The organism is Antarctobacter aquimaris, from assembly GCF_900184945.1.
In the GTDB taxonomy this organism is placed as follows: domain Bacteria; phylum Pseudomonadota; class Alphaproteobacteria; order Rhodobacterales; family Rhodobacteraceae; genus Maliponia; species Maliponia aquimaris.
Window position 1 is genome coordinate 1 of the sequence record NZ_FXYF01000008.1, and the last position, 111,120, is coordinate 111,120.

The following is a 111,120-nucleotide window of genomic DNA, read 5'->3' on the forward strand; positions in this document are numbered from 1 at the left end:
AAAGACATTCTTCGCCAGATCGAGCCCGACCGTGATAATCTCCGACATGACCGCTCTCCTTTGTGGATCGTTGCAGACCCACCTTGGCACGTTGATGCCGTCGGGGGGCGGTCACATCATCAACGCCCCTGCGGTGCGAGACCGTCCGTTTCGGTCAAGCCATCCCGCAGCGAAGCCCCCCTCGGGATCGGCACGCGGCATCAATTCGTCCGGTGTTCCGGGCCCTCCGAAGGTGCATGGCTGGCTCCGGCCCATCGCTGTCGCAAGTGCCTTGCGCAGCGCGTGCACGGTTTCAGCCCGGAGCGGGCCTGGGTTCCTGTGCCGTACCCCGTGATGGCCGCCAGGCAACAAAAACTTGCTGGCGGCGAGATGCAGGTCAAAGCGCCCATTCGCCCGGATTGCGTCAGTGTCCGAATTCCGGGCGACAGCTCAGACCTCGCTACTGTCCAACCCAGCCGGAACAGCTCTCGCCTTCGTCAGTTTTCGCCGTGCAGGGACTGCCGACCGTGCGCGGCGCGCCGCTCAGCAGAGCGCGAAACGACTCGTTCACGCATCGGTCTCCCGTGTCGGTGTCGTGCAGGCATCGACCAACGATCTGAATGAAGCCTGGGCCGCAGCAATCGGCGCATCCCGCTTCGACGCAGGTCTGCGCTGCCGATGGCAAGGGCATCGCGCCTGGCCTGACTTATGGCGCATCCGCGCAAGTCCGGTGCGGGACACCGCGCTGAAGTGGTCTGCCGTCACGACGCTGCCACGGGTCTGCGGTTTCCGATTCCTGCGCATTGCGGTCGTTGCTGACCCGCGCCCGCCCGTCCTTGCCGGAAAACCAATCCCTTGACGACCGGCAAACAGCTTTCCAGGTGGACCGTCGCTGCGCCTGACAAGTAAGGTCAGGCTAGGATGACTTGCCCCCTGTAGACGAGAGCCCGCACGGCGGTTCCCTGAGCGGCAAGGTCCCCCTCAGGCGACTTTCTCCCCGGACCAGCCCAGCCAGACCGTCGGGCGCATCTCGGCCTCTCCCAGGAAGGTGCGGATGGCAAAGATCTCCATCGGAGCAGCCTTGCGAAAGGCAGGGCCCCAGCCGGGATCGACCTGGGTCACCTCCGTGCCGCCCGCCCAGACCCCTCTGCGCGCGGGCAGGTAGGCGTCGTCCCGATCGGTCAGAACGTCGCCTTTTGCCAGCCGTGACAGCGCCCGCACCATGGCGGCGTCCATGTCGCCCAGAAGACCGCTCAACGGGCAGTCGGACCGCTCCACCCGGCGCTGCATCACGTGACGCGTGGCGTGGACGGAATGAACCTTGAACACGATCAATCCCTTGCCCGTGCGGACGTGAAAGCGCGTCCAGGCGATGCGCTCTTCTCTGAAGCAATCGACGCCGTCCTTCCGCAGGTCCACGCCCAGCACGGTCCGCAACACCACCACCAGCCCTTGCGATGTCGGCAGGGCCTGCACCACGCCACGCCGCCCCCTGATCCGCGCGGCAAAGCGTTGACGGCTCCGGATGTTGGGCGCCATTTGGTGGACCTCGTTCAGGATGCCGGCCGTCTCGGCGCTGTCGCGGGCGGCCAGCTCCATCGCCTGCCGCGCCAATCCGCGCGCCAGCGAGCCACGCGCATGTTCAAGGTCCAGTACCCGCATTCCGATCCCTCCGGTCCTGAAGATTCGTTGACAATTCGATGGTTTCGCATGAGCATGACAAAAGTCGTCACCGTTTGGCGGTGCCTCAGACGATTGATTGATCGAGGAAATTCCCATGTCCTATGCCAAGGCCGCCGATCTCCTGCGGGTCGCCGAGATGGCCATGTCCCGCTTTGACGGCATCGCGTTACAGGACATCACGGCCGAGTTCGGCTGCGATCACCGGACGGCACAGCGCATGATGCGCTCGTTCGAGACGGTCTTTCCGCAGGTCGACATCAGCGAGGATCCGGACCGCCGCCGCCGCTGGCACATGCCCCGCCATGACCCGCGCTGGCTACAGGCGCAGGGGATCCGCGACGGCGAGCTGGTGGCGCTCGAGATGGCGGTCAAGCGTGCCGAACGCGACGGCGCGCCGGACGAGGCACAGCGATTGCGGACACTGCGGGACCGGCTGCTGGCGTCGATGCCGTCCAGCCACGCACGACGGACCGAGGCCGATGCCGAGGCTCTGCTGGAGGCGCAGGGTTTTGCCTCGCGCCCCGGGCCGCGCGTCGCACCCGACCTGCGGCTGCTGGGCGTTCTCACCGAGGCCCTGCGCGCGCCGTGGGAACTGAAAGTGACCTATCGATCGGCCGACGGCACCGCCAGCGAACGGTTGCTGGAGCCGCACGGCCTGTTGCTGGGCACCCGGCGATACCTTGTCGCGCGGCCCTCGGCGGGGGATGGACACATGCGGCGCTTCCGGCTGGACCGGATCGTCGAGGCCCAGATCACCCCGCGCAGCTTTGCCCGCGACGCCGATTTCGACCTCGCGCGCTTTTCGGCGCTGGCATTCGGATCCTTCCATTCGGAGGCGGAATTCGGGCCGGTGGAATGGCGGTTCACCCCCGAGTCCGCCCCGGTGGCAAAACAGTTCGTGTTCCACCCGACCCAGGAAATGACCGAAGAGGCGGACGGCGCGCTGACAGTCCGGTTCGAGGCCTCGGGACACCTCGAGATGGCCTGGCACCTGTATCGTTGGGGCGACCAGGTGGAGGTCATCGCGCCAAAGGCTCTGCGCGACCTGGTCGCCGCGCACCGGCGACAGGACTTCCCGGCGCTGCCCTGATCGCCGCGACAGCTTTTGCCACCCCAAGGGGCGCACCTTGGAGCAACACCAGGTTAACGATTCGAAAGGTCTGCCGATGCGCATCGATCCCCTGCTCACGCGCTCCCCCGTCTCGGGCGCGGTGCGCCACGTCACCGACGACCTCCTGGCCGAAGTCTACCTTGCGCCACGCGCGGCTGGCCTCGTGCTGAAAGACGCGCTCGGCGGCGGCACCGCGCCCTGGTCGGCCAGCTTTGCCGCAGCGCCCGACGAAACGGCGCGGGCGGTCGAAGCGGGTTTGATCGCCGTGGCACGCGCCACGCCGCACCTCGATCCGGACGACCTGGAACCCGCCCTCCTGCCGGAGAGCCGGGCGCGGACCCATATGCAGGCGCTGCGCGATCTGTGGCGTGACCTCGGTGCCCTGCCCGGCCCCCTGGACACCTGGCGCCATGTCCTGCGCAGCACGGCGTCGGAGGCCCTGGAACCGCTGCCCTTGATCGGCCCGGACTGCCCTTTCGCCAGCCCGGCCGAAACGGCGCTTGCGCGGCCCCTGGGCGCGCACCACGGCCGCCTGCCCGCGCAACAGGCGCCGGAACAGGCACCCCCGGGGACCGCATACCGGCACCTGCAAGACACCCTCGGGCGCAGGTCCGACAGGGTCCCGCCGGACGCAAGCCTTGCCTGTCACGGTCTGCGGGATCCCCGCGAGGAAGCCGAATTCGCCGCCGCCCGTGCCCGCACAATGCTGGACGATGGCACCGTATCGGCAGCACGGGACATCGGTCTGCTGGCGCCGGACGAACCGAGCTACGGGATGGCCCTGGCCGAGGCGTTCGACCGCGTCGGGTTGCCGCTGGCCGGACGGCCCGCCCAGCCGGTGCTGCGCGACGACGTGGGCGAACTGCTGTCCCTGCTGCTCGTGCTGCTGCAGGGCCACGCCCCGCGGACGGCCCTGGCCTCGCTCTATGTCGCGCCGGTGATGCCCTGGCCCCGGGACACGGGTCTGCGGATGGCGCGCGAGCTCATGGAACGCGGATGGTCCCGCACGGCCTCCGAACTGACCGGCGCGGCGCGCGAGGTGCTGAAGGCGCTGCGCCCCTACATCACGCCGGAACAGCTCTTTGCCCGCCTTGGCGTGGTGGCCCGTGCGGCCCCCTGCGCGGCGCTGCAACCGCGCATCGCCGCCCTGAGAGCCGTCGCGCAGGACACGCTCGACTGGCCCTTGCTGCGTCGGCTGGCCAGCCCGCGCATGACGCCTGCCGAGGGGGCAGACCGCTTTGTCGAAGGCGTGTCGCTGTTTGCGGAAAACGCCCTGCCCTGGCGCCCGGTCCGGCAGCTGATCGTGCTGGGGCTGGCCGGCCGTCACTGGCCGCGCCTCCCGGGCGCCGATCCCTTCTTCACCGAAGGCGAAATCGAGGCGATCCGCGCCACCGGCCTGGCGCTGCCCGGACGGCAACAAAAACTCGCGCGCGGGCTGGAGCTGTTCCGCCGCCAGCTGGGCGCCGGCACCGAGGGGCTGACGCTGCTGGTCCCGGCGCTGGACCTGCGCGGGGACCGGCTGACGCCGTCCACGGGCCTCGCGTTGATGGCGCACATGCTGGGGGCCAAAGACCCGGCCGACCTCGTTCAGGACATCCGCTCTGCGCCGCCCGACAGCTGGCCCGTGGCCGTGCACGTTCCCGACCCGGTCGCCCTGGGCGGCGCGCCGGACCTGCCCGAGACTGGCCTGATCCACCTGCAAGCCGGTCTCGGCACGCCCGACCAGCCGGGCCGTGACCTGCTCGACCTGCGCCGGACACCGGAGGGGCAGCCGCTGCCGCATTCGCCGTCGCGGCTGGAGACTCTGCTGGTCAGCCCGCTGGCCTGGCTGCTGGGCGAACTGGGCGCGCGGGACCGCACCTGGGCACCCGAGGCGCTGGACGTGATGACCCTGGGCACGCTGATGCACCAGGTGCTGGAAGAGGTCTTTGCCGAGGGCGTCCCGGTGCCCGACAGCCCCGCGATCGCAGCCATGGTCCCGGACGCGCTGGACGCGGCGATCCGCCGTCACGCCGCCTGGCTGGCCGAGCCCGCCTGGGCCACCGAGCGTCGCAGCCTGCTGCGCGAGGCGCTGGAGGTCTGCACCTCCTGGGCCGGGTTCCTGAGGGATGTCGGCGCGCAGGTGCTGCACAACGAGATCACGCTTCAGGGCGACCACGGCGGCCTGCTGCTGCACGGCAAGGCCGATTGCCTGCTGCGCCTGCCCGACGGCCGCATCCTGGTCGTCGATCACAAGCGCTCCGGCGCGGCCGGGCGGCGCGACCGCATGTCCAAAGGCTGGGACCTGCAGGTGGCGCTCTACCGCGCCATGCTGGAACGGCCCTCGGCAGAGACCGCGCTGACACGGCTGGTGGCGCAGGGCGCGCAGGTCATCACCGCCTATCACATGCTGCGCGACGGCACGGTCCTGTCCGATGCCCGCGGCGCGGACGTGCCCCGGATCGAGACGACAGGCCAGGACGCCTCGGTGCGGGCGATGGATCATCTCGCGGACGTGCTGGCCGAGGTCGGCGCCGGCACCATCCGCCTCAACCGCACAGGCGATGCGAAGACCTTCGAAAAAGAGCGCGGCCTGCGCGCCTATGCGCTGGACGATCCCCTTGTCGCCGCCTTCAGCCTGCCCGAAACCCTCGCGGAGGACGCCGAATGACCCATCTTTCCCTCGTGCCCGCCGGGGCCGGCGCCGGCAAGACCTGGCACATCCAGAAGGAACTGGGTGCCTGGGTCGAAACCGGCGAGGTCGCCCCGGGCCGCATCCTGGCCGTGACCTTCACCGAGGCCGCCGCCGCCGAAATGCGCGACCGCGTGCGGGGCGAGCTGATGGCGCGCGGCCGGCTCCACGACGCGCTCGAGATCGACCGCGCCTACATGGGCACGATCCATGCACTGGGCCAGCGCCTGCTGACCGAACACGCCTTTGCCGCCGGCCGTTCGCCCGAAAGCCGCCTGTTGAGCGAGCCCGAGCGCGACCTTCTGATCCGGCTGGAAATGGACCATTGCGCGGCGCTGGCCCCGCTGATGGAGCATCTCGGCCGGTTCGGCTACCGCTGGAACCACCAGGCCCGGACCAGCGCCGAGGACGGCTTCCGGGCCGATGTACTGCGGACCGTCGACCTGATCCGCGGGCTGGGCGCGCGCGGCCAGTCGCCCGATATCCTGACCCCCGCGCTGGAGGCGCTGACCAAAGGCTACGGCCCCTGCGCCGAAGACGGAACCGCCCTCACGGCCGCGTTGCGCCAAGCGGTACAAGACGTGCTGGCGGCCTTCCCGGGCAGCCTCGCACCGCTCTTTGCCGCAACCAGATCGGTCAGGGACGACTTTGCCAAAGACCATGAGAACCTGCGGACTGCCAGCCAACCCGGCCGGCTCGAGACGGACTGGCCGCTCTGGCAGAAATTGCGCAACCTGCGCCTCTCGAACAGCAAGTCGCGGACGCCCCCCGGCTACGATGCCCTTGCGCAGGCCGTCCGGTCGGCCGCGGACGCCCTGCCCCGCCATCCCGGCCCGCTTGCCGATGCCAGGGCCCATCTGACCGCGCTGGTCACCGGCGCGCAACAGGTGCTGCACGCCTACCAGACCGCCAAGCGCCGCGCCGGGCTGATCGACTATGGCGACATGATCGCCGAGGCCGAAAGCCTGCTGCATGACCGCCCCGAGATCCTGCAGGCGGTGCTGGGCGAGATCGATTGCGTGGTGATCGACGAATTCCAGGATACCAACCCGGTGCAGTTCGCCCTGCTCTGGCGGCTGGCGCGTGGCGCGAAACGTGCGCTGATCGTGGGCGACACAAAGCAGTCCATCATGGGCTTTCAGGGCGCCGACGCCCGCCTGTCGCAGGCCTTGCAGGGCGGGCACCTCGATGCCGTGTCGCCGCTTCATCGCAACTGGCGCTCGGACAAGCGCATCATGGACCTCGTCAACACGCTGGGTCCGGCGCTCTTTGATGACTACACCCCGTTGCAGCCGCAGCGCCCCGAAACCGGCGAGACCGCGCTGGAGGTGCTGCACCTGCCCGGTGGCCGCAAGGATACCTCGTCGGAGTGTATCGCCAACCGCGTGGCCGACCTCCTGGAGGCGGGCACCCTGGTCTGGGACAAGACACGCGAGGAACTGCGCCCGGTCCGGCCCGGCGACATTGCCGTGCTGACCTACACCCATGACAAGGCCAGCGCAGCCGCAGCCGCGCTTGAGGCGCACGGCCTGCCGGTGCGGATCCAGCAGGCCGGTTGGCTGACCTCACCGGCGATGCGCGCCGCCCCGAGGACGAATGCGACGCCGCGCGCAAGCTCTACGTCGCGCTGACGCGGGCGCGGGATCGGCTGATCCTCGTCATGCAGCGGCCGCCGGGCAAGCCCTCGGAGCACCCCCGGCGCATGGTCGACCTGCTGCGTGCCCGCGCCGGATTCGAAACCGGCGACGGCACGCTGACCGTTGCGGGCCAGAGCTTTGCCGCCCGCGTGGCCGACGGTGTCCCCGACGCGCCGGCGACACCCGCCACGACCGCGGCCGAGACGCTGGCCCGCTTCGGAACGGCGCAGCCCGCAGCGGATGGTCCCCGCACCCCCTGGCGGCGCAGCCCCTCGACCCTTGGCGCCTGCGCCGCGCTGCCGGCCGGCGCGCTGGAAACGCTCAGGCTGGGCGATGGCGTCGCCGAGACCCGCAGCGGCAGCGCGACCGCGCGCGGGACGGCGTGGCACCTCGCCTTCCGCGTGCTCGCCGGACGCCCGGACCTGGCCGGTCGCATCGCCGCCGCCACGGGCCTGCCGGACGCCGCCATTGCCCAGATCGCCGCCCAGGCGCGGGCCTTGACCGCCTGGCTGGCGGATCGCGGCTATGACGACCTGCACTTCGAGCTGCCGTTGCAGGAAACCTCGGCGGACGGCTCGGAAACCAACGCCATTCTCGACTGCCTGGCCGAAGGCCCGGACGGTCTGCTGATCATCGACCACAAGTCCGGCCCCTGCCCGGACCCCGAGGCCCGCTTTGCCGCCTACCAGCCGCAACTGGCCGCCTACGCCGCGATGGTTCACCGCCGCTGGCCTGACAAGAAAATCAATGGCCTCGCCATCCACTGGATGAGCGAAGGCACCCTGTCACTGGCGCGCCTGCCCGTGGAGGTCCTGGCGTGAATGGCGGCTGTCTCCTCGAGTCCGGTTCGAGATCCAAGCCAATACCCCTTCCACCCGCCAACCAAGAAGCGCGAGATGACCCGAGACCGGTCCTCTCCCCCGGTGTCAGGCCGAGCCTGTGCGAACGAGGCAGACGGACAGACTGAAGAGATCACATTTCCTGCTCGCAAGACCCCGGAACCTTTCCGGGAATACCCCGACGCTGCTGCCGGAGCGGCCAATCGCGCGCTGGGGCCAGGACAGCGTTACGGATGCCTTCACTGACGGGCACCGCGCCCGGGTCCAAACCATCGTGGGGGAGGTCTGCCGAGAGTTTGTGCCGATACATCGCTCGGCGCGCTGCGAGTCACGCCAGAGCTGACCCCGCACGCCGCTGCCCTTGCCCAGCCCGCCAGAGGTCAGTACCACTTGGCAGCCGTCGCCTTGCGCGTCGGTTTCCGCGCCCTTCGGGCAGCTTGCCAGCCGCCCGTCGCGCCCCGCTCCGGGACACAGCATCGAAGGACACCCGCCAATGCAGGACCGCGACACCGCCGCGACCCCCGCGAAGGGACTGCGCCGCTGGGCACGCACCGGGCTGACCTACGCCATCGCCGGGCTGGCCGGCTGGACCGCCCACACGCTGGGCGCGCCGCTGGCCTGGATGCTGGGGCCGTTCTTTGCCTGTGCGGCCGCCTCGGCGATGGGGGTGCGGCTGACGACGATCCCCTTCAGCCGGCAATTGGCGCAGATCACCATCGGGCTGGGCATCGGCCTGCGTTTCACGCCCGAGACGCTGCTGGCCACGCTGGCCTTGACCCCGGCCATGCTGGTGGCGACGGTCTATGTGATCGCCTACACGCTGGGCGCGGCCTTCCTGTTCCGCCCCCTGGCCGGGGTCGGCCGCCCGACGGCCTTTTTCGCCACGGCGGCGGGCGGCGTGGCCGACATGGCCGTGGTCGCCCGGGACAAGGGCGGCGATGCCTCGGCGGTGGCGCTGGTGCAGGCGCTGCGGGTGTCGATCACCGTGGCCGTGGTGCCGATCCTGGTGATCACCTTCGGCACCCCCGGCACGATCCCCGACGCCGCGCCGCCGCTGACCGCCGACACCCTGCTGCCGCTGCTGCTGGCCTTCGCTGTCGCGATCCTCGCCGCGCGGGCGCTGAACCTGACCCGCCTGCCGAACGCCTGGCTGGTGGCGCCGATGCTGCTGGGGCTGTCGCTGGGGGCGACGGGCACGCTGTCGGCCAGCGTGCCCTCGGGCGCGATCCTGGCGGCGCAGCTGTTCCTCGGCACCTGGCTGGGCACGCAGTTCCAGCGCGAGATGCTGCTGGCCCTGCCCCGCGTCGCGCTGGCCGGGGTCTGCGCCTCGGGTTTCATGATCGTCGCGGCCTTTGCCGGGGCGCTGGTGCTGTCGGCGGCGACCGGGTTGCCGATGGCCACGGCCTTTCTCGCGCTCGCCCCGGCGGCGGTGACGGAAATGGTGATCACCGCCAAGGTCATGCACCTCGACCCGGAGATCATCACCGGCTTTCACATCCTGCGGATCTTCATCGTCATCTCGACCGCGACGCTGGTCTATCGCCTGTACCAGCGGATCGGCGACCGGCTCGGCGCGGGCTGAGGCTCAGAGCACCCGGCAGGCGGCCAGCGCCTCCTCATCCGGGCAGAGGCCCAGCCCCGGCCCGTCCGGCAGGCACAGCGCGCCGTCGACGATGCGCAGCGGATCGGGCAGCAGCAGCCGGGCGATGCGGGCCTGCGCGCGGTGCAGCTCGATCCCGCCCTGCTCCATCGCGCCGCAGACCCAGTGCAGGTTGACGAAGTCCCAGCCGCCGCCGGGTGCCACCTGCCGCCCCTGCCCCTGCGCGCGCCGCGCCACGTCGACCGCCGCCGCGACCCCACCGGCAAAGACGGCGTTGGGTTGCAACACCTGCACCCCCGCCTCGGTCAGCAGGTCAAACCGCTCTGTGCTCTGCTCCATCTGGCCCGCGCCCAGCGGCATGACGCCCATGCGCGCCAGGTCAGCCAAGGCGTGGCGGTCGTTGCCCAAAACCGGCTCTTCCAGCCAGGCCAGGTCCAGGTCCGCCGCCGCGCGGACAAAGTCGCGCGCGGTCTCCAGGTCCATACCGCAATTCGCATCGGCGATCAGTTCGGCCTGCGGGCCGATGGCGTCACGCACCGCGCGCAGGCGCGCCACGTCCTCGGCGACGCTGCGCCCCCGTGCGGCGATCAGCACCTTGACCCCGCGCGCGCCCCCGGCGACCTCGCGCGCGCAGACCTCGACCAGCGCCCCTGTGTCCAAAGCCGGAAAGCCGCAGGTCACATGCACCGGCGCAGAGACCCGCCTGCCGCCCAGCTGCGCCGCCAGGCTGACGCCCGCCCGCGTCGCCGCGAGATCCGCCAGCGCCACGTCCAGCGCCGACAGCGCCGAGACGACGACGCCGGTCATGCCGCGCGGGTTGACCCGGCGCATCAGGGCCGAGGTCGTCGGCACCTCCGGCACGTCCAGCGCGGCGCGCACCGCCCCGTTCAGGAACCCCGCCACCTCGGCCGCCAGGAACCGCCCGGTGAATCCCTCGCCCGTCACCCCGTCCCGATCACGCAGACGCACCCGGACAAAGGTGAAGCTGTCCGGGCCGGAATAGGGGTCGGGATCGCCCGGCAGCGCGCCGGGCCGGTGCACCGTGGCGACACAGCTCAGCGGGCCGCGCACGGCGTCACGTCTCCTCGCCGCCGTTCACCGCGATCATCTGTCCGGTGACGAAACGCGCGTCGTCCGACACGAGAAAGGCCACCGTTCCGGCGATATCCTCGGGCCGCCCCATCGACCCCACCGGGATCGAGGCCACGCGCTTGGGATCATCGACCGTCTCGGTCTCCTTGCGGATCTGGCCGGGCGAGATGACGTTGGCGGTGATGCCCTTGGGGGCGAATTCCTCGGACAGCGCCTTGGTCATGCCCCAGACGCCGTGTTTGGCGGCCGAGATCGGCGCCCCCTCGAAATAGCCGCGGATCGCCTTCATCCCGGCAAAGTTCACGATCCGGCCCCAGCCGTTGTCCACCATGCCGGGCAGAAAGGCGCGGCTGAGGCGAAAGGCGCCGGTCAGCGCGGTGTCGATCACCCGGCTCCAGTCCTCGTCCGTTGTCTCGAGGAACGGCTTGTGCGGCCGCACGGCGGCGTTGTTGACCAGGATGTCGACCCGGCCGAACCGCTCCAGCGCGGCCTTGGCGATGGTCTGCACCGCCTGCGCATCGCTCACGTCGCCCATCGCCACCAGCGCCTCTGCGCCCCGTTCGCGCACCATGGCGGCGGTCTGTTCCGCCGCGGCGCTGTCGCGCGATCCGTTGACGACGATGGCGCAGCCCTCATCCGCAAGGCGCAGCGCGATGGCCCGCCCGATGTTCTGGCCCGACCCCGAAACAAAGGCCGTCCGGCCCGTCAGTCTGCTGCCGTTCTGCATGTGTCGCTCCTTCCGGTTCCGGCCCCGGCGATCCGCCAGATCCCCTGTCCCGCCGGGCGCTTGTCGACAGGGGTATCGCCCCGTCTTCGATCATTCAACAGAATATTGTTGACAATCTACAATCCATGACCTGAAATCAGGGCATGAGCGAGGGGTCCCAAATTCGTGGCAGCTTTGAACGCCGGCGTCCGTTGGTGCACGAGGTCCGTGACGAACTGGAACGCATCATCCTCGAAGGCGAGGTGGCGGCGGGTGAGCGGCTGGACGAATCCACGCTGGCCGAACTGATGGGCGTCAGCCGCGGCCCGGTGCGCGAGGCGGCCCGCTCGCTGGAACGCGACGGGCTGGTGACGGCGGTCGCCAACCGCGGCGTCTTTGTCCGCAGCCTGTCGCTGCAAGAGACGCTGGAGCTGTATGACCTGCGCGCGATGATCGCCGGCTACCTCTGCGCCGAACTGGCCCGCACCGCCGACGCCGCCCTGCACCAGACCTTGCAGGTCTACCTGCACCGCATGGACGAGGCGATCGCCGAGCAGGACGAAAGCGCGTATTTCCTGACCAACCTCGCCTTTCACGATCACATCGCCGCCGCCGCGGCCAAGCCGCGCTCCTGCGCGCTCTACACCGCGCTGGGCAAGGAGGTGCGCCTGTTCCGCCTGCGCGTCCTGTCGGGCCGCGCCGCGCTGGAACTGTCGAACAGCGAACACCGGCGTCTGGTCGACGCCATCACCCGCGGAGATGCACAGGCCGCCCGCGACGAAGGCGCCCAGCATCACCTGAACGGAAAGCAACGCCTGTTGGCCTCGCTCGAGGCCGGCGCGGAGGATCCGGCCGGCTAGACAAAGGGAACAGGCCCAAACAGGCCACGGATCACAAGATCAAACCAGGGAGGAAAAAAACAATGGAACTTACACTCAAATCGAAGGGGGCTTCGGCCACCGGCCTTGTTGCGGCGCTGGCCGTGGCGACCCCGCTTGCCTTTTCGGCACCGGCCTTTGCGCAGGACTACCCGGCGGCGGACCAGACGCTTGACTGGACCATCGCCTTTGGTCCCGGCGGCGGCAACGACATCATGGCCCGCAGCATCATCGAGATCCTGAAGAAGTACGAGCTCTACCCGGGCGACATCCAGCCCGAGAACCGCGCCGGGGGCTCGGGCGCGGTGGGCTGGGGCTATCTCTTTGCCCAGGACGGCAACCCCTACGGCATCTCGACGACCTCGGGCAGCTTTGTCACCACGCCGCTTCAGGCCGACACGCCTTGGAAACCGGCGGACTTCACGCCCGTCGCCCTGCTGGCCACCGACGACCTCGTGCTGGTGGTCAACAAGGACAGCGAGATCCAGAACATCGAGCAGTTCATCGCCTTCGCCAAGGAAAACCCGATCAACATCGGCGGCACCGGCACCGTGAACGTCGACTTCATCGTGCCGACGCTGTTCGCGCAAAAGGCCGGGTTCGAATTCGACTATGTGTCGTTCAACGACATGTCCGAACAGACCACCGCGCTGTTGTCCAACGCGCTGGACGCGATGGTCGGCAATCCCGGCGAGATCCTCGGCCTGATCGAATCCGGCGACCTGCGTCCGCTGGTCTTCTCGGGCAAGAACGTGCCCAAGGCGCTCGAAGGCGTGCCGACCATGGGCGACATCGGCTTTGACATCGGCGTGTCGATGCCGCGCGGCCTGATCCTGGCACCGAACGCGCCCAAGGAGGCGCAGGACTGGTGGATCGAGACCATGAAGAAGGTCGTCGAGACGCCCGAGTGGGACGCCTACATCACCTCCAACACCCTGACCCCCACGGTCATCTACGGCGATGAATTCGCGGCGTTCCTGACCACCACCATGGGCGGGTTCGAGGAAGTGCTGCGCTCGGTCGGCGCAATCGACTGATCACCCCGGTACGGCACTCCCGGCCGGGCGCCCTGCCCGGCCGGTCTTTCACGGGACAGGTTCCATGCGCATCGTGTTCGCGCTCGTGCTTCTGGCGGGCGCTGTCTTCTATACCTACGTCGCCTTTGTCGACCTGTCGTTCCTGACGCGGACCGGGCGGCTGGGCCCGGGTTTCTTTCCCCGCGTGATCGGCGTGACGGCGATCGTCGTCTGCCTGCTGATCACGCTGGACGAGATGCGCCGCAGCCGCGAGCCCAATGGCGACAACAGCCGCTGGCGCGACGCGGTGGCGCTGATCGCGCTGGGGCTGCTCTACGCGGTGCTGATGCGGCTGTTCGGCGGCTTTGTCGCCACGGTGATCTTCCTCGGCCTCGCGCTGACGGTGGTCAACCCGGGGCGCCACCTCACCAACGGGCTGGTGTCGGTGCTGGTGCCCATCGCGGTCTACCTGCTGTTCGACCGGCTGCTGAACGCCAGCATGCCGCCCGCCCTCTATTCCCTGCCGATCTGACGGCGCCCGACGCATCCCAACCGAGGACACCTGATGGACATCTTTTCGGACCTGCTGATGGGGTTGTCGATCGCCATCACACCGATCAACATGGTCTACCTGCTGGTCGGCGCGATGGTCGGCATGGTGGTCGGGGTGATCCCCGGTTTCGGCCCCTCGGCGGGGCTGGCCATCCTGCTGCCGGTCACCTTCGGCATGGACCCGGTCGGCGCCATCATGATGCTGGCCGCGATCTACTACGGCGCGATGTACGGCGGCACGATCACTTCGATCCTGCTCAACACCCCGGGCGAAAGCGCCACCGTCGCCAGCACCTTTGACGGCTTTCCGCTGGCCAAGAACGGCCGCGCGGGGCCCGCGCTGGTGATGCAGGCGGCGGCCTCGTTCATCGGCGGCACGGTGGGGGTGATCCTGATCACCATCCTCGCGCCGATGTTCAGCCAGGTGTCGCGCAGTTTCGGCCCGCCGGAATACTTCCTGCTGGCCATGATGGGGATGCTCACCCTCATCGTGATGATCGGCAAGAACTGGAAGTTCGGCGTGATCTCGGCCCTGATCGGCTTTGCGCTGGGCACCGTCGGCGTGGACCTCGAGACCGGGCAGGGCCGCTACACCTTCGGCTCGGCCGAGTTGATCGGCGGCATCTACTTCATCCCCATCGCCATCGGCCTGTTCGGCCTGGGCGAGCTGTTCTATGCCTTCTACAACGGGCTGCACCGCACCGGCACCGGCGGCATCGTCCGCTACGACGCCGAGGAACGGTTCTGGCCCACCGCCCATGACTGGATCTCGACCCGCTGGACCATGGTGCGCGGCTCGCTCCTGGGCTTTGTCGTCGGCGTGATCCCGGGTGCGGGCGCGACCATCGCCTCGCTGATGGCCTATTCCATCGAACGCTCGGTCTCCAAGACGCCCGAGAACTTCGGCAAGGGCGAGATGGCCGGCCTCGTGGCCCCCGAGACGGCGAACAACGCCGCCTCCTCGGGGGCGATGATCCCGCTCCTGACGCTGGGCATTCCCGGTTCGGCCTCCACCGCCGTTCTGCTGGCGGCCTTCCTGATGTGGGGCCTGCGCCCCGGCCCGCTGTTCATGTCGCAGAACCCGGAACTGGCCTGGGGCCTCATCGCCTCGATGTACCTGGGCAACATGGCGCTGCTGGCGATCAGCATCTTTGCCATCCCGCTCTTCGTGCAGATCATCAAGGTGCCCTACCGCATCCTCGGCCCGACCATCGTGGTGATCTGCGCGCTGGGCACCTTCAGCGTGCACGCCAGCTTTGTCGAAACCTACCTGATGTTCGCGGCGGGCATCATCGGCTTCTTCATGCGGCTTTACGGCTATTCGCCCGCCGCGCTGGTGCTGGCGCTGGTGCTGGGGCCGCTGGCCGAAGAGGCGCTGCGCCAGACGCTGACCATCTCGCGCGGATCGTTCATGATCTTCGTGGAACGCACGCCCTCGCTGGTCATTATCCTGGTCACGGTGGCGCTGGTGGTGCTGTTGCCGCTGCTGGCCCGGATCGGCAAGTCGGCGCGCAGCAACGACGTCGAGAACGCCGGCACCTGATGGCGCGCCTGCCCTTCGACGCGGCCCAGACCCTCGCCGCCCGCGCCTTCGCGCGCGCGGGCGTCGCGATCCCCGACGCGGACAGCGCCGCGCAGATGCTGACCTTGACCGAGGCCATGGGGATCTCCACCCATGGCCTTGTGCGTGTGCGGGATTACACCGCGCGGATCGCGGCGGGCGGCATCGACGCGCAGGCCGCCCCGCAGGTCGAGCGCCCCGCCCCCGCCCTGCTGCGCATCGACGGCGCGCGCGGCCTCGGCCCCGCCGTCGCCTTCTCCGCGCTGGAGCACACCATGCAGGCCGCGCGCCAGTGCGGCGTCGCCGCCGCCTTCCTGCGCCGGGCCAGCCACCTGGGCGCGCTGGCGCCCTACCTGTTTGTCGCGGCCGAACACGGCTTTGCCGCCGTCATCACCAGCAACACCGCGCCGATGATGGCCCCGGCGGGCGGCCGCGCCCCGGTGATCGGCAACAACCCCTTGGGCTTTGCCCTGCCACACCCCGAGGGGCGGCACGTCATCCTCGACATGGCGCTGTCCGTGGTGTCGCGGTCGCGCGTGCGGGCGGCGGCCAGGGCGGGCACCCCCATCCCCGACAGCTGGGCCACCGGGCCGGACGGCCTGCCCACAACCGACCCGGCACAGGCGATGCGCGGGCTGATGTCCGCCATCGGCGGCGACAAGGGCGCGAACCTCGCGCTCTGCCTCGATCTTATGGCCGGAGGGCTGTCAGGCGCCGCGATGCTGTCCGAGGTGCCGACCGCCGCCGATACCCCCGGCGCGCCGCAGGACCTGGGCCAGATGATCCTGCTGGTGGATGCCGCGCGGCTGTTGCCTGACACGGACCGCGCCGCGCGTCTCGACACCGCCGCACGGATCGTCGGCCAGTCCCCCGCGCTGAACCCCGCGCAGCCGCCCCGCCTGCCCGGCGCCCGCGCGCTGGCCCGCCTGCAAAAGGCAAGGGCGGAGGGGATCGACATCCCCTCCGCCCTGCTGTCGGATCTCGAGACGCTGGCCGGTCAGCCCGCCTGACGCGCCTCCTCGGCGATCTCCTGCACCGCTTGCAGGAACCGCGCGACCTCGGCCTCGGAGTTGTAGTGGCACATCGACACCCGGATGCAGGCCGGCAGGCCCAGCGGGTCAAGGATGTTGCGCGAATAGTGATCGGCCTTGCGCGTATGGGTGCGAATTCCCCGCTCGCGCAGCTTGGTCACCGTGTCCTGCGCGGCCTGCCCCTTGAACACGAAACTCACCAGCCCCTCGCGGCGCGGGTTGTCCACGCCGCCGACCATCACCACCTCGTCGTACCCGGCCAGCCCCTTGAGGTTGCCGGTGCCGTGCAGCATGGCATTGGTCAGCGCCGCCTCGTGCGCGTGGATCGCGTCACCCGCCGCGACGATCCGTTCGCGCCGGTCTGCCGAGTCCGACACCTGCCCGCCCAGCCAGTCGAAATAGGCCACCACGTCCGAGAAGGTGGCATAGGATCCGGTGTCGCGCGTGCCCAGTTCCCAGGGCGCACCCGGCGCGTCGATCAGGTTGTCATGCGGCAGCTTGGCCAGCCGGTTCGACAGCCAGGCAAGGCCATAGCCGTGGCGCGAAAACACCTTGTAGGGCGACACCACGTAGCCATCCACGCCGTAGCTGGACAGGTCCAGACGGCCGTGCGCGGCGTGCTGGATGCCGTCGACGATGATGTAGCAATCGGGCGCCACCGACCGGATCGCCCTGGCGACGGCGGCCACGTCCACCCCCATGCCGGAGACCGGCGAGGTGTGCAGGATGGTGGCGACGCGGGTATCGGCGGTCAGCTGCGGCAGGTAATGCTCCGGGTACACCGATCCCGTCTCCGGATCATGGCTCACCAGCACATGCGTCTTGCCCGCGACCTCCGCCCAGCGGTTGCAGGCGCTGCGGGTGGCGGGATGCTCCAGCGTACTGCCCAGCACGCGGCCGCCCTCGGGCGTGCCGAGACAGGCCGCCGAGATCAGCCGGAACAGCAGTTCCGTCCCGCTTTCGCCGACAAAAAAGGTGCCGCCCGGCGCGTTGAAGAACACGCGCATGTCGTCCTTGGCCTTGTCGATGATCCGCACCAGCTCGTGCGAGGCCTCGTTGTCGCGGCCCTGGTTGTCCGGGATACCGGCAAAGAAACCCGAGGTTTCGACCACGGATTTCAGCGTCAGCGCGCCGCCCGCGTTTTCAAAGAACACCCGGTCCCCGGCAAAGGGACAGCTGTCGACATGGGCAAACCGCGCCCGGATCGCGGTCAAAAGGTCGGGAGTGATCCCGCGGGTAGGCTGTTGTGCAGTCACGGCATTTTCCATGTGGCGGTGGCAAGGGCGGCAAGCTTGCCGTCCTCGGAATACAGGCGGCTTTCCATGAAGGACATGGACCGGCCCCGGCGGGTGAACCGACCTTCGCAGGTGACGGTGCCGCCCATGACCGGGCGCATGAACTGGATCTTCATCTCGATCGTGGCCCCCGGCCCCGCGACCTTGGCGACCAGGTGGCCCATGGAGATGTCCATGGCCGAGGCCATGACACCGCCGTGCAGCGACCCTTGCGGGTTGCGCAGCACGTCCGAGACCGGGAATTTCACGCGGCAGACTTCCTTGTCGGCATCCGCCGCCTCGGCGGGCAGGTAGGCAAACGACAGGTCCAGGAACCGGGCGAGGAAAAAGCGTTCGAACGCCTGTTCATGGTCCGACAGCGCGGTTTCGAACCGCGCCCGCGCCTCGCCCTCGTCCACCCGTTTCGGTGCGGTTTCGGAACTCATGCGCCGATGAAGCCCGGCTTGCGTTTCTCCAGAAAGGCACGGCGCCCCTCGATGTAATCCTGGCTGTCAAAGCAGGCCTGCACGCGCGCGGCGCAGGCATCCAGATCCCGCTCGGACTCGGGCTTCATCGCCTCGTTCACGATGAACTTGACCGAGTTCACCGTCATCGGCGCGTTGGCGGCGATCATCTCGGCCATCGACTCGGCGGCGGCCTCGACCTCGCCATCGGGCACGATCCGGTTGACCAGCCCCATGGTGCGCGCCTCCTCGGCGTCGAACCGGCGGGCGGTAAAGAAGATTTCCTTGGCAAAGGCGGGGCCGACCACGTCGATCAGCCGCTTGATCCCGACATAGCCATAGCCCAGCCCCAGCTTGGCCGCCGGAATGGCAAACTGCGACCCGGTCCCGCAGATGCGGATGTCACAGCTGAGCGCCAGCGCCACGCCGCCGCCGACGCAGAACCCGTCGATCTGCGCAATGGTCGGCTTGGGGAAGTTGGCGACCAGGTTGTAGGCTTCGGCCGTGGTGGCGTTGTAGGTCTCGACCGCCTCCTTGCTGGCGCGCTCGCTCTCGAACTTGGAGATGTCCGCGCCCGACACAAAGGCCTTGCCGCCCGCACCCGACAGGATGAGGATGCGCACGGAAGGATCGGCAGCAAAGCGGGTCGCGGCTTCGATCACCGCCTGCCACATCTCGAACGACACGGCGTTGCGCTTTTCCGGCTGGTTGAAGATGATGCGGGCGATCGGGCCGTTCTGGCTGGTGATGATCTTGTCGGTCATGCCTTGTGGGTTCCTTCAGGTGGCGCCAGAGGCCTTCATGGCCTCGATGTCTTCGGCCGAGAATCCGATCTCGGCCAGGATGTCCGCGGAATGCTGCCCGGCCAGCGGCGGCGGCGCAGCGATATGGCTGGGCGTGCGGCTCATCAGGATCGGCTGGCCGACCACATGGGTCGGGCCGCGCTCCTGGCTGACGACCGGCTGCGCCAAACCCAGGTGCTGCACCTGCGGGTTGGCAAAGACCTGGCCGATGTCGTTGATCTCGCCCGCCGGGACGCCTGCCTCGTTCATCGCCTCGACCCAGTCCGCCGTGGTGCGGCTGACGGTGATCTCCTCGATGGCGGCGTTCAGCGCATCGCGGTTCTCCGACCGCGCGGGGGCGGTGGCATAGCGCGGATCCTCGATCCATTCCTCGTGCCCCATGGCGCGGGCAAAGCGGCGCCAGATCTCCTGCCCCGCCACGGCCAGGTTCATGTGGCCGTCCTTGGTGCGGAACACGCCCGTCGGGATCGAGGTGGGATGGTTGTTTCCCGCCTGCCCCGGCACATCGCCATCCATCAGGAAACGCGCCGCCTGGAAATCCAGCATGAAGACCTGCGCCTGCAACAGCGAGGTCTGGATCCACTGGCCGCGCCCGGACGCCTGCCGCTCCATCAGCGCGATCAGGATGCCCTGCGCGGCAAAGAGGCCAGCGCAAAGGTCCGCGATGGGGATGCCCACGCGCATCGGCCCGGTGCCCGGCTGGCCGGTGATCGACATGAGGCCCCCCATGCCCTGCGCGATCTGGTCGAATCCGGGCCGGTCGGCCAAAGGCCCGTCCTGGCCAAAGCCCGAGATCGAGGCATAGACCAAGCCGGGGTTGTCCTGCGACAGGGTGTCATAGTCGATGCCGAGGCGGTTCTTCACGTCGGGGCGAAAGTTTTCGACGATCACGTCGGCGGTCCTGGCCAGCCGGCGAAAGGCTTCAAGCCCGGCCTCGGACTTCAGGTTCAGCGTCAGGCTGCGCTTGTTGCGGTGCAGGTTCTGGAAATCCGCGCCGGACCGTGGCCCGCCCAGCTGCGCGCTGTCCTCGGGCGTCTCGATCTTGATGACATCGGCGCCCCAATCTGCGAATTGACGCACGCAGGTCGGTCCGGACCGCACGCGGGTCAGGTCCAGGACGCGGATGCCGCGAAGCGCCGCACTGGCGCCGGTCACCGGCCCGCCCTGGGCCTCCGGCACCCCCGGTTTGTCGCGCTGCGTCATTGGACCCTCCCATGGCGTAACTGTCACGGCCAAACTAGGGGATGCGGCGGGACCGCACAAGATGTATGTTGATTGTTGACAAAAATACGGCGCGGGGTGAAATGGCGAAATGAAGCTTTCGGCAAGAGATATCGGGCAAAAACGGGCGACCCTCGCCGTCGAGGTGCGCGCCGAGATCGAGCGCATGATCGTCGAGGGAAACCTCGAGGCCGGCGAGAAACTGAACGAACTCACGCTGTCGGACGCCATGGGCGTCAGTCGTGGCACCGTGCGCGAGGCGATCCGCTCATTGGCCGACAGCGGGCTGATCAGCCTGATCGCCAACCGCGGCGCCTTTGTGCACAAGCTGACGCTGGCCGAGGTGCGCAACCTCTACGACCTGCGCGGCGCGATCTTTGCCATGGCCTGCGCCGCCGCCGCGCGCCGCGTCGCCGAAGGGGCGGAGACAAAGCTGCCCGACCGGCTGCGCCGCAACCTCGAAAAGATGCGCGAAGCCTTGGCCGAGGACCGCGTCGACCGCTACTACAGCCTTAACATCGAATTTCACGACATGCTGATGGAAGCCGCGCACAACCCCAAGGCCAAGACGATCTACGACAACCTCGTCAAGGAAATGCACCTGTTCCGCCGGCGCGGGCTGTCCAAGGCGCCCAACATCGCCCGCTCCATCGTCGAGCATGAGGCGATCCACGACGCGGTGACCAAGGGTGACCCCGAGGCCGCCCGCGCCGCCGCCGAACAGCACATCCAGCTGGGCCTTGGGCGCTACATGGCGATGATCGCCAAGGACGAGGAAAGCGCGACCTGAGGCCCCCTGCGCCCGGGTCCGCGGACTAAGGAGTGAGACCATGAGCAACCCTTTGCATGACGCCCTGTTCGCCCCGCACGAAGGGCGCGACACGCCCTTCCTGCACTTGGCCGACGGCCAGACGCTGACCCATGCGGCCTTCCTGGCGCGCGCCGGGCAGATGGCGAACGCGCTGGCCGCCGCCGGGGTGGCGCCCGGCGACCGCGTCGCCGTGCACATTGCCAAGTCCGCCGAGGCGCTGGCGCTCTACGCCGCCTGCATCCTGGCGGGCGCGGTCTTCCTGCCGCTCAACACCGCCTATACCCCGGCCGAACTCGACTATTTCGTCGGTGACAGCGGCGCGGTGCTGTTCGTCTGCGATCCGGCTGAGGCGCCAGCCATGCCCCCCATCGCGGCAAAGGCCGGCTGCGCCCTGCACACCATCGGCGCGGACGGGCGCGGCAGTTTCAGCGACCTCGCCGATGCGCAGGACAGCGCCTTTGCCCCCGCGCCCCGCACCGAAGACGACATCGCCGCGTTGCTCTACACCTCCGGCACCACCGGGCGGTCCAAGGGCGCGATGCTGACCCACCGCAACCTGGTGTCCAACGCGCAGGCGCTGGTCGAGATCTGGCGCTTTACCGCGGACGACGTGCTGCTGCACGCGCTGCCGATCTTTCACGCGCACGGGCTGTTCGTGGCGACCAACGTGATGCTGCTGTCGGGCGGGGCGATGATCTTCCTGCCGAAGTTCGAGCTTGAATCCGTGCTGGCCGCCCTGCCCCGCGCCACCACGATGATGGGCGTGCCCACCTTCTACACCCGCCTGCTGGACGATCCCCGCTTTGACCGTGACCTGACCTCGGGGATGCGGCTCTTCATCTCCGGCTCTGCCCCGCTCTTGGCCGAAACGCACCGCGCCTTCGAGGACCGCACCGGCCACCGCATCCTGGAACGCTACGGCATGACCGAAACCAGCATGAACACCTCCAACCCCTACGAGGGCGAGCGCCGCGCCGGCACGGTCGGCTTTCCGCTGCCGGGGGTCGAGGTCAAGGTCTGCGATCCCGAGACCGGCGCGCCCCTGCCGCAGGGCGAAACCGGGGTGCTGTATGTGCGCGGCCCCAACGTGTTCAAGGGCTACTGGCGGATGCCGGAAAAGACCGCCCAGGAACTGCTGCCCGACGGTTTCCTGATCACCGGCGACATCGCGCGGATCGACGCGGACGGCTACGTCACCATCGTCGGCCGCAGCAAGGACCTGATCATCTCGGGCGGCTACAACATCTACCCCAAGGAGATCGAGCTGTTCCTCGACGATCTGCCCGGCGTGCTGGAAAGCGCGGTGATCGGCGCGCCGCATCCCGACTTCGGCGAAAGCGTGATCGCCGTGCTGGTGCCGCAAAAGGGCGCGACGCTGGACCTGCCCGCCATCGAGGCGGCGGTCAAGGCGGACCTCGCCGGGTTCAAACGCCCCGGGCGCTACGTCGTGCTGGACGAGCTGCCGCGCAACACCATGGGCAAGGTGCAGAAAAACGCCCTGCGCGAGGCCTACGCCGACAGTTTCGTGACGGCCTGAGTCAGCCCTTCTCGCTGACCTTGTAGGCCGACCGCGCCAGCCATTCGGGGCTGATCTCCACCCCCCAGCCGGGCGCGTCGCTGACCTCAACCCGGCCATTGGTCACGGTATAGGGGTCCTCGACAAACAGCCCGCGCTGCCAGGGGTAATAGTCGTCCCCCTCGATCGAGAACTCCAAGTAGCGGCCGGGGTTCGGCACCGCGCGCAACAGGTGCATGGTGAACAGCGTCACCAGCGACAGGTTGGCGCTGTGTGGCGTGCAGGGCAGCCCGGCGGCATGCCCCATGCGCGCCACCTCCAGGCTCAGGGCCATGCCGCCCAGGTACAGGACGTCCGGCTGCACGATGTCCACCGCCCGCAAGCCCACGATCCGTTTCCACTGTTGCAGGTCCCAGTCCTGCTCGCCCCCCGCCACGTCGATGGTCAGGGCGCGCGTCACCTCGGCGGTCTGTTCCAGTTCCCAGTAGGGGCACGGCTCCTCGAAATGCTCATAGCCCTGGTCCTCCAGCATCCGCCCCACGGCAATGGCGCGCGCCGGGCCAAAGCCGGAGTTCGCATCGACCAGCAGCGCCGCCCCGTCGCCCAGGGCCCGCCGGATCGCCGGAATGATCGCCTCGGTCCGGCCCGGCCATTCGTCGCGATCCAAACCGCACTCCGCCCCGACCCGCACCTTGAAGGCGTCGAATCCGTGACTGTCACGCAGGGCAACCAGCCGCGCCGCCTCGTCCTCGGGGGTGATGTCGCGCCGCATGGACGAGGCATAGGCCCTGAGAGGCCCCGCCGTGCCACCCAGCAGCACCGCCACCGGCTGCCCCGCGACCTTGCCGCGCCAGTCCCAGACGGCGGTGTCCAGCCCGGCCATGGCGCGGCGCAGGTAGGTGCCCGGGTACTTGTGCTCGCGCAGCGGGATCTCGGCCAGCACGGCCTCCAGCGCGTCCATCCCGCGCCCCAGCGCCCAGGGCGCCACCTGCCGGTGCAGCACCTCGCAGCTCAGGTCGCTGTTGTAGGTCGACACCTGCCCCCAGCCCTGCGTGCCGTCCTCTGCCGTCACCCGGACAAAGCCGATCAGCGGCGTGCAGAATGTCTCGATCCGGGCGATGCGCGGGCCAGTGTCATCCTTGCCCCGGTCCCCCGCCACAGGCACCGCGCCGGAACTGGAATAGGGAATGCTCATGTCTCCTCCAGGATCAGCTCGGCGGCGCGATACGCCAGCATCATCACCGGCGCATTGGTATTGCCCGAGGTGATGTTGGGAAAGACCGAGGCATCGACCACGCGCAGCCCCTCGAACCCATGCACCTTCAGCCGGGGCGAGACAACCGCGCCCGCCGCCTCCGGCCCCATCGCGCAGGTGCCGACCGGGTGAAACACGGTGCCGCAGCGTTCACGGAAATCGGCCAGGATGTCATCGGCGCCCATCTGTCGCAGGTCCGGTGCCATCGCCCGGTCGACCAGCCGGGTCAGCGCCTCGGTCCGCATCAGGCGCTGGCACAGCAGCCCGCCCGCCACCACCTGCGCGCGGTCCTCCTCGGTGTGCAATGAGTTCGGCCGGATCCGCGGCGGCGCGTCAGGGTCATTGGCGGAAATGTCGATCCGCCCCCGGCTGGTCGGCCGGCAGGGCTGAAAGCCGATGATGAAGCCGGGAAACGGGTCGGGCTGGATCACCGTACGCTTGCCGCTGGGCGAGGTGGTGTAGGTCACCGGGTTGAAATACAGCTGCTGGTCCAGGTGCGGATGGTCCGGCGTCGACCGCAGGAAACCGCCGCACTGGTTCACCGACAGCGCCAGCGGCCCGCGCCGCGCCAGCGCGTAGTGCAACGCCGCGCGCACCTTGCCCAGGAAGGGACGCAGCGCGTTGTTCAGCGTCGGTTCCGTCGCGCGGAAGTAGTAGTTGATGCCCAGGTGGTCCTGGAGGTTGCCGCCCACCTGCGGCGCGTCCAGCAGCGGCGTGATGCCCTGCGATTTCAGCAGCATTGCCGGCCCGATGCCGGACAGTTGCAGCAGCCGGGGCGAACTCACCGCCCCCGCCGACAGCAACACTTCGCGCCCCGCCGTCAGCGTCCGCAGCTGCCCCCTGTGGCGCACGACCACCCCGGTCACGCGGCGGCCCTCGATGTGCAGCCGCTCGACCAGCGCGCCGGTCATCAGCGTGACGTTGGGCCGCTTCAAGGCCGGGGCCAGAAAGGCGCGCGCCGAATGCATCCGCCGCCCGCCGGCGGTGTTGATCTGGTAGACCGCCGCCCCTTCCTGCCTGTCGCCGTTCAGATCGGTCGTCACCGGCAGGCCCAGCTCGCCCGCCGCCGCAAAATAGTGCCGGTTGACCGGGTGGATCAGGTCGGACACGTCCTGCACCTGGATCGGCCCAGCCCCGCGCCGCGTGCCGTCCGCGCCCACCCGCGTCTCCATCGCGTCATAGGTCCGGCGCACCGTGGCCCAGTCCCAGCCCGTGGCCCCCGCCGCGACCCAGTCGTCATAGTCGCGCGGCACCCCGCGCGCGTAGACCAGCGCGTTGATCGCCCCCGATCCGCCAACGCATTTGCCGCGCGGCCAGTACCCGGTGCGCCCGGCCAGCGCCGCCTCCGGCTCGGCCTCGTACTTCCAGTTGACCGACGCATCGTAAAAGGTCTTGCCATAGCCCAAGGGCAGCGCGATCCACGGCGACCGCCCGTGCCCCCCCGCCTCCAGCACCAGCACGCGATGCCGGCCAGAGGCGCTCAGCCGCTCTGCCAGCACGCAGCCCGCCGACCCCGCCCCGACGATGATGTAATCGTAACCCGCCACGTTCCCCGACCGCCTGCCCAGACTCCCGACGCGGGATCGTTAGCGACCGGACAGCCCTGTCCACAATGGGAAAATGCCGCGTGACGCAAGGTCCTGCACATCCCGGGCCGCGTCTCAGCCCAGCGTCGCCATGAACCCGGCCAGCGTCTCCCCGGCAAAGCCCAGCACCGCCTCGTCCTGCAACAGCCCGTCCACCACCTTGGTGTTGGCCATGGGGACAAGGATTTCCTTGGCGGTATGGACCTGCGCCAGCATCCCGTTGAGGATGTATTTCAGGTGCGCCTGCGCCCGCACGCCCCCCAGCGCCCCGCCGGAAGTGGTGATCACGAGGCAGGGCTTGGCCTTGAACACCGACTCGTAGGCCGGGCGCGAGGCCCAGTCGATCGCGTTCTTCAGCACGCCGGGGACCGAGTAGTTGTATTCCGGCGTCACGAACACCAGCCCGTCCGCCGCCCGGATCTGCGCGAGGAACGCGGCCACCGCCGCGTTGTCGGTGACATCCGCGTTGTAATGCGGCAGCGCGCCGGGATCGGCCACGTCGCAGTCCGCCGCATCGCCCAGCCGGGCGATCAGCGCGCGCATGGTCGCCCTGGAGGATGACGCCTGTCGCAGGCTGCCGGGGATGAAAAGCAATCTGGGCATTGAGGGTCCGTTTCTTGTCAGAGGGTTAAATCCGCGCCAGCCAGGTGGCGATGGCGGGAAACAGGATCAGGATCACCAGCGCGACCATCATCGCGCCGACAAAGGGCACCGCGCCCTGGAAAACGTGGCTGACCTTGAGCGAGGCGTCGTCCATCGCCGACTTGATGGTGTAGACCGACAGGCCGAATGGCGGTGTCAGCAGGCCGATCTCGACCGCGACCACGGTCAGCACGCCGAACCAGATCATGTCGAACCCCGCCGCCTGCGCCACCGGCAGCGCGATCGGCAGCACGATCAGCATGATCGAGATCGAATCGATCAGGCATCCCAGCACGATGATCAGCAGCAGGTAGAGGATGAGAAAGCCATACGGCCCGATGCCGCCCGACAGCAGCCCCTCGGCCAGCACGCGCGGCACACCCGACAGCGCCAGCATCCGGCTGAAGAAGGTCGCCGCCAGGATCAGGAACAGCACCGACACGGTGATGCGCCCGGTCTCGACCAGCAGCCGCCAAAAGCTGCGGCGGTCCAGCGACCGGCGCATCAGCGCGATGACCAGCGCGCCGGCCGCACCCGCCGCCCCCGCCTCGGTCGGGTTCAGGAAGCCGCCGTAGAGCCCGCCCAGCACCACCACCATCAGCGACAGGATCGGCACCGCCTTGACGATGATCTCGCCCAGCCCGAGGTCGCGCGCCGCTTCGGCGGTGTCCTCGTGGTCAAAGACAAATCCGGGCCGGTACTTGGCCAGCAGCAGGATGGTGCCGCAGAACAGCGCCGACAGCAGCAGCCCCGGCCCGATGCCCGCGAGGAACATCCGCCCCACCGATTGCTCGGCCAGCACCGCGTAGACGATCATCAAGAGCGACGGCGGGATCAGCATCCCCAGCACCGAAGAGCCCGCCACGACCCCCGTGGCAAAGCGCGTGGAATAGCCGTGGCGCTGCATTTCCGGCACCGCGATGCGGCTGAACACCGTGGCGCTGGCGATGGAGATGCCGGTGATCGAGGCAAAGACCGCGTTGGCAAAGACCGTCGCCACCCCCAGCCCCGCCAGCACCCGGCGCAAGAGCCGCTGGAACACGTCGAAGGTGTCGCGCCCGACACCCGAGACCGTCACCAGCAGCCCCATCAGCACGAACAGCGGCACCACGGCGAACAGGTATTCCTCCAGGCTGTCGTTGGCCGCCTGCGCCATCATGCGCACCGCCACGGTGTCGTTGCGGATCAGCGCGACCCCGGCAAAGCTGACCGCCAGCATGCCGATGCCGATGGGCAGCCCGATGGCGATCAGCGTGATCAGCGCGGCAATCGCCAGCGTGCCGATTTCGACCGGGCTCATGTCGTGGGCCCCAGCACGCGGCGCGCGGCGATCAACGCGGCGCGCAGGAACTCGATCGCCGCCACGGCAAAGCCCAGCAGGATCAGCACGCGAAATGGCCAGGTCGGCAGCGTCGCGATGCCTTGCACGCCGATGAACTCGACCGCGTTCCAGTCCTTTTCAAAGATGCGGACCGTGGCCCAGGCGATGGTGCCCAGCACCGCCGCCCCGGTCAGGTTGAAGACGACCTGCATCAGCGCCGCCACCCGCGGCGCGCGCCGCTCGACCCGGTCCAGCAGGAATTCGGTGCGGGCCAGCCGTCCGGCCCGGATCGTCGCGGCCAGTTGCAGCGCCACCAGCGTCACCACCAGGAAGGCGCCCAGTTCCGACACCAGCGGCAGCGAGGCCCCCAGGCTGTTGCGCGCCACGATGTCGGCGCAGATGATCACCATCAGCACGCCGATCATCAGGGTGCCGACGGCGGCGAAACCGTCGACCACCGCCCCCCAGAGCCGCGCCACCGCGCCCCCGGGTCCGCCCTGTCCGTCGCCTGCCATGCTCCGGGCTTACTTGTCCCAGTCGCGCACGGGCACTTCGCCACGGGCGCGCAGAGCTTCGAGATAGGCCGCCAGGAACTCCGACGCGGGGATGCCCCGCGCGTCCAGCGGTTCGGCCCATTCCCTGGCAACGTTGGGCAGCTTGTTCGCCCACTTGGCCAGTTCGCCCTCAGGCATGTCCACGATCTGCACCGGCACCGACTGGCCCGCGCCCAGTTCGACCATCTTGTTCAGCGCGCCTTCGTGGCGGGCCACCAGGTCTTCGCCATGGCTGACGGTGTAGTGCTTGCCCGCCTCGATCATGGCGTTCTGCACCTCTTCGGGCAGCCCGTCCCAGCTGTCGCGGTTGATCGCGATGGCGCCGGAAAACGCCCCGCCGGCATCAAAGCGGTTGATGATCGGCGCCACCTCGTACAGCTTGATCGGCAGCGCCCCCAGCGCCAGCGTCAGCACGCCGTCGGACACGCCGGTCTGCACGTCGGTGTAATAGGTGGTCAGCGCGCCGTCGACGGCGTTGGCGTCCGTCCCGCGCAGCCAGTTGCCCAGCACCCCGGGGGCCGAGATCTTCATGCCGGCGATGTCGTCGATGCCGGTCAGCGGCGTCTTGGTGTAGATGTCGTAGAGGTCCGTCGCGGTAAAGCCCAGCACCTTGAGGTTGTGCTGTTCCCATTCGTTGCGGAACGCCTCGTTGGTCTCATAGAGCTCTTCCATCACCGCCAGGATCGCCGGCGGGTTGGCGCTGGCAAAGGGTGCATTCGAAGACGCCTGGCTCAGCGGCAGCTTGGCCTGCTCGAGAAAGGAAAATACCCAGCCCACGTCGGTGATGCCTTCCTCGACCGAGGTCAGCGTGGCGTTGGCCTTGTAAAGCTGGCCGCCGAATGCCTCGTTCCATGCGATCCTGTAGGTGCCGGTCTGGGCCAGGATCTCGTCGGTGCGCGCCATGAAATGAGTCTGGATCATGCCGACCCAGGGCACCACCGTCGGGTGGCTGGAGGCCACGGTCAGGCTGATGGTTTCCTGCGCCTGCACCGGCACCGGCACCGGCAGCGCAAGCATGCCCGCCATCAGCGCGCCATACATCACTTTCATTCTCTTTCCTCCCCTCAATGGGCCGGGCGACATGCCCGGTCCGGTCCTCGTGGTCAGCCGGCTTTGCGCCGTGCCAGTTCCGCGCGGATTTCTGCGCCGTGCTCGTCCAGGACGGGCGGCGGCCGCACCTCCGTGTCGGGCGTGCCGTCAAAATTGTAGGGCGCGCGCACGGTGGTGAAGGTGCCCAGTTCCGCAGACGGGACCGAGGTCTTGATCCGCAGGTGTTGCGCCTGCGGGTCCTCCAGCGCCTCGTCGCTGTCATAGGCCGGGCTGTGCGGCACCTCGTTGGCCTCCAGCAGATCACACCAGGCGTCCCGGGTCCTTTGCCGGAAGACCGGCGTCAGGATCGCGATCAGATCGTCCTGGTGCCTGATTCGCTCCATCCGTTCGGCAAAGCGGGGGTCCTGGCTCAGCTGCTCCATGCCGGTCGCGGCCAGCATCCCCTCCCAGAACTTGGCGGGCGAGGACAGGTGGATCGCCACCCACTTTCCGTCCGCGCATTCAAAGGTATAGCTCTGCGACACCACCGGGCGCGACAGCGGCCCCATGACCTCGCCGGCCGAGTAGTAGTGGGTAAAGCTGTCAAGGTTGAAATGGCACATCGCCTCCAGCATGGAGATGTCCAGCCGCCGCCCCTTGCCGGTCTGCGCCCGTTCCAGGAGTGCTGCGAGGATGCCCATGGCGGCATACTGCCCGGTCACGGCATCGGCGATGGCCGGGCCGATCACGCGCGGATCGGTCGGCGGGGTCAGCAGACGCAGGTAACCGCTCGCCGCCTGCGCCACGGTGTCATAGGTCGGCCGGTCGCGCGACGGGCCGGAGGTGCCAAAGCCCGAGATCGCGCAATAGATCAGGTCGGGGCGATGCTTGCGCAGATCGTCCTCGCCCGCGCCCAGCTTGTCCGCCACGCCGGGGCGAAAGTTCTGGATGAACACGTCCGCCGTCGCCACCAGGTCATGCAGCACCGCCAGGTCGGCGGGCTGGCGCGTGTCCAGCGCGATGGAGCGCTTGTTGCGGTTGTAGGTCTGGTAATGCGGCGAATAGAGCCCGCCCTTGAAGGCGCGGAACGGGTCGCCCGTGCCGGGGCGTTCCACCTTGATCACGTCGGCGCCCAGGTCGGCCAGGTGCATCCCCGCCGCCGGCCCGGTGATGTAGGTGCCCAGTTCGACGACGCGGACAGACTCGAGGATCTTGACCATGACCTACCCCGCCGTCTTGCCGTGCTTGGGCGACGGCTTGCCGTCATAGCCGATGGCGACATCCGCCTTGTGGGACAGGATGAAACCGATCGAGCGTTGCGCCTCTTCGAACAGGTGCGCCGACAGCCCCGCCGCCCGCGCCAGCAGCGGCACCGCCTTCAGCGCCCCCACCGGCCAGCCCGCGTCCAGGATCACCGCCGGGATCGCGCCCGACACGTTGATCGGCAGCGGCCGCTCGATGATGTCCGACGCATGGGCGCCCAGGATGCGCAGCATCTCGACGTGCTTGCCCGACACGCCCAGGTCGTCCGCGATGGCCAGCAGCCGGTCCGCGCGCGGATCGCCGCCCGAATGCTGCGGATGGCCCAGCCCTGCCACCTTGCGCCGCGCCGCCTTGTGTTCGTTCAGGCTCTCGATGGCGACACTCTCGAAATCCCACCCTTCCGCCTCGGCCCGCTCGACAAGCTCGACGATGTAGCGCCCCGCCGATTCGGAGCTGCCCGCCACCACGCTGCCCATGCCCAGCAGCCCCGCCGACATCGCCCCCTGCCAGGCGTCCGGCCCCGCCGCCAGCGTCATCCGCGCCGCCTGCACCGAGGGCACCAGCCCGTGTTCGGCGATCGCCACCAGGCAGGCGTCCATCATGTCGCGCTGCACCCGGGTCGGCTTTTCGCCCAGCACCAGCAGCCAGAAATAGTCGGTGAACCCGATCTTGCCGATCAGGTCGTCACACAGATCCAGCCCCCGCACCGTGATGCTGTCCGCGTCCGAGGTGGCGATGGCCGTATAGGCCTGGTCCTGTTTTCCGATCCGCATGGCCGCTCCCGTTTTCACATTGTTTTTCGCTATGCGAAAAAAAATTCTCTTGCCGAAAATAATGGGCCGACCTACCCTAACGTCAAGCGGTAATTTGCGGCAACCGGCGGAGGCCGCGACGAGGGAGGGAAACCATGAAGGATATCAACCAGTTCACCATCACGGAGGCGGTGAAGAAGTCGTTCAACACCGAACCGGACAGCCGGTTCGAGCAGCTGTTGCACGGGCTGATCGAGCATCTGCACGACTACACCCGCGAACATCAGCTGACCCATCAAGAATGGATGAAGGTCTTGATGTTCCTCTACGATTGCGGCCAGATCTCCACCCCCGAACGGCACGAATTCATTCTCTTGTCGGACGTGCTGGGATTCTCGGCGCTGGTCGACATGATCAACACCAAGGGCGGCGCCACCGAAGGGTCGAACCTCGGGCCCTTCTACCTCGACAACGCGCCGCGCAAACCGCTGGGTGCAGACCTCGGCGACGGCCGCGACGGCGTCTGCGTGCTGGTCCACGGCAAGGTGACGGATTCGCTGCACAAACCCCTGCCCGGCGCCGTGGTCGACACCTGGCAGGCCGACGGCGCGGGCACCTACCCGATCCAGGAGCAGGAACAGGGCCAGGACAAGATGGACCTGCGCGGCGTGTTCGAAGCGGATGACCAGGGCCGCTACTGGTACACCACCGTCCTGCCCAAGCCCTATACCGTGCCCTATGACGGCCCGGTGGGCGAACTCTTGCGCGCCGGCAACCGCCACGCCTGGCGCCCGGCCCACCTGCACTACATCGTGCGCGCCCCGGGCATGGCCTCGATCACCACCGAGATCTTCTTCGAGAACGCCGAATACGTCGACAACGACGCGGTGTTCGGCGTGCGCCGCTCGCTGCTGGCCAAGGTGCACCCGGCCAAGCGCGCCAAGGACCTTGGCCTGCCCACGGACAAGACCCCCGACGCGGTGGTCGAGTTCGATTTCGTCCTCGCGCCGCAGGGCTGACCCGCCATGGCGCGCGACGGCGACAAACCGGCGGAGTTCGTCGAGGCGCTGGCCAAGGGTCTCGCCATCCTCGAATCCTTCGACACCACCCACCCGGAGATGACGCTGTCCGAGGTGGCCCGCCGCGTCGGCCTGTCCCCCGCCGCCGCGCGCCGCTCGCTGATCACGCTGGCCGAACTGGGCTATGTCGGCCAGCATGACAAACGGTTCCACCTGAAACCGCGCATCATGGCGCTGGGCTCGGCCTTCTACTTTTCGGCCCGGGTGGATGAGCTGTTGCAGCCGGACCTGCGCGACCTGGTGAACCGCTTCGGCGATGCCTCATCGGTGGGCGCGCTGGACCGGACGCAGGTGATCTACGTCGCCCATGTCTCGGTCCAGCGGGCGCGCCGCGCCGCCGCCGTGGTCGGCGCGCGCTACCCGGCCTATGCCACCTCGATGGGCCGCGTGCTGCTGGCGGGGCTGGACGATGCGACGCTGAATGCCCGCCTTGCCCAGACCGACTTCCAGCCTTTGACATCAAAGACCTGCACCGATCCCTGCCAGCTCCGGCAGGAGGTGATGACCGTGCGCGCCAACGGCTATGCCACCACCGTCGACCAGCTGGACTACGGCATCACCGCGCTCGCCGTGCCGATCCGCGACCCGCAGGGCCGCACCATCGCCGCGCTCAATTCCTCGGGCTACACCGGGGTCGTCACCCCCGAAAGCCTGATCCGCGAACGCCTGCCCGCCCTGCGCGAGGCGGCATCCCACATCGCCCACGAAATCGCCCGCTTTCCCGTGCTGCAATCGGTGCTGGGCGGCTGAACCAGCAAAAGACACACAGGGAGGAAACCACCATGTGCCGACTGTGCACCCCCGCCACCCCGATCGCCAAATGCCCCGGCGCCGGTCCGCTTGTCCGCGCCGCCTCGGGCGAAACCTCCAGCGGCGCGCAGGCCGCCGCCTCGGCCCGCACCCATGTCACCGCCGCCAGCCTGCCCGACCTGTCGGGCCAGAAAGGCACCCGCATCCTGATCAAGGGCGGCGTGGTGATGTCGGTCGATCCCGCCGTCGGCAACTTTGCCGTGGGCGACGTGCTGATCGAGGGCGACCGCATCCTCGAAGTCGGCGCCAACATCCAGGCCGCCGATGCCCACGTGATCGACGCCAGGGGCAAGATCGTCATGCCCGGCTTCATCGACACCCACCACCACCAGTTCGAGACCGGCCTGCGCTCGACCCTGTCGGATGCCATCGTCGTCAACGACGGCCGGCCGGAAAACGCGCGCAACTACTACGAGGCGATGCTGCTGGGCTTCTCGCAGCACTACCGCCCGCAGGATGTCTACATCAACGAGCTTTACGGCGGCCTCGCGCAGCTGGATGCCGGCGTCACCACGGTGATGGACGTCAGCCAGATCCACCACTCGGCCGAGCATTCCGACGCCGCCATCGAGGGCCTGCGCGACGCCGGCCGCCGCGGCGTCTTCGGCTACTTCGAAGGCTGGTGGGACGGCAAGGAATACCCCCAGGGCGCCCGCCGCATCCGCGAACGCTACTTCTCCTCCGACGACCAGTTGTTGACCATGGTCATGGGCGGCGAGATCTACATCGACGGCTACCAGGAGGCGTGGAAGATCGGCCGCGAGCTGGACCTGCAAATCGCGCTGCACGTCGTGACAACCTTCGGCATGACCCCCACCTTCGACGCGCTGGCGAAATCCGGTGTCTTTGGCCCGGACAACATCTTCATCCACATGACCGGCATGACGGATGATGCGTGGAAGGCCGCCGCCGACGCGGGCGCGCATGTCTCGCTCTCGGTGCCGATCGAGATGCACATGCGCCACGGCCAGCCGCCGATCCAGAAGGCGCTGGACCTCGGCATGTCGATGTCGCTGTCCTCGGACGTGGAATGCACCATGTCGGCGGATTTCTTCACCCAGATGCGCGCGCTGGTCACACTCCAGCGGATGCACGCGAACGAACTGGCGCTGGGCGGCGCGCAGGATTTCCCGGCGCTGATGAAGACCGCCGACGCGATCCGCCACGCCACCATCGAGGGCGCCAGGGGCCTGCGGCTGGACCGCAAGACCGGCAGCCTGACCCCGGGCAAGCAGGCCGACATCCTCCTGCTGGACGCCGAAGCGATCAACGTCGCGCCGCTGAACAACGCCGCCGGCGCGGTGGTCACGCTGATGGACCGCAGCAACGTCGACACCGTCATGGTCGCCGGCAAGATCCGCAAGTGGCAGGGACAGCTCCTGGGCCACGACCTGGCCAAGCTGCGCCGCGAGCTGGAGGAAAGCCGCGACTACATCTTCGAAAAGGCGGGCGTCCAGCACGACCTGTTCGCCTGAGAGAGAACACGGCCTCTTTGCCTGAGGCCGCAACCCCTCACCGCCTGACATGACCCGGGGCGCGGCCCCTGTCCGCCCCCGCCAACCACAGGAATGCGCCATGCTTTTCCCGACCTCGCTCGTCGGCTCCTACCGCCAGCCCGGCTGGCTCATCGACCATGACAAGCTGGGCGGCCAGTACCCGCCCCGCACCCGCGCGCGCGAACTCTGGCGCATCCCCGAACCGCTGCTGTCGCAGGCGCAGGACGATGCCACCCGCCTCGCCATCCTTGACCAGGAGCTGGCCGGCCTCGACATCATCACCGACGGCGAGATCCGCCGCGAAAGCTATTCCAACCGTTTCGCAACCGCGCTCGACGGGCTGGACCTCGACAACTACGGCACCATCCTGACCCGCTCGGGCAAGCCGGTGCCGGTGCCGCGCATCACCGGCCCGATCCGCCGCGCCCGCCCGGTCGAGGTGGACGACCTCAGGTTCCTGCGCGCCCACACCGACCGCACGATCAAGATCACCCTGCCCGGTCCCTTCACCATGAGCCAGCAGGCGCTGAACGAACACTACGGCACCGCCGAAGAGGCCGCGATGGACTACGCCCGCGCCGTGCGCGAGGAAATGGCCGACCTGTTTGCCGCCGGGGCCGACGTGGTGCAGCTGGACGAACCCTGGATGCAGGCCAAGCCCGAGCTGGCCGAACAATACGGCCTCGCCGCGCTGAACGCCGCATTGGAGGGCGCCGCCGGCACCACCGCCGTGCACATCTGTTTCGGCTACGCCGCGATGACCAAGCAACGCCCCGAGGGCTATTCCTTTCTGCCGCAGCTGGCCGATTGCCTCTGCGACCAGGTCTCGATCGAGACCGCGCAGTCGAACCTCGACACCTCGGTGCTGGAAACCATCCGCGGCAAGACGGTGATCCTGGGCGTGATCGACCTGTCCGACATGCAGGTCGAATCGGCCGAGACGGTGGCCCACCGCATCCGCCGCGCGCTGCCCCACGTCGACGCCGACAAGATCGTCGTCGCGCCCGACTGCGGGATGAAATACCTGCCGCGCGACATCGCCTTTGGCAAGATGCAGGCCATGGCGCAGGGCGCCGCCATCGTCCGGGCCGAACTGGCCTGACCCGCTGACAGACCCTGTGCGCGGACAAACAGGACAAGGCGGCTGCCGCGGGCTACCTTGGCCACATCAGACCAGGGAGGAACACCATGTCCGGCACCGAATACCGCAAGATCCAGACGCAGGGCGTCCACCACATCACGATCATCGGCGCCGACCGCCAGACCTCGATCGACTTCTGGGAGGGCGTGCTGGGCATGCCCTTCGTCTTTGACCAGCCCAACCTCGACGACCCGAACGAAGGCCACCTCTACTTCGACCCAGGCGACGGCCGCCTGATCACCATCTTCACCAACGAAGAGCGCAAGCCCGATGCCACCCCGGTCCCCGAGGCGACCGGCTCGCTGCACCATCTCGCGCTGAACGTCAGCCAGGCGACGTTCTGGCAGGTGGCGGCACGGCTGGACGCGCGCGGGGTCAAACATTCCGGCCCGGTGGACCGCGGCTTCATGGATTCGATCTACTTCCGCGATCCGCTGGGCCTGCGGCTGGAACTGGCCAGCTACCGCTTCGAGCCGCCCGAGGGCTGCCGCCACGCCGACGTGATGATCGAGGCGCACCGCATCCGCAGCGCCCGCGGCGACCACCACATCGACCGCGAACACCTCGCCGACGCGATCGAGCTGCTGGTACAGCGCCGCCAGTCCTCGCTGTCCACGGACCGGGGCGCGCGCAATCCCTATTGACGAACGCGCCGTTCTGCACTTTTCCTTGCAGACAGCATGATCCCGCGCCACCCTGCTCCGCAGGCCCGGCGCGCGGGTCATCACCGCAGGAAAGGCACCACATGGCCAAGGTACGTTACGCCGTCGTCGGCGCGGGCTGGATCTCGCAGATCGCCTTCCTGCCCTCGGTGGCGCAGACCGGCAATTCCACCGTCGCCGCGCTCGTCAGCGGCAGCCCCGATGCGGCGCGCAAGCTGGCCGAGTTCCACGCCATCCCCGAAGTGCTGGACTACGCGCAGTATGACGCCCTCATCGCCTCCGACCGGATCGACGCCGTCTACATCGCCCTGCCCAACTCGCAACACGCCGACTACGCCATTCGCGCGCTGAAGGCCGGCAAACACGCGCTGGTGGAAAAGCCGCTGGCCCTGACGGTTGCGGAATGTGAGGCGATGATCGCCGCCGCGCAGGCCTCCGGCGCCCACCTGATGACCGCCTACCGCCTGCACCAGGATCCCGGCACCGTCGAGGTGCTGGAGCGCATCCGCGCCGGCGCCATCGGCACGCCACGGCTGTTTTCCTCGGTCTTCGCCTTCCAGACCGAGGCCGGCAACCACCGCCTGCGCGCCGAACACTGGGGCGGCCCCTTGCAGGACATCGGCGTCTACTGCCTGAACGCCGCGCGCCACGTGTTCCGGGCCGAACCGACAGAGGTCTTCGCCATGGCCGGCCACGGCGACGGCGACCCGCGCTTTGCCGAGGTCGAGGAAACGCTCGCCGTCACCCTGCGCTTTCCCGCAGAACGCTTTGCCCAGTTCCTCGTCAGCTTCGGCGCGGACGCGGTGGACAGCTACACCGTCGTCGGCACACAGGGCGTGCTGACCGTCGACCCCGGCTACCGCTTCGAAACCGACGTCGCCTTCACCCTGCGCAGCGGGGGCGAGTCCACGGCGCAGCACACCGCCGCCCCCTGCGACCACTTCGGCGCGCAGACCGCCTATTTCTCCGACTGCATCCTGACCGGCACCCCACCCTCATCCGACGGCGCCGAGGGGCTGGCCGATGTCGCCATCCTGCGCGCCATCGAGGCTTCGGTCAAAACCGGCCAGCCCCAGCCCGTCACCCTGCCGCCGCGCCCGCGCCACCCCGGCCCCGACACCCTGCGCCAGGTGCCCCGCACCGACCGCCGCCTGGTCCTCTGATCCCGGAGCACGCCATGACCCAGATCGACGCCCACCACCACTTCTGGCACCCCGCCCGGGGCGATTACGGCTGGATGCCGCCGGACGACCCCATCCTGACCCGCCCCTGCCACCCCGCCGACCTGGCCGACGCCCTGGCAAGAACCGGCGTCGAAAAGACCGTCCTCGTGCAGGCCGCCCCCACGCTGGAGGAAACCGAATACCTGCTCGGCATCGCCGACTGCACGCCGCACGTGGCCCGCGTCGTCGGCTGGATAAACTTCGAGGATCCCACCCAGATCGCCCATCTCCGCCGCCTCGCCCGCCACCCGAAGTTCGCCGGGGTCCGCCCGATGATCCAGGACCTGCCCGACGACACATGGATGCTGCGCGAGGACGTGCAATGGGCCTACCAGGCGCTGATCGAGCTGGACCTCACCTTCGACTGCCTCGGCTTTCCGCGCCACCTCCCGCATTTCCATACCCTGCTCACCCGCTACCCGCAGATGCGCGCGGTGATCGACCACTGCCTGAAACCGCAACTGCGCAGCCACTCCGCCGACAGCCTCAAAAGCTGGGCCGAGGGCATCACCCGGCTGGCACAGGACACCTCCGCCAACATCAAGCTGTCGGGCCTCGTCACCGAACACGACAGCCTGCCCGACGACACGCTTCTGCGCCCCTATACCGACCACGTCCTGGCCACCTTCGGCCCACACCGCACCATGTGGGGCTCGGACTGGCCGGTCTCCCGCCTGCGCTGCGACTACGCCGACTGGCACGCGCAGGCCCGCCGCCTCACCGCGCACCTGAGCGAACCCGATCAGGCCCAAATCTTCGGCGGCACGGCGGCACGATTCTACCGGATCTGACCACCCGCCCCAGGCTTCTTCTTGGCGGAAATACCTCCGGGGGTGAATGGACCGCAGGTCCAGAGGGGGCAGCGCCCCCTGCCCTGATCTACCTGCCCTGCGCCTACAGCCGGTCCACCGCCCGCCCGACCCGCGCCAGGTGCCGCGCCCGGCTCTCCGGCGTCGAGGCGTCCACCAGGTATTGCGCCACGAACACGGTCCGGCAGCGCCGCGCGCACAGCGCCCGCACCCCGCGCAGCAGCGTCCGCCGCCCCGGCGCGCCCATCAGCCAGGTCAGCCACCAACTGGCCCCGCAGGTGGTGAACACCGCCAGCCGGGTGATATGGGTCAACGCCGGCGCGATCCCCTCGCCCGGCCCCTTCGGCAGCGCAAAGGCCACCCCCGGCAACAGCACCCGGTCCAGCCAGCCCTTGAGCATCGCCGGCAGCCCGGACCACCAGGTCCGGTAGACAAGGATCAGCGTGTCGCACCAGGCCAGGTCCGCCACCTGCCGCGCCACCGGGGCGCGATCGCTGTCCTCGTCCAGGTAGCCGTCCCAGTCCGCCGCCGACAGCACCGGGTCAAAGCCCTCGGCATAGAGGTCGTGGTGCCGCACCTCCGCCCCGCGCGCCTCCAACCGTGCCAACACCTGCGCGCACACCGCCCCGGTAAAGCTCTCCGGCTTCGGATGGCAGGAAACAACCAGCGCCCGCATGGCTCACAGCTCCTTTTTCCCGCGCGCGACCAAGGACGCCTTCGCGATCCGCCCGACCCGCGTTCATGACGCCCGCATAGCGCATCCCATGCACCCGCGTCACCTGCCTGACGATCCCCCGCCCGGACCGCGTGCCGCCCCCCTGGACATGCAGCGCATGCCGCCAGCCTCCCGGATAAACGCGCAGCGCCAAGATGCCCCGCCCCCTGCGGCTTCTTCTCTGCGAAAATACTCCCGGGGTGAATGGCGCCGCAGGCGCCAGAGGGGCAGCGCCCCTGCCCGGCGCACCCCAGCGCCCGCCCTGCCGGCGGCTAGGAGTCCCTCCAGAGGGTATCGAGCTCGGCATGATCGGGCAGGTCGCGGCGGATCGCCTCGCCGGCGCGCAGCACGATGCGGTCGCTCTGCGGACGCGCCAGCAGCTCGGTCCAGTCGCGCGCGCGAAAGATCACCAGGTCCGCAGGCGCCCCGGGGCTCAGCGAGGAGGGGGCAAAGCCGCAGCTCGCCTCCGGCGTCAGCGTCACGCTGCGGATCCAGTCGCTGTCGGAGTGGTCCAGATGGGCGATGCGGGTCGCCTCGCGCAGCACCTCCAGCATGTCCATGTCGCCATAGGCATAAAACGGATCGCGCGTGTTGTCCGAGGCAAAGGAAACCGGAATGCCGCGCGCCTTCATCTCGTGCACCAGCGTCACGCCGCGCCGCCGGGGCGTGCCCGCGCCCCGGTCCTGCAGGTAGAGGTTGCACATCGGCAGGCTGACCACGTGCAGCCCGGCCCGCGCCACCAGGTCCAGCGTGTCCAGCGCGCGGCCCTCGTCCTGCGTCGACAGCGAACAGCAGTGACCGACGACAACCCGGCCCCTGTAACCGGTCTCCATCACCGTCTCGGCGATCAGGCGCAGCGTTTCCGAGGCGGGATCCAGGGTCTCGTCACAGTGGAAATCGAGGTCGAGGCCCTGCCCGGCGGCGGTCTCGATGTGCCCTTGCAGGCGCGTCGTCAGGTCCGGCAAGGGATAGGTCACCATGCCCAGCACGCCGCCATGCTCCGCCACGGTGCGGACAAGGTCGGGGTACTCGGCGTCGCCATAGCTTTCGCAGGAAATCAGGCTCACCGCCTGCAACTCGATCCGCCCGGCCCAGGCGGCGCGCAGCTCGGCAAACACCGGCCAGCTGATGCGGAACTGGCCCTCGGCGGAATCGAGGTGCGTGCGGATCTGCCGGGTGCCATGCGCATGGGCGCAGCGCAGCGAAAAGCCCATGCGCGCGCGCAGGTCCTCTGGCGACCAGTTGGCACGGTCCGCCCCCGCCGCGCGCAGGGCGCTGGCAAAGCGGCCGTCGGGGTTGGCGGCGCGCGGCCAGATATGCCCCTTGTCCAGGTGCGTGTGCATGTCGGTGAAACAGGGCAGCACCATGGCCCCGCGCATGTCCACCGCCACGCCGCTCGGGGCGGCGATCCTGGCGCCGGCGATGCCGAGATCGGTGCGGATGAGGTCGCCGGGCCGCCCCAGCAGGCAGGCCGGCACGGTGACATTGGCCAGCGTGAAGGTGCCGTGCGGCAAGGAGGTGAAATCCATCGGTTTTCCCTTTCCAACGCGCTTTCGTACCGGCGCGGGCGGTCCTCTCAGGCGCCTGCCCCTTGCCACCCCCGGGGCCAGGACCGGCATCCGCCCCGCGCGGCGCCGTCTCAAGCCGAGGTCGAGGCGAGTCCAGGGCCCCACCCCGCCGGTCCCACGCCCCGCGACGACATAGGGCCGCGCAAAGGGGGCGGCAAGACAGCCGGCACAGGGCGCCCGACACACGCAGCCAGCGGCCACAGCCGCCCCACGGTCAGAACGGCACACCGCAGAAGGTCCCTCTCCCGGCACGCCGGCTTTCCGGATGCACCCCCCCTTGCCGCCCGCGCAGAAAGGCGTTTCGAAACGCCTTTCCCCCGGCCCGCAGCGCAGCCCGGACCACCCCCGCCGCACCAGCGGCACCCCGGCCGGCTTCTGCCACCTCTCCACGGCGCGCAGAAAGGCGTTTCGAAACGCCTTTCTCCCGGCCCCCAAGGGCGGCACCGCCCCCTACTCCGGCCCCGCGCTCCCCATCCCTGACAGAACCTGTCGCCATGGCAGTCCGAAGCGCTTGCCCTCGCCCCGTCCCGCTGCTTGGATGCGCCCGACCAACCGTCCGGAGCCCCATGCCACACTTCCGATTCATCCACGCCTCCGACCTGCACCTTGGCCGCCGCTTCGCCAACATCCCGCAGGCCGAGGACGGCAACATCCGCGGCCGCCTGATGGAGGCCCGGCACATGGCCATCCCCCGCCTCGCCCGGGCCGCCCGCGACAGCGGCGCCGCGCACGTGCTGCTGGCCGGCGACACATTCGACACGCCCACACCCTCGGCCGGCGTTCTGCGCCAGGCGCTGGCCGCCATGGGCGACGACCCCGCAATCCACTGGTGGCTGATCCCCGGCAACCACGACAACCTTGCCAGCGCCGAACCGCTGTGGGACCGGCTGGCGCGCGAGGCCCCCGCCAATGTCCACGCCCTGACCGACACCACCCCGCAGCCGCTGGCCGAGGGCGTGCACCTGCTGCCCTGCCCCGTGCCGCACCGCAACCCCGGCCGCGACCTGACCGAGGCGCTGACCACCACCGCCACCCCGGACGGCACCCTGCGCCTCGCCCTCGCCCACGGCGGCGTCACCGACTTCGACGAAAGCGGCGCGCACATCGCCCCCGACCGCGACCGCCTGTCCCGGCTGGACTACCTCGCCCTGGGCGACTGGCACGGCCGGCTCGCCATCTCGCCGCGCACCCAGTTCCCCGGCACCCCGGAACAGGACCGGTTCAAGCACAACCGCCGCGGCCTCTGCCTCTCGGTCACCCTCGCCGGCCCCGGCGCGCCGCCCGAAGTGACCGAGATCGAGACCGGCCAGTTCCTCTGGACCGAATCCGACCTGCCCCTGCTGTCCGACATCGACGCCCCCGAGGCCCTGCGCGCCCTGCTGCCCACCACCGGCCGCCGCGACATCCTGCAACGGGTCCACGCCACCGGCTGGGCAGGCCTCGCGCAGCGCGCCGCCCTCGAACACGCCGCCGCCGACGCAGCCCCCGATTTTGCCCTGCTGGAGCTGACCACCGACCGCCTCGGCGCGCTGCACGACACCCCCGACCTCGACGCCATCGACCGCGGCGGCGCGCTGCGCCAGGCCGCCGAGGCGCTGCGCGACGCCGCCGCCGACCCCGACCGCGCCGCCGAGGACCGCGCCATCGCCGCCGAGGCGCTCGCCCGCCTGTTCGCCTATGTGACGGAGCCCGCGTCATGAAACTGCGCCGCATCGCCGTCAACAACCTGCGCCGCTTCACCCGGCCGGTCGAGATCGCCGGCCTGTCCGACGGGCTGAACGTTCTCAGCGCCCCCAACGAACAGGGCAAATCCACGCTGTTCGACGGCCTCCAGGCGCTGTTCTTCATCGCCCACGGCGGCCAGCCGCGCGAGATCAAGTCGCTCCAGCCGCACGCCAAGGGCGCCCCCGAGGTGCAGGCCGAGGTCGAGACCGCCGAAGGCACCTTTACCGTGACCAAGCGCTGGTTGCAGAAACCCCGCGCCACCGTCCACCGCGACGGCCGGCTGGTCGCCCAGGCGGACGAGGCCGAGGCCTGGATTTCCCGCCTCGCCGCCGCCGACGCTGGTGGTCCGGCCGGGCTGCTCTGGGTCCGCCAGGGCATCACCGCGCTGGGCCAGGGCACGAAAAAGGAGATGGACTCGCAGCTCGAGGCGCGGCGCGACCTGCTGTCCTCCGTCACCGGAGAGGTCGAGGCGATGACCGGCGGCGCGCGCATGGACGCCGCCCTGAAACGCTGCCGCGAGGAACTGGCGACCTACGCCACCGGCACCGGCCGCCCCAAGGTGGGTGGCCCGTGGAAGGACGCCGAAATCCGCGTCGAGACCCTGCGCGCCGAGCGCGACACGCTGGCCCGCACCGCCGAGGAACTGCACGAGGCGCTGACCGCCCGCAAGCGCGCCCGCGCCGAACTGGCCGAGGTCGCGAACCCCGAGGCCGAAGAACGGCGCAAGTCCCGCCTGGCCGAGGCCACCGCCGCCCATGCCGCCGCCGAGCGCCACGCCGACCAGCTGGAACAGCTGACCCGCGCCACCGACACCGCGCGCCTGCGGCTCGACGCGCTCACCCGCCAGCGCGCCGACCTCGCCGCCGCCCGCGCCGAACGGGCCGAGGCGCAGGCTCGCCTGCAAGAGGCCCAGGCCAGCCGCACGCAGGCCGAGACCGATCAGGCCAAGGCAGAACAGGCCACACAAGCGGCCACAACCGCACTGGCCGAGGCGCGCGCCGCGCTGACCACAGCCGACGCCCGCCTGCGCAGCGCCGAACAGGCCCGCCGCCTGCGCGAAAGCGCCGCCCGCCGCGCCGACCTGACAGACCGCCTACAACAGGCCCAGACCCTCGCCGCCACCCTCGCGACCCGCACGCGCGAGGCCCGCCAGGGCCCCACGACGCGCGAGTTGCAAGCGCTCGACCGCCTCGCCGCAGACCTCGACCGGGCGAAAGCCCTGCGCGACGCCGCCGCCGCACACCTGCGCATCGCCTACGACCCCGGCCGCGACGGCGCCATCACGGCAGAGGGCCAGCCGGTGCAAGGCGACCGCGACCTGCCGCTGCTGACCGACACGACGCTCAGGCTGGACGGCATCGGCACGCTCACCCTGCGCCCCGGCGGCGCGCTGGACGACAGCGCCGTCAGCCGCGCCCAAGAGGCCCTGGACACCGCCCTGCGCAAGCATGACCTGCCCACGCTCGACGCCGCCCGCGCCGCCGCCGAAACCCGCGCCAGCGCCGAACGCGCCGCGGCCGAGGCCAAGGCCGCGCTCACCGCCCTCGCCCCCCAGGGCCTCGACGCGCTGCACGAGGCCCTCGCCGCGCTGCCCGACCCGCAGGAAACCGGCGACGCCCCCGACCTCGACACCGCCGAATCCGAGCGCGCACAGGCCGAAGAGGCCCGCGTCAGCGCCGAAGCGCGCCTTGAGGCGCTGCGCGACCGCCTGCAAGCCGCCCGCACCACGCTGGCCCGCGCCCAGGCCGACACCCAGGCCGCGACAGACCGGCTGACCCGCGCCGACAGCGCCCTGTCGCGCCTCTCCGACGTCCCCGAGGACGAACTCGCCCGGCAAGAAACCGAAGCCCGCGCCGCGCTGGACAAGGCCACCGCCGCCCGCGACGCCGCAGCCCGCGACGCGCCGGACCTGGAAACCACCGGCGCCGCGCTCGCCCGCGCCCAGTCCGCCGACCGCGCCGCCGCCGAAGCCATCGCCCGCCTGCGCCCCGAGATCGCCCGGCTGGACGAACGCATCTCGCGCGGCTCCGAAGGCGCGGTCGAGGAACGGCTGGCCGAAGTGACCGAGCAGCTGCGCGCCGCCGAACGGACCCTCTCCCGGATCACCCGCGACGTCGCCGTCCTCCAGCGCCTGCAATCCGTGCTGGAAGCCGCCCGAACCGCCGCGCGTGATCGCTATTTCTCACCCGTTGCCAATGCCTTGCGCCCGCTTCTTCACCTGCTCTGGCCAGAGGCGCAGCTGGACTGGGACGACGGCGCGCTGCTGCCCCGCCACCTGCTGCGCCAAGGCGAAGTGGAACCGATCGACATCCTCTCCGGCGGCACCCAGGAACAGCTGGCCCTGCTGGTGCGGCTGGCCTTTGCGCGGCTGCTGGCACAGGACGGCCGCGCCGCGCCGGTGATCCTCGACGATGCGCTGGTCTACACCGACGACGACCGCATCGAACGCATGTTCGACGCGCTGCACCGCCAGGCCGCCGACGTGCAGATTCTCGTGCTCACCTGCCGCCAGCGCGCCTTCCGCGATCTCGGCGGCACGCAGCTGCAGATCCGCCCCCTGACAGGCCGCGACAGCCTGATGGACGCCTGAAACCCGCGATTTGCCCTTTGCAAGCGCGCCCTCCGCGCCTATATTCAACCTGTCTCGCAAGGGACTATGGACATAAACGCGCATGTAATAAGCGGATCGGACCCGGGGGCGGTACCCGGCGGCTCCACCAAACCTCCCTTGTTGGGGGAGTCTGGGGCCGAAACAGGATCGACGAACGTGTAAAGATGTGGCTTTGTCCCGGTGAGGTACCACCGTTATCGGTCCGTAAAGCATAATTGCCAACAACAATCGTGCTCCGGTTGCACTGGCTGCGTAAGCAGTCCGTAAGACCGAATCTTAAGCCCTTGCGCCTAGCAGCGTAAGGCGGGGTTCGCAGGCACCTGGCAACAGAAGCCTGCACTTTCCCCCCGACAGACCCCCACACGGCCCCGGCTTCTTTGGTTTGAAAAATACCTCGGGGGAGTCGCGCATCGCGCGACGGGGGCAGCGCCCCCTCTACGACCCCCTTGACCCTGTCCCGCGACCTGTCACACCGGCATCATCCCCCGGCGACAAGGGCCCGTGATGACCCCGCTCACCTCCCTGTTCCGCGTCTTCGGCCGCATCGGCCTGATGTCCTTTGGCGGCCCGGCCGCGCAGATCGCGCTGATGCACCGCGAACTGGTCGAGGACCGCCCCTGGCTGACCGAACAGCAGTTCCTGCGCGCGCTCAGCTTCTGCATGCTGTTGCCCGGACCCGAGGCGATGCAGCTGGCCACCTACGCCGGCTGGCGGCTGCGCGGCATCCCCGGCGGGCTGATCGCCGGGCTGCTGTTTGTCCTGCCCGGCGCGGCGCTGATCGCCGTCCTCGCCCTGCTCTACGCGCAGTACGGCGCCCAGCCGCAGACCGAGGCGCTGCTGCAGGGGGTCAAGGCCTGCGTGCTGGTGATCGTCGCGCAGGCGCTGCTGCGGCTGTCGCGCAAGGCGCTCAAGGGTCCCGCCGACCGCATCGCCGCCGGGCTGTCCTTTCTCGGCATCTTTGTCTTCGGCCTGCCGTTCCCGCTGATCATCGCGCTGGCAGCCCTCTGGGGCGCCCTCCGCACGACACAGCCCGCACCCGCGACCCCTCCGGCAGCCGCCGCAAGGACCACCTCCCCGGCCACCCTCGCCCTCTGGGCCGCGCTCTGGCTCGCGCCCCTGCCGCTGTTGCACCTGGCCGGGCAGACGCTGCTCTTTGACCTCGCGCTGTTCTTCGCCAAGCTGGCCGTCGTCACCTTCGGCGGCGCCTACGCGGTGCTGGCCTACATGGCGCAGGAGGTGGTCGAGACGCGCGGCTGGCTGGACGCCACGCAGATGGTCGACGCGCTGGGCCTGGCCGAAACCACCCCCGGCCCGCTGATTCTGGTGACGCAGTTCGTCGGGCAACTGGCCGGCCACCAGCAGGGCGGCGCGCTGTTCGGCCTCGCTGCCGGGGCGCTGACGTTGTGGATGACCTTCGTGCCCTGCTTTCTGTGGATCTTTGCCGGCGCGCCGCACGTCGAACGGCTGCTGGCCCGCCCGCGCCTGCAAACCGCGCTGGCGGCGATCACCGCCGCCGTCGTCGGCGTCATCCTCAACCTGTCGTTGTGGTTCGCGCTGCACGTCGCCTTTGCCGATGTCACCCCGCTGACGCTGGGCCCGCTCAGGCTGGACCTGCCCGACCCGGCCTCGCTGCGCTGGCAGGTTCTGCCGCTCACCGCCCTTGCCGCGCTGCTGATTTTCCGGGCAAACCGCGGCATTCCGGTGACGCTGGCGGCCTGCGCCGCGCTGGGCTGGGCGCTGGGCCAGCTGTGACATTCGCCCCTTTTACTCCCCGACAAAAGCAATATGGTGAGAAGACGCGGAGAGAGGTCCCCATGTCCGAAGGCATCGACTACGGCAAGCTTATGCACCGTGCCATGCGCGGTCTGATCCAGGAGGTTCTGGAAGGTGTGCAGGCGCGTGGTTTGCCGGGCGAGCATCATTTCTTCATCACCTTCGACACCGGCCACCCCGACGCCGAGCTGGCGGACTGGCTGGCCGACCGCTACCCCGACGAGATGACCGTGGTCATGCAGCACTGGTACGACGATCTCGACGTCGGCGACGACGGTTTTGCCGTCACGCTGAATTTCGGCGACGCGCCGGAACGGCTGTACATCCCCTACGACGCGATCAAGACCTTCGTCGATCCCTCGGTCGAATTCGGCCTGCGCTTCGAAAGCCAGACCGGCGACGACGAGGATGACGACGACGAGGACGACGATCCCACTCCGCCCGACGGCACCCCCGGCAAGCCGCGCGACAAGGGGCACGAGGCCGAAGTCGTCAGCCTCGACCGTTTTCGCAAGTGATCCGGCCCTGATGTCCTGCGCATTCTGACGCATGTGAGCGGTATCCCATGGTATGCCGCCTTGCCTTTCGCGGGCGCTTGGGTAAGACGGGGCGACCCGTCCAGGAGGCTTTGCCATGACCGCTACCCGCACCGAGTCCGACAGCTTTGGCCCGCTCGAGGTTCCCGCCGACAAGTATTGGGGCGCGCAGACCCAGCGCTCGATCATGAACTTCCCGATCGGCTGGGAAAAGCAGCCCGTCGCCATCGTCCGCGCGCTGGGCGTGATCAAGCAGGCCTGCGCGATGCAGAACAAGGCCACCGGCGACCTGGACCCGAAACTGGCCGATGCCATCATCCAGGCCGCGTCGGAGGTGGTCGCCGGCAAGTTCGACGACAATTTCCCGCTGGTGGTCTGGCAGACCGGATCGGGCACGCAGTCGAACATGAACGCCAACGAGGTGATCGCCAACCGCGCGATCGAGCTTCTGGGCGGCACCATCGGCTCGAAAAAGCCGGTGCATCCGAACGACCATTGCAACATGGGCCAGTCGTCCAACGACACCTTTCCCACCGCCATGCACATCGCCACGGCGATGATGGTGCGCGACGTGCTGCTGCCCGGCCTGACCAAGCTGGCCGAGGGGCTGGAGCAGAAGTCCGCCGAGTTCAAGGACATCATCAAGATCGGCCGCACCCACACGCAGGACGCCACCCCGCTGACGCTGGGGCAGGAATTCTCGGGCTACGCCATGCAGATCCGCAACGGGCTGAAGCGCGTCGACGCCGCCATGCCCGGCATCTACGAACTGGCCCAGGGCGGCACCGCCGTCGGCACCGGCCTGAACACCAAGACCGGCTGGAGCGAGGCCGTCGCCGCCCACATGGCCGAAATCACCGGCCTGCCCTTCATCACCGCGCCGAACAAGTTCGAGGCGCTGGCCGCGCATGACGCCATGGTGTTCCTGTCCGGCGCGCTCGCGACCATCGCCGGCAGCTGCTACAAGATCGCCAACGACATCCGCCTCTTGGGCTCCGGCCCGCGTTCCGGCCTGGGCGAGCTGATCCTGCCGGAAAACGAGCCCGGATCGTCGATCATGCCGGGCAAGGTCAACCCGACCCAGGCCGAGGCGCTGACCCAGGTCGCCGCCCACGTCATGGGCAACGACGCGGCGATCAAGTTCGCAGGCAGCCAAGGCCACTTCGAGCTGAACGTTTACAACCCGATGATGGCCTACAACCTGCTGCAATCGATCCAGCTCTTGGGTGATGCGGCGGACAGCTTCACCGAGCGGATGCTGCTGGGGATCGAGGCGAACCGCCCGCGCATCCAGAAGCTGATGCAGGAATCGCTGATGCTGGTCACCGCCCTTGCGCCGACCATCGGCTACGACAACGCCACCAAGGTCGCCAAGACCGCGCACAAGAACGGCACCACGCTGAAGGAAGAGGCCATCGCGCTGGGCTTCGTCGATGCCGAGACCTTTGACGCGGTGGTGCGGCCCGAGCAGATGATCGGCCCGAAGGACTGACCTCGCGGTCCGGAGCGGGGGCGCTGCCCCCGCACCCCCGGAGGTATTTTTCCCAAGAAGAAACAGGGGCGTGTCGTGGGGCGGCGCGCCCTTCTTCTGCACTGCGGCGGAAATCACGACGGAAGGCGGGGGCTGCGCCGTTGAACAGGGGCAATCTGTTCAGGAGTACATGATGTCCCGTCTTTCCCCCTGGTGGCTCTGGGCCGTTCTGGCCCTGCCGGGCCTTGGCATGGCCGTCGATCTGGTCAATTCCACCGATCCGCGTATCTTTCACCGCCTTTTGCATCCCACCGGCGAATTCGCCGCGCGGTTCATGATCATCGCCATGCTGGCAACGCCGCTGATGCTGCTGTTCAAGGGCTGGCGCGGGCCGCGCTGGCTGAAAAGGAACCGCCGGTATTTCGGGGTCGCCGCCTTTGCCTACGCCTTGGCGCACACCGTGTTCTACCTGGTGGACAAGGGCACGGCCGGGGCGGTCCTGGCCGAGGTGCCGCGCTTCTACATCTGGACCGGCTGGCTGGCCTTCGCGATCTTCATTCCGCTGGCGGTGACCTCGATGGATTATTTCGTCCGCGTCATGGGACCGCGTTGGAAGGCGCTGCAACGCTGGACCTATCCCGCCGCCGTCCTGACGCTGCTGCACTGGGCCGCGCTGCACGACTGGGGCAGCCCCGCCGCCGCTCTGGTGCATTTCGGTCCGCTGGCCCTGCTGGAGGGGTATCGCGTCTGGTACTGGTATCTTCGGCCGCGCCCCTCCGTCGCCGCCTGAGAGCTGCGGTCCCGTCCCGCGCGGGCGGGCCCGCGCCCTTTCCGGGGTTTTGTACAAAACGACATTTTTCGCGTACAGGACGTACATAACGTACAAAATCCGGCTGGATCGGGCGGCCCGCCCGGGGCATCATCCGGCCATGGCCCAACCCGTCAATCTCAACCGCTTTCGCAAGCAGAAGGCCCGCGCCGACAAGCGCCGCGAGGGCGATGCCAATGCCGTGAAACACGGGTTGTCCAAGGCCGAGAAAGACCTGGGCCGCGCCCGCGCCGACAAGGCCCGGCGCGATCTGGACGGGCACGAAAAGGAATGAACGGACGGCCGGTAAAACGCTCGCTGACCTTGCAGGGGCACCGCACCTCGGTGTCGCTGGAGGATCTTTTCTGGCGTGAGTTTCGCCGGATTGCCGAAGAAGATGGCCAGACTCTCAATGCCTTGGCGGCCGAAATTGATGCTGGCCGCGATCCCGAAGTCGGGCTGGCCTCTTCGATCCGGGTCTACGTGCTGGAGCGGGCTCTGGCCTTGCGTGATGCCTGAGCTTTTATCCACAAACCCTTGGAAATAAACTCAATGGGCCGGAAAGACAAAGCAGCGGTCGCGGCGGATGCTGAGCCACATCGGCGTGCCCGGTTTCGGGATGAACACGTTGGGCACCGTCGCCTTGAGCATTTGCCCGTCGTGGTCCATGCGGAATTCGACCAGGCTTTCCGCCCCCATGAAGCGCGCCCGTTCCACCACGCCGCGCGCCGGTGACCCGGTGCGGGCCGAGGGATTCGGCCCCTTGCCGCCACGGTCAAAGTCGATGGCGACGTGCTGCGGGCGGAACACGATCTCGACGCTGCTGCCGTCAGCGTAGCCGGGTGCGAGGAAACGACCGAACGGCGTGGCCACCAGGGCGCCTTGAACTTTGCCGCGCAAAGTGTTGATATCGCTGAAAAACGCCACGGCCTCGCGGTCGATGGGCGAATTGTAGATGTTGTAGGGCGCGCCCTGCTGGACGATGTGGCCGTTGCGCATGAGGGCGATTTCGTCGGCCATGCGCATGGCTTCCTCAGGTTCATGCGTGACCAGCAGGACCGAGGTGCCCTCTTCTTTCAGCAGTTCCAGCGTTTCGTCGCGGATGCCGTCGCGCAACCGGTTGTCGAGGCCGGAAAAGGGCTCGTCCATCAGCATGATGCGCGGGCGCGGCGCCAGCGCACGGGCCAGCGCGACGCGCTGCTGTTCGCCGCCCGACAGCTTGTGCGGAAAGTCGTCGATGTAGCGTTGCAGGCCGACCCGTTCGAGGTAATCCTTGGCGCGCACCTTCTTGTCGATGCCGGGACCCTTGAGCCCGAAGGCCACGTTTTCCCCCACCGTGAGGTGCGGGAACAGCGCAAAATCCTGAAACATCAAGCCGATAGAGCGCTTTTCTGGGGGCACCCGAAACACCGTGTCGCAGATCAGCTTGCCATCGACATGGATGGTGCCGGAGTCCTGCATCTCGACCCCGGCGATGATCCGCAGCGTGGTGGACTTGCCGCAGCCCGAGGGACCCAGCAGGCAGGTGACGTTGCCCGGATGGATCGCCAGCGAGACGTGATCGACCACCGGCTTGCCGTCATAGGTCCGGGTGATGTCGCGGATCTCGAGGCGGGGCGGTGGCACGGCGGTCTTCCTTTCGGTGTCCGACGGAATTCATCGGGTTTGGCGAGAGATAAAGCCGCCCGCGGTCCCCTGCAACCCTATGAGGACAGGGCCTTGGCCAGGCGTGGCAGGCGCGTCTTTTTCAGCAGGTCACGGATCGCCCAGGGTGCGCCGGACAGGGTTTCGGCCCTTTGGCGGACGGTTTCGGCCACCCCGGCGACGGTCTCGGGGGTCGCCTGCCACAGCCCCAGCAGGAAACCGTCCGGATCGGCGCGGCTGAGGCCCTCTTCGGCCAGCACGCCGCGCGGGAAATCCTGCGCGTTGACGGTCAGGATCAAGTCGGCGCTGCCTGCGACTGCGGCGGCCAGCACATGCACGTCCCCCGCGTCCGGCAGCCAGAGGCGCGCCTCGAGCGAGGGTTTCCAGCTGACCTCGGCCTGCGGCCAGGCAGTGCGGACCAGGGCGATCTCGCCGCGCGCCTGCGTCTCGCCCTCGGGGCCGATCTTGCGCGCCGCGCGCGCCCATTCCTCGAGGATGCGGGCGGACCAGAGGGGTGTGAACAGGCCTTGTGCCGCGACGCCCAGCAGGACTTCGCGCATCACGGTCGGGTAGAGGACACAGGTGTCCAGCAGCACCTTCACAGGCGGAAGACCAGCGCCTTGAGATAGCCCGACTCGGCCAGTTGCGGCAGCAGCGGATGGTCCGGCCCGGCAAAGCCGGTGTGGATCAGCTGCGCGCGCCGCCCGGCACGGCCGATGCCGCGCAGGCAGGCGCCGGTAAAGGCAGCCAGATCAACGGCATGCGAGCAGGAGCAGAGCACCAGGTAGCCGTCCTGAGCGACCAGCGGCGCGGCCAGCCGCGCGACGCGTTCGTAGGCGCGCAGGCCCTTTTCCAGCGCCGGCTTGGCCGGGGCAAAGGCCGGCGGGTCGCAGACCACCAGATCATACGCCGCGTCTTCGGCCGCCAACGCCTCGAGCGTGGCAAAGGCGTCGCCCTGCCGGGTCTCGAACCGCTCGGCCGCGCCCATGCGGGCCGCGCCCTCGGTCGCCAGCGCCAGCGCCGGGGCCGAGCCGTCCACCGCCAGCGCGTGGGTGGCCCCCTGCGCCAGCGCCGCCAGGGCAAATCCGCCGACGTGGCTGAACACGTCCAGCACCCGCGCGCCACGCGCCAGCCGGGCGGCAAAGGCGTGGTTGTCGCGCTGGTCGTAGAACAGCCCGGTCTTTTGCCCGCCGGTGAGGTCGGCCATGTAGGTCGCGCCGTTCATGACCACGGGCAGCGGCGCATCGGGCGCCGTGCCGCACAACACCGCGTCGGCATCGTCCAGCCCCTCCAGCGCCCGGCCCCGGCCGCCGCCGTTCTTCAGCACGGTAACCGCGCCGGTTTCGGCCAGCAGCGCCTGCGCCAGCAGGTCGAGATGCGTCTCGGCCCAGGCGGCGTTCGGCTGCACCACGAGCGTATCGCCAAAGCGGTCGACGATGACGCCGGGAAAGCCGTCGGCCTCGGCGTGGATCAGCCGGTAATAGGGGGCGTCGTAGAGCGCCGTCCGCAGGCCGAGCGCCTTGCGCACGCGCGCGGTCAGCCAGTCGGCGTTCACCTCGGCGGCAGGGTCGCGGTCCAGCACCCGCGCCACAATGCGCGAGGCCGGGTTGACCGCCACCGTGGCCAGCGGATAGCGCTCGGCGTCCTCCAGCGTGGCGATGGTGCCGGGCGCGATCGCCTTGGACCGCCGGTCCATCACCAGTTCGTTGTCAAAGACCCAAGGCGAGCCGCGCTTGATCGCGGCGACGTTGGCCTTCGGTTTCAGCCGCAACACCGGGCGGCGCTCATCGGGGGTATCCTGCGTCATGCGCCTCGCTTATCCTGCTTTCAGAGCCTTGGAAAGCAGGACCGCGCGGGTGCGGGTCGCTGGCCAAATCCGCCGCAGGGCTGGATTCGGCCCTTTACCGTTAGCGCTAACTGTCGTAAGGGGAAGCCAACCGAAGGCCCACGCCCACCCCAAGGGGAGAGACACATGCCGATCGACGCCACCATCGCCCGAGTCACCCAGCGCATCGAAGAGCGTTCCGCCGGAATGCGCGCCACCTACCTCGACCGGATGCGCCGCGCCGCCGAGGAAGGCCCCCGCCGCGCCCACCTGACCTGCGGCAACCAGGCCCATGCCTATGCCGCGATGGGCGGCGACAAGGAGGCGCTGGCCGCCGGCCGCGTCCCGAACCTCGGCATCGTGACCGCCTACAACGACATGCTCTCGGCGCATCAGCCCTTCGAGCATTACCCCGAGATCATCCGCCGCGCCGCGCGCGCCGCGGGCGGCACCGCGCAGGTGGCGGGCGGCGTGCCCGCCATGTGCGACGGCGTCACCCAGGGCCAGGTCGGCATGGAACTGTCGCTGTTCTCGCGCGACGTGATCGCGCTGGCCGCCGGCGTGGCGCTCTCGCACAACACCTTCGACGCGGCTGTCTACCTCGGCGTCTGCGACAAGATCGTGCCCGGGCTGGTGATCGCGGCGGCGACCTTCGGCTACATCCCCGGCATCTTCATCCCCGCCGGTCCGATGACCTCGGGCCTGCCGAACGACGAGAAGGCCAAGGTACGCCAGCAGTTCGCCACCGGCGAAGTGGGCCGGGACAAGCTGATGGAGGCCGAGATGGCCTCGTATCACGGGCCGGGCACCTGCACCTTCTACGGCACCGCGAACACCAACCAGATGTTGATGGAATTCATGGGCCTGCACCTGCCGGGCACCAGTTTCGTCAATCCCGGCACCCCGCTGCGCGAGGCGCTGACCACCGAGGCGGCCAAGCACGCGCTGTCGATCACCGCGCTGGGCAATGCCTATCGCCCGGTCTGCGACATCCTCGACGCCAAGGCCTTTGTGAACGGCATCGTCGGCTTGATGGCCACGGGTGGCTCGACCAACCTGGTGATCCACTTGCCCGCCATGGCGCGCGCCGCCGGGATCGCCCTGGCGCTCGAGGACTTCGACGAGATCAGCTCCGTCACGCCGCTGATGGCCAAGGTCTATCCCAACGGCCTCGCCGACGTGAACCATTTCCACGCCGCGGGCGGGTTGCAGTACATGATCGGCGACCTGCTGGACGCCGGGTTGCTGCATGACGACGTCAAGACCGTGGCCGGCGACGGCCTGTCGCTCTACACCCGCGAACCGGTGCTGGCAGATGGCGCGGTCGCCTACCGCGACGGCCCGAAAGAGACCCAGAACGACAAGATCCTGCGCCCCTCCGGCGCCCCGTTCCAGAAGTCCGGCGGGCTGAAGCAGCTGCACGGCAACCTGGGCCAGGGCATGATCAAGGTCTCTGCCGTGGCGCCCGAGCGTCACGTGATCGAGGCCCCGGCCCGCATCTTCCAGGACCAGGACAGCGTCAAGGCGGCCTTCAAGGCCGGTGAGTTCACCTCCGACACGGTGGTGGTCGTCCGTTTCCAGGGGCCGAAATCCAACGGCATGCCGGAACTGCACGGGCTGACGCCGACGCTGGCGGTATTGCAGGATCGCGGGCTGAAGGTGGCGCTGGTCACCGATGGCCGCATGTCCGGCGCCTCCGGCAAGGTGCCCGCCGCGATCCACGTCTCGCCCGAGGCGGCGGACGGCGGCCCGCTGGCGCGCCTGCGCGACGGTGATATCGTGCGGATCGACGCGGTGAACGGCACGCTGGAAACCCTCGCCCCCGACTTCGACAGCCGCGAGCCGGCGACCGCCGACCTTTCCGGCAACGGCCATGGCGTCGGACGCGAGCTTTTTGCCGCCTTCCGCGCCAACGTCGGACTTGCGTCGACCGGCGCCGGAGTGGTTGTGTGACCCTGCCGCTTCTTCTCTGTAAAAATACCCCATTCCCACCCATCAAGGACAGACCACGATGACCCCCCAGGACGCCAGCAAACGCAGCGAGGAGCTTTGCCGCCTCGCCCCCGTGATTCCGGTCCTCGTGATCGACGACGCCTCTACCGCCCGCAGGCTGGCCGAGGCGCTGGTCGCCGGCGGCCTGCCGGTGCTGGAGGTGACGCTGCGCACCCCCGCCGCGCTGGACGCGATCCGCGAGATGGCCAAGGTCGAAGGCGGCGTGGTCGGCGCGGGGACGCTGCTGAGCCCGGCGGATGTCAAGGCCGCCGTCGCGGCCGGCGCGCGCTTTGGCGTGTCGCCGGGCGCCACGGACCGGGTGCTGGAGGCCTGCGAAGAGGCGGACCTGCCGCTGCTGCCGGGGGCCGCCACCTCGTCCGAGGTCATGCGCCTGCTGGAGCGCGGTTACACCGTGCAGAAATTCTTTCCCGCCGAGGCGAACGGCGGCGTGCCCGCGCTGAAGGCGATCGGCGCGCCGATCCCGCAGGTGCGTTTCTGCCCGACCGGCGGCGTCAGCCCGTCGAACGCGCAGTCCTACCTGGACCTGTCCAACACGCTCTGCGTCGGCGGCAGCTGGGTCGCGCCCAAGGACGCGGTGCAGGCCGGCGACTGGAAACGCATCGAGGAACTGGCCCGCGCCGCAGCCGCGCTGCCGCGCAGCTGAGACCAGAAACGGGCGGCCACGAGGCCCCGGATCAGGTCCGGGACGGGGGCCGCCCGAACTCAGCCTTTGACATCCGGACGCGGCCGCGACTTCCAGCCGCCGCGCCGGCGCGGCTTGGCCTCGGCACCCAGCCCCTCGCGCAGGACCTGCGTCATGGGATGGTCAGCCGCCGCGCCGTGGAGCGCCAGAAGCGCCCCGATCAGCACCTGCGTGTCCACGCCGGACGGCAGCGACAGCGCCCAGTCAAGGAAGATCGACCGGCACTCGCCGGTGGTGATTCCCTCGATCGCATAGGCATCGGCCACCAGCCCCTTGGGGTCGATCTCGTCACCCTTCTTCACTCTGCATCCTCCGGTTTCGGCAATACGCCGTCGATGATGTCGGCCGCCCGGGCCGCCTGTGTCTCGATCGTGCCGCGCAGCGCGGCCATGTCCGCCGCCCCGGTCAGGCGCAGCAGAAAGGCGCAGCCGCCCGAGCCCAGCCGCTCCGGATCCAGCCCTTCGTCGCTGACCAGCCGCGCGCCGATCTGCAAGGCCCAGAACAGCTCGTAGGCTTCGATCAGCGCGGCGCGGGCGGCCTCGGGCAGCCAGTCGGCCTGACGAAGTGCGCGCGGCGCCTCGCGCAGCGGCTTGGCCGCGATCAGCGCGCACATCTGCGAGAACAGCTCCACGTCCTGCAACCGCCCGCGGCCGATCTTGGCGTCCAGCAGCCCGCCGTTGCCCTTGGCCGCGGCGATCCGGGCGCGCATCTCGGCCACCGCCGTCTTGACCTCTGCCGGGTCGCGCGGCTGGCCGATGATCTCGCGGCGGAACCCCTCGACATCCGCGGCCAGGTCGGCCGGCCCCGCGATGACCCGCGCGCGGGTCATCGCCAGGTGCTCCCAGACCCAGGCCTGTTCGCGCTGGTAGTCCTGGAACGCGGTCCAGGAGGTGGCCACCGGCCCCTGATTGCCCGAAGGGCGCAGCCGCATGTCCACCTCGTAGAGCTTGCCCTCGGCCATCGGCGCGGTCATCGCGGTGATCAGCGCCTGCGTCAGGCGGGCATAGTAGGCCCGGCTGGGCAGCGGCCGCCGCCCTTCCGAGGACTCGACCCCGTCGGCATCGTAGATCACGATCACGTCGAGATCGGACCGTGCGTGCTGCCGCCGCGCGCCCAGCGATCCCATGCCGACCACCACCGCGCCCCGCCCCGGCGGCGCGCCGTGCTTTTCGGCGAACACCTCCTGCACCACCGGCCAGAGCGCCGACAGCGCCGCGCCCGCGAGGTCGGCATAGGCCTTGCCCGCCTCGTCCGGTCCCATCAGCCCGCGCAAAAGGTGCACGCCGACGCGGAAATGCCAGTCCTTGGCCCACCGCCGCGCGGCGTCCAGCTTGCGCTCGTAATCGCCCGCTTCCTCCAGCTGTCGCACCAGGTCGGCGCGCAGCGCGTCCGATCCGGGCCAGGGGCTGAAGAAATCCCCCGCGATCACCGCGTCAAAGACCGAGGCGTTGCGCGACAGGTAGCGCGCGAGGTCGGGCGAGGTGCCGACGATGTCGACCAGCAGGTCGACCAGCTGCGGGTTGGCCTCGAACAGCGCAAACAGCTGCACCCCCGCCGGCAACCCGGCGAGAAAGCTGTCGAAAGCGGTCAGCGCCTCCACCGGCTGCGAGGTTTCGGACAGGCGGCGCAGGATCTCCGGCCGCAGCCGTTCAAAGATCGTCACCGCGCGCTGCGACCGCAGGCAGGCATAGTTCAGCCAGCGGCCCGGCAAGGGGCTGTCGGCAAAGATCTCGGGGATGCGGACCGCCTCGCGCGCACCGGGCGCGAAAAAGCCCTCGGTCAGCTCGTGCACCTCGGTCAGCCGCTCCAGCAGCTCGACCTTCAACTCGTCCGCGCTGCGCCCCATCAGGCTAGCAAGCCGGGCAAAATCCTCAGGCGATTTCGGCAGGTCGTGGGTCTGCGCGTCGCCGATCATCTGCACCCGGTGTTCGACCTCGCGGTGGGCGCGGTAGTGGTCGGCCAGCACCTCGGCCACCTCGCCCGGCACCCAGCCCTTTTGCGCCAGCATGCGCAATCCCTCGACCGTACCGCGCACCCGCAATTCGGGGTCGCGACCGCCGGCGATCAGCTGCCGGGTCTGGGTAAAGAACTCGATCTCGCGGATGCCGCCGCGCCCCAGCTTCATGTTGTGCCCGGGCAGCAGGATCTCCCTGTGAAAGCCCTTGTGCTCGCGGATGCGCAACCGCATGTCGTGGGCGTCCTGGATCGCCGCGAAATCCAGGTGCTTGCGCCAGACGAAAGGCGTCAGCGTGGCTAGGAACCGCTCTCCGGCGGCGATGTCCCCGGCGGCGGCGCGCGCCTTGATGTAGGCGGCGCGCTCCCAGGTACGGCCGACGCTCTCGTAATAGCGCTCGGCGGCTTCCATGGCGATGCAGACCGGGGTGACGGACGGATCGGGCCGCAGCCGCAGGTCGGTGCGAAAGACATAGCCGTCGCCGGTCAGGTCGTTCAGCGTGGCCGCCATCTTGCGCGTGGCGCGCACCAGCACCGCGCGCGCCTCGTGGTAATCGTCCGGGTCGTAGCGCGTTTCGTCGAACAGGCAGATCAGGTCGATGTCGGAGGAGTAGTTCAGCTCGCCCGCGCCCATCTTGCCCATGGCCAGCGCCACCATGCCGCCGGCGGTGGCGATGTCGTCCTCGGTCATGCCGGGCAGCTTGCCCCGGGCGATCTCGGGCGCCAGCGCGGCGCGCAGCGCAAGGGTCACGGCGTGGTCGGCGAAATCCGTCAGCTCGCCCGTCACCTGCTCCAGCTCCCAGACGCCGCCCAGGTCGCAGAGCGCGATCAGCAGCGCCATCCGCCGCTTGGCCAGGCGCAGCGCACTGCCGGTCTCGGCCGGTGCCAGGTCGGCAAGACCGGCCCGCAGCTGCGCCACCGCGTCCTCGGGGTCGTCCAGCGCCGTCTCCAGCCAGTCCGCCTCGCGCAGGATCAGCCCGCGCAGGTAGGGGCTGGAGCCGCCGGTCCCCTCCAGCAGATCGGCGACGGGGCCGGTGGCCCAGGGACAGGCGGTGCGCGTTTCGGCCCCCTGATCGGGGTCGAAGGCGCGGGGAAGGCGGGTGATGCGTCGTGCGAAATCCATGCCCCCTAATGGCCATGCGCCCGCGAAAAGCGCAACTCCCTTGCGGCGGCTTCCGCCCTGCCGCAGTCTGCCGCCCAAGCAGGACATGAGGACAAGACCGATGAGCAAGAGCCTGAAACGGGTGCGCAGCGCGCTGCAAGCGGCGGGATTGCCCGCCGAGATCCGCGAGGTCGGGCAGGCCCGCACCGCGCAGGACGCCGCCGAGAGCGTCGGCTGCACGCTGGACCAGATCGTCAAGTCGATCATCTTCCGCGCCGAAACCTCGGGTCAGGCGGTGCTGTTCCTGACCGCGGGCGGCAACCGCGTCTGCGCCGACAAGGCCACCGCGCTGGCGGGCGAGCCGCTGGGCAAGGCCGATGCCGAGCTGATCCGCGCGCAGACCGGCTTTGCCATCGGGGGTGTTGCGCCGGTCGGGCACCTTGCACCGATCCGCGCCTGGCTGGACCCGCGGCTGCTGGACTTTGCCACGGTCTGGGCCGCCGCCGGCACGCCGCGCCACGTGTTTCCTGTCGATCCGCGCGCCCTGCCCGGCCTGACCGGGGCGCAGGCTGCGGATTTCACGCTCTGAACCGCGGCTTCTTCTTGGTGGAAATACTCCGAAATACCTCAAGAATAACGTGCAACATATTGAAATAACAGTACGCTTTCAGATAATGTAAAAAACGTTCACATCACGTCTTGAAAGACCGCCCGGAAACTCCGATCTTCCATAATGTGAAAGACATTCACATCACACCACAACGGAGAGAGACATGACCACCGCCGCATATACGTCCCACCTGCCCGCCAACGCCGGTTGGTTTGCGCGGGCCGAGGCCTGGCTGGATTCCAAGGGCAAGGGTGCCTGGATCGCGGCCATGGTTCTGGGTTTCGTGTTCTTCTGGCCCGTCGGCCTTGCCCTTCTTGCCTACCTGATCTGGAGCAAACGCATGTTCAACAAATCCTGCCGCCACAGCCGCCACATCGACAGCCGCAAGGCCGCCTGGATGGCGATGAAACCCTCGGGCAACAGCGCCTTCGACGCCTACAAGACCGACACGCTGCGCCGGCTCGAGGCCGAACAGCAGGCCTTTGAGGAGTTCCTCGAGCGGTTGCGCGAAGCCAAGGACAAGTCCGAGTTCGACCAGTTCATGGACGACCGTGCGCGCCGCGCCCGGACCGAGTCCGACGACACCCAGCCCGCCTGACGAAACGATCGCGCCTCCCGGACCGCCGGGGGGCGCCTCTTTCCCGACCGGAGCCAAGAATGTATACCGACGCCATGTCCCACCTGCCCGACCCGGACCGCCAAGCCGTCTTTTACGACGGCGTCACCGTCAAGCGCGGTCTGGCCTGGGTCGTGGACACGCTTGTCATCACCCTGATCACCCTGCCCGTCGCCCTATTCACCATCGTCGGGCTGTTCATCCTGCCGCTGATGTTCCTGCTGATCGGCTTTCTCTACCGCTGGATGACCATTGCTGGCAGTTCCTCGACCTGGGGCATGCGCCTGATGAACATCGAGTTCCGCAACGCCCACGGCCGGCGGCTGGATGGCGGCGAGGCGTTCCTGCACACGCTGGGGTTCACGCTGATCGCGACCACGGTGATTCTCCAGGTCGTGTCCATCGTGATGATGTTTGTCACCGAACGTGGCCAGGGCCTGCACGACGTGGTGCTGGGCACGGTGGCGCTGAACCGTCGCGCCTGAGGCGACAGAGCGTGGCTCGGCCCGCCGCTGATCCCGGTGGGCCGACAATCAACCACGGCATCGGAAAGGACCCGCCGGTACGGGGCCGGCGGCGCGAAGACCCTCTTGGCGCAGGGAAAGATCGTTGTTACCGTTCCCTTAAATACACGAGGTGTCCGTCGACATGCGCCACTCGCTGCCGCTTGCTCCGCAGTTCTATGTTACCGCTCCGCAGCCCTGCCCCTATCTCGAGGGCCGCATGGAGCGCAAGCTGTTCACCGCCCTCCAGGGCGAGGCGGCGCAGAAACTGAACGACTCGCTGTCCAAGCAAGGCTTTCGCCGCTCGCAGAACGTGCTGTACCGGCCGTCCTGCGCCGAATGCGCCGCCTGCCTGTCGGCGCGCATCGACGTGGAACGCTTTGAACTGACCCGTAACCAGAAGCGCCTGCTGAAACGCAATGCCAACCTGGAACGCCGCGCCACCAGCCCCTGGGCGACCGAGGAACAGTACGAGCTGTTCCGCCGCTACCTGGACGAGCGCCACGCCGATGGCGGCATGGCGGACATGGACGTGTTCGAATTCGCCGCGATGATCGAGGAAACCCCGATCCGCAGCCGGGTGATCGAATATCTCGACCGCGACAGCGGCAAGCTGATCGCCACCTGCCTGACCGACATGCTGGATGACGGGCTGTCGATGGTCTATTCGTTCTACGAACCCGACCTGGCGCGCAAGTCGCTGGGCAAGTGGATGATCCTCGACCATGTCGCCATCGCGCGCGAGGCCGGCCTGCCCTACGTCTACCTGGGCTACTGGGTGCCCGGCAGCGACAAGATGGGCTACAAGGCGCAGTTCAACGCGCTGGAGATCTACCGCCGTGGCCGCTGGGAGCGGCTGGAAAGCGCGCAGGATTTCTCGGCCGAGATGCACCCGCTGTCGACGGACCCGATCGCCGAGCAGGTGGCCAACATCTCCTTTCCGGACACGCGCAGCTGATCCGACACCATCGGATCCGGGCCGGTTTGGCGGTATTTCCCGACAGGACCCGAGGCGACGTAACCCGCTCAAAGGCTTGCGATTCTTCGGTCCATCGGATGGTGCCGATGCAAGTGTGGGGTTTTTCCCCGTAAGATTACATTCATTTGCATCTATGTTTTCGCAAACAGCGCAATTCGAACCCAGGAGTTAGATGCCATGAAAAGACCTGACCAGCACGTTGCCGCGATCCAGAAGGATATCAGGAACCTCCCCGTTGGCGAAGGCATTCCCTATCTCCGGGACGTGATCGTACCGCTGGTCGAAAACCTGGGATATGAACTGGCGCGCCTGCCCGATGTTTCCGTTGCGCCGTCGGCCTTCGTGTTTTCCAACGATCTGGACAAGCGGTTTCGCTGGCTCGAAAGCACAACCCGGTCCGCTCTTTCACCGTGAGGCTTCCGGGAGCATCCCGCGCTGACCCACAACGGAAAAACGCGCCGCAGGGGCGGCGCGTTTTCCGTTTCGACAGATCGGCCTCAGTGCCCGATCAGATCCGGCACGATGGTCACGATCCCCGGGAAAAAGGCCAGGATCAGCAGGCCGATCACCTGGATGATCACAAAGGGGATCACGCCGCGGTAGATGTGGCCGGTGGTGACCTCTTTCGGCGCCACGCCGCGCAGGTAGAACAGCGCAAAGCCGAACGGCGGTGTCAGGAACGAGGTTTGCAGGTTCACCGCGATCATGATCGTCACCCACTTCGGATCGAAATGCGCGCCGTAGATCACCGGGCCCACGATCGGCACCACGATGTAGATGATCTCGAGGAAATCCAGCACGAAGCCCAGGATGAACAGGATGATCATCACGATGATGAAGGCTGTGCGCGCGTCTTCGAAGCTGCGCAGAAACTCCTGGATGTAGTGTTCCCCGCCGAAGGAGATCACCACGAGGTTCAGCAGTTGCGACGCGATCAGGATGGTGAACACCATCGAGGTCACCTTGGCCGTCTCGCGCACCACCGGGGTCAGGACCCCCGAACGGAACAGCACCCAGCAGCTGAACAGCAGCCCGAACAGGGCATAGAGCCAGCAGGCATAGGCAAAGAAGAAGGCGATCCAGCTTTCGAAACTGACCGACTCGGTGTTGATCCGCAGGTCAAAGTTGATGCCGGTCAGGATCATCAGGACGACGGCAAGCGTCGACCAGATGATGACCTTGGGCGACCGGTCCTCGTCCGACAGCTTGCGGTAGGCGGCCAGCATGATGGCCCCTGCCGCCCCCAGCGCCGCGGCGGGCGTCGGGTTGGTGATGCCGCCCAGGATCGAGCCCAGCACCGCGACGATCAGCACCAGCGGCGGGAACACCACGCGCAGCAGTTCGTTTTTCGACAGCCGGCCGAAGGCGTAGTAGCAGCCATAGACGCTGAGTGCCCAGGGCAACGCCATCCACAGCACCGTCGCCATGGGCGACGTGGTGGGCCCCAGCAACAGGACGTCGACGGCAAGGCCCAGCAGCACACCGATCGCGCCGATCTGCAACGGCAGCGGGCTGGACGAGGGCGACACGCCCCGCGCCACGGCCAGGATCAGGCCGAACATCACGGCGAGAATGCCGATCCCGGTCCCGATCGGGGCGGCATTGGCGATGATCTCGGCGCGGGCGGCCTCGATCTGCTCGGGCGTCAGGCGCTGGCTCTGCACGACACCGCCCGAGGCGTCGATCTCCGCCTGTTCGGCCAGCGCGGCATCCCATGCCGCCTGGCCGTGCAGGTCGATCATCGCCGCCTTGCACGAGTCCGAGACACTGGTGCGCAGCGAGGCCGAGGCGCCCTGGTCCGAAAAGCTGTCCACCCGCACGGTCTGGCTGCCCACCATGTTGACCTGCATCAGCAGCATCAACCCGGCGATCAGGCCGATCGGCACACCCAGGTACCAGGTGAACGCCTCGCCACGGGTGATCGGCTCGCCGCTCTGGCCGCCCAGTTCCACCGCCGGGGCCTTGGAGGGGTTCAGCATGGCGAAACCGAAGGCGTAGATGGCGTAGAGCACGGCCAGCATGATTCCGGGCAGCAGTGCCGCCTGGAACAGCGTTCCGACCGAGACCACCGCCGGGCTTCCGAGGTAGGTCAGCGCGTCGGAACAGCCGGCCGCCTGGGCCCGGGCCTCCTGCGCGGAGGAGTAGAGGTCGCCCGCCAGCGTGCCCAGCAGGACGATCACGATCGAGGGCGGAATGATCTGCCCCAGCGTGCCCGACGCGGCGATCACGCCGGTCGCCAGTTCCGGCGAGTAGTTGTTGCGCAACATGGTGGGCAGGGCCAGCAGGCCCATGGTCACCACCGTCGCGCCGACGATGCCGGTCGAGGCGGCAAGAAAGGCGCCCACGACGACGATCGACACGGCCAGGCCGCCCGGCAGCGGGCCGAAGACCCGCGCCATGCTGGTCAAGAGGTCGTTGGCGATCTTGGAACGTTCCAGCACGATACCCATCAGGACGAACATCAGGACCGCCAGCAGCGTCTCGATGGACTGGCCCGCGATCACGCGTTCGTTGATCCGGTTGGTGATGGCGGCCACCGTGCGCTTGAGCGCCTCTTCCCAGTTGCCGTCCGGAAAGATCGAGTCGGTCGCCATGCGTGGCAACTCGGGGTGGGTGAAGATCGAGATCGTCTTCTCGTTCACGCCGGTGGCCACGACAGCCAGGTATTCCGCCGAAGAGGTGTCCAGCGCCTGGTGGATGAGGACGCCTGCGCTGTCGAGCGCGGCGATGATCCAGAAGGAAATGACCCCCGCGCCACCGATGGCAAAGGCCACCGGAAAGCCCGACAGGATCGCTGCAAAGAGCGTCAGAAAGACGATGATCAGGCCGATCTCGACGCCGTCAAGTCCGAATAGCATATGTCCTGCCCCTTAGAATTCTGCGTGGTCGTAGGGCTCTTCGCCCTGTTCGAGCACGTCCTTGTCCAGGTACTTGCCCTCCGACTCGGGTCCTTCCTTCCACTCCAGGTAGGAGCGGTAGAAGAAGGCCCAGGCCTGGATGAAGATCAGGGCGACCATGATCACCATCAGGATCTTGAACAGGAAGTAGCCGGTGAAGCCGTTCGGGCTGAAACCGATGGTCTCGACGTTCCAGCGCAGCGCGCGCGCCTTCATCTCGAGCCGGTCCAGCTGGTCCGAGGGCGAAACGGGCGGCACGATCAGCGAACGCCACATGAAGAACCAGTTGTACAGCCAGATCATCACCGCCAGCGGCAACATGAAGATCATGCAGCCGATCATGTCGATCATCCGCTTGGTGCGGAAGCTGACAGAGGCATAGATCAGGTCGACGCGCACGTGACCGCCCTGGATGAAGGTGTAGGTCAGGCAGAGGCAGACCACCATCGCGTTGTACAGCTTCAGTTCCTCGGCATACCAGGAGATGTCGAACTGGATCGGCACGCCGATGCCCAGCACGATGTCCGGCCGGGTAAAGATGCGCTGCATGAAGACGATGACCACCTGCTGGAGCACCATCAGCAGGCCGGCCCAGGCAAAGAAGCGCCCGATCCAGTTGCCGAAGAACTCCATGCCGATCACCATGTTCCACAGGAACTGGTTCTTCCACAGGCCCACGAGGAAGATCAGCAGGAAGGTGGTGAAACAGACAAAGAAGAACTCGGTCGATCCGCCGTAGTAGACGAACCGCATGATGGCGGTCTTGTCGCTCCAGTCGAGCCAGCTCGACCAGTGCCATATGGCGTAGCCGAGATTGTAGAATGCCAAGGCGATGTTGGTGAAGATCCAGAGGATCCCGTCGCCCATGGCGCTTAGGATCTGGCCGAAGCCCATCACGCCTGTCTCTTCCATGCTGTCCCCCGTTTGCCGCCTGCCACGGCCTTCAGTTCCGCAGCCCACTCCCGGCATGCGGTGAGGGGCCCCCGGTTAACGGGAGCCCCATGGTTTTCAGGAAAACCGGGCCTCAGCCGCCCAGCACGCGCACGCGCTGCTCGACGTAGAAACCGTCCGACTTCTGGATCCACGAGGCCGAGGTGGCCAGCGAGGCTTCGAACGAGGTGCGGATCTTGGCGAACAGCTCGTCGCCCATGTTCTCGTCCATGACCTCGGCAGAGGCGCGGCCGAAGGCATCCCACACGTCGTCCGAGAATTGCAGGGTCTTGACGCCCTGTGCCTGGAGGCGCGCCAGCGCGGCACCGTTGTTGGCCAGCGTTTCGGCCAGCTGGAAGTGGGTGGTCGCCATGGACGCGTAGCGCAGGATCGCCTGCTGCTGCGGGGTCAGGCTTTCCCAGACATCGAGGTTGACGTTGGCCGCCAGCGCCGAGCCCGGCTCGTGGAAACCGGCGGTGTAGTAGATCTTGGCCACTTCCTGGAAGCCCGCGCGTTCGTCGGCCATCGGGCCGACCCACTCGAGACCGTCGAGAGCGCCCGAGGACAGCGCCTGGTAGAGTTCGCCGCCGGGGATGTTCTGGACCGATGCGCCCAGCTTGCCCAGCACCTTGCCACCCAGGCCCGGCATCCGGAACTTGAGACCGTTGAAATCGTCGGCCGAGCGGATTTCGTTGCGGAACCAGCCACCGGACTGCGACCCGGAGTTACCGGCCAGAAGGCCCTTCATGTTGAAGATCAGGCCCAGTTCGTCATGCAGGGCTTCGCCGCCGCCATGATAGTACCAGTTGGTCACTTCCTGCGCGGTGCCGCCGAACGGCACGGCGGTAAAGTAGGCGTAGCCCGGGTGCTGGCCGATGAAGTAGTAGTCGGCCGAGTGGTACATGTCGGCCTGGCCGGACGACACGGCGTCAAAGACTTCGAGCGCACCCACCAGTTCGCCCGGGGCCTTCTTGTCGATGGTCAGCATGCCATCGGACAGTTCGCTCACGAATTTTTCGAGGTAGCTTGCGGCGTCATCCAGCACGGCAAAGCCGCGCGGCCACGAGGTGACCATGGTGAGGGCCCGCTTGCCCTGCGCATAGGCCGGAGCGGCCAGCGTCGAGGCAGCGGCGGCGCCTGCACCCAGAGTCGTGTTACGAAGGAATGAGCGACGATCCATAAAAATCCTCCCAGATTTGCTTCTGCGCGTGGCTCCCCACCTCGCGCGGATCGGGTTTGAGTGGGCGCACACTAGGATGTGCTTTTGCGCGAAGAAATACCCATTGCTACGGAGTTGGGCAGAAAAATTGACCAATACGCCGCCGGATTCCCCGGGGCCGCGGCGTCTGCCGCCACGTCACCCCTTCTGCGAGCGTCCGGCCGCGTCGCAGAGCCAATCGTAGACGATCCGACGTGCGGGGCTGTGCAGGTCCTCGCGCGGGCAAAGTGCCCAATAGCCGGCCCTTGTTTCCAGCACCCCCGGCACCGCCGGAACCAGGCGTCCAAGCGCGAGGTCGCGCGCCACCATGAAGCGGCTGGCCAGCGCCACCCCCTGCCCCGCCTGCGCCGCCTCGATCGCCAGGGTGATCTGGCTGAACCGTGGCCCGGGCAGCCGCCCGGCCGGGCGCTGCCCCGTCACCTGTTCCAGGAAGTCCGGCCACAGGTCCAGCGAATCGTGCAGCAGGCTGCGCCCCTCCAGGCCGTGGCCCGGCAGGTCCGGCGCGCAGACCGCCATCATCGCCCCGTCGAACAGCTTGCGCTGTTCCAGCCCGGCCAGCGCGCGCGGCGCCCCGTAGCGGACCACGATATCGACGCCGTCGGCGCGGAACTGCGACAGCTTTTCTGTCGCCATGACCCTCAGGTCGATGTCCGGGTGCCGCGCGGTGAAATCCGGCATGTTGGGGATCAGCCACTTGGACGCCAGGCTGGGCGTGACCGAGATCGTGACCCCCTGCGCCCCCGGGCGCAGCGCCTCGGTGGCCTGTTCCAGCCGGCGAAAGGCTTCGGCGACCTCGGCGTGATACCGGCGGCCCGCTTCGGTCAGGTGCAGCCCCCGCGCGTGCCGGTCGAACAGTCGCAGGTTCAGCCGGGTTTCCAGCCCTCGGACGTGCTGCGCCACGGCGCCCTGGGTGACGCGCAACTCCTGCGCCGCCCCGGCAAAGCTCAGGTGGCGGCCGGCAGCGTCGAAGGCGCGCAGGGCATTCAGCGGCGGCAAAGGCTCAGTCAATAGGTTTCCTACAGTGTTGCGGCAGCGGTTCTGGCCTGTTCGATGGGGCCATTGCGAATTATACATGCTGCAACACGCTGAGGAGCAGAAGAAATGACTGTAGGAAAAGTGGCCCTGATCACCGCCGGCGGCAGCGGCATGGGCGCCGGCGCGGCGCGGCGACTGGCCCGTGACGGCTTTGCCGTGGGGGTGCTGTCCTCCTCCGGCAAGGGCGAGGCGCTGGGAACGGAACTGGGCGGCTTTGGCGTCACCGGCTCCAACCTCGACCCTGAGGCGCTGGCCGCGCTGGTCGACGGGGCGATGTCGCGCTGGCGGCGGATCGACGTTCTGGTGAACTCGGCCGGACACGGGCCAAAGGGCGACGTGTTGCAGATCTCCGACGAGGACTGGCACAAGGGGATGGAGGTCTACCTGATGAACGTGATCCGGCCCACCCGACTGGTCACGCCGATCATGCAGCGGCAAGGCACAGGCAGCATCGTCAACATCTCGACCTTCGCCACCTTCGAACCGGACCCGCTGTTTCCCACCTCCGGCGTGTTCCGCGCCGGGCTGGCCGCCTTCACCAAGCTCTACGCCGACCGCCACGCGCCGGACGGGGTGCGGATGAACAACGTCTGCCCCGGCTTCATCGACAGCCTGCCCGAGACCGAGGACCGCCGCAGCCGCATCCCGATGGGGCGCTACGGTACGGTGGACGAGGTGACGGGGCTGATCGCGCTGCTGGCGTCGGACGACGGAGCCTACATCACCGGGCAGAACCTGCGCGTCGACGGAGGGCTGACCCGTGCTGTCTGACATCGCCGTTTCCCGCATATCCAAGGTCGATGCCGTGAAATGGGGGGCCTCTATCGCCCAGATCGGCGGCTACGCGGCCACCGGGCTTGGCCATGCCTCGCTGGCGATCCCGCTGTTCCTGGTCGGGGTCGGCGGCTGGCTGGCGGTGGGCCTGGCCTGGCGCGACCGGGCGATCGTGCTGATCCACCTGGTGGCGCTGGCGGCGATGATCACAGGTCTGGTGTCCCGGAACTGAGGCTTTCCAAGGTCGCGCCACTCTGCTTTCCTGCGCGCCATGCGCCGTCCAGTCGTCCGACTTCGTCCGACCTACCGCCAGAAGCTGCTGCTTCTGGCGGCGGTGCCGCTGGTGCTGGCGGTGTCGGCCATCGCCCTGCTGGTGGCCGAACAGTCGCGCGCGCTGGCCAACCAGGAAATCCGCCAGCTGGAAACCCAGCTGATCGAGGCCAAGAAGCGCGAGCTGCGCAACTACGTGACGCAGGCGCGCAACGGCTTCTACTTTGTCTACGGCTCGGCCGCGCCCGACGATGCCGCCGCCAAGCAGCAGGTCATGCAGATCCTCGCGGCGATGATCTACGGCGACGAAGGCTTCTTCTTCGTCTACGACTACGAGGGCAACAACCTCGTCTCGCCGCGCCAGACCGAGATGATCAACGGCAACTGGTGGGACCTTCAGGACGGCGAAGGCACTTATGTGGTGCGCGAATTCATCGCGACGGCGCGGCAGGGCGCGGGCTACGTGGAACACCTGTGGACGAAACCCTCGACCGGCGAAGAGGCGCGGATGATCACCTATGTCACCTCCTTCCCGTCGTGGCGCTGGGCGGTGGGCACCGGGGTGTTCATCGACGACATCCTGACCAGCGTCGCCGCCACCCGCGCCGAGGTCGAGGTCAAGGTGCAACGCACCTTCCTCTATATCGGCGCGATCACCCTGATCGCCCTGCTGGGCGTTTTCGCCTCCGGGCTCGTGCTCAACATCCGCGAACGGCGGCTGGCCGACGCCAAGCTGCGCGAACTGACCCAGCGCGTGCTGGACGCCCAGGAAGAAGAGCGCGGCCGCGTCGCGCGCGAGCTGCACGATGGCATCAGCCAGATCCTCGTGGGGGTGAAATACGCGCTCGACATCGCCCGGCGGCGCGTCGCCAGCGGCGACCCGCGCGCCGCCGAGACGCTGGAAAAGGGCGCCAACAACCTCGGCACCGCGATCCAGGAGGTGCGCCGCATCAGTCGCGACCTGCGCCCCGGCGTGCTGGACGACCTGGGCCTGGGCCCCGCCATCCGCGCCCTGGCCGATGATTTCCGCACCCGCACCGGCATCGAGACCGAGTTCACTACCGTCGTGTTCCGCAACCGGCTGGATCAGGACAGCAAGATCGCGCTCTACCGCATCGCCCAGGAGGCGCTGACCAACGTCGAACGGCACGCCGGGGCCAGCCGGGTCAGCATCGACCTGCGCGGCCATCGCGCCGGCGCGACCCTGCGCGTCACCGACAACGGCAAGGGCCTGCCCGAAAGCGGCCGCACCGCAACCGGGATCGGGCTGCGCAACATGCAGGAACGCATGGACCAGCTGGGCGGCACGCTGCGCATCTTGTCCTCGTCCGATGGCACGACTATCGAGGCACAGGTGCCGCTGTCACATCTGCTGCCCCCCGGAGAAGGCACCGTCCAGCAAACGAGAGCCCGCGCATGACAGAAACCACTCGTGTCGTCGTTGTCGATGATCACCCGCTTGTCGCCGAGGGGATCGAGGCCATCCTTGACAGCTTTGACGACATCACCGTGATCGCCACGCTGGCGGACGGGCAGGCCATGATCGACCGGCTGGACGAGTTGGACCCCGATGTCATCCTGATGGACCTCAACATGCCGGGGCTGGGCGGGCTGTCCGCCACCGAGATGATCCTGGAACGGCGGCCCGAGACGCGCATCCTGGTGTTGTCGATGCACGACACGCCGGAATACATCTCGACCGCGCTCAGCCATGGCGCGCGCGGCTACGTGCTCAAGGACGTGCCCACCGAGGAGATCAAGCGCGCCATCGACACCGTCATGGCGGGCGAACGTTACCTGTGCACCGGGGCCGAAGGCGCGCTGGCCCCCAACGGGCAGGAGCGGGAACAGCTGACCAACCGCGAACAGATGGTGCTGCTGCAACTGGCGCAGGGCAAATCGAACAAGGAAGTGGCCGAGGCGCTGGACATCTCGGTCCGCACGGTCGAAACGCACCGCAAGAACATCCGGCGGAAGCTGGGCGTCAGCAGCACCGCCGCGCTGATGCGCTACGCGCTGGAACACGGCGTGTTGCAGGGCACGGGCAGCCGGTTCTGACCGGGGCCACCCACCGGTTTCACAGCTCTACGCCGGCCTGGGCGGGATCGCAGTCCGTCCAGGCCGAGTAGACCGCGGCCGGGATCAGCATGGCCTCTGTCGTCTCGTCGTCCGTCAGGGCCTGCTGCCGGTCGGGCACGCCCAGCATCAAGGCCAGGCCCATCAGCGCGACCAGCGCCACGGCCTTGCAGATCGTGAAGTCTCGATAAAACACATTTCTGGGCATGACGATCTCTTCGCCTCCTCTGAACACGGCAACAGCATCCCGCAAAGCGCGGTCACCCTCAATTCACGTTGCCGCGCGCAGATGTTGCACGCATCAGGCCCGGCGCTCCGTCGGCCAACTGAACCGCCGAATTCGATTTCATCCAGGCACGGGGCACCGCTCAGCCCCGCAGTTCCGCAGCGCCGCCTCTCGTGTCCGCGGACCCGGGCAATCGGCAGGACTCTGCCGTCCGCAACTTTCGACAAGTCCGACCCGGGTGAGACGAACTTTGCTTTCCCCCACATCAGCGGTTGACGCGTCGGCGCAACGGCCATATCGTCCCGGCGCGATGCAAGGGAGCCTCGGGCATGTCCACGCTAGTGGTAATCGTAGGAGCAAGGTGCATGGGCCGGTAATACGGACTCCCTAGAGGACCCCATGCGCCCCCGGTCTCACCCTCGGGGGCTTTTTTGTGCGCAATCGTTAGAGTGTCGTGAACGGAGAAACAGCGATGACACGTCAGATGACCGGAGCGAAAATGGTGGTTCAGGCCCTCAAGGACCAGGGCGTGGACACGGTATTCGGCTACCCCGGCGGCGCTGTGCTACCGATCTACGACGAGGTCTTTCAGCAGGAGCACATCCAGCACATCCTCGTCCGACACGAACAGGCCGCCGTCCACGCCGCCGAAGGCTATGCCCGGTCCACCGGCAAGCCGGGGGTCGTGCTCGTGACCTCGGGGCCCGGGGCGACCAACGCGGTCACCGGCCTGACCGATGCGCTGATGGATTCGATCCCGATCGTCGTGCTGACCGGCCAGGTCCCGACCTTCATGATCGGCTCGGACGCCTTCCAGGAGGCCGACACCGTCGGCATCACCCGCCCCTGCACGAAACACAACTGGCTGGTCAAGGACACCGCGCGGCTGTCCGCCACCATCCACGAGGCGTTCCATGTCGCCAAGTCGGGCCGCCCCGGTCCGGTGCTGGTGGACATCCCCAAGGACGTGCAGTTCGCAAGCGCAGAATACCAGGGCATCCCCAAGGTCCGCACCCGGCACTACCAGCCGCAGGTCAAGGGCGACATGGCGATGATCGAGCTGCTGGTCGAGGCCATCGAGATGGCGGAAAAGCCGGTGTTCTACACCGGCGGCGGCGTGATCAACTCCGGCCCGGCGGCCAGCCAGCTGCTGCGCGAACTGGTCGAGGCCACCGGCTTTCCGATCACCTCGACGCTGATGGGCCTGGGCGCCTACCCGGCTTCCGGCCAGCACTGGCTGGGGATGCTGGGGATGCACGGTCTCTACGAGGCCAACCTGGCGATGCACGGCTGCGACCTGATGATCAACATCGGCGCGCGCTTCGATGACCGGATCACCGGCCGCATCGACGCCTTCAGCCCGAATTCGCACAAGGCGCACATCGACATCGACCCCTCGTCGATCAACAAGGTGATCAAGACCGACATCCCCATCGTCGGCGACGTCGGTCATGTGCTGGAGGACGTGCTCAAGGTCTGGAAGGCGCGCGGCCGCAAGGTCAACCGCGAGGCGCTGGCCAAGTGGTGGCGCCAGATCAACGAGTGGAAAAAGGTCGACTGCCTCAAGTTCAAGGGCTCCGAAAAGACGATCAAGCCGCAATACGCTCTGACCAGGCTCGAAGAGCTGACCAAGGACCGTGACCGCTATATCTGCACCGAGGTGGGCCAGCACCAGATGTGGGCGGCGCAGTACCTCGGCTTCGAGGATCCGAACCGCTGGATGACCTCCGGCGGGCTCGGCACCATGGGCTACGGCTTCCCGGCGTCGATCGGCGTGCAGGTGGCGCACCCCGAAGCGCTGGTCATCAACGTCGCGGGCGAGGCGTCCTGGCTGATGAACATGCAGGAGATGGGCACCGCGATCCAGTACCGCCTGCCGGTCAAGCAGTTCATCCTGAACAACGAACGCCTCGGCATGGTGCGCCAGTGGCAGCAGCTGCTGCACGGCGAGCGCTATTCGCACAGCTGGTCCGAGGCGCTGCCCGATTTCGTCAAGCTGGCCGAAGCCTTTGGCGCCAAGGGCATCCATTGCCAGGATCCCGCGGACCTGGACGACGCGATCATGGAAATGCTGAACTACGACGGCCCGGTGATCTTTGACTGCCTTGTCGAGAAGCACGAGAACTGCTTCCCGATGATCCCCTCGGGCGAGCCGCACAACAAGATGCTGCTGGGCGAGGCGAAGGCCACCAATGCCATCGGTGCCAAGGGCGCTGTGATGGTGTGACCACCAAGGATGCCGCCCGGCCCGCGCAGGCGGGCCGGGTGCTCTGGCTGGATGCGGCGAGGGGCTGGGGCATCTTTCTGGTCGTGTTCGGTCATGCCTGGCTGGGCACGCAGGCCGCAGGGCTGATACCCGCCGACCGCCTGTTCGCGGTGGTCGAAAAGCTCATCTACAATTTCCACATGCCGCTGTTCTTTGTCCTCGCCGGGGTGACCTTCGAGGCATCGGTGCGGCGCAAACCCCTGCTGGACAGCCTGCGCGACAAGGCGCTGCGCCTGCTCTGGCCGCTGTTGCTGTGGACACAGATCCTGGCCCAGCTGTCGCGCCTTGCTTCGGGCGAGGGCGAAGCGACGCTGTTCGTCTGGCCGCTGCCGCCGTTCGATCACCTGTGGTTTCTCTGGGCGCTGTTCCTGATCCAGCTGGTGACGCTGCCGCTGGCCGCCTTGGGCCGCCGTCCGCACAGCACTGTCACATGGCTGGCGCTGGCCCTCGCCGCCATGGCCGCCGTGGCCATCCCCGGGCTGCCACTGACCGAGATCACCGTGAACGCGGCGCTGCACCTGGGGCTGTTCCTGCTCGGGATATGGCTGGCCCGGCTCGGCCCCCTGCCCTCCGGCACCCCCGTCGCGCTGAAGGCGCTGACCGTCTTCACCCTGGTGCAGGTGGTCAGTTTCGGCCTGCCGCAAAGCGTGCTGGCATTGCAGGCGGTCGCGGCGCTGCTCAGCCTGAGTTTTGTCCTGATGGTGCAGGGCAGCGGCGGCGCGCTGCTGCGGCTGGCGGGGCTGGTTGGGCAACTGTCGATGCCGATCTACCTGGCGCACACCGTGTTCACCGCCGGCACGCGCATGGTGCTGCTGAAAGTCACTCCCGACCCGGCGCTGCACCTGGTCCTGGGCACGCTGGCCGGCCTGATCGGACCGGTGCTGCTGTACCTCGCGGTGCGGCGGATCGCGTCGCCGCGGCTGATGGGCTTCTGACCTCACGAAGCGCGGGCGCTCAATCCTTGTGACGGCAGATGCGCCAGCAGTTCCAGCAGCAACGCATCGCGCCGCACCGGCTTGGTCAGGAAACCGTCCATGCCGACGGCCTCGGCCTCCTTCTGATCCCGCTCAAAGGCATTCCCGGTGAGGGCGACGATGGGCCGCCGCACCCAGCCGCCTTGCCGTTCCCGGGCGCGCAGGGTGCGGGTCGCGTCAAGCCCGCTCATCACCGGCATCGAGATGTCCATCAGGACGATGTCGAACCGCTCCGGATCGTAGCGATCCAGCGCCATCTGGCCATTGTCGGCCACCTCGACGCGCGCCCCGCGCCGCTCCAGCATCTTGCGCACCACCTCCTGGTTGGTGCGGTTGTCTTCGACCAGCAGCACCGCGACACCGTCCAGCCGCAGGTCTTCGGTCGACACCTCCGCCGCCCGGGGCACGGTCTGCGCCAGCGCGGGCAAGGGCAGGTCCAGCCGGAACTCCGCCCCCTGCCCCGGTGCCGAGGACAACGCGATGCTGCCGCCCATTGCCTCGGCCAGCCGTTTCGAGATCGACAAGCCGAGGCCGGTGCCCTCGTACTGACGCTCGCGGCCGCTGTGCACCTGCTCGAAGGGATCGAAGACCAGCGCCTGCTGGTCCTCCGGGATGCCGATGCCGGTGTCGACCACATGGAACCGCACCTGGTTGCCCCGCGGAGAGATGCGCGACAGGTGCAGGGTGACCCCGCCTTCGTGGGTGAACTTGATGGCATTGCCGATCAGGTTCATCAGCACCTGGCGCAGGCGCAAGGCGTCGCCCTCTACCAGCCTCGGCACGTTTTCGTCGATCCGGCAGGTCAGGTACAGCTGCTTTTGCGCTGCCAGCGGGCGCAAGAGGTCGCTGATCTCGGCGATCAGCGTGTCCAGCTGGAACGGCGCGTCCTCGATGCGCAGGCGGCCGGCCTCGACCTTGGAGAAATCGAGGATGTCCGAGATCAGCGAGGTCAGCGCGAGGGCCGCGCCGCGGATGGTGGCGACGCAATCCCGTTGCTCGTCGCTCAGGCCGGTGTCGGCCAGCAGGTCGGCCATGCCGACGATGCCGTTCATCGGGGTCCGGATCTCGTGGCTCATGTTGGCGAGAAAGCTGGACTTGGCCCGGTTGGCGACCTCGGCCGCGTCGCGCGCGGCGCGCAGCGCATCGTTCTGCGCGCGCAGGTCGGTGATGTCGGTATGAACGATGACGTAGCCGCCAGAGGGACGCCGCGTCGCCTGCGTGGCAAAGCTGCGGCCGGTTTCCGGCACCTCGAAGATCGCCTTGCGCCCGTCGGCAAAGGCGCGGGCGATCGTGGCAATTACCTCGCCCGTCTCGGGGCGCTGGCTGCGCGCGACCAGCAGATCGTGCAAGGCGCTCAGCGGCATGCCCTCGGGCACGTCGGCGGCATTCAGCTCGAACATCCGCAGGTAGGCCGGGTTGACCATCAGGATGCGGTTGTCCGGGTCCTCGGCCCCCAGCCGGCTGGTCACCATCAGGCCTTCGCCCATGCTGTCCATGATTTCGGTCAGCAGCCGGTTGGTGTCCGTCAGGACCCGCGCCTGGTCCACCAGCGACCGTTCCAGGACCGCGGTGCGGCGATTGAGCCCCGCCACCAGCGAGTCGGTCACGTCTGCCTTGTGCATCACCTCGCTGATGTTGAGCGTGATCCCGTGGTAGCCGGCAAACCGTCCCTCGGCGTCGCGCAGCGGCACCGCGCTGTCCATCAGCACGGCCCGGTCCCCGTTCACCAGCAGGCGTTCATAGCTGAGGCTGCGGACCTCCTCGTGCGCCCGAAAGGCGTCCAGCAGGCGATCGAGGCCGGCAAGATCGTGCGGCGGTTCGGGCCGATTGAGGATGCTCAGACCCAGGAGGTGATCGCGCGTCATCCGCAGACCGGAATGCTGCATGTTGACATACAACAAGCGGAAGTCCGAGTCCGTCTCCCAGGTCCAGGCCGGCATGAGCTGGATCACGTCCGACCAGATCCGCGCGTCTCTTTCCTGGTCGGTCGGCAAGATCGTCAGGTCTCCTTCAGGGGGTGGCCTGTTCATCGCTCATGACCTACCCCGAAAGCGTTGAAAGAGCATTAATCGCCGCTTTTCCCGGTGTTTGTCGCAGGTGCTTCTGGCCAAGCGGCGCAACATTGGCTACACCCGGCAGCGGCCCGCCCCGGCGGCCGGCCCGCAACCCTCGAAAAGGCCCGAAGATGTCAGCACTCAAGATCAAGAAAGGCTCGAGCAAGCACTCTGCCTACAACCTGCGCCCCACGTTCTCGGACGTGACCGAGACGCACACAATCGCGGTGCTGGTGGAAAACGAACCCGGGGTCCTGGCGCGGGTGATCGGCCTGTTTTCGGGCCGCGGCTACAACATCGACAGCCTGACCGTCGCCGAGGTGGACCACGAAGGCCACCTGAGCCGGATCACCATCGTCACCAGCGGCACGCCGCAGGTGATCGAGCAGATCAAGGCGCAGCTGGGCCGCATCGTCAGCGTCCGCGAAGTGCATGACCTGACGGTCGAGGGCCGCTCGGTCGAGCGGGAACTGGCGCTGCTCAAGGTGAAGGGCACCGGCGACAAGCGCGTCGAAGCGCTGCGCCTGGCTGACATCTTTCGCGCGAATGTGGTGGATTCGACGCTGGAGAGCTTTGTCTTCCAGCTGACCGGCACACCGGACAAGATCGACGCATTTGCCGATCTGATGCGTCCGCTGGGACTGATCGAGGTGGCACGCACCGGCGTGGCGGCACTGGCCCGGGGCGCCTGACGCCCCACCTCACGGGGAGGGCGCCTGCGGCCGCTCGTCCAAAGGGGGGCCTGTCTGCCCCGCGCGCCGTCAGCTGGCGCGGCGCGCTTCCGGAAAACTCAGAACGTTTTCGCCCCGCGCCACAGGGCGGACCGCCGTCTCCCGGCAATTGCGCAGCTCGTGCACGATGGACGGAGCAAAGCCCGCATCGACCCGGCGCAGGTTGCGCGCCCGGCGCACATCGCGCTCTTCCCTCAATTCGAACTGGATCAGGTCCCCGGCATCGAGATCGATGCCGTCGTGAACGCTTTGTTCATTTCCCGTGTAGTATGCCAGATTGCCATGGTCCTCGCACCAGATCACGGCCTTGCGGTCACTTGCATCCGCCCACAACACAACGCCAAACATTTGATCTTGCATGAGATACACCCATTGATGGTTGTGGCTTCAAACTGAACCAAAGCCAGAATCCCCGATAGATTTATTTCCGTGTCGCCGACTTGATTTTTGTGCCATGAAACGCCACCCTTGGCGCGAAAGAGCATCACGGTTGACGTCATCTAGCGTCAGTTTCGAATCAAATCTGTGTAAAACCTGACCAATATTGGATCTGAAGACCCGTGCGAACCGATCCCACAACGCCATGACAGCCAAACCTGCCACAAAACCCGGCGGGACCAGCCCCACGCCGTCCGAATTGCGCAGCATGTTTGGCGCGAACCTGCGTCAGCTGTCAAAAAGGGCGCCGTCGATCTCGGCGCTGTGTCGGGACCTCGGGATCAACCGGACCCAGTTCAACCGCTACCTCGCCGGCGAAAGCTTTCCGCGCCCCGATGTCCTGCACAAGATCTGCACCTATTTCGACGTCGATGCCCGCATCCTGCTGGAACCGGTGGCCGACATCGCGCGCAGCGACGGCGGGATCATGCGCAACCCGGCGATCGCCGAGTACCTCGGCGACGTGACCCGACCGGTGTCGGAGGAAAGCCTGCCCAGCGGCTTTTACAGCTTTGCCCGCCGCAGCTTTGTCGACGAAGCCAGGTTCGTGCGGGGCCTGATCTACATCTTTCGCAGCCGTGGTGGAACCTTTCTCAAGGGGTTCGAAGCCAAGGAAGCCATGCGCCAGCAAGGTCTGCCCACCGACCCCGCCACGCGGGAATTCCGCGGCGCCGTGATGGCGCAGGAGGATGGTATCGCCGCGCTGGTCAGCCGCCGGGGCGCGACCACCACCTCGTTCAATTACCTGGCCCGCATCCCCTCGTTCGAAAACAACTTCTGGGTCGGCTACGTCACCCGGACCGTGCGCGAGAACGTGGCCGGACGGCGGGTGGAACGGCTGGTCTACGAATACCTGGGCAATCGGGCCGCGGACGCCCTGCCCGCGGCGCGCAGCGCCGGTTTCTGCACGGTGAATGACCTGCTGACCTACCAGCGCAACCTGCTCAAGCCGGGCGACCCCTTCGTCTGAGGCGCGCCCGACGCGCAGCGTCTGACGCGGTCAAGTCCCTCCGTGTCGGGTTTGGGTCGGACAAGGCGGGGTTTCCCGTCTACCCAAGGGGGTGTCCTGTGTCCGCAACTGAGGCCCCTGCCCATGTCCCCTCCGCCGACCGACCTTGCCAGTGTCCGCCTCCCGATCACCCAGGCGCACGGCCTGCCCAACGCGCATTACATCGACCCGGCAGTCTTTGCCGAGGAACGTCAGGCGCTGATGTTCGGGCAGTGGGCGGGTCTTGCGGTGGCCGCCGACGTGCCGGAACCGGGTGACGCAAGTCCGGTCGATTTCCTCGGTATGCCGCTGCTGCTGATCCGCGGACGCGACGGCGCGGTGCGGGTGTTCCAGAACATCTGCCGCCATCGCGGCATGATCCTGGTGGAGGCCCCGCGCAAGATCGAGGGCGCGATCCGCTGTCCCTATCATTCCTGGTGCTACGGCAGCGACGGCCGGCTGGTCAGCACGCCGCATGTGGGCGGCCCCGGCCACAACACCCACGAGGCGATCGACCGTGCCGCGCTGGGCCTGATCGAGGTGCGCAGCCATGTCTGGCGCGACGTGGTCTGGATCAACGTCTCGGGCGACGCGCCCGCCTTCGAAGAGGCCATGGCCCCTGCCCTGGCCCGCTGGGCGGATTTCGAGCGCCCGCTGTACCACGGCGGCGCCGACAGCCGGATCACCCTGGCGGTGGCAAGCAACTGGAAACTCGCGGTCGAGAACTACTGCGAAAGCTACCACCTGCCCTGGGTCCATCCCGGCCTGAACTCCTATTCCCGGCTCGAGGACCATTACAACATCGAGCAACCGGGCGCCTTTTCCGGCCAGGGCACGCTGGTCTACCGCCAGGTCACCAACGAATACGGCGCTCCTTTTCCCGATTTCGCCGGCCTGCCGGACAAATGGGACACCGCGGCCGAATACCTGGCTATCTATCCCAACGTGCTGCTGGGCGCGCACCGCGACCACGCTTTTGCCATCGTCCTGCTGCCCGACGGCCCGGAACGCACGGTCGAGCACATCCACCTCTACTACGCCGAACCGGGCACCGACAGCGGCCTGCGCCAGCGCAACACCCAACTGTGGAAGACCGTGTTCGAGGAAGACATCTTTGTCGTCGAGGGCATGCAGCGCGGACGCCACGCCGCCGGCTTCGACGGCGGCCGTTTTTCGCCCGCGATGGACGGGCCGACGCATTGTTTCCATGACTGGGTGGCGGCGCGGATGATGGCCTGGCGGGGAGCGTCAGAGGCGGCCGAGTGAGCGGCCTCGACACGCTCCTGCTGGCAGCCCATGCCGCGGACGACCGGGCGGCACTGGTCGGCCTTTACGCGCAGGCGGCGGAGGCGGCGGGCGACCTGAACGCCGCCTGTTTCTACCTGACGCACGCCTATGTCTTTGCGCTGGAGATCGGCGACCCGCGGGCCGCGTCCCTGCACGCCCGGCTCAAGGCCGAAGGGCGCGAAGCCTGACCCCGCGTCCCCGGCGGATCATTGCTGGACCGACTCGAGGTAGTAGGCGATCGACAGCACCTTGCCCAGACCATGCAGCACATCCGCATCGCCCCCCGTGCCGCCGCTTTCAGAGCGAAAGACCGCCCCGTAGACCGGCATGGGTCCACCATGGGCGCGCAACCCGGTGCGACCGTCGATGATGTGGATCACCTCCAGCATCGGAAACTTGCCGCCATTGTTGGCGCTCATCTGGGTCAGATCGGGCACGGTGACCGTCATCATCTGTGTCATCGGACCATCACCCTTGGCATCGACGCCGTGGCAGGTGGCGCAATACTGGCCGAAAAAGGCTGCGCCGACCTCGGCATTCTGGGCCTGGACCATCCCCGCCGCCAGTGCGGCGGCACCGGCGAGGGCCAGTGCTGTTGACGATTTCCTCATTTTCCCCTCCTGAAATGATGCATCTGACCCCGCGCCGCTCCTCCCGGGCGAGGCAGGACACATATTACCAGTGGAATACGAAGGGGCGTTGATGCAGGTCAAGAAGCGCCCGCGCCCGGCGCGCCGTCAGGCGGTGGCCTGCGACGCCACGGTATGCTCCTCGCCATAGGCGATCATGTCGTAGACGTGCCAGGTGGCGTGCCCCAGCAGCGGCAGCGACAGGAACAGCCCCAGGAACCCCGGCAGCAGCGACAGCACAGTGACGACGCCGACAAACAGCGCCCAGCCCAGCATCGGCACCGGGTGGCGTTGCACGTAAGCGAAAGAGGTGATCATCCCGGTGACAAAGTCGATCTCGCGGTCCAGCAGCATCGGCAGCGACAGCACGGTGATCATGTAGAGCAGCGTGGCGAACCCCGCACCGACCCCGGTGCCCACCGCCAGCATCGTCAGCCCGTTTGCCGTCAGGTAGATGTCGAAACTGTTCGACACGTTGGTCATCGTCGACAGCCCCAGGAACAGCGCAAAGATCATGTGCGCGAGGAAGAACCAGAACAGGAAGATCACGATGATGATCGCGCTGATCGAGGGCAGCTGCCGCGCCCTCTGCCGCGCGATGACGGAAAAGATCTGCATCCAGTCCAGCGGTCGCCCCTGTTGCAATCGCCGGCTGACATCGTAAAAGCCCACCGCCGCAAAGGGCGCCACCAGCGGAAAGCCGATGGCGGCAAAGACCAGCCAGTAGCTCTGCCCGGTCACCCAGGTGATCCAGACCATGAACCAGCCGCCCAGGACGTAGACCCCGGCAAAGACCAGCGCAAAGCCCGGCGCCATGCGCATGTCCTGCCAGCCGCGCCGCAGCGCCCCCTTCAGCAGCGCCACGGTGACCGGGCCCAGTTCCGGCACGCCGGGTTTTGGTGTATCGGGCATGCATTCCTCCCCAGACCGCATCCGGCATTCACTAAAGGCGATATGTCATCGCCCGGCAAGATGCCTCTCAGTTAGAAGTTTGTTGACGGCCCTGTCCCAGACGACGTTGATCCGCAGAGAGAGATCATGCCAGCCGCTCACAACCATTCCATGCGAACCGCGGATTCGGCCTGCGGACCGGAGACGTCCCCGCGCTGTTGTGCGAACCCGGCGACTTTCACCGCCCGCGCACCGCGCTCAGCGACATGCGCGCCGCCTTTCCCCAGGGTCCGGAGGGGGACCAAGCGCCGCCGTGGATGCTCTGCCCGGGTCTGCCGCGCACCAGCATCGGCTGGCAGACCGGCCAGGGCCACGCCGCACTGACCCGCTTTGCCGTCTGGTTCGGCGCACAGTCCGCCCAGGCCCGCGCCGCCCTGCGCCTCCGGTTCCCCGAACCTGACGGCTGGCACGGCGACTACGACAGCCCGACGTAACCTGCCGCCACGCACCCCGGTTTCTTCTGGCCGAAACTATCCCGGGGGAGTCGCGCATCGCGCGACGGGGGCAGCGCCCCCTCCTGCCTGCCCGCGTCAGTCCTCGGCGCGCGCATCCGCCCGGCTCTTGCCGGACACGTTCATCGCCAGCGTCGCCGCCATGAAGGGATCCAGGTCGCCGTCCAGCACGCCGCCGGTATCGGCGGTCTCGTACTGGGTGCGCAGATCCTTGACCATCTGGTAGGGCTGCAACACGTAAGACCGGATCTGGTTGCCCCAGCCGGCATCGCCCTTGGCCTCGTGAAGGGCATTCACCTCGGCGTTGCGCCTGTCCAGCTCCATCTGGTAGAGGCGCGATTTCAACGCTTTCATGCAGTTGTCACGGTTCTGGTGCTGCGACTTCTCGGACGAGGTCACGACGATCCCGGTGGGAATGTGGGTGATCCGCACCGCCGAGTCGGTGGTGTTGACGTGCTGGCCGCCCGCACCGGACGACCGGAAGGTGTCGATACGGATCTCCGACGGATTGATCACCACCTCGATGTTGTCGTCAATCACCGGGTAGGCGCCCACGGCCGCAAAGGAGGTCTCGCGCGTGCCCTTGCCAAAGGGCGAGATGCGCACCAGCCGGTGCGTGCCCGACTCGGACTTCAGCCAGCCATAGGCGTTCGGCCCCTTGATCTGGTAGGTGGCGGACTTGATGCCCGCCTCGGCGCCGGCCTGTTCTTCCTGCAATTCCACCTCGAACCCGCGCTTTTCCGCCCAGCGGACGTACATCCGCGCCAGCATCTGCGCCCAGTCGCAGGCCTCGGTGCCGCCCGCGCCGGCCTTGATTTCGAGAAAGGCGTCGTTGCCGTCGGTCTCACCGTTCAGCAGCGCCTCCAACTCTTTCTGCGCGGCCTTGGCGGCCAGCGCCTTTAGGGCGGCTTCGGCCTCGGCGACGATATCGGCGTCGTCCTCCATCTCGCCCAGTTCGATCAGCTCGATCTGGTCCGAAAGCTCCTGCTTCATCGAGGTGTAGGTCTCCATCGCGTCGACCAGCTGCTGACGCTCGCGCATCAGCTTTTGCGCCGCGGCGGGATCGTCCCACAGCTTGGGGTCCTCGACGCGGGCGTTGAACTCTTCCAGCCGGTGCTTTGCCGTCTTCCAGTCCAGCCGCTGCGCCAGGAGGTCGAGCGACTTCTCGATCTTCTCCACGTGGTTCTGGGTCTCTGCGCGCATGTTCGTCTCGGTCCTGTTGGGGTCCCCTCGGGTGACGCGTGATACCAACTGGGCCGGGGACGGGCAAGACAGCGCGGCCGCTTCGGCGCCCCCGACCGGACAATTGACGGGGCGCCGTCCGCGGCCGACCGTCCGGGCGCCGCGACCTGGACCCGCCCTGCCCGGCTCATTCCGCCGCGGGGCGGAGGCGGTCCGGCAGCGGGTCGGTCCCGTCCGCGTCCTCTTCGAGGTCGAGGCCGTCGGGCGCGGGCCGGGCGCGGCCCAGCCTCGGGTGCAGCTTGCCCGCCAGCCGCCAGGCGATCAGGCTGGCCACCCCGGCGGCCGCAAAGATGCCCGACAGCGGCGCCACCAGCAGCACCAGCCAGGCCAGCCCTGGCGTCGCGATCCCGGACACGTCACGGAACGAGGAATAGACCGCCGACATCTCGGTCCGCTCAGATGGCTTGACCGCCATCAGGAAAGGCAAGCCCGCGCAGATGTCCAGCACGATGAGGAAAAAGCTGCACGCGAACAGCACCGCGACCGTCAGCGTCGGCGGCATCAGCCCCGCCCCCGCCACCAGGAACAGCAGTCCGGCGGTCAGAAAGGCCGAGCGCACCGAGGTCCGGATCGACACCCGCTGCATCCAGCGCAGGATGAAGGGCGACAGGAACAGCCCCGCGTTGGTGATGGATTGCAGCCCGCCGCCCAGCTTGTCGCCCAGGCCGTTCTGCACGCAGTAGATCGGCATGTAGACCACGTAGGCCCACCAGCCGCAGGACCGGATCACCGCGAACAGCCAGCCCGCCACCAGCCGCTTTTGCCGGAAGAACCGCCCGAGAAAGGCGAGCGGGTTCGGTGCCGGACGCCGCGCGCGGGTGATCAGCTTGCCGTTGCCCAGCCGCATGTAGAGGAACATGCACAGCATCCCCAAGGCCGCCGTGGCCGATACGACAAAGGGCGCCGGGGCCCACCAGCTCCACAGCATGACGCCCAGGAACGGCCCCACCGTCCAGCCAAGCGCCGAGTAGAACAGGCGCAGGGTCTCGCTCTTGCCCAGTTCGATCCGGGCGATGTAGTCCAGCACGTAGGCGTTGAAGCAGACAAAGGTGGTGACGGTCGAGGTGGCGTGCAGCGCCAGTGCCAGCACCGTGAACTGCGGCCCGCCCACCATGGCCGCCGCAGACCCCAGGATGAACCCGCTGGCCCCCGCGGAATACAGCCAGCGGCGCGGCACGAAGCGGTTGAGCCAGGGCACCAGCAACCCGGTGAACAGCGACAGCACCCCGACGGCGAAATAGACCGAGCTGACCGTCGCCGCATCGCCGAGCGCGTCGTACATCGCCACCGGGAAGACGGCGATCAGGATGCCGCGCACCATCGCCTCGAACCCCGCCAGACGGGCAAAACCGCGCACCGAGGGCGCGGGCGCGTGGCGCAACCATTCGGGGATTCGGCGTTCGAACATCGGAACCTGAGGGCACGTTACGCGCGCCAGATTGGCCGCGACGCCGCCGCGATCTGCGCCAGAGACGACATTCGCGGACAAAAGCGACGGTTTTCGCCGCAAATCACGGCAAAGCGCCGTTTCCCGCCCAGGCGCTCCGGGACGGCCGGATCAGGGAGGACACCCCTGACCGGACCGTTGCGACAACGTCAGTAGAGCCCGCCCGAGGTCAGCGTGCCGAACCCCGCCTTGGGCCCGACAATCGCCCTCTCGCCGGTTGACGTGGTGACTTCCTTCGCCACCGTGCTGCCGTCCGGCTGGATCACGTCGAAGGTGCCGGAGATGGCAAAGCCGCCGTCGAACATGATGCCGAAGATCGGCTCTTCGCCCGCGCGGAAACATTCGGCCACGACGTTCGCGCCCGAGGCGTCGTCCGACAGCCGCGCGCCGGAGAAGCGGTCGATCTTGATGAACTGGCACTCGGACGGCACCTTGAACGGGCCGCCGCCGTATTTCTTGACCGCGGCCTGCATGAAGGTGTTGAACACCGGGCCGCACAGCCCGCCGCCCGACGCACCACCGCCCAATGAGCGCGGCGTATCGTAGCCGATGTAGCAGCCCGCCACGATGTTCGAGGTGAAGCCGACGAACCACACGTCCTTGGCGTCATTCGTGGTGCCGGTCTTGCCCGCCGTCGGCACCGAAAGGTTCACCGTGCGGCTGGCGGTGCCGCGCTGCACCACGCCTTGCAACATCGACGTCAGCTGATAGGCGGTGACGGCGTTCATCACGCGCTCGCGCTCGTCGACGATGGTCGGGCTCTGGCCCGCGGGCAGGTTGGGGTCCGCACAGTCGACGCAGACCCGCTTGTTGCCCTCGGCCCGTTCATGCGAATAGACGGTTTCGCCGTAGCGGTCCTGTACCCGGTCGACCAGCGTCGGCTCCACCCGCTCGCCGCCGTTGGCGAACATCGCGTAGGCGGCGACCATCTTGAACAGCGTGGTCTCTCCGGCGCCCAGCGAATTGGCCAGCACCTGGTCCATGCGGTCGTAGACGCCGAATTTCTCGGCATAGGCGGCGACGATGTCCATCCCCACCTCCTGCGCCAGCCGGATGGTCATCAGGTTGCGCGACTGTTCGATGCCGGTGCGCAGCGGGGTCGGCCCGTAGTAGCTGTTGGAGGCGTTCTTCGGCCGCCAGATCTCGCCCCCGGTGTTGATCTCGATTGGCGCGTCGACGACGATCGTTGCCGGCGTGTAGCCCGAATCCAGCGCCGAGGCATAGACGAAGGGCTTGAAGCTGGAGCCCGGCTGGCGCTGCGCCTGGGTCGCACGGTTGAACACCGAATCCTGGTAGGAAAAGCCGCCCTGCATGGCGATCACGCGCCCGGTGTGGGCGTCCATCGCCATCAGCCCGCCCTGCACCTCGGGCACCTGCCGCAAGGTCCAGCGCATGAAGGCGCCGTCGCTGTCCTGGGTCATGGCGCGCACATGGACCACGTCGCCCGGTTTGAAGGTGTCCGTCAGGCTGCCCCTGAACCACTCGGTGTCGCTGCGCGGCACGGTCGTTCCGCGCGGATCGTCCAGCGCCACGTCCTCGATGCCCAGCAGCAGCGAGTCGTTGCTGACCTCGCGCACCACGGCGACGTGCCAGGGGTTCTCCAGCACGATGTCGCGGGCGACGCGCACATCGGCCAGCGCGGCGCGCCAGGCGGCCTCGTCGCCCAGGGTGTCGGCCGGGATCGTCTTGCCGGTGCCGCGCCAGCGGCCCAGGGAGCGGTCGAAGTTCTCCAGCGCCACGCGCAGCGCGGACGCGGCCTCTTGCTGCATTTCCGGGTCCAGCGTCGCGCGGACCGAGTAGCCGCCGGAAAAGAACTGCTCTTCGCCAAAGTCGCGGCTCAGCTGGCGGCGAATCTCGTCGGTGAAATAGTCGCGCGGCGGCAGGCTCTCCTGATAGGGCGCGTAGTCACCGTTCTGCACGGATTTCAGCGGCAGTGCGCGCTCGGCCTCAAAGGTGGCCTCGTCGATGTAGCCGTTTTCGTACATCTCGCGCAGCACGAAGTTGCGCCGCTCCAGCAGCCGGTCCTTGCGCCGCACCGGGTGGTAATCCGACGGCGCCTTGGGCAAGGAGGCCAGCATCGCCGCCTCGTGCGGAGCCAGTTCCGCCAGGCTCTTGTTGAAATAGACCTGCGCGGCGGCGGTCACGCCATAGGCGTTCTGGCCGAGGAAGATCTCGTTGAGATACAGCTCCAGGATCTTTTCCTTGGACAGCGCGGTTTCGACCCGGCTGGCCAGCATGATTTCCTTGATCTTGCGTTCCGCCTTGCGGTCGCCCGACAGCAGAAAGTTCTTCATCACCTGCTGCGTGATCGTCGAGGCGCCGCGCACGTCGCGCCCACGGGTGCGCACCGCGTCGATGCCCGCGGCGGCAATGCCGCGCAGGTCATAGCCCTGGTGGGTGTAGAAATTCTTGTCCTCGGCCGAGATGAAGGCATTCTTGACCAGGTCGGGGATTTGCGCGGCGGGGGTGAACAGCCGCCGTTCCTGAGCGAATTCGTCGATCACCTGGCCTTCGGTGGAATAGATCCGGCTGATCGTCGGCGGGGAGTATTGGGCCAGGTGTTCGTGGCTGGGCAGGTCGCGGCCATACATCCAGAACACCGCGCCCACGGTCAGCGCGACCATGGCCATACCCATGGTGACGACGGTGAAGATCCCGCCAAAGAACGAAAAGATGAAACGCAGCACGCGCGGCCCCCGGTTTTGCCGTGTCCAGCCCTCACTATAAGCGTTCCGGCCCGCCGTCAAAACACAAGCGCGCGGGGTTTTGCCGATGCCCTGACGGGTGAGCCTATTGCCGCCGCAGCCCGGACAGCGCCGCGTCCTCGATCAGCCAGGCGGCGATGCCGTCGCGGATGCCCGCCGCCATGCCGGCGCGCCAGGCCGGATCGCGCAGGTTCCTCAGGTCCTGTTCGGTGGACAGGAACCCCACCTCGATCAGCACCGAGGGGATGTCAGCCGATTTCAGCACCGAAAAGGCCGCCTGCCGCAGCGGGTCCTTGTGGACATGCCCCATCGAGTTGCGGATACCGTCGACCAGGTGCCCCGCCAGCGCCTGGCTGCGCGGCGTGTTGTCCAGCCGCGCCAGGTCCATCAGGATCTGCGCCACGCGGTCGTCCGACCCTGACAGATCGAGCCCCGCCAGCAGGTCGTCACGGTCATGCCGTTCGGCCAGCGCGGCCGAAGCCGCGTCCGAGGCGTCCTCGGACAGGGTGTAGACCGCCGCGCCCCGGGCGACCCCCTCCAGCAGCGCATCGGCGTGCAAGGAAATGAACAGGTCGGCCTGCGCGTCATGCGCCTGCTTGACCCGCCCTTCGAGCGAGACAAAGCGGTCCTCCTCGCGGGTCAGCACCACCTTGTAGTCGCCCGCCCGCAGCAGGACCTCACGCAGGTCCAGCGCGAATTGCAGCATCAGGTCGGCTTCGGTGACATCGTCGCGCTGCGCGCCGGGGTCGATGCCGCCGTGGCCCGGGTCCAGCACGATGGTCAGCGGGCGATCCGGGTCAGGCGCGGTGCGGCGGGCGACCGGCCGCATCCGGACCCAGGCCGGATCGGGCGGCTGACCGGCGCGCGCGGCAAAGGCCTCCGGCGCGCCCGGCGCCAGCGCGACGCGCAACTCGGCCCCGGCGCCGTCGGGCTGAACGCGCATCTCGGCGCTGTTCACCACCAGAGGCACTGTCAGTTCGGCCACCAGACGCGACCAGCCGGGCCGGAACAGCCCCATGCGCAGCTCGGTCACGGCCTCGCTCTGGTCGATGGCGCGGGGGTCCGCCTCCTGCCAGTCGACCTCGCTGAAGTCGATCACCAGCCGGTAAGGGTCAGTCAGGGTGAACAGCCGCCAGGGCACGCCCTGCGACAGGCCCAGCGTCAATTCGATGCCGCCGCTGCGGTCCTCCAGCTGCGCCTTGGTCAGCCGCACGAGGCCCGCGGCCTCCTGCGCCGCCAGCGTGCCCGCCCAGAGGCAAGCCGCAAGTAGTATGCTCAGGACCCTGCTCATCCGCCCCGTTCCCGGTTGTTTTGCGCCACCCTAGCAGGGCGACCGCCGCCGCGCACGCCCAAGTTACGTGTCCGGGACCCGCCCGTCCCGGCCTTGCGTCGGGACCTCACCCGCGCGCCGCCATGAACGCCGTCAACCGCGTCAGCCCTTCCTCGATGTCCGCCGTCGCGCGGGCATAGGAAAACCGCAGGGTGCCCGCGCCCCGCTGCGGGTCAAAGTCCAGCCCCGGCGTGACCGCCACCCCCGCCACGTCCAGGATCTCGCGCGCGAAGGCCCGGCTGTCGTCGGTCAGGTGGCTGACATCGGCATAGACGTAGAACGCCCCGTCCGGCGGCGCGATGCGGTCGAAGCCGGCCTTGGGCAGCCCCTCCAACATCAGCGCGCGGTTGCGGGCATAGACCGCCATGTTGGCCTGCAATTCCTCACCCGCGTCCATCGCCGCCAGGGCCGCCACCTGCGCCGCGTGGGGCGCGCAGATGAAGAAGTTCTGCGCCAGCCGCTCGACCTGGCGCACCAGGTCGTCGGGCACCACCAGCCAGCCGACGCGCCAGCCGGTCATCGAGAAATACTTGGAGAAGGAGTTGATCACCACCACGTCGTCGCTGATCTCCAACGCGCTGACCGCGCGACGCTCGTACTCGATGCCGTGGTAGATCTCGTCCGACAGGAAGGCCGCTCCACGCGCCTGCGCCGCCTCGACCAGCGCCGACAGCGCCGGTTTGTCCAGCATCGTGCCGGTGGGATTCGCCGGGCTGGCGACCATCAGCCCCTCGTAGTCGATCCCCACCAGGTCCTGTGGCGTCGGTTGCAGGCGGTTCTCCGCCGAAGTCTGCACCTCGACCGGGACCAGTTCCAGCGCCTTGAGGATCTGCCGGTAGGACGGGTAGCCCGGCGCCCCCAGCGCCACCCGTTCGCCCGCGTCGAACAGCGCGGTAAAGGCCAGGATGAAGCCGCCCGACGACCCGGGCGTCACGATGACCCGCGCCGGGTCCAGGTCCAGCCCGTACCATTCCTTGTAGAGCAGGGCGATGCGGGCGCGCAGCGCGGGCAGACCCAGCGCCACGGTGTAGCCCAGCGGGTCGCGCTCCAGCGCCGTCGCCAGTGCCTGCCGCGCCGCCTGTGGCGCAGGGGTGCCAGGCTGGCCCACCTCCATGTGGATGATCCGTCGCCCGGCGGCCTCGGCCTGCCGCGCCGCCTCCATGACATCCATCACGATAAAGGGATCAACCGCTCCGCGCCTTGAACTCCGCATGCCTGCCTCTCTACTGTGCCGCCCAAGTGCCTTACGAGCGCAAGGAGTGCCCCGTCAATGTTCCGGACCAGGATCCTGTCCCGGCTGATCGCCATGGTCCTTGGCCTGTCGCTGATCGCTGCCGCGCCCGTGCGGGCGGCGACAACCCTGCTGCGCGACGCCGACATCGAACATGCGCTGCGCCAGCTGGCCGCGCCGGTGCTCAGCGCCGCCGGTCTCAGCCCGCAGCAGGTGCGGATCGTGCTGGTGGACGACGACTCGCTCAATGCCTTTGTCGCCGACACGCAGTACATCTTCATCCATTCCGGGCTGATCATGCGGCTGGACAGTGCCGCGGCGTTGCAGGCCGTCATCGCGCACGAGGCGGCGCATATCGCCAACGGCCACATCACCCGGCGGCTGGGCAACATGCGCGCCGCGCGCAACGCCGCCGGTCTCGGCATGGTGCTGGCCGCCGCCGCCGCCGCCGCGGGCGCCAACAGCCAGGCCGCCGCGGGTTTCGCCATCGGCTCGCAAAGCTCGGCCATGCGGATGTTCCTGTCGCACACCCGCGCCGAGGAAACCGCCGCCGACCTGTCGTCGATCCGTTTCATGCTGCGCGCCGGGATCGACCCCAAGGGCGCGCTGGAGGTGCAACAGATGTTCCGCGGCCAGGAGGCGCTGTCCGCCGGCCGCCAGGACCCCTACCTGCGCACCCATCCGCTGACCCGCGACCGGCTGCGCGCGCTCGAAGGGATGGTCGCCGGGCAAAAGAGCCCGCCCGCCGATCCCGCAGCGCAATACTGGTTCAAGCGCGCGCAGGGCAAGCTGACCGCCTTCAAGCGCGCGCCGTCCTGGACGCTGCGACGGCTCAAGGACAGCGGCAGTCAGGACATCGCCTACATGCGCGAAGCGGTGGCCCACCACCGCCAGTCCGACATGAAAAAGGCGGTGGCCGCCATCGACCGCGCCATCGCCCTGCGCCCGGATGACCCTTACCTGCTGGAGCTGAAGGGCCAGATCCTGCTGGAATCGCGCCAGTTCGCCGCCGCCGTGCAGGTCTACCAGGCCGCCTCCAGCCGCGCCCCGCGCGAGGCGCTGATCCTGGGCGGGCTGGGCCGCGCGCTGCTGGCCACCGGCAACTACAGCCAGGCGCTCAAGGCGCTGGAGGCCGCGCGCGGGCGCGATTTTTCCGATCCGCGCATCCTGCGCGACCTGGCCGTGGCCTATGCCAAGACCGGCCAGCCGGGCCTTGCCTCGGTCGCCACCGCCGAACGCTATGCGCTGTCCGGCCGGATGAAGGATGCCGCCCTGCACGCCAACCGCGCGCTGGGCCAGTTGCCGCGCGGCTCTGCCCCGTGGCAAAGGGCGCAGGATGTGGTAATCGCCGCCGAACAATCGAAATGACCTCTTTTTCAGCCTTTCCAGGAGACCCCATGCCCCGCACACAGACCATCCTGCGCAGCACCGCCCTTGCCCTCAGCCTGCTGGCCGCGCCGATGGCGCAGGCCCAGGACGTGCCGGCCTTCGATTTCGACGCGATGACCCCCGAGCAGCAGGCCGCCTTTGGCGCGCAGGTGCGCAACTACCTGCTGGAAAACCCGCAGGTGATCATGGAGGCGGTGGCCGTGCTGGAAGCGCGGGAGAAAGACGCGCAGGAGGCGCAGGACGTGGCCCTGGTGGCCGACAACATGGACAAGCTGGTCAACGACGGGTTTTCCTTTGTCGGCGGCAACCCCGAGGGCGATGTGACCGTGATCGAGTTCATGGACTACCGCTGCGGTTTCTGCCGCCGCGCGCATCCGGAAGTCGAGGAGCTGATCTCCTCCGACGGCAACATCCGCTACATCGTCAAGGAATTCCCGATCTTGGGCGAGGCCTCGATGATCTCGTCGCGCTTTGCGCTGGCCACGCTGATCGTCGCCGGGGAGGAAGCCTATGAATCGGTGCGCAGCGCTTTGATCACGCTCGAGGGCAACCCGGGCAACGGCCCGCTGCGCCGCATCGCCGAGACGCTGGGCCTGGACGCCGACCAGATCATGGCCGAGATGGGCAGCGAGGAAATCACCCGCCGCATCTCCGAGACACGCGCGCTGGCGCAGGCGTTGAACATCAACGGCACGCCCAGCTTTGTCTTTGGCGAGCAGATGGTGCGCGGCTACGCGCCGTTGCCGACCATGCAGCAGATCGTGGCGCAAGAACGCCAGTAATGTCGCGCGTCCTCGTGGCGCTGACCCTCGCCGCCACGGCGGCGGGGGCGCAGACCGCGTCGGACAGCGGGCCGGGTGCCGATTTCCGCGCGCGGCTGAAGGCGCTTCAGACTCCCGCGCCGGTGATCGCCGATCCCTACGCCGAGGACATCGCCAGCGACCTTGCCCGCATCGCCGCCGAGGACAGCCTGTTCGACCCGTCGCGCACGGGGTTCGGCCCGGACGGCGTTCCGGTGATCGCGATCCTGACCGGCCCCGATTGCCCGGACTGCGCCGCCGCGCTGACCGCGCTTGAGGCGCTGGTCACGCGCCTTGGGGTCCGCGCCGCTGTCGTGGACACCGCGCACCCCGAGGACGCCGCGATCATGACGCGGCTGGGGCTGGACACGCTGCCCTCCTACGTCATGCCCGACAGGCTGATCCGTGGCGACATGCCGGTCCTAGTGCTGGAGCGTTACCTGAGCGAGTGACCTACTCGGCCGCTTCGGTTGCCTTGGCCGCTTCGGCGGCCTCGCGCGCCTCGATCTCGGCGGCCTTCTTCTCAACCTGCTCGACGATGTGCTCGACCATCTGGTCGTTGGACAGCTTGTGGCTGGCCTTGCCCGCCATGTAGACCATGCCCGACCCGGCACCGCCGCCGGTAAAGCCGACATCGGTCATCAGCGCCTCGCCGGGGCCGTTCACGACGCAGCCAATGATCGACAGGCTCATCGGCGTCTTGATGTGTTCCAGCCTCTTTTCAAGGGCTTCCACGGTCTTGATCACGTCAAAACCCTGCCGCGCACAGGACGGGCAGGAGATGATGTTGACGCCGCGGTGGCGCAGGCCCAGCGATTTCAGGATCTCGAAACCGACCTTCACCTCCTCGACGGGGTCCGCCGAAAGAGACACGCGGATCGTGTCGCCGATGCCCATCCACAAGAGGTTGCCCAGGCCGATCGCGCTCTTGATCGTGCCGGACATCAGCCCGCCCGCCTCGGTGATGCCCAGGTGAATCGGCGCATCGGTCAGGTCGGCCAACTTCTGGTAGGCGGCGGCGGCCATGAAGACATCGGAGGCCTTGCAGCTGATCTTGAACTCGTGAAAGTCGTTGTCCTGCAGGATCTTGATGTGATCCATGCCGGAGTCGACCATGGCATCGGGACAGGGTTCGCCGTATTTCTCCAGCAGGTGCTTTTCCAGGCTGCCGGCGTTCACGCCGATCCGGATGGAGCAATTGTTGTCGCGCGCGGCCTTGATGACCTCGCGCACGCGGTCCTGGCTGCCGATGTTGCCGGGGTTGATGCGCAGGCAGGCGGCGCCCGCCTCGGCGGCCTCGATTCCCCGCTTGTAGTGGAAATGGATGTCGGCAACGATCGGCACCGGGCTTTCGCGCACGATCTCGCGCAGCGCACGGGACGAGTCCTGATCCGGCACAGACACCCGGACGATGTCGGCACCCGCATCAGCTGCGGCCTGTATCTGTTTGATCGTGCCGGGAATATCCGTTGTGACGGTGTTGGTCATGGTCTGCACCGAAATCGGTGCGTCCCCGCCGACCGGGACATTTCCCACCATGATCTGGCGGGACTTGCGGCGATAGATGTTGCGCCACGGGCGGACGTGATTGAGGCTCATGCGCTCCGGTCCTGTGTTAACTCAGGTTTACGCCATAGATAGCGCGGCGCGCATCCTCAGACCAGCGTCTGGACGGCCGGACGCGGCCGAATTCACTGGTTCTGAAGCTGGAGTTCCGCGACGACCTTGGCAAGGGTCTGGTTGCGCGTCAGATCGGCCACCTGCATCTTGCTCTGGATCTCGCCGGCGTCGAGCGCGAGGTTGCGCCCGAACTGGCCGCTTTCGCCGTAGGGTCCGTAGGTCTGGCCGTTGACGGCAAAGAACACGCCCCCGGCATTGCCCGAAAAGATCGTCGCCGGCTGGTCGGTCTGCGGCACGGCGTAGGTTTCACCCGCCTGCAGGGTCCGCGCGAACAGTTTCTGCCCCGAGGGCGAGGTCACCTCGACCCAGGTTTCCGCCGTGGCGACAACCGTGATCCCCGGCGTAGGGGTCGCGGTCACGCGCGGGGCGCCGGGCACGGCGGGGGCCTCGGCGGGCGCGACGGGCTGTGCGGCGGCCAGGGCGGCCGGGCGCGCGACCGGGGTCAGCGTCGGTTCGGCCGGCGCGGTTTCGGTCGGGGTCAGGTCGGCCAGCGTCAGCGGGCGCGATGGGCCCATCATGGGTTGCAGCGGCACTGCCGCCGACAACGCGGGCGCGGCCGGGGCGACGGGGGCCACAGGGGCGGCGGGTGCCACCGGTGCCGCCTGCGCAAGTTGCGTTTGCGGCTGCGCTTGCGGCGCGGAAAGACCCAGGTTGGTCAGCGCCGCCACCAGATCGCGGTCCTTGTCCAGGTCGGCCGGGGCGTATTTGGCCACCACGTCAGTGGCGACCAGCGAGACATTGCCGGTTACCCGGCCGGGCGCGCCGGTCGGCCCGTAGGTCTGGCCATCGACGTTGAAGTAGACGGCACCGGATTCGCCGACGCGGATGCGCGGGTTCACGGTGCCTTGCGGCACGGCAAAGGTCTCGCCGGCGTTCAGAACGCGCGAGATCAGCACACCGCCGGTTTCCGACCGCACCTCGACCCAGGCCGGGCGGGCGGCGACGACGGTCACGCCCCGCGAGGCAGTGAGCAGCGGCGTTGTCTCCGCGCGCGTCGGAACCGCATCCCGCGGCAGCACACCCTCGGCCACCAGCCGTTCGGCCAGGGCCGCGGCGGCCAGCGAACTATCCTGTACGTTCGGCAGGCGGCCCGAGCCGTTGCGGGCAAAGACGCCCACGCTGTCCGGGTCCAGCGACGAGATCGGCGCATCCCGCGCCACCAGCACAGGCACATCCAGCGCCTGCGGCCGGTACAGCCGGTCAAACGCCTCGGTGGTCGGCGGTGTGAACAGCCCGGCCTGCTGGACCGGGTCATCCCCGGTGGCGGCGGGCGCCATGGCGGCCTGAAGCGGGTCCAGTTCGCTCAGCACGATCGGCGTCTGGTCCACCGGCGTCACCTGGACGCGCTGGACCTCCTGCAAGACAAAGTAGCCGCCGTAGCCGATGCCGCCCAGCAGCGCCAGCAGGACGATCGACGACCCCAGCGCGCCCGGTTCGATCCGGGACAGCAGGCTGTCGCGCGCGGGCGCGAAGGGCATGCGGGGTTCGGCCAGGGAATCACGCGCGCGCGGGCGCGGCTTGTCGTCACCCGGCTTGGGCTTGCGCACGACAGAGGCGTGCTGCGACATGCCATGCGCGACGGAAAACCCGCTTTCGGCGCAGAAATGGGCAAAGGCCTCGTCCGGGTCCATCCCGAGGTAACGGGCATAGGACCGGACATAGCCGGCGATGAAACCGGGCGTGTCAAAGGCGGAAGGATCGCAGTTTTCGATGGCCGCAATGTAACTGGCCTTGATGCGCAGTTCACGTTGCACATCAAGTAGCGACTTGCCCATCGTCGCCCGTTCACCGCGCATGACATCGCCCAACTTCAGGGTGAAGTCATCAAACCCCTGAGGTGCGCTGTCTTCCGTCTTGTCACGGTGTTGGGTTTTGCGCCCGATCATCCGCGGCTGCCCCATCCTGTTACTGTCCGTGCCTGCCCGCCCGGACTTCACGATTCGCTCGGCCCGGTTATTGCGGTCAGCTTAACACAACTCAAGTGTTTTGACAGGATAACGGGGGGTTCAACCCGCCAGTTCAGCGCGATTCAGCGCACAGTGGCTCCAGAGTTCATCCATCGCCTTAACAAGCCGGTCCATTTCCCTGGGTCCGTGCACCGGCGACGGCGTGAAGCGCAGACGCTCGGTTCCGCGCGGAACGGTGGGGAAGTTGATCGGCTGGACGTAGATGCCGTAGCCCTCCAGAAGCATGTCGGACAGCTTCTTGGTGTGGACCGGATCGCCGACGATCACCGGCACGATGTGGCTGCCGTGGTCGATGATCGGCAGGCCCATGCCCTTGAGCCGCAGCTTGAGGATGCTGGCCTGGGTCTGATGCCGCTCGCGCAGCGACTGGTCGGTCTTGAGCCAGGCGACCGAGGCCGCCGCCCCCGCCGCCACCGCCGGCGGCAGCGAGGTGGTGAAGATGAAGCCCGGCGCATAGGAGCGGATGGCGTCGCACATCTTGTGGCTGGCGGCGATGTAGCCGCCCATCACGCCGTAGGCCTTGGCCAGGGTGCCGTTGATGATGTCGATGCGGTGCATCAGGCCGTCACGTTCGGCCACGCCGGCGCCGCGCGGGCCGTACATGCCCACCGCGTGCACCTCGTCGATGTAGGTCAGCGCGCCGAATTCGTCGGCGAGATCGCAGATCGCCTCGATCGGGCCAAAGTCGCCGTCCATCGAGTAGATCGATTCAAAGGCGATCAGCTTGGGCGCGGCGGGATCGTCGGCCTCCAGCTTGGCGCGCAGATCGGCCAGGTCGTTGTGCTTGAAGATGCGCTTGGCGCCACCGTTGCGGCGGACACCCTCGATCATCGAGGCGTGGTTCAGCGAATCCGAGTAGATGATCAGGCCTGGGAACAGCTTGGGCAGGGTGCTCAGCGTCGCATCGTTGGCGATGTAGGCCGAGGTGAACAGCAGCGCCGATTCCTTGCCGTGCAGGTCGGCCAGCTCGGCCTCCAGCCGCTTGTGCCAGACCGTGGTGCCCGAGATGTTGCGCGTGCCGCCCGAACCGGCGCCGGTGGCGTCCAGCGCCTCGTGCATGGCGGCCAGGACAACCGGATGCTGGCCCATGCCCAGGTAATCGTTGCCGCACCAGACGGTGATCGGCTTTTCCGAACCGTCCGGCTTGCGCCAGATGGCATGGGGGAACTGGCCCTTCTTGCGCTCGATATCGATGAAGGTGCGATAACGGCCTTCCTTGTGCAGGCTGTTCAGGGCGTCATCCAGTTTTGCCGTGTAGTCCACCGGCATCCTCCTTCTGCTTTCGGCCTGACCCGTGGGCCAGTCGATCCGGGCGCGTCGCTTATTCAATTTCGTGAATAACTAAAGCGCAACTTCTCTTGTGTCTACCGTTTAGGACCGGACCAACGGTCGCATCCTTGATCTGCGTCAAGACATACGCATGACAACGGCACCCGGACGGTACGCAATGTCGCATATCGGAAACATCAAAACCCGGATCGCGCCCCGGAGCAAGGTCAGGAATGACCGACTTGGCCTCACAACCGCAGGATGTAGAATGAATCCACACTCCATCACGGTTTCCTTTGCAAAGCACGGTATTACCCATGGTTCCTCTTGTCTTTCCGCTTTTTTCCCCGCCCGTTCTCGTCCTGCTGACCGCCATCGGCTATGTCGTCGCCACCGTCGGCATGAAGGCCGCCGCCTCCGGATTTCACGTCGCGGGGGTCTGCATCGCACTGACGGGTTTCACACTGGCCTTTGCCGCCGAGGTCGCGCTGATGCGCGTGACCCACCTGTCGGTGCTCTACATCGCGATTCTCGCCGTGGAAACGGTTTTGGTCCTGGCCTTCGCCGCCAGCATCGGCGAGGGATTCGACCTGCGGCAGGGGGTGGGCGCGGCGCTTGTGTTGGCCGGGTTGGTGGTGGTGGCGACCTGATCGCCCGCCCGACACGCGCTTTTCATTTGCAGCCCCGGCCCGAACATGATCGCATCGGCGCATGAACGGACGGGGCAGCATGACAACGCGCGCGGACATCGAAGACCTGATCGCGCGCACCGCCCTGCGCGACCGGGCCGCTTTTGCCGCGCTCTACGATGCCACCAGCGGCAAGCTGCTGGCGATCTGCCTGTCGGTGCTGAAGGACCGCGAAGAGGCCGAGGACACGTTGCAGGAGGTCTACCTGCGCGTCTGGAACAAGGCCGGACGCTATGCCGTGACCGGGCACAGCCCGATGACCTGGCTGATCACGCTGGCGCGCAACATCGCCATCGACCGGCTGCGCGCCCGCCGCCGCGCCACCGGCGACCGCGCCGAGACCGAGACCGAGACCGACAGCCTGCCCGACGCGCGGCCCGGACCGGAGGCGGCGACCATCGCCGCCTCGGAAAGCCGCCGCATCGTCGATTGTCTGGGCCAACTGCCGGATGAACGGGCCGAGGCGGTGCGCGCCGCCTACCTGGAGGGTGACAGCTACGCCGACCTGGCGCAGCGGTTCGCGGTGCCGCTGAACACCATGCGGACCTGGCTGCGGCGCAGCCTGCAAAGCCTGAGGGAGTGCATGTCGCGATGACTGCGGATCTGCCCTTCGTGCCGGACGAGGACGACCTTCTGGCCGCGGAATACGTGCTGCGGCTGCTCGACCCCGACAGCCAGCAGGCTGCGGCGCGGCGGGTGCGCGAGGATCCCGCATTTGCCGCCCGCGTCCACGACTGGGAGGCGCGGCTGGCCGCCATGGCCGAGGACCTGGCCCCGGTGCCCCCCGCGCCACGGTTGCGGCAACAGCTGCTGGCCCAGGTGGCCGGCGCGCCCGAAGGCCGATCGCGCCGCTGGTGGCTGGGCGCCGGCCTGGGACTCGCCACGCTGGCCGCACTGATGATGGTGTCGCCGCTGCCCCTGCTGTGGGGCCGGTCCTACACGGCGCTGCTTGCCTCGGCCGACGGCACCTTGCGGCTGGAGGCGCGGGTGGCCGGGGACGAAATCACCCTGGCCCGGGTCGCGGGCAATGCCCGCCCCGGCCGGGTGCTGGAACTCTGGCTGATCGCCGAAGGCGCCCCTGCCCCGGTGTCGCTCGGCGTGCTGCCCGAATCCGAGGTGATCGCCATCACCCTGACCGATACCCTGGTGGCGCAACTGGCCGGCGGAACGCTGGCCATTTCGGACGAACCGCCCGGCGGCTCCCCCACCGGCGCGCCGACCGGCGACATCCTCGCCGCCGCGCCGCTGGTCGCGCTCTGAGCGCGACTGGACAGCCCCCGGCCCCGGTCCTAGGCTCCGCCGCAAATCCAACAGGAGTTCCCATGTCCCTCGACGCCACCCTCGCCCGCATCGACGCCGACCTGCCTGACGCGCTGGACCGCCTGATGGCGCTCTTGCGCATCCCCTCGATCTCGACCGATCCGGCCTATGCCGCGCAGTGCAAACAGGCCGCCGACTGGCTGGTCGCCGACCTGCAAGGCCTGGGAATTGCGGCCGAGTCGCGCGCCACGCCCGGGCATCCGATGGTTGTCGGCCATGTCGAGGGCGACGGCCCGCACGTGCTGTTCTACGGACACTATGATGTGCAGCCGGTGGACCCGCTGAACCTGTGGCACCGCGACCCCTTTGACCCCGCGATCGAGGACACCCCAAAGGGCCGGGTGATCCGCGCGCGCGGAGCGGCGGACGACAAGGGCCAGCTGATGAGTTTTGTCGAGGCTTGCCGCGCCTGGAAGGCGGTGCACGGCACCATGCCCTGCCGCATCACCTTCTTCTTCGAGGGCGAGGAAGAGTCCGGCTCGCCCTCGCTGATCCCCTTCATGGAGGCGCACAAGGACGAGTTGAAGGCCGACATCGCGCTGATCTGCGACACCGGCCTGTTCGAGTCGCGCGTGCCGGCGATCATCACCCAGCTGCGCGGGCTGCTGGGTGAGGAGATCCTGCTCACCGGGCCGGACAAGGACCTGCATTCCGGCATGTACGGCGGTGCCGCGATCAACCCGATCCGCGTCCTGACCAAGGTGCTGGCCAACCTGCACGACGACCGGTGCCGTATCCAGGTGCCGCATTTCTACGATGGCGTGCCAGAACTGACGCCAGAGATGCAGGCACAATGGCAGGCGCTGAACTTTGACCACGCGGCTTTCCTGGGTGACGTGGGGCTGTCGATCCCGGCGGGGGAACAGGACCGCTCCGCGCTCGAGATGATCTGGTCGCGGCCCACGGCCGAGATCAACGGCATCAAGGGCGGCTACACCGGCGACGGGTTCAAGACCGTGCTGCCGTCCAAAGCCTCGGCCAAGGTCAGCTTTCGCCTGGTCGGCCAGCAGGACCCGCACAAGATCCGCGCGCATTTCCGGTCCTGGGTGCAGGCCCAACTGCCCGAGGACGTGAAGGTCGAGTTCCACGGCCACGGCGCGTCACCTGCCGGGCAGATGACAACGACCCATCCCGCCTTTGAATCGGCGCGCGCCGTGCTGGGCGCGGAATGGGGCCATGAGGCGGCCTTTGCCGGCTGCGGCGGCTCGATCCCGGTGGCGGGCTACTTCAAGTCGATTCTCGGCATGGATTCGATGCTGGTGGGTTGGGGCAAGGATGACGACCAGATCCATTCCCCAAACGAGAAATACGACGTCGAGAGTTTCCACAAGGGCATCCGCAGCTGGGCGCGCATCCTCGACGCGATCCGCTGAGGCACTCTGGCCGGCCCCGCCATTGGCATCGCCACCGGGGCCGGCCGCCTTGTTAAAATCCTGTTCATCTGCGTGACAAAACCATGGTTGCAACCGGATCATGCCCCGATCCTGCCCAAATCGGCGGCTATCCCGAACACCATGAGCATGACACATCGCAACTACACCCTCCGCAAGCAGGACCACGGCGACTTCAGCCGCCGGGTCAAACGCATCGATCCCCGCTTTTTCCGCATGGGGGACCGCGCCTACGCCAAGGACGAGACCAAGCCGCATGTGCTGGGCGCCGCGCTGATCGGCTTCGGCTGGGCCTACAGTGTCGCCGCCATCGGCAACGGACGCGGTCACATCGAGGCTTCGCTGCGCCAGGGAACCCTGTCCGCCGAGGCGCAACACTGGATCCTGTCGGCACTGGCCGCCGTGCTGGCCGCGTCGCTGGTGATGCTGGCCGTGCACATGGTCCGCGTGGCGCTCACCCGGGGCGCGCGACGCCGCAATTCCCGCGCTCTGCTGTCGGGCGCGGTGCTGGCCTTTGCAATGTTCTACATGCCCGCTGCGGTCTGGGACACCGGCTTTGCCCTGCTCGACGGACGCTCGCAGAGCTTCCTGGCCGCCGCCGGCGCGCTGGTCGAGGACAGCCTTCCCGCGCTGAACATCAACACCATCACCTTCGCCACGTCGCGCGGGTTCTGACGGTCAGATCACGCCATGAAAACGATCGGGCAGGACATACTGCCCGTCGTAGTCCGGCCGCTTGAAGGCAAAATACCCGGTCTCGCCGCGCGGCGCCCAGCTGCGCGCCATGCGCTGCCGCACCCAGCCCAGGTCAAAGCCCTCGTGCACCGGCAGCGCGCCGAAGGCCTCGAAAACGGCGCGGTCCTCGCCGCGCGCCTCGGCGAACCAGTGCCGCCCGATGGCAGCCTCCCGGATCCCCACGCCCACCTCCTGCGTCACCCGGTTTCGGGCGTTCATGGTGCTGACGTAATTGCCGAAATCGCAGAACTTCAGGTGAAACAGATACAGTTCATCCGGCGCGATCAGCTGGTCGAACTGGGTGAAATGCCCACCCCGCGCGATCTTGGCGCCGTGGCTGAGGATGCAGGGCTTGGAATAGTGCGGCGCCAGCCGAACATGCCGGCGCGGGCCCAGGATCGGCCCGGTGATCTCATCGGTTTCCAGGTCGATGCGGTGGATCACCTCCAGCCCCAGCGGCGTCAGCACCCGCTTGCCCCGCTGCCCGCGCAGGTAGTCCAGCAGGCTGCCACCCTGCGCCGGGTCGACCACCACCAGTTCGTCGACATCGCCGACGACAACGTGGGTGTAGTAGCAGCGCAACCCCTGCACCAGGTTGTTCAGCATGCGCCAGCGCTTCATGTCGAAATTTGGATGAGGATCGCCTGGTATCCCGATGATATTGCAGCCTTCGGCCAGGCGCGCCACCTCTTCGCCCCGGCCGTGGTTGACGATGTAGCAATTCTCGCGCCCGAAGGTTTCGCCGTAGTGGCGCAACCAGGCCTTGAGGAAGAACGCATCCTCCCGCACCATGGTCAGCGCCGCCGCCACATTCTGCATCTGCCCGCGCCTCATGCCGTTGTTTTGCCGCAAGCCTAGCGCAGGTTGTCGAGGCGGGGAATCGCATTCTGACGCGGCTCCACCCGCCGCGCAACCGACAGGCTGACCCGATGATCGACCCGGACTTTGTCGAAACCGGCCTCCAGATCGCCCTGAGGCACGCCCCGCCGACCCGGTTCCAGGTCTTCGGCGAACGCTCTTCGGGCACGAATTTCGTCAAGCGCCTCGTGGGACGCAACACCGCGATGACGCCGATCGAGGACCTGGGCTGGAAACACGGCTTTGTGCAAATGACGGCGATCCCCGGCGACGTGGCGATCCTGTGCACGGTGCGCGACGCGCGCGCCTGGGCGCTGTCGATGCACGCCAAACCCTGGCACTGCCCGCCAGACATGCAGGCGCTGGCCTTGCCCGATTTCCTGCGCGCCGAATGGGCCACCGTGGCCGATCACAAGCGGTATTTTCCCCAGGTCGGCGCCCTGGGCGGAACCGGCATGCCGCTGCAACAGGATCGACACCCACTGACCGGGATGCCCTTCGCCAACCTCTTTGCCCTGCGCCGGGCCAAGCTGGAGGCGCTTCTGTCCTTCATGAACCGCGGTTGCACCGTGGCCCTGATCCGGATGGAAACCGTGCAGGCCGCGCCCGAGGCTTTTGTCGATGCGCTGCGCAGAGGTCTGGGCCTGCCCCCGCCGGACACGCCGTTCCGCCCGGTGATCAAACGGCTGGGGTCAAAGTTCCGCCCCGCCGTGACGCCCCGGCCGGACACGCCGGCGGCGCTGGCCCCGGATGACCTCGCGTTGCTGCGTCGCCAGGTCGACCTTGGGACCGAGACCGCGCTGGGCTACGATTACGCTTGAGGGTCGATCAGGATCGCCCTGAAATCGTTGACATTCGTCCCGGTCGGCCCGGGAGCGTAGATATCCCCCAGCAGCGAAAACGCGCCGTAGGGGTCCTGCCGGCGGACAAAGCCGCGCGGGTCCTCGCCCCTGGCTCGCAACCGCCCGAAGGTCCCGCCATCGGCAAAGGCGCCGGCGTTGTCCTCGGTCCCGTCGATGCCGTCGGTGTCAGCAGCCAGCGCGGTGATGCCGGGCAGGTCCTCGATGCCCTCGGCCAAGCCCATCAGAAAGGCCGTGTTGCGCCCGCCGCGCCCGGGATCGGTGCCCAGTGTGACGGTCGTCTCGCCGCCCGACAGCACCACCACCGGCGCGCGGAACGGCCTTCCACGCAGGGCGACCTCGCGTGCGATGGCGGCATGCACCCGGCCCACGTCATGCGCCTCGCCCTCGATGGCGTCCGACAGGATCACAGCCGGCACGCCTTGCGCCTCGGCCCGTGCCGCCGCCGCCTCCAGCGACAACCGGGCCGAGGCGATGACCTTCACCTCGTTGCCCGCAAAGCGCGGATCGTCGGGCAGCGGCGCGGCGCTGGCATCACTTGAGATATGTCGCATAATCGCCTCTGGCAGAACGATCTTTCGCGCATCTATCATGGCCAGAGCCTGCGCGCGGTCTACCCGGTCCGGCACCGTGGGGCCAGAGGCGACCTGCGCCGGGTCGTCCCCCGGCACGTCCGACACCACCAGCGACACCACCCGCGCCGGATGCGCCAGTGCCGCCAGCCTTCCGCCCTTGATCCGGCTGACATGCTTGCGGATCGCGTTCATCACGCCGATCGGCGCGCCCGAGGCCAGCAGCGCGCGGTTCAGCGCCTGTTCGTCCGCAAGTGTCAGCCCCTCCGGCGGGGCCGGCAACAGCGCCGAGCCGCCACCGCAGACCAGCGCCACCACCAGGTCATCCGCCGTCAGCCCCGAGACCGCCCGCATCACCGCCGCGCTGGCCTCCAGCCCGGCGGCATCCGGCACCGGGTGCGAGGCCTCCAGCACCGGCAGGTGGCGGCAGGGTGCGGCATAGCCGTAGCGCGTGACCACCACCCCCTCGACCGGATCGCTCCACAGCGTCTCGAAGGCGGCCGCCAGTTGCGCCGCCCCCTTGCCAAGCGCCACGACCACCGTCCGCCCCTTTGGCCGCGCGGGCAACGCCCCCTCGAGCGCCTTCATCGGGTCCGCCGCCGTCACGGCCGTCTCGAACAACTCGGTCAGAAATCGCCTCGGCTCCATGCCGTCACCCTGCTTCTTTGGTTTTTCAAATACCTCGGGGAGCGTTTACCCAGCCCGCACCTGCGGTGCGAGGGGCTGGCCCCTCGCCTCTATGCCCCGTGCGCCCGCGCCAGCCGCTCGACATTCTCGCGCACATGGTCCAGCGGCGGGCAGCTGCGCCGCGTCTCCAGCGAGACGTGCAGCAGGAACTGGTCGCAGGTCGCCAGCACCGCACCGTCCGCCGCACGCTTCATCTCGTGCCAGAGCCGCAGCTTCTTGCCTTCGCCCAGCGTCACAGAGGTTTCGACATAAATCTCTTCTCCGGCTAGGGTTTCCGCGAGATACCTGATGCTGCTTTCGGCGGTGAAATAGCTGTTTCCCGCCGCGATGTAGGCCCGGTCCGCGCCGACATGGGTCATCACCTCCTCGGAGGCGTCCGAGAAGACCTGGCCATATCGACCCTCGTTCATGTGGCCGTTCACGTCGGTCCAGTCGACCGGCACGATGCGGCGCACCGTGACCATGGGGCGGGTTTCCTCAAGCGGCTGGCGCAGGCTGTCGTCGTGGTCGCGGATCAGCAGGCCCGCCGCCGCGCCCTGCCCCTTGAGCGCACGCAGGATCGCCACGAGGTTGTTGTCGCGCAGCCGCTCCAGCTGGCGGATCGACAGGTGGCCGGACTGCGCGTCCGACTGCCCGGCGATCAGGTCGACCAGCTCGTCGGTGAACTCGGGGACATCCGTCAGCTTGGTCCAGGGCCAGGCCAGGCAGGGCCCGAATTGCGCCATGAAATGCCGCATCCCGGCCTCGCCCCCGGCGACGCGGTAGGTTTCGAACAGGCCCATCTGCGCCCACCGCAGGCCAAAGCCGTAGCGGATCGCGTTGTCGATCTCCTCGGTCGTCGCGATGCCGTCCTTGACCAGCCAGAGCGCCTCGCGCCAGACCGCCTCGAGGAACCGGTCGGCGATGTGGGCGTCGATCTCGGCCCGGACATGCAGCGGGAACATGCCGATAGATGTGAGGATTTCCTTCGCTTTCTCAACCGCTTCCGGCGCGGCGTTGGCACCCGGCACCAGCTCGGCCAGGGGCAGCAGGTAAACCGGGTTGAACGGGTGCGCGACGACGATCTGCCCGGGGCGCGCCGCGCCGTCCTGCAACTCGGACGGCTTGAACCCGCTGGTGGAGGAGCCGATCACCGCGTCGGGTAGGCAATGCGCCTGCACCTCGGCCAGCACGCGGTGTTTCAGGTCCAGCCGTTCCGGCACGCTTTCCTGGATGTAGTCGGCGCCCGCGACTGCCTCGGCGATGGTCGCGTGGAAGGTGATGGCCCCGCGCGGCGGCATTGGCGCCTCGTAGAGCATCGGCAGCGCGCGCGCGGCCCCGGCCACGACCTCTCCGATTTTGCGCTCGGACTCCGGGTCGGGGTCGAATATCCGCACCTCCCAGCCCATGAGCGCAAACCGCGCCGCCCAGCCGCCGCCGATGACGCCCCCGCCGATGATCGCCGCCCGTCTTGCCACCTCAGTCTCCCTCGTTTCGGTGTGAATGCGCCTTGATCGCAGCCTAAGCGGCTCCGCGTCCGGCAGAAAGGGTCTTTCGCCGTGCAGAACCCGTCACGGCACCAGCGTCTCGGTATGGCCGTCGATGGCGACGATCTGCCCGGAAATCTTGCGCGCCTGCGGCGAGGCGAGCCACAGCACGGTGTCCGCCACCTCCTCGGCCGTGACCCAGCTGCGCAGCGAGACGCCCTTGACGTAGAGCTGGCGCACCTCGTCCTCGGTCCGGCCGGAAGCCTTCGCTTCCATCGCCACCACGCGGTCCATGCGGTCGCCCTCGACCGCGCCGGGGCAGATCGCGTTCACCCGCACGCCGTCGGGGCCCAGCTCAATGGCCAGCGTCTTGGTCAGGCCCACCAGCGCCCACTTCGCCGAAGCATAGGGTGATCGCAAAGGATAGCCGAACAGGCCGGCGGTGGAACTGGTCAGCACGATCAGGCCGGATTTCTGCGCCCGCATGACCCGCGCCGCCCAGCGGCAGGTCAGGAAAGCGCCGGTCAGGTTCACGTCGACACAGGCGCGCCAGGCGGCCAGGTCCAGGTCCTCGATCCGGCCGGCCGGCCCGCCGGTGCCCGCGTTGGCGCAGACCACGTCGATGCCGCCAAATGCTGCCTCGACGCGGGACAGAAAGGCGTCCATGCCCGGCCCGTCGGTGACATCCGCCACCACGGCCAGCGCCTGCGGATGCGCCGCTGCGAAAGCCGCCACCGCGCCCGGGTCCACGTCGCAGACCGCCACCCGGTCACCCTGCGCCAGGAACCCCTCGGCCATCGCCCTGCCCAGGCCGGCGGCGCCCGCCGTGACCAATACCCGCCTCATCGTGCCTCCAGCCGTGCCAGGTCATATCCGTACCAGGACAGGATTTCGCGCGCCGCGGTCAGGCGCTCGCCCGGCGCGCCGGTGCGGTCCATGATCCAGACGCGGCCTCCGCCCGGGTCCCCCATGGCGGCGGTGCGGTTGTCCGCGTCCAGCCAGTGGACCCAGACCGCCTGCCCGCCCAGCATCAGCCGCCCCTTGCCGGTGTCGCTGGCGGGCAGCGCAGCGCCGCCGATCCGCACCGAACCGGGGCCAAAGCCAAGCGCCGTGCCCGGCGCCATGCCCGCCCCCTGCACCACCACCCAGTCCCCCGACAGCCGCGCCAGCGTGGCGTCCAGCTGCGAGGCGACAGGCGCGGTCGGGTTGCGCAACGGCAGCGGGGCGCGCGGCAGCGACGGGGCGGCGCAGCCCGCCAGCAAGGCCACCAGCACAAGCGCCCTCACGCCAGCCGGTCCGCGACCACGGGTGCCAGTGCGGCGCCAAAGCTGCGGTGCGCCTCGGGCGGCCAGTGCACGCCGTCCATGTCGGACACCTGCACATGATCGCCGGCGCGGACAAAGCCCCAGCCCTGACGGTCCGCCGCCGCGCCGATGAACTCCTCCAGCCGCGCCTGCCGCGCCTCGGCCCCGGCAAAGACCTCGGCCAGGCTGCCCGTCACGCGCACCGGCGCAGGGGCGATCAGCAGGATGTCCCTGACCACGCCCTCGGCCCGCGCCACCAGCCCCAGCCGCTCGACCGAGCGGGCGATTTCCCAGGCGCTGACGGAAAACCGCGTCTTGAGATCGTTGGTGCCCAGCATCAGCAGCATCAGGTCGATCGGCTTGTGGCTGTGCAGGACCGCGGGCAGCACCGCCAACCCGTTGCGCGCGCCGCCTTCGACCACGTCGTCATGCACCGTGGTGCGGCCTGGCAGGCCTTCGTCGATCACGCGCACCCCGGACCCGAGGGCTGCGGCCAGCGCATCGGGCCAGCGGTCGCCGGGCGGATGGCGCAGGTCGACGCCCGGCGCGGGCAAGGGCGCGGTGCCGTGGGTGTTGCTGTCGCCGTAACAGAGAATGGTCTTCATGGGATCCTCCCGCCTCGACGCCCATCCAGACGCCAAGCGGTACGGCGGTCAATCCCCCTCGCGGACCCGCTGCGGGAAATCCCGCGCAGTCAGCCGCGAAAGCCCGTCGCCACCACGAATTTCTCTGACGAATCCGCCCGGCTGGCCGGCGGCTTGAAGTTCGCCACCTTGTCGAAACGCTGTTTCAGGATGGTCTGCAGGCTGCCCTCGGCCCCGCCCGCCAGCACCTTGGCGACGAATGTGCCGCCCTCTTCCAGCACGTCGAAGGCCAGCTGCGCCGCCGCCTCGCACAGCGCCACGATGCGGATGTGGTCGGTCTGCTTGTGCCCCGAGGAGGCCGCCGCCATGTCCGACATGACCACGTGCGCCTTGCCGCCCAGCCATTCCTTGACCTTGTCATCCGCCCCGTCGGCCAGGAAATCCAGCTGGTGCAGCTCGGCCCCGGCGATCGGCTCGACCGGCTGGAGGTCCACGCCCAGGACAAAGCCCTGCGCCTTGCCCGGCCTGTCCCCCAGCGCGTTGACGCGCGGCACCGCCACCTGGCACCAGCCGCCCGGCGCACAGCCAAGGTCCACCACCCGCGCCCCCGGCACGAGAAAGCGGTACTTGTCGTCGATCTCGAGGATCTTGAAGGCGGCGCGCCCGCGATAGCCCTCGGCCTTGGCGCGCTTGACATAGGGGTCGTTCAACTGGCGCTGCAACCAGAGCGTCGAGGACAGCTTGCGCCCCCGCGCGGTCTTGACCTTGACCTTGAGGTCGCGTTCGCCGCGCCCCGATGTGCTCTTGCCCGTGGGTTTCTTTGCCATGTCCGGCCTCCTGATCCCTTCCGCATACGCCAAACCGCCGCCCGCCGGAACCCGGTATCGCCGCGTGCGCGCTGTCCGCGATTGACCGGGCGCGGGCGCTGGGGCAGGCTGGCGGCAGATTGGAGAACACCATGCCATATTTCGATTTCTTCCTTGCGCCGGTCGCCGACGCCCGCCGCGCCGACTACGAGACTTTCGTCGCCACCATGCAGGACCAGTTCATCGGCTATGGCGCGACCGAGGTGGTCGACTGCTGGGGCGACGATGTGCCCGAGGGCAAACTGACCTCGCTGCCGCTGGCCGTTAAACTGGCCGAGGGCGAAACGGTGGCGGCGGGCTACGTCGTCTGGCCGTCCAAGGCCGCCCGCGACGCCGGCTGGGCCAAGATGATGTCCGAGGAGAACCCCGGCGACATGCCCTTTGACGGCAAGCGGATGATCTTTGGCGGATTTTCCGAGATCAAGCGCACCAGCGCCTGACGCCGGGCTGGATGGGGTAACGCGGGCCGCGCTCAGAGCGGCCCGTCCTCCAGCACCCCGTCCGCCGACATCTGGGCATAGAGAAGCCCTTCGCGCAGGCCCCGGTCGGCGACGGACAGCCGGTCGGTCGGCCAGAGCCGCAACAGCGCCTGCAGGATCGCCGAGCCCGACATGATCAGCGCGTGCCGGTCCGGGCCGATGCGCGGATCGCGCCGCCGACCTGCCGGGCCAAGCGCCAGGTAATCTTGGATCACCGCCTCGATCTGGTCCGAGGACATGCGCAGCCCGTCCACCTTGGTCCGGTCGTAGCGGCGCAGGCCGAGGTGCGAGGCCGCGACCGTGGTCACCGTGCCGGAAGTGCCGACGATCTGGAACCCCTCGCGCGCCTGTTCGTCCTTGTAGGGGGCGAATTCGGCCAGGTTCTCCTCGAAAAACCAGCTCATCAGCGCGTAACGCCCGGCATCGTCCGTCACGTCGGAAAACTGGTCGCGCAGCGTCGCCACGCCCAGCGGCACGCTGATCCAGTCCACCACCTTGGCGGTGGGAAACGGGCTGTCCGGCGGATGGAACCCGGCGTGCAGCCGCATGATCGCGCGCGGCCGTTCGCGCGGGGCGACCTTGCTCAGGTCGATCCACACCAGTTCGGTCGAGCCGCCGCCGATGTCGACCACCAGCAGTTGTTCGGTCTTGGTCGAGACCAGCGGCGCGCAGGAGATCACCGCCAGCCGGGCTTCTTCCTCGGGCTGAATGATCTCCAGCTCCAGCCCCGTCTCGCGGGTCACATGCTTGATGAAGTCGCGGGCGTTGCGGGCGCGGCGGCAGGCCTCGGTCGCGACCAGCCGCATCCGGGTGACCTTGTGCCGCTCGATCTTTTGCCGGCAGACGTGCAGCGCCGAAACCGTCCGCCCCATCGAGGCGCGGCTGAGGCGGCCGGACTTTTCAAGACCCTGCCCCAGCTGGACGGATTTCGAAAAGCTGTCCACCACATGAAACTGGCTACCCTTTGGCTGGGCAATCAGCATGCGGCAACTGTTTGTTCCCAGATCCAGCGCCGCATACAGCGCGTTCGGATCCGGCCGTGAAGGCGCGGGACTCTCAACCGGTTTCGGGAAAGCGCCCGACGCCTTGGGACGCTTGGGCGCCATGGTTCTGCGCCTTTTCCGATGTCAACTTGAGGTCACGATACGCCCGCCATGGGCGTCACGCAAGCTTGATGTATCCGCAGTCCCAATGGATTGGCATAGTGATCGGAGAGAAAGGCGTATTCCTCGTCCAGCAGCGGGCGCAGCCGGTCGATGGTGCGGCCCTCGAGGTCGAACAGGGACAGCCCGCCGCCGGTGGCGTTGGCGTGCGGCATCTCGACCTGTTCGCCGGTGCGGCGGGACAGGTCATCGGCCAGTTCGGCCATCTCGTCGGTCCGGTACACCCGGTCATAATCCTCGCGCAGGTTCTCGCCCAGGAACACCGAGGCGCCCAGCACGTGGTGCCGCACCAGTGAGGATTTTCGCCGGTAGCGCGCGAGGCGCGAGAAAAACGTGTCGGGATCGGGATCCAGCGGCAGGCTGCGCGAGGCGCGCACCTGCGGGCTGTCCTTCAGGGCGCCGCGCCTGACCACGATGTCGGTGTAACACGACATCAGCCGCCGCGCCGGGTCACGCACCACGCAAAAGCGATAGTAGCCGGCCAGGCGCGCCCAGTCCCGCGGGTTGTGCCGGCGGGTTGGGTACAGCTCATGCCAGGTGTGGACATCAGTTTCCGGCGGCACGTGCATCCACGGATCGAGATGCGCCAGCGCCTTTTTCACCGAAGAACAGCCCGCCTTTGGCAGGGCCACATAGGCCAGATTGTAGGCATCCACCGCGATGACCAAGGCACAAATCCCCCTTTCGCGGACCTGCCCTAGCACGCAGATGCGGCAAAAATCCGGCAACAGGCACAATTGTTTTCATCTTTCGCATGAGAACTTTGACCCTTCGGAGCGGTTGGCACCGGGGGCGCTTCGCACTAGGCTGTCGCACGATGCGCGGAACACGTCGAAAATCGCACCTGAATGCGAACGGTCCCGGCGTAAAGAGGCGGCAACGGGCAAGGGAATCGGACCCATGGCAGAACTGACCATCGTCTACTGGCGCGATATCCCCGCGCAGGTCATCGTCGGCAAGGGCCGGCGAGGGGCGAAGGTGCAGCTGCCCGAACGGTTCGAGCAGGCCATCGACCGCGCCGCGATGAAGACCGGCGCGTCGGAAACCGACGCCTACCTCGCCGAATGGCGCAAGGTTTCTGCCGGCGAGGTCGAGGGCGACCCGCAGGAGGCCGCCGCCGCCGCCGCCGCCCGGCTGGAGGCCGAGTTCGACCACGAGCGCATCAAGGCGCTGATTGCAAATGACGGCTGGGCCTGAGGCCCGGTCCCCGCACATGACCCTGAAGGAGGCTTTCATGGCCCTGCTCAATTTCCGCAAGCGTGCCGAGACCACCCCGCGCACCGGCAATCCCGATCTCGAGGCCTTTCTGAACGGCTACTCGATCGAGGTCATGCCGCGCACCGCCTCCAAGGTCGAGGATTTCCGCGCGCTGCTGCCCGAGGGCACCCGCGTCTACATCGCCCATATCGAGGGCACGCCGATCGCCGAGATGGTCGAGACCGCCAAGCGGCTGTCGAATGACGGCTACAAGGTCATGCCGCATTTCCCCGCGCGCATCATCAAGGACGCCGCCACGTTGGAAAACTGGATCGCCATGTACCAGGGCGAGGCCGGGGTCGAGCAGGCGCTGCTGCTGGCGGGCGGCGTTACCCAGCCGCACGGCGATTTCCACAGCTCGATGCAGCTGATGGAAACCGGGTTGTTCGACAAGGCGGGCTTCAATCGGCTGCACATCGCCGGCCACCCCG

General features: G+C 68.2%; 106 protein-coding genes and 1 other RNA gene (1 of these 107 only partly in view). 58 read left to right on the forward strand and 49 right to left on the reverse strand.

The genetic code is table 11. From position 1 onward, the window contains the following. Nucleotides 1-960 precede the first annotated feature (960 nt). Entirely contained in the window at nt 961-1,641 is a 681-nt protein-coding gene (locus tag MAA8898_RS14725; RefSeq protein WP_094021796.1) for a hypothetical protein, read from the reverse strand. A 115-nt stretch (nt 1,642-1,756) separates the two neighbouring features. Here MAA8898_RS14725 and MAA8898_RS27085 point away from each other — a divergent pair, with 115 nt between their 5' ends. The 5 genes from MAA8898_RS27085 (at nt 1,757) to MAA8898_RS14745 (ending at nt 9,502) form a co-directional block, all read left to right on the forward strand. Beyond that, entirely contained in the window at nt 1,757-2,752 is a 996-nt protein-coding gene (locus tag MAA8898_RS27085; protein ID WP_094021797.1) for a helix-turn-helix transcriptional regulator, read from the forward strand. Between the two features lie 76 nt (nt 2,753-2,828). Continuing rightward, the gene (locus MAA8898_RS14735; protein WP_094021798.1) at nt 2,829-5,423 is read left to right on the forward strand and encodes a PD-(D/E)XK nuclease family protein; all 2,595 of its coding nucleotides are present in this window, start codon (nt 2,829-2,831) and stop codon (nt 5,421-5,423) included. After that, nucleotides 5,420-7,075: a UvrD-helicase domain-containing protein gene (locus MAA8898_RS14740; RefSeq protein WP_245853428.1), complete on the forward strand. Its 1,656-nt coding sequence runs from the start codon at nt 5,420-5,422 to the stop codon at nt 7,073-7,075. Before MAA8898_RS14735 ends, MAA8898_RS14740 begins: the two co-directional genes overlap by 4 nt. Then, a complete protein-coding gene (locus MAA8898_RS26760; RefSeq protein ID WP_245853429.1) occupies nt 7,000-7,902 on the forward strand; it encodes a PD-(D/E)XK nuclease family protein in 903 nt (300 codons plus the stop codon). Before MAA8898_RS14740 ends, MAA8898_RS26760 begins: the two co-directional genes overlap by 76 nt. A gap of 511 nt (nt 7,903-8,413) precedes the next feature. Then, complete coding sequence (locus tag MAA8898_RS14745; protein WP_094021799.1) at nt 8,414-9,502, forward strand: AbrB family transcriptional regulator; 1,089 nt, start codon at nt 8,414-8,416, stop codon at nt 9,500-9,502. A 3-nt stretch (nt 9,503-9,505) separates the two neighbouring features. On the opposite strand, the gene MAA8898_RS14750 is transcribed toward MAA8898_RS14745, so the two are convergent. Both MAA8898_RS14750 and MAA8898_RS14755 read right to left on the reverse strand, forming a co-directional pair. Then, nucleotides 9,506-10,591, reverse strand: coding sequence for an enolase C-terminal domain-like protein (locus MAA8898_RS14750; RefSeq protein ID WP_094021800.1), 1,086 nt, complete (start codon nt 10,589-10,591; stop codon nt 9,506-9,508). A gap of 4 nt (nt 10,592-10,595) precedes the next feature. Next, nucleotides 10,596-11,339, reverse strand: coding sequence for an SDR family NAD(P)-dependent oxidoreductase (locus MAA8898_RS14755; RefSeq protein ID WP_094021801.1), 744 nt, complete (start codon nt 11,337-11,339; stop codon nt 10,596-10,598). 143 nt (nt 11,340-11,482) lie between these two features. On the opposite strand from MAA8898_RS14755, the gene MAA8898_RS14760 reads away from it, so the two are divergent. From MAA8898_RS14760 to MAA8898_RS14780, 5 genes are all read left to right on the forward strand, one after another. Next, nucleotides 11,483-12,178, forward strand: coding sequence for a GntR family transcriptional regulator (locus MAA8898_RS14760; RefSeq protein WP_094021802.1), 696 nt, complete (start codon nt 11,483-11,485; stop codon nt 12,176-12,178). Between the two features lie 62 nt (nt 12,179-12,240). After that, nucleotides 12,241-13,233 (forward strand): Bug family tripartite tricarboxylate transporter substrate binding protein, encoded by a 993-nt coding sequence (locus MAA8898_RS14765; protein ID WP_094021803.1) that lies wholly within the window; start codon nt 12,241-12,243, stop codon nt 13,231-13,233. Nucleotides 13,234-13,297: 64 nt separating this feature from the next. Further along, nucleotides 13,298-13,744: a tripartite tricarboxylate transporter TctB family protein gene (locus MAA8898_RS14770; protein ID WP_094021804.1), complete on the forward strand. Its 447-nt coding sequence runs from the start codon at nt 13,298-13,300 to the stop codon at nt 13,742-13,744. Between the two features lie 33 nt (nt 13,745-13,777). After that, nucleotides 13,778-15,307, forward strand: a complete 1,530-nt coding sequence (locus tag MAA8898_RS14775) for a tripartite tricarboxylate transporter permease (protein WP_094021805.1) — start codon at nt 13,778-13,780, stop codon at nt 15,305-15,307. Beyond that, nucleotides 15,307-16,335, forward strand: coding sequence for an Ldh family oxidoreductase (locus MAA8898_RS14780; RefSeq protein WP_094021806.1), 1,029 nt, complete (start codon nt 15,307-15,309; stop codon nt 16,333-16,335). Before MAA8898_RS14775 ends, MAA8898_RS14780 begins: the two co-directional genes overlap by 1 nt. Here MAA8898_RS14780 and MAA8898_RS14785 read toward each other — a convergent pair. From MAA8898_RS14785 to MAA8898_RS14800, 4 genes are read right to left on the reverse strand one after another with little or no spacing between them, the layout of a single operon-like run. Beyond that, nucleotides 16,323-17,612, reverse strand: a complete 1,290-nt coding sequence (locus tag MAA8898_RS14785; RefSeq protein WP_245853430.1) for an aminotransferase class V-fold PLP-dependent enzyme — start codon at nt 17,610-17,612, stop codon at nt 16,323-16,325. The genes MAA8898_RS14780 and MAA8898_RS14785 overlap by 13 nt on opposite strands. Continuing rightward, nucleotides 17,609-18,076: a PaaI family thioesterase gene (locus MAA8898_RS14790; protein WP_094021808.1), complete on the reverse strand. Its 468-nt coding sequence runs from the start codon at nt 18,074-18,076 to the stop codon at nt 17,609-17,611. The genes MAA8898_RS14785 and MAA8898_RS14790 overlap by 4 nt, the downstream gene beginning before the upstream one ends. Continuing rightward, complete coding sequence (locus tag MAA8898_RS14795; protein ID WP_094021809.1) at nt 18,073-18,858, reverse strand: enoyl-CoA hydratase; 786 nt, start codon at nt 18,856-18,858, stop codon at nt 18,073-18,075. Before MAA8898_RS14795 ends, MAA8898_RS14790 begins: the two co-directional genes overlap by 4 nt. 15 nt (nt 18,859-18,873) lie before the next feature. Beyond that, nucleotides 18,874-20,100 carry a CaiB/BaiF CoA transferase family protein gene (locus MAA8898_RS14800; protein ID WP_094021810.1) on the reverse strand — a complete coding sequence of 409 codons (1,227 nt, stop codon included), beginning with the start codon at nt 20,098-20,100 and terminating at the stop codon, nt 18,874-18,876. Nucleotides 20,101-20,209: 109 nt separating this feature from the next. Between MAA8898_RS14800 and MAA8898_RS14805 the strand changes: the two genes are divergently transcribed. Both MAA8898_RS14805 and MAA8898_RS14810 read left to right on the forward strand, forming a co-directional pair. Further along, a complete protein-coding gene (locus MAA8898_RS14805; RefSeq protein ID WP_094021811.1) occupies nt 20,210-20,908 on the forward strand; it encodes a GntR family transcriptional regulator in 699 nt (232 codons plus the stop codon). A gap of 40 nt (nt 20,909-20,948) precedes the next feature. Next, nucleotides 20,949-22,466, forward strand: a complete 1,518-nt coding sequence (locus MAA8898_RS14810; RefSeq protein WP_094021812.1) for a malonate--CoA ligase — start codon at nt 20,949-20,951, stop codon at nt 22,464-22,466. A gap of 1 nt (nt 22,467) precedes the next feature. Here the strand turns inward: MAA8898_RS14810 and MAA8898_RS14815 are convergent, their stop codons facing one another. The 8 genes from MAA8898_RS14815 to MAA8898_RS14850 all read right to left on the reverse strand — a co-directional run bounded on the left by MAA8898_RS14815 (nt 22,468) and on the right by MAA8898_RS14850 (nt 30,868). After that, on the reverse strand, nt 22,468-23,640 hold the full coding sequence (locus MAA8898_RS14815) for a mandelate racemase/muconate lactonizing enzyme family protein (RefSeq protein ID WP_094021813.1): 1,173 nt from the start codon (nt 23,638-23,640) through the stop codon (nt 22,468-22,470). Then, on the reverse strand, nt 23,637-25,247 hold the full coding sequence (locus MAA8898_RS14820; RefSeq protein ID WP_094021814.1) for a GMC family oxidoreductase: 1,611 nt from the start codon (nt 25,245-25,247) through the stop codon (nt 23,637-23,639). The genes MAA8898_RS14815 and MAA8898_RS14820 overlap by 4 nt, the downstream gene beginning before the upstream one ends. A gap of 114 nt (nt 25,248-25,361) precedes the next feature. Further along, complete coding sequence (locus tag MAA8898_RS14825) at nt 25,362-25,889, reverse strand: NADPH-dependent FMN reductase (RefSeq protein WP_094021815.1); 528 nt, start codon at nt 25,887-25,889, stop codon at nt 25,362-25,364. A gap of 25 nt (nt 25,890-25,914) precedes the next feature. Further along, a complete protein-coding gene (locus MAA8898_RS14830; RefSeq protein WP_094021816.1) occupies nt 25,915-27,228 on the reverse strand; it encodes a TRAP transporter large permease in 1,314 nt (437 codons plus the stop codon). Then, a complete protein-coding gene (locus MAA8898_RS14835; protein ID WP_094021817.1) occupies nt 27,225-27,764 on the reverse strand; it encodes a TRAP transporter small permease subunit in 540 nt (179 codons plus the stop codon). The genes MAA8898_RS14830 and MAA8898_RS14835 overlap by 4 nt, the downstream gene beginning before the upstream one ends. Before the next feature lie 9 nt (nt 27,765-27,773). Beyond that, nucleotides 27,774-28,853: a C4-dicarboxylate TRAP transporter substrate-binding protein gene (locus MAA8898_RS14840; RefSeq protein WP_094021818.1), complete on the reverse strand. Its 1,080-nt coding sequence runs from the start codon at nt 28,851-28,853 to the stop codon at nt 27,774-27,776. Nucleotides 28,854-28,906: 53 nt separating this feature from the next. Continuing rightward, the gene (locus tag MAA8898_RS14845) at nt 28,907-30,052 is read right to left on the reverse strand and encodes a CaiB/BaiF CoA transferase family protein (RefSeq protein ID WP_094021819.1); all 1,146 of its coding nucleotides are present in this window, start codon (nt 30,050-30,052) and stop codon (nt 28,907-28,909) included. A gap of 3 nt (nt 30,053-30,055) precedes the next feature. Beyond that, nucleotides 30,056-30,868 carry a citryl-CoA lyase gene (locus tag MAA8898_RS14850; protein ID WP_094021820.1) on the reverse strand — a complete coding sequence of 271 codons (813 nt, stop codon included), beginning with the start codon at nt 30,866-30,868 and terminating at the stop codon, nt 30,056-30,058. A gap of 134 nt (nt 30,869-31,002) precedes the next feature. On the opposite strand from MAA8898_RS14850, the gene MAA8898_RS14855 reads away from it, so the two are divergent. From MAA8898_RS14855 to MAA8898_RS14885, 7 genes are all read left to right on the forward strand, one after another. Continuing rightward, nucleotides 31,003-31,866, forward strand: a complete 864-nt coding sequence (locus MAA8898_RS14855; RefSeq protein ID WP_094021821.1) for a dioxygenase family protein — start codon at nt 31,003-31,005, stop codon at nt 31,864-31,866. Nucleotides 31,867-31,872: 6 nt separating this feature from the next. Further along, a complete protein-coding gene (locus MAA8898_RS14860) occupies nt 31,873-32,676 on the forward strand; it encodes an IclR family transcriptional regulator domain-containing protein (protein WP_094021822.1) in 804 nt (267 codons plus the stop codon). A 32-nt stretch (nt 32,677-32,708) separates the two neighbouring features. Continuing rightward, entirely contained in the window at nt 32,709-34,211 is a 1,503-nt protein-coding gene (locus tag MAA8898_RS14865) for an amidohydrolase family protein (protein ID WP_094021823.1), read from the forward strand. Nucleotides 34,212-34,311: 100 nt separating this feature from the next. Beyond that, nucleotides 34,312-35,334 carry a uroporphyrinogen decarboxylase family protein gene (locus MAA8898_RS14870; protein WP_094021824.1) on the forward strand — a complete coding sequence of 341 codons (1,023 nt, stop codon included), beginning with the start codon at nt 34,312-34,314 and terminating at the stop codon, nt 35,332-35,334. An 86-nt stretch (nt 35,335-35,420) separates the two neighbouring features. Continuing rightward, the gene (locus MAA8898_RS14875) at nt 35,421-36,017 is read left to right on the forward strand and encodes a VOC family protein (RefSeq protein WP_094021825.1); all 597 of its coding nucleotides are present in this window, start codon (nt 35,421-35,423) and stop codon (nt 36,015-36,017) included. Between the two features lie 101 nt (nt 36,018-36,118). Beyond that, nucleotides 36,119-37,198 carry a Gfo/Idh/MocA family protein gene (locus MAA8898_RS14880; protein ID WP_094021826.1) on the forward strand — a complete coding sequence of 360 codons (1,080 nt, stop codon included), beginning with the start codon at nt 36,119-36,121 and terminating at the stop codon, nt 37,196-37,198. Between the two features lie 14 nt (nt 37,199-37,212). Beyond that, nucleotides 37,213-38,049 (forward strand): amidohydrolase family protein, encoded by an 837-nt coding sequence (locus MAA8898_RS14885; protein WP_094021827.1) that lies wholly within the window; start codon nt 37,213-37,215, stop codon nt 38,047-38,049. Between the two features lie 103 nt (nt 38,050-38,152). Here MAA8898_RS14885 and MAA8898_RS14890 read toward each other — a convergent pair whose 3' ends face one another. Both MAA8898_RS14890 and MAA8898_RS14895 read right to left on the reverse strand, forming a co-directional pair. Then, a complete protein-coding gene (locus MAA8898_RS14890) occupies nt 38,153-38,743 on the reverse strand; it encodes an NAD(P)H-dependent oxidoreductase (protein WP_094021828.1) in 591 nt (196 codons plus the stop codon). Nucleotides 38,744-39,054: 311 nt separating this feature from the next. Continuing rightward, nucleotides 39,055-40,311: a cytosine deaminase gene (locus MAA8898_RS14895; RefSeq protein WP_094021829.1), complete on the reverse strand. Its 1,257-nt coding sequence runs from the start codon at nt 40,309-40,311 to the stop codon at nt 39,055-39,057. A gap of 605 nt (nt 40,312-40,916) precedes the next feature. Between MAA8898_RS14895 and MAA8898_RS14900 the strand changes: the two genes are divergently transcribed. From MAA8898_RS14900 to MAA8898_RS14940, 9 genes are all read left to right on the forward strand, one after another. After that, the gene (locus MAA8898_RS14900; RefSeq protein WP_094021830.1) at nt 40,917-42,050 is read left to right on the forward strand and encodes a metallophosphoesterase family protein; all 1,134 of its coding nucleotides are present in this window, start codon (nt 40,917-40,919) and stop codon (nt 42,048-42,050) included. Beyond that, nucleotides 42,047-44,665, forward strand: coding sequence for an AAA family ATPase (locus MAA8898_RS14905; protein WP_094021831.1), 2,619 nt, complete (start codon nt 42,047-42,049; stop codon nt 44,663-44,665). The genes MAA8898_RS14900 and MAA8898_RS14905 overlap by 4 nt, the downstream gene beginning before the upstream one ends. A 12-nt stretch (nt 44,666-44,677) precedes the next feature. Further along, nucleotides 44,678-45,027: a transfer-messenger RNA gene (gene ssrA / locus MAA8898_RS14910) on the forward strand. A 163-nt stretch (nt 45,028-45,190) separates the two neighbouring features. Continuing rightward, the gene (chrA, locus tag MAA8898_RS14915) at nt 45,191-46,438 is read left to right on the forward strand and encodes a chromate efflux transporter (RefSeq protein WP_094021832.1); all 1,248 of its coding nucleotides are present in this window, start codon (nt 45,191-45,193) and stop codon (nt 46,436-46,438) included. A gap of 62 nt (nt 46,439-46,500) precedes the next feature. Continuing rightward, nucleotides 46,501-46,977: an SspB family protein gene (locus MAA8898_RS14920; protein ID WP_094021833.1), complete on the forward strand. Its 477-nt coding sequence runs from the start codon at nt 46,501-46,503 to the stop codon at nt 46,975-46,977. Between the two features lie 115 nt (nt 46,978-47,092). Then, nucleotides 47,093-48,487 (forward strand): class II fumarate hydratase, encoded by a 1,395-nt coding sequence (gene fumC, locus MAA8898_RS14925; protein WP_094021834.1) that lies wholly within the window; start codon nt 47,093-47,095, stop codon nt 48,485-48,487. 172 nt (nt 48,488-48,659) lie between these two features. Next, nucleotides 48,660-49,256 (forward strand): protein-methionine-sulfoxide reductase heme-binding subunit MsrQ, encoded by a 597-nt coding sequence (locus tag MAA8898_RS14930; RefSeq protein WP_094021991.1) that lies wholly within the window; start codon nt 48,660-48,662, stop codon nt 49,254-49,256. Between the two features lie 139 nt (nt 49,257-49,395). Further along, on the forward strand, nt 49,396-49,569 hold the full coding sequence (locus MAA8898_RS14935) for a DUF4169 family protein (protein WP_094021835.1): 174 nt from the start codon (nt 49,396-49,398) through the stop codon (nt 49,567-49,569). Continuing rightward, nucleotides 49,566-49,793 (forward strand): ribbon-helix-helix domain-containing protein, encoded by a 228-nt coding sequence (locus MAA8898_RS14940; protein ID WP_094021836.1) that lies wholly within the window; start codon nt 49,566-49,568, stop codon nt 49,791-49,793. Before MAA8898_RS14935 ends, MAA8898_RS14940 begins: the two co-directional genes overlap by 4 nt. A 30-nt stretch (nt 49,794-49,823) precedes the next feature. On the opposite strand, the gene MAA8898_RS14945 is transcribed toward MAA8898_RS14940, so the two are convergent. From MAA8898_RS14945 to MAA8898_RS14955, 3 genes are all read right to left on the reverse strand, one after another. Further along, nucleotides 49,824-50,900: an ABC transporter ATP-binding protein gene (locus tag MAA8898_RS14945; protein ID WP_094021837.1), complete on the reverse strand. Its 1,077-nt coding sequence runs from the start codon at nt 50,898-50,900 to the stop codon at nt 49,824-49,826. Between the two features lie 77 nt (nt 50,901-50,977). Continuing rightward, nucleotides 50,978-51,520: an RSP_2648 family PIN domain-containing protein gene (locus tag MAA8898_RS14950; protein WP_094021838.1), complete on the reverse strand. Its 543-nt coding sequence runs from the start codon at nt 51,518-51,520 to the stop codon at nt 50,978-50,980. Then, nucleotides 51,517-52,725, reverse strand: coding sequence for an RSP_2647 family RNA methyltransferase (locus tag MAA8898_RS14955; RefSeq protein WP_094021839.1), 1,209 nt, complete (start codon nt 52,723-52,725; stop codon nt 51,517-51,519). Before MAA8898_RS14955 ends, MAA8898_RS14950 begins: the two co-directional genes overlap by 4 nt. A 165-nt stretch (nt 52,726-52,890) precedes the next feature. On the opposite strand from MAA8898_RS14955, the gene edd reads away from it, so the two are divergent. Then, entirely contained in the window at nt 52,891-54,696 is a 1,806-nt protein-coding gene (gene edd / locus MAA8898_RS14960; RefSeq protein WP_094021840.1) for a phosphogluconate dehydratase, read from the forward strand. Between the two features lie 58 nt (nt 54,697-54,754). Next, nucleotides 54,755-55,399 (forward strand): bifunctional 4-hydroxy-2-oxoglutarate aldolase/2-dehydro-3-deoxy-phosphogluconate aldolase, encoded by a 645-nt coding sequence (locus MAA8898_RS14965; protein WP_094021841.1) that lies wholly within the window; start codon nt 54,755-54,757, stop codon nt 55,397-55,399. A gap of 59 nt (nt 55,400-55,458) precedes the next feature. On the opposite strand, the gene MAA8898_RS14970 is transcribed toward MAA8898_RS14965, so the two are convergent. Further along, a complete protein-coding gene (locus MAA8898_RS14970) occupies nt 55,459-55,740 on the reverse strand; it encodes a hypothetical protein (protein WP_094021842.1) in 282 nt (93 codons plus the stop codon). After that, nucleotides 55,737-58,514 carry a [protein-PII] uridylyltransferase family protein gene (locus MAA8898_RS14975; RefSeq protein WP_094021843.1) on the reverse strand — a complete coding sequence of 926 codons (2,778 nt, stop codon included), beginning with the start codon at nt 58,512-58,514 and terminating at the stop codon, nt 55,737-55,739. The genes MAA8898_RS14970 and MAA8898_RS14975 overlap by 4 nt, the downstream gene beginning before the upstream one ends. Nucleotides 58,515-58,614: 100 nt before the next feature. Here MAA8898_RS14975 and MAA8898_RS14980 point away from each other — a divergent pair, with 100 nt between their 5' ends. From MAA8898_RS14980 to MAA8898_RS15000, 5 genes are all read left to right on the forward strand, one after another. Beyond that, entirely contained in the window at nt 58,615-59,082 is a 468-nt protein-coding gene (locus MAA8898_RS14980) for a YbaK/EbsC family protein (RefSeq protein WP_094021844.1), read from the forward strand. Between the two features lie 184 nt (nt 59,083-59,266). Further along, on the forward strand, nt 59,267-59,701 hold the full coding sequence (locus MAA8898_RS14985; RefSeq protein ID WP_094021845.1) for a DUF2852 domain-containing protein: 435 nt from the start codon (nt 59,267-59,269) through the stop codon (nt 59,699-59,701). Between the two features lie 59 nt (nt 59,702-59,760). Continuing rightward, nucleotides 59,761-60,204, forward strand: coding sequence for an RDD family protein (locus MAA8898_RS14990; protein ID WP_094021846.1), 444 nt, complete (start codon nt 59,761-59,763; stop codon nt 60,202-60,204). Between the two features lie 163 nt (nt 60,205-60,367). Next, a complete protein-coding gene (locus tag MAA8898_RS14995) occupies nt 60,368-61,180 on the forward strand; it encodes an arginyltransferase (protein ID WP_094021992.1) in 813 nt (270 codons plus the stop codon). A 198-nt stretch (nt 61,181-61,378) separates the two neighbouring features. Continuing rightward, nucleotides 61,379-61,615, forward strand: coding sequence for a hypothetical protein (locus MAA8898_RS15000; protein WP_094021847.1), 237 nt, complete (start codon nt 61,379-61,381; stop codon nt 61,613-61,615). 83 nt (nt 61,616-61,698) lie between these two features. On the opposite strand, the gene MAA8898_RS15005 is transcribed toward MAA8898_RS15000, so the two are convergent. From MAA8898_RS15005 to MAA8898_RS15020, 4 genes are all read right to left on the reverse strand, one after another. Continuing rightward, nucleotides 61,699-64,059 (reverse strand): TRAP transporter large permease, encoded by a 2,361-nt coding sequence (locus tag MAA8898_RS15005; RefSeq protein ID WP_094021848.1) that lies wholly within the window; start codon nt 64,057-64,059, stop codon nt 61,699-61,701. A 12-nt stretch (nt 64,060-64,071) separates the two neighbouring features. Beyond that, entirely contained in the window at nt 64,072-65,010 is a 939-nt protein-coding gene (locus tag MAA8898_RS15010) for a TRAP transporter small permease subunit (RefSeq protein ID WP_176445178.1), read from the reverse strand. 112 nt (nt 65,011-65,122) lie between these two features. Next, nucleotides 65,123-66,208 (reverse strand): TRAP transporter substrate-binding protein, encoded by a 1,086-nt coding sequence (locus MAA8898_RS15015; protein ID WP_094021849.1) that lies wholly within the window; start codon nt 66,206-66,208, stop codon nt 65,123-65,125. Nucleotides 66,209-66,385: 177 nt separating this feature from the next. After that, a complete protein-coding gene (locus tag MAA8898_RS15020; RefSeq protein WP_245853431.1) occupies nt 66,386-67,255 on the reverse strand; it encodes a LysR substrate-binding domain-containing protein in 870 nt (289 codons plus the stop codon). Nucleotides 67,256-67,348: 93 nt separating this feature from the next. On the opposite strand from MAA8898_RS15020, the gene MAA8898_RS15025 reads away from it, so the two are divergent. The 4 genes from MAA8898_RS15025 to MAA8898_RS15040 are packed head-to-tail and all read left to right on the forward strand — an operon-like array spanning nt 67,349 to nt 70,384. Further along, the gene (locus MAA8898_RS15025; protein ID WP_094021851.1) at nt 67,349-68,053 is read left to right on the forward strand and encodes an SDR family oxidoreductase; all 705 of its coding nucleotides are present in this window, start codon (nt 67,349-67,351) and stop codon (nt 68,051-68,053) included. Beyond that, nucleotides 68,043-68,288 carry a DUF6552 family protein gene (locus tag MAA8898_RS15030; RefSeq protein ID WP_094021852.1) on the forward strand — a complete coding sequence of 82 codons (246 nt, stop codon included), beginning with the start codon at nt 68,043-68,045 and terminating at the stop codon, nt 68,286-68,288. The genes MAA8898_RS15025 and MAA8898_RS15030 overlap by 11 nt, the downstream gene beginning before the upstream one ends. A gap of 39 nt (nt 68,289-68,327) precedes the next feature. Then, complete coding sequence (locus MAA8898_RS15035; protein WP_094021853.1) at nt 68,328-69,746, forward strand: cache domain-containing protein; 1,419 nt, start codon at nt 68,328-68,330, stop codon at nt 69,744-69,746. Further along, nucleotides 69,743-70,384, forward strand: coding sequence for a response regulator transcription factor (locus MAA8898_RS15040; RefSeq protein ID WP_094021854.1), 642 nt, complete (start codon nt 69,743-69,745; stop codon nt 70,382-70,384). The genes MAA8898_RS15035 and MAA8898_RS15040 overlap by 4 nt, the downstream gene beginning before the upstream one ends. Before the next feature lie 19 nt (nt 70,385-70,403). Here MAA8898_RS15040 and MAA8898_RS15045 read toward each other — a convergent pair whose 3' ends face one another. Next, nucleotides 70,404-70,610, reverse strand: a complete 207-nt coding sequence (locus MAA8898_RS15045; protein ID WP_094021855.1) for a hypothetical protein — start codon at nt 70,608-70,610, stop codon at nt 70,404-70,406. 490 nt (nt 70,611-71,100) lie between these two features. On the opposite strand from MAA8898_RS15045, the gene MAA8898_RS15050 reads away from it, so the two are divergent. Further along, nucleotides 71,101-72,855, forward strand: a complete 1,755-nt coding sequence (locus MAA8898_RS15050; RefSeq protein WP_094021856.1) for an acetolactate synthase 3 large subunit — start codon at nt 71,101-71,103, stop codon at nt 72,853-72,855. After that, nucleotides 72,852-73,829: an acyltransferase family protein gene (locus tag MAA8898_RS15055; RefSeq protein WP_176445179.1), complete on the forward strand. Its 978-nt coding sequence runs from the start codon at nt 72,852-72,854 to the stop codon at nt 73,827-73,829. The genes MAA8898_RS15050 and MAA8898_RS15055 overlap by 4 nt, the downstream gene beginning before the upstream one ends. A 2-nt stretch (nt 73,830-73,831) precedes the next feature. On the opposite strand, the gene MAA8898_RS15060 is transcribed toward MAA8898_RS15055, so the two are convergent. Beyond that, on the reverse strand, nt 73,832-75,862 hold the full coding sequence (locus MAA8898_RS15060) for an ATP-binding protein (protein WP_176445180.1): 2,031 nt from the start codon (nt 75,860-75,862) through the stop codon (nt 73,832-73,834). Between the two features lie 191 nt (nt 75,863-76,053). On the opposite strand from MAA8898_RS15060, the gene ilvN reads away from it, so the two are divergent. After that, complete coding sequence (gene ilvN / locus MAA8898_RS15065; RefSeq protein WP_094021859.1) at nt 76,054-76,614, forward strand: acetolactate synthase small subunit; 561 nt, start codon at nt 76,054-76,056, stop codon at nt 76,612-76,614. Nucleotides 76,615-76,683: 69 nt separating this feature from the next. Here ilvN and MAA8898_RS15070 read toward each other — a convergent pair whose 3' ends face one another. Together MAA8898_RS15070 and MAA8898_RS25835 are read right to left on the reverse strand one after the other, a co-directional pair. After that, the gene (locus MAA8898_RS15070; RefSeq protein ID WP_245853435.1) at nt 76,684-77,013 is read right to left on the reverse strand and encodes a hypothetical protein; all 330 of its coding nucleotides are present in this window, start codon (nt 77,011-77,013) and stop codon (nt 76,684-76,686) included. Nucleotides 77,014-77,040: 27 nt separating this feature from the next. Next, nucleotides 77,041-77,301, reverse strand: coding sequence for a hypothetical protein (locus MAA8898_RS25835; RefSeq protein WP_141194867.1), 261 nt, complete (start codon nt 77,299-77,301; stop codon nt 77,041-77,043). Here MAA8898_RS25835 and MAA8898_RS15075 point away from each other — a divergent pair. From MAA8898_RS15075 to MAA8898_RS15085, 3 genes are all read left to right on the forward strand, one after another. Further along, entirely contained in the window at nt 77,300-78,061 is a 762-nt protein-coding gene (locus MAA8898_RS15075; RefSeq protein WP_094021861.1) for a helix-turn-helix domain-containing protein, read from the forward strand. The genes MAA8898_RS25835 and MAA8898_RS15075 overlap by 2 nt on opposite strands. 123 nt (nt 78,062-78,184) lie before the next feature. After that, nucleotides 78,185-79,345 carry an aromatic ring-hydroxylating oxygenase subunit alpha gene (locus tag MAA8898_RS15080; RefSeq protein WP_094021862.1) on the forward strand — a complete coding sequence of 387 codons (1,161 nt, stop codon included), beginning with the start codon at nt 78,185-78,187 and terminating at the stop codon, nt 79,343-79,345. Beyond that, entirely contained in the window at nt 79,342-79,554 is a 213-nt protein-coding gene (locus MAA8898_RS15085) for a hypothetical protein (RefSeq protein WP_094021863.1), read from the forward strand. Before MAA8898_RS15080 ends, MAA8898_RS15085 begins: the two co-directional genes overlap by 4 nt. 18 nt (nt 79,555-79,572) lie before the next feature. Here MAA8898_RS15085 and MAA8898_RS15090 read toward each other — a convergent pair whose 3' ends face one another. Next, on the reverse strand, nt 79,573-79,977 hold the full coding sequence (locus tag MAA8898_RS15090; RefSeq protein WP_094021864.1) for a c-type cytochrome: 405 nt from the start codon (nt 79,975-79,977) through the stop codon (nt 79,573-79,575). 126 nt (nt 79,978-80,103) lie between these two features. Then, the gene (locus tag MAA8898_RS15095; RefSeq protein WP_094021865.1) at nt 80,104-80,907 is read right to left on the reverse strand and encodes a DUF2189 domain-containing protein; all 804 of its coding nucleotides are present in this window, start codon (nt 80,905-80,907) and stop codon (nt 80,104-80,106) included. Between the two features lie 197 nt (nt 80,908-81,104). On the opposite strand from MAA8898_RS15095, the gene MAA8898_RS15100 reads away from it, so the two are divergent. Then, nucleotides 81,105-81,380 carry a hypothetical protein gene (locus tag MAA8898_RS15100; protein ID WP_094021866.1) on the forward strand — a complete coding sequence of 92 codons (276 nt, stop codon included), beginning with the start codon at nt 81,105-81,107 and terminating at the stop codon, nt 81,378-81,380. 96 nt (nt 81,381-81,476) lie between these two features. Here MAA8898_RS15100 and prfB read toward each other — a convergent pair whose 3' ends face one another. From prfB to MAA8898_RS15125, 5 genes are all read right to left on the reverse strand, one after another. Beyond that, nucleotides 81,477-82,601 (reverse strand): peptide chain release factor 2, encoded by a 1,125-nt coding sequence (prfB, locus tag MAA8898_RS15105; RefSeq protein ID WP_094021867.1) that lies wholly within the window; start codon nt 82,599-82,601, stop codon nt 81,477-81,479. A 166-nt stretch (nt 82,602-82,767) separates the two neighbouring features. Continuing rightward, the gene (locus MAA8898_RS15110) at nt 82,768-84,048 is read right to left on the reverse strand and encodes an MFS transporter (protein WP_094021868.1); all 1,281 of its coding nucleotides are present in this window, start codon (nt 84,046-84,048) and stop codon (nt 82,768-82,770) included. A 188-nt stretch (nt 84,049-84,236) separates the two neighbouring features. After that, entirely contained in the window at nt 84,237-86,774 is a 2,538-nt protein-coding gene (locus MAA8898_RS15115) for a penicillin-binding protein 1A (protein ID WP_094021869.1), read from the reverse strand. 103 nt (nt 86,775-86,877) lie between these two features. Continuing rightward, on the reverse strand, nt 86,878-88,083 hold the full coding sequence (locus MAA8898_RS15120; RefSeq protein WP_094021870.1) for an N-acetylmuramoyl-L-alanine amidase: 1,206 nt from the start codon (nt 88,081-88,083) through the stop codon (nt 86,878-86,880). Between the two features lie 106 nt (nt 88,084-88,189). After that, nucleotides 88,190-89,335 carry a pyridoxal phosphate-dependent aminotransferase gene (locus tag MAA8898_RS15125; RefSeq protein ID WP_094021871.1) on the reverse strand — a complete coding sequence of 382 codons (1,146 nt, stop codon included), beginning with the start codon at nt 89,333-89,335 and terminating at the stop codon, nt 88,190-88,192. A 57-nt stretch (nt 89,336-89,392) separates the two neighbouring features. Here MAA8898_RS15125 and MAA8898_RS15130 point away from each other — a divergent pair, with 57 nt between their 5' ends. Genes MAA8898_RS15130 through MAA8898_RS15140 form a run of 3 tightly spaced genes read left to right on the forward strand, consistent with a single transcriptional unit; the run spans nt 89,393 to nt 91,994 of the window. Continuing rightward, the gene (locus MAA8898_RS15130; RefSeq protein WP_094021872.1) at nt 89,393-90,721 is read left to right on the forward strand and encodes a M48 family metalloprotease; all 1,329 of its coding nucleotides are present in this window, start codon (nt 89,393-89,395) and stop codon (nt 90,719-90,721) included. A gap of 29 nt (nt 90,722-90,750) precedes the next feature. Beyond that, the gene (locus MAA8898_RS15135; protein ID WP_094021873.1) at nt 90,751-91,524 is read left to right on the forward strand and encodes a DsbA family protein; all 774 of its coding nucleotides are present in this window, start codon (nt 90,751-90,753) and stop codon (nt 91,522-91,524) included. Continuing rightward, nucleotides 91,524-91,994: a hypothetical protein gene (locus tag MAA8898_RS15140; protein WP_094021874.1), complete on the forward strand. Its 471-nt coding sequence runs from the start codon at nt 91,524-91,526 to the stop codon at nt 91,992-91,994. The genes MAA8898_RS15135 and MAA8898_RS15140 overlap by 1 nt, the downstream gene beginning before the upstream one ends. A gap of 1 nt (nt 91,995) precedes the next feature. Here the strand turns inward: MAA8898_RS15140 and ispG are convergent, their stop codons facing one another. The 3 genes from ispG to hemA form a co-directional block, all read right to left on the reverse strand. After that, nucleotides 91,996-93,141, reverse strand: a complete 1,146-nt coding sequence (ispG, locus tag MAA8898_RS15145; RefSeq protein WP_094021875.1) for a flavodoxin-dependent (E)-4-hydroxy-3-methylbut-2-enyl-diphosphate synthase — start codon at nt 93,139-93,141, stop codon at nt 91,996-91,998. Between the two features lie 92 nt (nt 93,142-93,233). Further along, entirely contained in the window at nt 93,234-95,108 is a 1,875-nt protein-coding gene (locus MAA8898_RS15150; RefSeq protein ID WP_094021876.1) for a helix-turn-helix domain-containing protein, read from the reverse strand. Between the two features lie 120 nt (nt 95,109-95,228). Next, nucleotides 95,229-96,452, reverse strand: a complete 1,224-nt coding sequence (gene hemA, locus MAA8898_RS15155) for a 5-aminolevulinate synthase (RefSeq protein ID WP_094021994.1) — start codon at nt 96,450-96,452, stop codon at nt 95,229-95,231. A gap of 323 nt (nt 96,453-96,775) precedes the next feature. Here hemA and MAA8898_RS15160 point away from each other — a divergent pair, with 323 nt between their 5' ends. From MAA8898_RS15160 to MAA8898_RS15180, 5 genes are all read left to right on the forward strand, one after another. After that, on the forward strand, nt 96,776-97,108 hold the full coding sequence (locus MAA8898_RS15160; protein WP_094021877.1) for a 5-aminolevulinate synthase: 333 nt from the start codon (nt 96,776-96,778) through the stop codon (nt 97,106-97,108). 79 nt (nt 97,109-97,187) lie between these two features. Continuing rightward, the gene (locus MAA8898_RS15165) at nt 97,188-97,742 is read left to right on the forward strand and encodes a sigma-70 family RNA polymerase sigma factor (RefSeq protein ID WP_094021995.1); all 555 of its coding nucleotides are present in this window, start codon (nt 97,188-97,190) and stop codon (nt 97,740-97,742) included. After that, nucleotides 97,739-98,407: an anti-sigma factor gene (locus MAA8898_RS15170; protein WP_094021878.1), complete on the forward strand. Its 669-nt coding sequence runs from the start codon at nt 97,739-97,741 to the stop codon at nt 98,405-98,407. Before MAA8898_RS15165 ends, MAA8898_RS15170 begins: the two co-directional genes overlap by 4 nt. A 62-nt stretch (nt 98,408-98,469) precedes the next feature. After that, complete coding sequence (locus MAA8898_RS15175; protein WP_094021879.1) at nt 98,470-99,840, forward strand: M20/M25/M40 family metallo-hydrolase; 1,371 nt, start codon at nt 98,470-98,472, stop codon at nt 99,838-99,840. Nucleotides 99,841-99,987: 147 nt separating this feature from the next. Further along, a complete protein-coding gene (locus MAA8898_RS15180; RefSeq protein ID WP_094021880.1) occupies nt 99,988-100,533 on the forward strand; it encodes a hypothetical protein in 546 nt (181 codons plus the stop codon). A 3-nt stretch (nt 100,534-100,536) separates the two neighbouring features. On the opposite strand, the gene MAA8898_RS15185 is transcribed toward MAA8898_RS15180, so the two are convergent. Then, nucleotides 100,537-101,412, reverse strand: a complete 876-nt coding sequence (locus MAA8898_RS15185) for a glycosyltransferase family protein (RefSeq protein ID WP_094021881.1) — start codon at nt 101,410-101,412, stop codon at nt 100,537-100,539. 110 nt (nt 101,413-101,522) lie between these two features. Here MAA8898_RS15185 and MAA8898_RS15190 point away from each other — a divergent pair, with 110 nt between their 5' ends. After that, nucleotides 101,523-102,272, forward strand: coding sequence for a hypothetical protein (locus MAA8898_RS15190; RefSeq protein ID WP_094021882.1), 750 nt, complete (start codon nt 101,523-101,525; stop codon nt 102,270-102,272). Here the strand turns inward: MAA8898_RS15190 and MAA8898_RS15195 are convergent. The 6 genes from MAA8898_RS15195 to MAA8898_RS15220 form a co-directional block, all read right to left on the reverse strand. Beyond that, entirely contained in the window at nt 102,263-103,531 is a 1,269-nt protein-coding gene (locus tag MAA8898_RS15195) for a glycerate kinase type-2 family protein (protein ID WP_094021883.1), read from the reverse strand. The two genes, MAA8898_RS15190 and MAA8898_RS15195, sit on opposite strands and share 10 nt — an antisense overlap. Nucleotides 103,532-103,620: 89 nt before the next feature. Then, the gene (locus MAA8898_RS15200) at nt 103,621-105,027 is read right to left on the reverse strand and encodes a carnitine 3-dehydrogenase (RefSeq protein WP_094021884.1); all 1,407 of its coding nucleotides are present in this window, start codon (nt 105,025-105,027) and stop codon (nt 103,621-103,623) included. Between the two features lie 93 nt (nt 105,028-105,120). Next, entirely contained in the window at nt 105,121-105,882 is a 762-nt protein-coding gene (locus MAA8898_RS15205; RefSeq protein ID WP_094021885.1) for an SDR family oxidoreductase, read from the reverse strand. Then, nucleotides 105,879-106,322 carry a lipocalin/fatty acid-binding family protein gene (locus MAA8898_RS15210; protein WP_094021886.1) on the reverse strand — a complete coding sequence of 148 codons (444 nt, stop codon included), beginning with the start codon at nt 106,320-106,322 and terminating at the stop codon, nt 105,879-105,881. The genes MAA8898_RS15205 and MAA8898_RS15210 overlap by 4 nt, the downstream gene beginning before the upstream one ends. Then, entirely contained in the window at nt 106,319-106,945 is a 627-nt protein-coding gene (locus MAA8898_RS15215) for an SGNH/GDSL hydrolase family protein (protein WP_094021887.1), read from the reverse strand. The genes MAA8898_RS15210 and MAA8898_RS15215 overlap by 4 nt, the downstream gene beginning before the upstream one ends. Nucleotides 106,946-107,034: 89 nt before the next feature. Further along, a complete protein-coding gene (locus tag MAA8898_RS15220; RefSeq protein ID WP_094021888.1) occupies nt 107,035-107,751 on the reverse strand; it encodes an RlmE family RNA methyltransferase in 717 nt (238 codons plus the stop codon). Nucleotides 107,752-107,882: 131 nt separating this feature from the next. Between MAA8898_RS15220 and MAA8898_RS15225 the strand changes: the two genes are divergently transcribed. Beyond that, nucleotides 107,883-108,230, forward strand: coding sequence for a DUF1428 domain-containing protein (locus tag MAA8898_RS15225; RefSeq protein WP_094021996.1), 348 nt, complete (start codon nt 107,883-107,885; stop codon nt 108,228-108,230). A gap of 32 nt (nt 108,231-108,262) precedes the next feature. On the opposite strand, the gene MAA8898_RS15230 is transcribed toward MAA8898_RS15225, so the two are convergent. After that, a complete protein-coding gene (locus MAA8898_RS15230; RefSeq protein ID WP_094021889.1) occupies nt 108,263-109,375 on the reverse strand; it encodes a Ppx/GppA phosphatase family protein in 1,113 nt (370 codons plus the stop codon). A gap of 32 nt (nt 109,376-109,407) precedes the next feature. Next, a complete protein-coding gene (locus tag MAA8898_RS15235; protein WP_176445181.1) occupies nt 109,408-110,100 on the reverse strand; it encodes a sulfotransferase family 2 domain-containing protein in 693 nt (230 codons plus the stop codon). 232 nt (nt 110,101-110,332) lie between these two features. On the opposite strand from MAA8898_RS15235, the gene MAA8898_RS15240 reads away from it, so the two are divergent. Further along, a complete protein-coding gene (locus MAA8898_RS15240) occupies nt 110,333-110,629 on the forward strand; it encodes a virulence factor (RefSeq protein ID WP_094021891.1) in 297 nt (98 codons plus the stop codon). Nucleotides 110,630-110,666: 37 nt separating this feature from the next. Then, nucleotides 110,667-111,120 carry the 5' end (the start) of a methylenetetrahydrofolate reductase gene (locus MAA8898_RS15245; RefSeq protein WP_094021997.1) on the forward strand. It continues 479 nt past the right edge of the window, so only the first 454 of its 933 coding nucleotides appear in the window; it begins with the start codon at nt 110,667-110,669; its stop codon lies beyond the right edge, outside the window.

Excerpts from the sequence above, each read along its gene's own strand:
- MAA8898_RS14815 (WP_094021813.1), bottom strand. The coding sequence starts at position 23,640 with ATGAGCATTCCCTATTCCAGTTCCGGCGCGGTGCCTGTGGCGGGGGAC.
- MAA8898_RS14930 (WP_094021991.1), top strand. The coding sequence starts at position 48,660 with ATGTCCCGTCTTTCCCCCTGGTGGCTCTGGGCCGTTCTGGCCCTGCCG.
- chrA (WP_094021832.1), top strand. The coding sequence starts at position 45,191 with ATGACCCCGCTCACCTCCCTGTTCCGCGTCTTCGGCCGCATCGGCCTG.
- MAA8898_RS14735 (WP_094021798.1), top strand. The coding sequence starts at position 2,829 with ATGCGCATCGATCCCCTGCTCACGCGCTCCCCCGTCTCGGGCGCGGTG.
- MAA8898_RS14835 (WP_094021817.1), bottom strand. The coding sequence starts at position 27,764 with ATGGCAGGCGACGGACAGGGCGGACCCGGGGGCGCGGTGGCGCGGCTC.
- MAA8898_RS15180 (WP_094021880.1), top strand. The coding sequence starts at position 99,988 with ATGACACATCGCAACTACACCCTCCGCAAGCAGGACCACGGCGACTTC.
- MAA8898_RS14885 (WP_094021827.1), top strand. The coding sequence starts at position 37,213 with ATGACCCAGATCGACGCCCACCACCACTTCTGGCACCCCGCCCGGGGC.
- MAA8898_RS15125 (WP_094021871.1), bottom strand. The coding sequence starts at position 89,335 with ATGCGGAGTTCAAGGCGCGGAGCGGTTGATCCCTTTATCGTGATGGAT.
- MAA8898_RS15165 (WP_094021995.1), top strand. The coding sequence starts at position 97,188 with ATGACAACGCGCGCGGACATCGAAGACCTGATCGCGCGCACCGCCCTG.
- MAA8898_RS14740 (WP_245853428.1), top strand. The coding sequence starts at position 5,420 with ATGACCCATCTTTCCCTCGTGCCCGCCGGGGCCGGCGCCGGCAAGACC.
- MAA8898_RS14790 (WP_094021808.1), bottom strand. The coding sequence starts at position 18,076 with ATGAGTTCCGAAACCGCACCGAAACGGGTGGACGAGGGCGAGGCGCGG.
- MAA8898_RS15220 (WP_094021888.1), bottom strand. The coding sequence starts at position 107,751 with ATGGCAAAGAAACCCACGGGCAAGAGCACATCGGGGCGCGGCGAACGC.
- MAA8898_RS14935 (WP_094021835.1), top strand. The coding sequence starts at position 49,396 with ATGGCCCAACCCGTCAATCTCAACCGCTTTCGCAAGCAGAAGGCCCGC.
- MAA8898_RS14890 (WP_094021828.1), bottom strand. The coding sequence starts at position 38,743 with ATGCGGGCGCTGGTTGTTTCCTGCCATCCGAAGCCGGAGAGCTTTACC.
- MAA8898_RS15230 (WP_094021889.1), bottom strand. The coding sequence starts at position 109,375 with ATGGCGCCCAAGCGTCCCAAGGCGTCGGGCGCTTTCCCGAAACCGGTT.
- MAA8898_RS14990 (WP_094021846.1), top strand. The coding sequence starts at position 59,761 with ATGTATACCGACGCCATGTCCCACCTGCCCGACCCGGACCGCCAAGCC.
- MAA8898_RS14880 (WP_094021826.1), top strand. The coding sequence starts at position 36,119 with ATGGCCAAGGTACGTTACGCCGTCGTCGGCGCGGGCTGGATCTCGCAG.
- MAA8898_RS15215 (WP_094021887.1), bottom strand. The coding sequence starts at position 106,945 with ATGAAGACCATTCTCTGTTACGGCGACAGCAACACCCACGGCACCGCG.
- MAA8898_RS15045 (WP_094021855.1), bottom strand. The coding sequence starts at position 70,610 with ATGCCCAGAAATGTGTTTTATCGAGACTTCACGATCTGCAAGGCCGTG.
- MAA8898_RS14830 (WP_094021816.1), bottom strand. The coding sequence starts at position 27,228 with ATGAGCCCGGTCGAAATCGGCACGCTGGCGATTGCCGCGCTGATCACG.
- MAA8898_RS14855 (WP_094021821.1), top strand. The coding sequence starts at position 31,003 with ATGAAGGATATCAACCAGTTCACCATCACGGAGGCGGTGAAGAAGTCG.
- edd (WP_094021840.1), top strand. The coding sequence starts at position 52,891 with ATGCCGATCGACGCCACCATCGCCCGAGTCACCCAGCGCATCGAAGAG.
- ispG (WP_094021875.1), bottom strand. The coding sequence starts at position 93,141 with ATGAGCCTCAATCACGTCCGCCCGTGGCGCAACATCTATCGCCGCAAG.
- MAA8898_RS14725 (WP_094021796.1), bottom strand. The coding sequence starts at position 1,641 with ATGCGGGTACTGGACCTTGAACATGCGCGTGGCTCGCTGGCGCGCGGA.
- MAA8898_RS14875 (WP_094021825.1), top strand. The coding sequence starts at position 35,421 with ATGTCCGGCACCGAATACCGCAAGATCCAGACGCAGGGCGTCCACCAC.
- MAA8898_RS15160 (WP_094021877.1), top strand. The coding sequence starts at position 96,776 with ATGGTTCCTCTTGTCTTTCCGCTTTTTTCCCCGCCCGTTCTCGTCCTG.
- MAA8898_RS14825 (WP_094021815.1), bottom strand. The coding sequence starts at position 25,889 with ATGCCCAGATTGCTTTTCATCCCCGGCAGCCTGCGACAGGCGTCATCC.
- MAA8898_RS15150 (WP_094021876.1), bottom strand. The coding sequence starts at position 95,108 with ATGATCGGGCGCAAAACCCAACACCGTGACAAGACGGAAGACAGCGCA.
- MAA8898_RS15195 (WP_094021883.1), bottom strand. The coding sequence starts at position 103,531 with ATGGAGCCGAGGCGATTTCTGACCGAGTTGTTCGAGACGGCCGTGACG.
- MAA8898_RS15010 (WP_176445178.1), bottom strand. The coding sequence starts at position 65,010 with ATGGAAGAGACAGGCGTGATGGGCTTCGGCCAGATCCTAAGCGCCATG.
- MAA8898_RS14800 (WP_094021810.1), bottom strand. The coding sequence starts at position 20,100 with ATGACGCAGCGCGACAAACCGGGGGTGCCGGAGGCCCAGGGCGGGCCG.
- MAA8898_RS15090 (WP_094021864.1), bottom strand. The coding sequence starts at position 79,977 with ATGAGGAAATCGTCAACAGCACTGGCCCTCGCCGGTGCCGCCGCACTG.
- MAA8898_RS14780 (WP_094021806.1), top strand. The coding sequence starts at position 15,307 with ATGGCGCGCCTGCCCTTCGACGCGGCCCAGACCCTCGCCGCCCGCGCC.
- MAA8898_RS15095 (WP_094021865.1), bottom strand. The coding sequence starts at position 80,907 with ATGCCCGATACACCAAAACCCGGCGTGCCGGAACTGGGCCCGGTCACC.
- MAA8898_RS15170 (WP_094021878.1), top strand. The coding sequence starts at position 97,739 with ATGACTGCGGATCTGCCCTTCGTGCCGGACGAGGACGACCTTCTGGCC.
- MAA8898_RS25835 (WP_141194867.1), bottom strand. The coding sequence starts at position 77,301 with ATGCTGCGCAATTCGGACGGCGTGGGGCTGGTCCCGCCGGGTTTTGTG.
- MAA8898_RS14795 (WP_094021809.1), bottom strand. The coding sequence starts at position 18,858 with ATGACCGACAAGATCATCACCAGCCAGAACGGCCCGATCGCCCGCATC.
- MAA8898_RS15140 (WP_094021874.1), top strand. The coding sequence starts at position 91,524 with ATGTCGCGCGTCCTCGTGGCGCTGACCCTCGCCGCCACGGCGGCGGGG.
- MAA8898_RS27085 (WP_094021797.1), top strand. The coding sequence starts at position 1,757 with ATGTCCTATGCCAAGGCCGCCGATCTCCTGCGGGTCGCCGAGATGGCC.
- MAA8898_RS15050 (WP_094021856.1), top strand. The coding sequence starts at position 71,101 with ATGACACGTCAGATGACCGGAGCGAAAATGGTGGTTCAGGCCCTCAAG.
- MAA8898_RS14965 (WP_094021841.1), top strand. The coding sequence starts at position 54,755 with ATGACCCCCCAGGACGCCAGCAAACGCAGCGAGGAGCTTTGCCGCCTC.
- MAA8898_RS15015 (WP_094021849.1), bottom strand. The coding sequence starts at position 66,208 with ATGGATCGTCGCTCATTCCTTCGTAACACGACTCTGGGTGCAGGCGCC.
- MAA8898_RS14765 (WP_094021803.1), top strand. The coding sequence starts at position 12,241 with ATGGAACTTACACTCAAATCGAAGGGGGCTTCGGCCACCGGCCTTGTT.
- MAA8898_RS14920 (WP_094021833.1), top strand. The coding sequence starts at position 46,501 with ATGTCCGAAGGCATCGACTACGGCAAGCTTATGCACCGTGCCATGCGC.
- MAA8898_RS14940 (WP_094021836.1), top strand. The coding sequence starts at position 49,566 with ATGAACGGACGGCCGGTAAAACGCTCGCTGACCTTGCAGGGGCACCGC.
- MAA8898_RS15070 (WP_245853435.1), bottom strand. The coding sequence starts at position 77,013 with ATGCAAGATCAAATGTTTGGCGTTGTGTTGTGGGCGGATGCAAGTGAC.
- MAA8898_RS15000 (WP_094021847.1), top strand. The coding sequence starts at position 61,379 with ATGAAAAGACCTGACCAGCACGTTGCCGCGATCCAGAAGGATATCAGG.
- MAA8898_RS15225 (WP_094021996.1), top strand. The coding sequence starts at position 107,883 with ATGCCATATTTCGATTTCTTCCTTGCGCCGGTCGCCGACGCCCGCCGC.
- MAA8898_RS15025 (WP_094021851.1), top strand. The coding sequence starts at position 67,349 with ATGACTGTAGGAAAAGTGGCCCTGATCACCGCCGGCGGCAGCGGCATG.
- MAA8898_RS14760 (WP_094021802.1), top strand. The coding sequence starts at position 11,483 with ATGAGCGAGGGGTCCCAAATTCGTGGCAGCTTTGAACGCCGGCGTCCG.
- MAA8898_RS14810 (WP_094021812.1), top strand. The coding sequence starts at position 20,949 with ATGAGCAACCCTTTGCATGACGCCCTGTTCGCCCCGCACGAAGGGCGC.
- MAA8898_RS14870 (WP_094021824.1), top strand. The coding sequence starts at position 34,312 with ATGCTTTTCCCGACCTCGCTCGTCGGCTCCTACCGCCAGCCCGGCTGG.
- MAA8898_RS15205 (WP_094021885.1), bottom strand. The coding sequence starts at position 105,882 with ATGAGGCGGGTATTGGTCACGGCGGGCGCCGCCGGCCTGGGCAGGGCG.
- MAA8898_RS15080 (WP_094021862.1), top strand. The coding sequence starts at position 78,185 with ATGTCCCCTCCGCCGACCGACCTTGCCAGTGTCCGCCTCCCGATCACC.
- MAA8898_RS14770 (WP_094021804.1), top strand. The coding sequence starts at position 13,298 with ATGCGCATCGTGTTCGCGCTCGTGCTTCTGGCGGGCGCTGTCTTCTAT.
- MAA8898_RS15135 (WP_094021873.1), top strand. The coding sequence starts at position 90,751 with ATGCCCCGCACACAGACCATCCTGCGCAGCACCGCCCTTGCCCTCAGC.
- MAA8898_RS14850 (WP_094021820.1), bottom strand. The coding sequence starts at position 30,868 with ATGCGGATCGGAAAACAGGACCAGGCCTATACGGCCATCGCCACCTCG.
- MAA8898_RS14805 (WP_094021811.1), top strand. The coding sequence starts at position 20,210 with ATGAAGCTTTCGGCAAGAGATATCGGGCAAAAACGGGCGACCCTCGCC.
- MAA8898_RS15110 (WP_094021868.1), bottom strand. The coding sequence starts at position 84,048 with ATGTTCGAACGCCGAATCCCCGAATGGTTGCGCCACGCGCCCGCGCCC.
- MAA8898_RS14975 (WP_094021843.1), bottom strand. The coding sequence starts at position 58,514 with ATGGATTTCGCACGACGCATCACCCGCCTTCCCCGCGCCTTCGACCCC.
- MAA8898_RS14775 (WP_094021805.1), top strand. The coding sequence starts at position 13,778 with ATGGACATCTTTTCGGACCTGCTGATGGGGTTGTCGATCGCCATCACA.
- MAA8898_RS14900 (WP_094021830.1), top strand. The coding sequence starts at position 40,917 with ATGCCACACTTCCGATTCATCCACGCCTCCGACCTGCACCTTGGCCGC.
- MAA8898_RS15005 (WP_094021848.1), bottom strand. The coding sequence starts at position 64,059 with ATGCTATTCGGACTTGACGGCGTCGAGATCGGCCTGATCATCGTCTTT.
- MAA8898_RS14745 (WP_094021799.1), top strand. The coding sequence starts at position 8,414 with ATGCAGGACCGCGACACCGCCGCGACCCCCGCGAAGGGACTGCGCCGC.
- MAA8898_RS15190 (WP_094021882.1), top strand. The coding sequence starts at position 101,523 with ATGATCGACCCGGACTTTGTCGAAACCGGCCTCCAGATCGCCCTGAGG.
- fumC (WP_094021834.1), top strand. The coding sequence starts at position 47,093 with ATGACCGCTACCCGCACCGAGTCCGACAGCTTTGGCCCGCTCGAGGTT.
- MAA8898_RS14955 (WP_094021839.1), bottom strand. The coding sequence starts at position 52,725 with ATGACGCAGGATACCCCCGATGAGCGCCGCCCGGTGTTGCGGCTGAAA.
- ilvN (WP_094021859.1), top strand. The coding sequence starts at position 76,054 with ATGTCAGCACTCAAGATCAAGAAAGGCTCGAGCAAGCACTCTGCCTAC.
- MAA8898_RS15120 (WP_094021870.1), bottom strand. The coding sequence starts at position 88,083 with ATGAGCAGGGTCCTGAGCATACTACTTGCGGCTTGCCTCTGGGCGGGC.
- MAA8898_RS15035 (WP_094021853.1), top strand. The coding sequence starts at position 68,328 with ATGCGCCGTCCAGTCGTCCGACTTCGTCCGACCTACCGCCAGAAGCTG.
- prfB (WP_094021867.1), bottom strand. The coding sequence starts at position 82,601 with ATGCGCGCAGAGACCCAGAACCACGTGGAGAAGATCGAGAAGTCGCTC.
- MAA8898_RS15040 (WP_094021854.1), top strand. The coding sequence starts at position 69,743 with ATGACAGAAACCACTCGTGTCGTCGTTGTCGATGATCACCCGCTTGTC.
- MAA8898_RS14995 (WP_094021992.1), top strand. The coding sequence starts at position 60,368 with ATGCGCCACTCGCTGCCGCTTGCTCCGCAGTTCTATGTTACCGCTCCG.
- MAA8898_RS14985 (WP_094021845.1), top strand. The coding sequence starts at position 59,267 with ATGACCACCGCCGCATATACGTCCCACCTGCCCGCCAACGCCGGTTGG.
- MAA8898_RS15185 (WP_094021881.1), bottom strand. The coding sequence starts at position 101,412 with ATGCAGAATGTGGCGGCGGCGCTGACCATGGTGCGGGAGGATGCGTTC.
- MAA8898_RS14895 (WP_094021829.1), bottom strand. The coding sequence starts at position 40,311 with ATGGATTTCACCTCCTTGCCGCACGGCACCTTCACGCTGGCCAATGTC.
- MAA8898_RS14840 (WP_094021818.1), bottom strand. The coding sequence starts at position 28,853 with ATGAAAGTGATGTATGGCGCGCTGATGGCGGGCATGCTTGCGCTGCCG.
- MAA8898_RS14905 (WP_094021831.1), top strand. The coding sequence starts at position 42,047 with ATGAAACTGCGCCGCATCGCCGTCAACAACCTGCGCCGCTTCACCCGG.
- MAA8898_RS14980 (WP_094021844.1), top strand. The coding sequence starts at position 58,615 with ATGAGCAAGAGCCTGAAACGGGTGCGCAGCGCGCTGCAAGCGGCGGGA.
- MAA8898_RS15240 (WP_094021891.1), top strand. The coding sequence starts at position 110,333 with ATGGCAGAACTGACCATCGTCTACTGGCGCGATATCCCCGCGCAGGTC.
- MAA8898_RS15130 (WP_094021872.1), top strand. The coding sequence starts at position 89,393 with ATGTTCCGGACCAGGATCCTGTCCCGGCTGATCGCCATGGTCCTTGGC.
- MAA8898_RS14865 (WP_094021823.1), top strand. The coding sequence starts at position 32,709 with ATGTGCCGACTGTGCACCCCCGCCACCCCGATCGCCAAATGCCCCGGC.
- MAA8898_RS14860 (WP_094021822.1), top strand. The coding sequence starts at position 31,873 with ATGGCGCGCGACGGCGACAAACCGGCGGAGTTCGTCGAGGCGCTGGCC.
- MAA8898_RS15175 (WP_094021879.1), top strand. The coding sequence starts at position 98,470 with ATGTCCCTCGACGCCACCCTCGCCCGCATCGACGCCGACCTGCCTGAC.
- MAA8898_RS14755 (WP_094021801.1), bottom strand. The coding sequence starts at position 11,339 with ATGCAGAACGGCAGCAGACTGACGGGCCGGACGGCCTTTGTTTCGGGG.
- MAA8898_RS14845 (WP_094021819.1), bottom strand. The coding sequence starts at position 30,052 with ATGGTCAAGATCCTCGAGTCTGTCCGCGTCGTCGAACTGGGCACCTAC.
- MAA8898_RS15075 (WP_094021861.1), top strand. The coding sequence starts at position 77,300 with ATGTTTGGCGCGAACCTGCGTCAGCTGTCAAAAAGGGCGCCGTCGATC.